The organism is Bradyrhizobium sp. BR 1433, from assembly GCF_051547665.1.
Lineage (GTDB): Bacteria > Pseudomonadota > Alphaproteobacteria > Rhizobiales > Xanthobacteraceae > Bradyrhizobium > Bradyrhizobium australafricanum.
The window spans coordinates 1405498-1517568 of sequence record NZ_JBPUGG010000001.1 but is presented as its reverse complement, the minus strand read 5'-3'; the positions used below and the strand labels follow the sequence as shown (position 1 = coordinate 1517568).

The following is a 112071-nucleotide window of genomic DNA, read 5'->3' as shown; positions in this document are numbered from 1 at the left end:
AGTTGCGGTGGTGGCCGACCACATGGGGGCGGCGAAGAAAGGACTGGCGGCGCTCACGATCGAGTGGGACGAGGGCCCTCACGCGAAGCTCGCCACATCGGATATCGCGCGCGAGCTCGAAGCAGCCACCACCAAGCCGGGCACGGTCGCGCAAAATATCGGCGACGCCGACAAGGCGATGGCGGGCGCGGCGACGAAAGTCGAGGCGACCTATCGACTGCCGTTCCTCGCCCATGCCACGATGGAGCCGATGAACTGCACCGTGCATGTGCGTTCCGACGGTTGCGAGATCTGGGTCGGCAGCCAGGCGCTCTCGCGTGCGCAGGCGGTGGCCGCGAAGGTGCTGAACATGCCGCCGGAGAAAGTGGTGGTGCACAATCATCTGCTCGGCGGCGGCTTCGGCCGCAGGCTCGAGGTCGATGGTGTCATTCGCGCCGTGCAGATCGCCAAGCAGGTCGATGCGCCGGTCAAGGTGGTGTGGACCCGCGAGGAGGACATCCAGCACGACATGTACCGGCCCTACTGGTGCGACCGGATTGCGGTCGGCCTCGATGCATCTGGCAAGCCGGTTGCCTGGAACAACCGCTTCGCCGGCTCGTCGGTGCTGGCGCGATGGGCGCCGCCGGCGTTCCGCAACGGGCTCGATCCCGACACGACCGAGGGCGCGATCGATCTCGTCTACGACATTCCGAACTTCCATGTCGAATATGTCCGGGTCGAACCGCCGGGCATTCCGACCGCGTTCTGGCGCAGCGTCGGGCCCTCGCACAACGTGTTCGTCACCGAAAGCGTGATCGACGAGCTGGCGGCGGCGGCGAAGCAGGATCCGGTCGATTATCGCCGCGCGCTGCTCGGCAAATCGCCGCGCGCCAAGGCGGCGCTCGAGCTCGCGGCGGCCAAGGCAGGCTGGGGCGGCAAGCTGCCGGCCGGGCGCGGACGCGGCGTGTCGCTGCAATTCGTGTTCGGCAGCTACCTCGCGCAGGTCGCCGAGGTCGAGGTCGCCAAGGACGGTTCGGTCCGCGTCCACCGCGTTGTCTGCGCGATGGATTGCGGCACCGTGGTCAATCCCGACACGGTGCAGGCGCAGCTGCAGAGCGGCATCAATTTCGGCGTCACGGCGGCGCTCTACGGCGAGATCACGCTCAAGGACGGCCGCGTCGAGCAGAGCAATTTCGACAGCTACCAGATGCTGCGCATCGATCAGGCGCCGGCGATCGAGGTCCATATCGTCCCGAGCACCGAGCCGCCCGGCGGCATGGGCGAGACCGGAACCTCGGGCATCGTGCCGGCGATCAGCAACGCGATCTTCGCGGCGACCGGCAAGCGGCTGCGCAAGATGCCGGTCGATCCGGCGACCTTGAAACAGACCTAGGGGCGAGTGAGAGCTCCCCCGGGTGCTGGCGCGATCGTGAAGCCGGTCGGATTTGCGCCGTGCACTGATCCGTGCGAGAAGCGGGCATGCATCTGAGGCGGCTCGCCAATGTCTGGATTCTGCTGCTCGTCGCGGCCGGGCTGTTGCTCGCGCCCGTGGCGCCGGCATTTGCCCGGATGGTGCCGGATGCCTCGGCCGCTGCGATGCAGGCGATGCCGGACGATCACGCCATGTCTGGAGAGGCGATGTCCGACCAGGCGATGGCCGACGACATGCCGTGCTGTCCGGACCAGGGCAAGAGCAAGGGCTGCGACGACTGTCCGTTCCTCGCGCTCTGCATGTTGAGCGTTTCGCTGCCGGTGCCCGCCGGCGCCATGTCGCTGATCGAGCGCGATCCGCTGCGCAGCCGGATCGCCGCCCATGACGACCGTCTGCTCGACGGCCTTGGCGCCAAACCTCCCGATCATCCGCCTCGAACCACCGTCTGACGGGCGCGCCAGCGCCTGATCGCTGACGCGTGCGCCAATGGCGCGCGTGCCTTTGCATGCCGCTCACGCGGTTCATCAGACGTATCGAGGATCATAACGATGAAGACTTTCCACCTGGCGCGCGCCACTGTCGCCGCGCTGATCGGCGTTGCCGTGACGGGCATGTCTGCCCACGCCGAGATCAAGAACTACGAATTCCAGCTCGTGCAGCCGACGGTCAAGGCGGGTGCCGATCGTATCGTCACGGTGCGGCTGGTCGACAAGACGAGCGGGAAAGCCGTGCCCGACGCGGTCATCTTCTCGACCCGGCTCGACATGGCGCCCGACGGCATGCAGGAGATGGCCACCAAGGTGATGCCGATGCCGGGCACCGAGCCGGGCACCTACCGGTTCAAGGCGACCTTCGGCATGGCCGGGCGCTGGCAATTGTCGCTTGGCGCCAAGGTGCAGGGCGAGACCGGCGCGGTCGAGAACAAGCTCGTCGTCACGGCCGAGCAATGAGCCGCCGGGCAATGGGCGCCTTAACATGGGCCGGCGCTGCCGCTGCGATCGCGGCAGCGGCCGGCGCCGCATGGATCGGCCGCGACCTGCCGCCGCGGCCGGCGATCGCTGCGATCGTCGCCGTCGCGCGGGCGGCGGAGACTGCTGCGCCGATCTACTACCGCGATCCCGACGGCAAGTCGCTCTATTCGGCGACACCGAAGAAGACGTCTGACGGGCGCGAACTATCTGCCGGTGTTTGCCGATGACGAGGGCGGTGCCGGCGGGCCCGGGCAATCGGCAGACGTGAGCGCGCCTGCCGCGAAAGGCGAGCGCAAGGTGAAATATTATCGCAATCCCATGGGACTTCCCGACACCTCGCCGGTGCCGAAGAAGGACTCCATGGGGATGGATTACATCGCCGTCTATGACGGCGATGACAGCGACGACGGTTCGATCACGCTGTCGCCCGGCAGGATCCAGCGCAGCGGCGTCAAGTCCGAGCCCGCGCAGATGCGCCGCATCCGCACGGTGGTCCGCGCACCCGGCACGATCCAGCTCGACGAACGGCGAGTGTCGGTGATTGCAATGCGCGCCGAGAGCTATGTGCAGAAAGTTCGCCGACGTCACGACCGGCAGCCGCGTGACGAAGGGCCAGCCGTTGATGGAGATCTACAGCCCGGCAATATCGTCCGCTGCGGCCGAATATGTCGCGACCATCACGTCGAAGGCGACTGCCAACATCGAGCCCTACGGACGCGGCTCCAAGCAGCGGCTGACCAATCTCGACGTTCCCGAACCGGTTATCGTCGAGATGGAGAAGAGTCGAACGGTTCCGATCGCGATCCAGTGGCTGTCGCCGCGCGACGGCATCGTGCTGCAGCGCGCCGCCATCGAGGGCATGCGCGCGCAGCCCGGCGACGTGCTATTTCGGATTGCCGACGTCTCTGTCGTGTGGGCATTGGTCGACGTTGCCGAGCGCGATCTCGGCAATATCGTGGTCGGGCAGAACGTGACCGTGCGCGCGCGCAGCTATCCCGGCCGCAGTTTCGTCGGCCGGATCAGCGTGATCTATCCGCAGGTCAACAAGGAGACGCGCACCGCGCGGGTGCGGATCGAATTGCAGAATGCCGACCTCGCGCTGCTGCCGGACATGTATGTCGACGCGGAGATCGACACCGGCAGCCCGGCGCCGGTGCTCGCGGTGGCGGAGAACTCCATCCTCGACACCGGAAGCCGCCAGAGCGTGCTGATCGACCGCGGCAACGGGCGGTTCGAGCCGCGCGAGGTCAAGCTCGGGCGGCGCGGCGAGGGCTATGTCGAAATCCGCGACGGCATCGCCGAGGGCGATGCGGTCGTGACATCAGCGACGTTTCTGATCGATGCCGAAAGCAACCTGAAGGCGGCAATCAAGGGCTTTGCCGAGGCCGGTGCTGCGCAGGCTGGCGAGGGCGACAAGACGGGGGACCGGCGATGATTGCCCGCGTCATCGCCTGGTCGGCGCGCAACCTGCTGCTGGTGCTGTTCGGCACCGGCTTTGCGGCTGCCGCGGGCCTCTACGCGCTGCTGCATCTGCCGCTCGATGCGATTCCCGACCTCTCCGACACCCAGGTCATCGTCTACACCGAATATCCCGGCCAGGCGCCGCAGGTGATCGAGGACCAGGTCACCTATCCCCTGACCACGGCGATGCTGACGGTGCCGAAGTCCAAGGTCGTGCGCGGCTTCTCGTTCTTCGGCGTGTCCTTTGTTTATGTCATCTTCGAGGACGGCACGGACATCTACTGGGCGCGCTCGCGGGTGCTCGAATTCCTCAACGGCGCGGCGTCGCGGCTGCCTGCCGGCGTGTCGCCGACCATCGGGCCCGATGCGACCGGGGTCGGCTGGGTCTACCAGTATGCCGTGATGTCGAAAGAGCTGAACCTTGCGGATACCCGCACGATCCAGGACTGGAACCTGAAGTTCGCGCTTGCGCGGGCGGAAGGCGTGGCCGAGGTCGCCAGCGTCGGCGGCTTCGTCAAGCAGTACAATGTGATCCTCGATCCGCAGCGGATGCGCGACCGCGGCATCACCATGCAGCGGATGCGCGACGCGATCCGCGCCAGCAACGCCGATGTCGGCGGCCGCACCGTCGAGCTCTCCGAGTTCGAATATGTCATCCGCGGCAAGGGCTATCTGAAGGACATCAACGATCTCGGCAACATCGTGCTGAAGACCGACAGCGGCACGCCGGTGCTGCTGCGCGACGTCGCCCGCGTCGAGCTCGGCCCCGACGAGCGGCGCGGCATCACCGAGCTGAACGGCGAGGGCGAGGTCGCGAGCGGCATCGTGCTGCAGCGCTTCGGCGTCAACGCGCTCGACGTGATCGAGAACGTCAAGAAGCGTTTCAGGGAGATTGCGACCAGCCTGCCGAAATCGGTCGAGATCGTGCCGGTCTACGACCGCTCCAACCTGATCTATGCGGCGATCGACACGCTGAAGCGCACATTGCTGGAGGAGAGCGCGGTGGTCGCGCTGGTCTGCATCCTGTTCCTGCTGCATGTCCGCAGCGCGCTGGTCGCGATCCTGATGCTGCCGGTCGGCGTCTTGATGGCGTTCGGCGCGATGAAGCTGCTCGGCATCGGCTCCAACATTATGAGCCTCGGCGGCATCGCGATCGCGATCGGCGCCATGATCGATGCGGCGATCGTGATGATCGAGAACGCGCACAAGCACCTGGAGCGAGCCGAGCCCGGCAGGTCGCGGGTCGCGATCCTGATCGAGGCCGCGGCGGAGGTGGGGCCGGCGCTGTTCTTCAGCCTGCTGATCATCACCGTGTCCTTCATGCCGATCTTCACGCTGGAATCGCAGGAGGGGCGGCTGTTCTCGCCGCTTGCGTTCACCAAGACGTTTGCGATGGCGGCGGCGGCGCTGTTGTCGGTGACGCTGGTGCCGGCGCTGATGGTGATCTTCGTCCGCGGCAGGATCGTCCCCGAGCACAGAAATCCGATCAACCGTTTCCTGATCTGGATCTACCGTCCGGTCATCCACGCCGTGTTGCGGGCGAAGACGCTGGTGATCCTGCTGGCGCTCGGCGCCGTCGCCGTCTCGATCTGGCCGGCCCGGCAGCTCGGCACCGAGTTCATGCCCGACCTCAATGAGGGCACGCTGCTCTATATGCCGACCACGCTGCCGGGGATTTCGGTGACCAAGGCGGCCGAGCTGTTGCAGATGCAGGACCGCATCATCCGCAGCTTTCCGGAGGTCGCTTCGGTCTACGGCAAGGCCGGCCGCGCCGCGACCGCAACCGATCCGGCGCCGTCGGAGATGTTCGAGACCATCATCAATCTGAAGCCGAAAGTGCAATGGCGCGCCGGCCTCACGCTCGACCGCCTGATCGCCGAGATGGACAAGGCGCTGCAATTCCCCGGCGTCTCCAACGCCTGGACCATGCCGATCAAGGCGCGCATCGACATGCTCTCGACCGGGATTCGGACGCCGGTCGGCGTCAAGGTGATCGGTCCCGATCTTGCCGTGATCGACGAGCTCGCCCGCCAGGTCGAGCAGGTCGTGCGGGGCGTGCCCGGCACCTCGTCGGCTTATGCCGAGCGCAGCCTCGGCGGCTACTATCTCGAGATCACGCCGAAGCGTGAGACCTTGTCGCGCTACGGCATCGCGGTGCAGGACGTGCAGGACACCATCGCGACCGCGCTCGGCGGCCAAAGCGTGACCACAACGGTCGAGGGACGCCAGCGCTTCACCGTCAACATGCGCTATCCGCGCGATTTGCGCGACAATCCGGGCGCGATTGCCAGCGACATCCTGGTGCCGATGCCGGCGGGCGGCGCGGTGCCACTCGGCGAGGTCGCCGACATCGCGCCGGCGCGCGGGCCGACCACGATCCGGACCGAGAACGGGCAACTCGCGACCTACATCTATGTCGACATCCGCGATCGCGATCTCGGCGGCTATGTCGCGGACGCGCAGCGCGCGGTGCAGGCCGGCGTGCAGTTTCCGCCCGGAACCTACGTGGTCTGGAGCGGGCAATACGAATATCTCGAACGCGCCGCCGCGCGGCTCAGGATCGTGGTGCCGGTGACGCTGTCGATCATCTTCCTGCTGCTCTACCTCAATTTCCGCTCGGTGGCGGAGACGATGATCGTGATGCTGTCATTGCCGTTCGCGCTGGTCGGCGGCTTCTGGCTGATGTGGGCGCTCGGCTTCAACCTGTCGGTTGCGGTCGCGGTCGGCTTCATCGCGCTCGCCGGCGTTGCCGCCGAGACCGGCGTCGTGATGCTGATGTATCTCAACCAGGCGCTGGGCGAGGTCGCGGCGCGCCGCGCCGCCGAGGGACGCCCGATCGATCGTGACGATCTCAATCGCGCGATCATCGCGGGCGCGGTCGAGCGCGTCCGGCCGAAGATGATGACGGTGGTCGCCATCATGGCCGGGCTGTTGCCGATCATGTGGAGCACCGGCACCGGCTCGGAGATCATGCAGCGCATCGCGGTGCCCATGATCGGCGGTATGATCTCGTCGACGCTGCTGACGCTGATCGTGATTCCCGCGATCTTCGCCGGCGTGAAGGGCATCAAGATCGAAGCGAGAGTGTCGGCACCCGAAGTTGCTTCCTGTGCCGCGCGCCAGCAGGCAAGGATGTGATGGAAACATGACGCCTGTTGGTAGTTTCAAATCGGATTGAATGATACCCCAAGGGGGTATATAGCTGATGGCGGTTTGCAGCGAGCTGATTTGCGGTTAGCTTGCGGCGGTCGGAGATGCGAAGCGGGTGCTGGTGCGATTGACGAGATCAGGGCGGGTGCGGGCGGGATGTTCCATCATCCTGGCCTATCTGTTTTGCGTGCTCGCGCCGTCCTTCGCGCTTGCATTCGGGGCGCCGTTTCCGTGCCTGACCGATGAGGTGCAGCCCACCGCCGCGGCGCATGTTCACGCGGCGTCGATGGCGCATGCCGAAGCCGTCACGCACGATCATGCCGCCCGCGATCATGGCGGCATGCACATGCAACACGCAGCCGATGATGCTGCGCCGCCTGTGAAGCACAGCCACGACGGCAAGAATGCGCCGGGGCCGTGCTGCGCGTTGATGTGCGTATCGGCGCTGCCGGCCGATCTTCCATTCGTCGCTGCTCCCTTGCACCCGATCGCCACGCGTCTTTCCGAGGCTTATCAGAGCCTGCGGAGCGAGGCGCCTCCGCGCCTCTATCGTCCCCCCATCGCCTGATCGTTCGCTGACATCGTGGCGGTGCCGCACGCTTGCGTGCGCACGCCTGTTATTCATCGGATGATCGGGACAGATCCATGTATTCGCATCTCGGGGCGAGGCTCGCCGCCGTGGCCACCAGGCTTGGCAACAGGCTGGGCCGGCGCGCGCCACCCACATTGCTGCCGCGGATGGCCGCCGCCATCCTCGCATCTGCACCGCTCGCCGGCTGCATGGCCGACGGCCGGCCGGTCGCCGTCGCAGGCGATCCGGCAAATCCGGCGGCGGGGACGGCCGGCGTCGGCTACCGCTCGACGATCGCGCCCTACAGCAGCCTGCGTCCGTCGACGCCGCAGCCCTGGCGCGAGCGCAATGACGGCGTGACGCCGCCGGCCAGTTCGAAGTCGGACCGGTAGGAGGGCGCCATGCGATATCTGGCCATCACGCCGATCCTGCTGCTGACATCCGCGCTCGCGGGATGCGCGTCGTTCTCGCCCGACACCGGCATGGGCGTCGTCTCCGAGGTGACCGAGCAGGCGATCGGCAAGGACGTCGCCTTCGTGCGGTCGGTGGATGAGGCCGCGACCGTCGACGCCGCAGTGAAGCGGCTGCTCGCGCGCAATTTGACGGCGGATGCCGCCGTGCAGGTTGCGCTCTTGAACAACAAGGGGCTGCAGGCCGCCTATAACGAGCTGGCGCTGGCGGAGACCGATTACGTCGCCGACAGCCTGCCGCCGAACCCGACCTTCTCGGTTTCCCGCATCACCGGAAACGGTGCCAGCGAGGTCGAGCGGCAAATCGTCGGCGACATCCTCGCGCTGGCGACGCTGACGGCCCGCTCCGAGATCGCACGCGAGCGCTTCCGCCAGGCACAGCTCAAGGCGGCGCTCGCCACCCTGCGGCTTGCCGCCGAGGTGCGGCGGAGCCATGTCGCGGCGGTGGCCGCGAACGAGACAGTCGCGCTGCTGACGGATGCGAAGGCGACCGCGGAGTCCACCGCGCAGCTCGCAAAAAGCTCGGCGAGACCGGCGGCATGAACAAGCTCGACCAGGCCCGCGAGCAGGTGTTCTACGCCGAGATCACCGCCGACCTCGCCAGCGCGCGGCAGAACGCGGCGAGTTCGCGCGAGCGGCTGGCGCGGCTGCTCGGATTGTGGGACGGCGATCTCGGCTTCCGGATTCCCGGCAAGTTGCCATTGCTGCCGAAGCGGCCATTGGAACAGCCGTCGATCGAGGTCGCCGCGGTCGGCCATCGCGTCGACCTGCAGATCGCGCGAATGGAAATCGTCGCGCTCGCCAAGGCGCTCGATCTCACCGAGGCGACGCGTTTCGTCACGCTGCTCGACGTCGCCGGCATCGACAAGCGGACGCACGATCCCGAAGCCCCGCCGTTCAGGGAGCGCGGCTTCGACGTCCAGTTCCAGATTCCGATCTTCGACGGCGGCGAGGTGCGAGTACGGCAGGCGGCGGAGATCTACCGCCAGGCGATGAACCGCCTGACCGAGAAGGCGGTCAACGTCCGCTCCGAGGCGCGCGACGCCTACCGTGTCTACCGCTCGACCTACGACATCGCGCGCCATTACCAGCGCGAGGTGCTGCCGTTGCGGCAGATCATCACCGAGGAGATGCAGCTGCGCTTCTCCAGCATGCAGGTCGACGTGTTCGCGCTGCTGACCGAAGCGCGGCAGCGGCTCGCCTCGCTGCGCGCGGCGATCGACGCCAGGCGCGACTTCCTTCTGGCGCAATCCGAGCTGCAGACCGCGATCAACGGCGGCGGCTCGGCCGGCGCAGCATCGACACCGTCTTCCATCGCCTCGGCCGCGCAGCCCGCGGCCGGCGGCGGTCATTGAATGGAGCAGCACATGTTTTCACGACGAGGATTTCTCGGTAGCGCGGCGCTGGTCACGGCAAGCGCGGTCAGCGGCCGCGTCCAGGCCGCCGCCATTCCCGAAGCGCCGACCATGGACAAGGTGGTGATGCAGCCGCCGCTACATCCCGCCAGCGGGCCGGACTACCGGCCGGTGGTCACGCTCAACGGCTGGTCGCTGCCGTGGCGGATGAACGGCGACTGGAAGGAATTCCATCTCGTCGCCGAGCCCGTGGTGCGCGAATTCGCCGACGGCATGAAGGCCAATCTCTGGGGCTATAACGGCCAGGCGCCGGGGCCGACCATCGAGGCGGTCGAGGGCGACAAGGTCCGCATCTTCGTCACCAACAAACTGCCGGAGCACACCACGGTGCATTGGCACGGCATGATCGTGCCGTCAGGCATGGACGGCGTCGGCGGACTCAACCAGCCGCACATCAAGCCGGGCAAGACCTTCGTCTACGAGTTCGAGATGAAGCACAGCGGGACCTTCATGTACCACCCGCATTCCGACGAGATGGTGCAGATGGCGATGGGCATGATGGGCATGTTCATCGTGCACCCGCGCGATCCTGCGTTCCGTCCCGTCGATCGCGATTTCGTCTTCATCATGAGCAGCTACCTCATCGACCCCGGCACCTATCTGCCGAAGGTCAATGAGATGACCGACTTCAACATGTGGACCTGGAACAGCCGCGTCTATCCCGGCATCGATCCGATGCCGATCCGGCTCGGCGACAGGATCCGCGTGCGGATCGGCAACCTGACCATGACCAACCATCCGATCCATGTGCACGGGCATAATTTCGCGGTGACCTGCACCGACGGCGGCTGGGTGCCGGTGTCAGCGCAGTATCCGGAGACCACGACCGACGTGCCGGTCGGCGCGGTCAGGGCGTTCGACATGCTCGCCGACAATCCGGGCGACTGGGCGTTCCACTGCCACAAGTCACACCACACCATGAACGCGATGGGCCACGACGTCAGAAACTTCATCGGCGTGTCGCGCCAGGATCTGGCGAAGGCGGTCGGCAAGCTCGCGCCCGATGCGATGGTGATGGGATCGACCGGCATGGCGATGGGCAACATGGAGATGCCCGCGCCCGACAACACGCTGCCGATGATGACCGGCACCGGACAATTCGGGCCGATCGAGATGGGCGGCATGTTCACGGTGATGAAGATCCGCGAGGGGCTCGGCCGCGACGATTACGCCGACCCCGGACCGTACAAATATCCGCCGGGCACGGTTGCCTATGAGATCGATGCGCCCGCCGCCGAGCCCGCGCGCCAGCCGCCGGCGTGCTCGGGCGGAAGGCCAAGCCATCGATGAAGGGAATGAAGATGTAGCGGATCCAGCTCACTCACCAACGACAAGCATCAAACACAGAATGGAGAATCCAGTGAAGCAACTCACCAGCATCGGCATCGCGCTGATTGCGCTGTCGGTCACCGCAGTGCCGTCGCGCGGTCACGAGAAGCACGGCCATGAATCCGATTCGGCCGGCGAGCCCGGCGATCCGAGCAAGCCGTCGCGCACGGTCGAGGTCGAGATGAAGGAGATGGAGTTCACGCCGTTCCGCATCGAGGTCAAGCGCGGCGAGCAGATCCGCTTCGTGATCCGCAACGCGGGCACCGAGGATCATGAATTCCTGCTCGCGACCACCGAAGAGAATCTGAAGCATGCCGAAGTGATGAAGAAGCATCCGCATATGGAGCATGACGATCCGAACGGCGTTCGCCTCGCACCGAAGAAGAGTGCGGAGATCGTCTGGAAATTCACCGAAGGCCGGAACGTTTGAATATTCCTGCCTGATCCCGGATCACCGCGACTACGGGATGACCGGCCGCGTCATCGTGAAATGAAACCTGCAACGAAAGAAAGCACAACAATGATGAACAGGATGATCCAACTTGCCGGCGCCGGCGCGTTCGCACTGGCTCTGACCCTGGGCGCGGCGCTCGCGCAGGCCGCCGCGATCAATGGCGAGGTCAAGAAGATCGACGAGGGCGCGGGCAAGATCACGCTCAAGCACGGTCCGGCCAAGAGCCTTGGCATGGACGAGCCGATGACGATGGTTTACCGGGTCAAGGATCCGGCGCTGCTGAAGCAGGTCAAGGTCGGCGACAAGGTCCGGTTCGAGGCCCAGGAGGGCGACGGCGGCTACACCGTCACCGCGATCCAGAAGGCGAAGTGAGGCGACGGCCCGCATCAACCGGTTGGGCTGTCGGCTGAACGCAGCCGGCAGCCCTTGAACCCGCGACGCATGATCGCCGGAGCTGTTCCAGATGGATCGGCTTGAATGCGTTGCGTGGCTGGCCTTATCCTGTCGTCTGGAAGGACGAGCAATGAACGATTGCTGCGGGCAGAACACGACCGAATGCTGCGCATCGCCGCCGCTGACGCTGCCGATCAAGGCCGGCGTGCGGGCAGGGGACCGCGATCGCGCGGCCGATTCGTGCGGCTGCTCAGGCGGCGTTCCCGTCTTTGACGGTCTCGATCCGCGCTACAAGCGCGTGCTCTGGACGGTCATCGGCATCAATGGCGCGATGTTCCTGACCGAGATGATCGCGGGTCAGCTTGCCGGATCGCAGGCGCTCAAGGCCGATGCGCTCGACTTCCTTGCCGATACGGTCACCTATGGACTGAGCCTTGCGGTGATCGGCGCCGGCCTGCGCGTGCGCGCCTCCGCCGCGCTGTTGAAGGGCGCGTCGCTGAGCTTGATGGCGCTGTGGGTGTTCGGCTCGACCGTCTACCAGACGTTCGTGCTCGGCGTGCCGAAGGCCGAGGTGATGGGCGCCATCGGCGCGTTGGCACTCGCGGCCAATCTAGGCTCGGTTCTGCTTCTGCTGCCGTACAAGGACGGCGATGCCAATGTCCGCTCGGTCTGGTTCTGCTCGCGCAACGACGCGATCGGAAACCTCATCGTGATGGCGGCGGCTCTCGGCGTGTGGGGATCGGTCTCGGCCTGGCCTGACCTTGCCGTCGCCACCGTGATGGCGACGATATTCCTCACCTCGTCGGTGCAAATCCTGCGGCAGGCATGGGCCGAATATCGCGAGGCGGCGCTACGCAGCCCGTCAGCAGCGCATGGCTGAGGAAGCCGCAATCGCCCGGTGCTTCCTGCGACAGGCCGAGCCAAGGCGGAAATTTGCCGCGCATTTACCTTAAATCATGGCTCCGTGGGAACGTCCGTGGCAGCGGCGCGTTGCTGTGCATCATTCGAGCGCAGAAGGCCCCCTCCATGACAATCAACGCGGCAATACTGATGGCGGCATTGGTGCTATCGGGAACCGTGTTGGCGCAAAGCTCCGGCCCTTCGGCCGGCTCGGCGGGGGCCGGGCAGGCCGCCAACGTGACCACCACCGGCGAGGCGCTGAACAGCGCCAAGAAGACCGGCAACAGCGGGCCGCCGGTCGAGAAGGCCGCGCGTCCGGCCAAGCCGGATGCCGGCGCCGCGGGCAACACGGTGGGAGCGAGCCGCCCACAAAAGCCCGATCGTCGCCTCGAGCATTATCCGTAATCTTCATCCGTAACGATTATGCTGATCCGTGGGATGGGTGGAGCGAAGCGATACCTATCACCTCTGATCCGCGCGGAAGCAGGATGGGTTTCGCTGCGCTCTACCCATCCTACGGCGCAGCAAAAAGCCGGCGCAGTCGTCGTCGCGACCACGCCGGCTCGATGTTGGAAGCGGTTGCCTTAACTCAGTAAACCAGGCCGGTGCCCGGGGGCTTCTCCAGCGCTGCGGCGAGCGAGCGATATTCGTCGCTGTTGGTGCCGGCGAGCTGGGCGATGCGGTTCAGGTGGTATTGCGCCTGATCGCGGTTGCCCTGTTCGACCTGCCAGAGGCCGTAATACTGCCAGGTGCGCACATGGGCCGGATCGGCCTTCAGCGCGCGCTCGTACCAGATCTGCGAGACCTTGTAGTCGCCGAGCTTGCGATAGGAGTAGCCGATCAGGTTGGCGACGTCGGCGCGATCATCCTGGCCGAGCGCCTTCAGCTGGTCGATCGCGGCGGTGTAGTCGTGCTTGTCGTAGATCGTGGTGTAGGCGGCGCGATAGCCGGCCAGGAACTTCTGATCGTCGATCGCGGAGCTCTTGTCCTTCTTCGCCTTCTTGCCCTTGCTGCTGCCGCTGTCGGAAGCCGGCGGCGAGGGATTGTCGCTGCCCGCGGCGTAGGCCGAGATGACCGGCCCGGAGGCGAGCGTCATCGAGAGCACTGCGAGGCCCAAAAACTTCGTCTTCCTGCTCATTCCTGGTTGCTCCTGATCGTTCCTGATCGTGCTCGGTAATCCTACACCGAAGCCTGATGACTTGAACACCGCAGGGGTGCAGAACATTCCCGGCCGATCCCACGATTGCGTGATCCTGCTTTTCCGGCGGTAGAGGAGAACATGACAGAGATGTCATGCACATGAATGAAGTCCGTCAGGGTCCTTCAGAACGGGTTCAGTGCGCGGCCCATAAGGTCACGTGCATTGATCGGTGAGGCCGACCATCCGGCCGGAGACCTCTCGATCCCGACGAGGAGGACCATCATGCTGAAGACGATTTCCGCCGCGCTGCTCGCCATGTCCGTGATCGCAGCGCCCGCGCTCGCCGCCGAGACCGGCAAGGCCGCAACGCCCGCGCCGGCGACCACGACTGCGCCGGCGACCAAGGCCGCTCCCGTGATCAAGAGCGAGCAGCTGCCGTCGAAGGTGCGCAACGCCAACGCCAAGATGCACCACAAGCACTATCGCCATCACCGCCACCACAAGCACATGGGCATGCTGAAGGTGAAGTCGCCGAAGCATGCGACCAAGCACGTCCACGCGAAGGTCGCGACCAAGCACGTCGCGCCGGCCAAACGCGGCTGACCCAAGCGCGGTTGAATCTGATCCGAGGGGCGTAGTTTCGATCCACATTGCCCCGCTGCGCCTTTTGGATGCAGAACCGGCCCGTCCGTCCATTGCTTCCCCAATGGCGACGGGCCGGAGTGCGTCTGGCTCCGGTTGTGAACCCGGGCGAGGAATAACCGAGTTGCGAATTCCCTTCGGCCGCCCGGCAGTTTATGAGACGCCTCCGGGGACACAGGGAACAGCGTCGTTTGCGGATTTCATCACAACTGGCAGCCATCCTGCTGCTCTCGCTTCCGCTCGCCGGCTGCCTCACCAGCGACGACGGCGGCGGGCCGACCACCTTCACCGATGACCGGGGCGTCGCCAACCAGCCGTTCCCGGACCGCTACCGCGACCAGATCCTAGCCTTCATGCGGACCTACCTGAACAATCCGGTCGGGGTCCGCGAGGCTGCTATCGCCGAGCCGGCCCAGCGCACGGTCGGCGGCCGGCTGCGCTACGTCGTGTGCCTGCGCTACAGCGCGAAGGATACCGACGGCAGTTACCGCGCCGCCCGGGAGCGCGGTGTCCTGTTTGTCGACGGCCGGCTCGACCGCATCCTCGACAACCCCGCCGAGCCCTGCGCCGGCGCGACCTACGCGGCATTTCCGGAACTGGAAAAGATGTCGCGCTAGAGCGTTAGCCGATCAGGTTGCAAGTAGCCCGCGGCGATGAAGTAGTTTGTGGATTCCGTGGGCGTGTAGGTGTCGATGATGCGCCCGACAGCATCCCAAAGGCCGCCGACGGTGCGTTCGGCGGCCTTCCGCAGATTTGCTTTGAGCTTGGCGAAGGCATTCTCGATCGGATTGAGGTCGGGACTGTAGGGCGGAAGATAGAGAAGCGTAGCGCCGGCCGCCTCGATCATCTCACGTATGCGGGGCCCTTTGTGGCTGGAGAGGTTGTCCATGATGACGATGGCGTGGTCTGGCAGCTCAGGAATGAGCACCTTTTCGACATAGGTCTCAAAGGCGTTGCGGTTGATGGGGCCATCGAGCACCCAGGGCGCGATGATGCCGCGTGTGGTTAGAGCGGCTACGCAGGTAGTTGTTTTCCAGTGGCGTGAGGAACGCTGGCCCGCAGACGTTCTCCGCGCTGGCAGCGGCCATGGGTTCGCGCCATGTTGGTCGACGCCCAGGTCTCGTCGATGAAGACGAGCCGATCCCGGTCGAGCTTGCCCTGGCTCTCGCGCCAGGCCTCGCGTCGCTTCAAGACGTCCGGGCGATCCTGCTCTGAGGCATGGGCGGTCTTTTTTTACGCGTGATCTTGTGGCGCTCGAAGAAGCGGCGGATCGTGCCATAGCCAAAGGACAGGCCTTGTTTGCTCAAGCTGTCACGCAATTCCTCGATGGTGATATCCGGCGCCGTCTCGAGCAGAGCCATGATCGTCGCCTGATGAGTATCAATCCGGTGGGACTTGCGGTCGCCGCCCTGAGCCCTCGGCTGGGCATCGCCTTGCTCCCGCTCGCGCGTTCGCCAGCGGCTTACGCTTGCCGCGCTGACGCCAAATCGCTCGGCAGCCTGCCGGCCTGAAATGCCACTCTCAATACAGGCAAGCACACGTTCGCGAAGATCCATCGACAGCGGTTTCGCCATGCCCGCCGGCCTCCAGCTCCGGCGACCAGCTTGAATCACCAAAACGCTGATTTGTGAATCCCCAACGATTCAGTCAGATCGGCCAACGCTCTAAGGCATGATCCGGATAAGTGTGAAGCGGTTTTTCCGAAAAGATCATGCCCGAACAAGAGGCAGAAGCGCGATCTGATCGCGCTTCTGCGCGGCGGCTTGTCGCAAGCCTGATCGAAACGTTAGCGAACTCCGATCACTTTTCGGGGAGCGTTGAACTTCAACTTAGCCGTCTGCGACCTACATCCAGCCGAGATGCGGTTGCTTAACCGGTGAAAAATCTTGCTGTGCCAGGGAACAAACGGGCGTTGTTGCGACCCTGTCACAGCTCGGAAACATCACGGGTGCGGCATTGCCCCAAAGCAACCTAATTGAGGTCACGTTGTTTGGCTTAACAGCGCAGCGTTAGTAACGGGGATCAGAAATGAAGAAGTTTTTGCTCGGCACAGTCGCGCTGGCCGCCCTTGCGGGCCCTGCGTTTGCGGCTGACATGCCGGCCCGCACCTATACCAAGGCACCGCCGCCCTATACCGCCCCCGCCGTCGTCTACAACTGGACCGGTTTCTATATCGGCGGCCATGTCGGCGGCGCGTTCACCGACGGCAACAACCTGATGGGCAGCGACGCGCGCTTCATGGGTGGCGTGCAGGGCGGCTTCGACTATCAGTTCGCCCCGAACTGGGTGATGGGCGCCGAGGCGCAGTATTCCTGGCTGCCCAGCTCATCGAACAATGGCGTGCTGCTCCCGGGCGGAACGCTGGTGACCGGCAACACCGACCAGATCGGTTCGGTGACCGGCCGCCTCGGCTACACCTGGGGTCCGGCGCTGCTCTACGCCAAGGGCGGTTATGCCTGGCGCGACAACAACAACATCACTGCGTCGGTCGGCGGCGTGCCGGCGTCCTTCACCACCGATGGCGGCCACAAGGACGGCTATACGGTCGGCGCGGGCCTCGAATACATGTTCGCCCCGAACTGGTCGGCGAAGGCCGAGTACCAGTACTACAATTTCGGCAAGACCAACTTCACCAGCGGCCCGGCCGACCTCGTCGGCACGAGCTTCCGGAACGACGAGCACACCGTCAAGCTCGGGGTCAACTACCGCTTCGGCTGGGGTGGCCCGGTCGGCTCCCGCTACTGATCGCGGCGTCATCGCATCAATGAAAAGGCCGGCCTTCGGGGCGGCCTTTTTTGTTGGCCAGCCGCTCGCCCCGGAATGACGGCGGATGCGGTGATGGATGGAGCGCACCATAATCCGGGGCAGCCGATCCGACGAACGAAGTCCCGGATTTCGCTCCGCGCCATCCGGGCTACGACGCTACATTCACCTGATGTTCAGGCCTGATCGTGCAATGCAAAAAATAATTCCTGCATTGCACGGAACTTTCATCGTGCTGCGCTATTATGCGATCGCCGGGCTGGTGGACAAACGAACATGCGTAGTTTTGCGTTAGGGCTGATCCTCTCTGCGGTCTCCGTGCCGTGCCTTGCCCAGACCATCCTCAAATCCGAACCCCTGGCGCTCGCGCCCTATGAGGTCGTGTTCGTGCAGGACGCGTCCTGCTCGGCTGGCAAGGTGCTCAAGGTGACCGGCGCGATCCGGGGTCTGCATCGGCGGAAGATTTGCGTTTCGCTCGCCGCCGAACAGGCCTCGCTGGCGACGGCCATGCCGTAGGCGCGGGGCGACCGCACCCATTGCATCCTCGGCCCGCCGCTGCGCGCCGGCCAGCCTACCGTCTGATCAGTTCAACCGCGGCTCCAGGCGCGCTTCGCGATCGGCGTCGGCCTTGTTCTTCGCCGGATCCTCGTTCGGCTCGAGCTGACAGGGCCGGATTTCGTAGTCGTTATCCAGCACCGGGCGGGGCGCGGACTTCTCCTCGGAGATGGCATCCACCACCAGGCCGGATTTCCTGGCCAGCGTCCAGACATCCGCCTCGGTCGGGTAGGCCTTGCTCAGCTTGGCGTCCTGATAAACAGCGCGTACGGCATTCGTCGTTCCCCAAACAACCGACAACGCCAGCCCCCGTTTTGGGTTTCAGGCAATATCGCCGTTCCGGTCACGGAACCGTGAGCGAGCATCCGCGGCAAGCATCTGAATATATGAGTCATTTCGGCCATTTCGCGGAAGGGCCTTGAGTCCTTAACGGTGGTAAACCCCCGAAAAAAGATCCCCGGGACTCTCCGGGTAGAATCGCCGGATGCTCCGGCCCATGAGAGCGATCCACCAGCCCCCTTACGAACGCGTGCAACTCGCGCTTGCGGTTGCGCTGCTCGCGGCCTGCGCCGCCAACGTGGCGCTGGTCTGGTCGTGGCTTTAGATATCCTGGCTCTAGATCTCCCGGCTCTCGCCAAAATTCGTATGTGGCGGCCCACGCGAAAACGCCGGAGCCGCGCGCCGCCGCTGGCGATTGACGGCACCGGCATTCCTCCCATCATTGCCGGCAGAACAAGCGCCCGCTGCGCCCTGCGGACGGGCCGCGATCGGGGGAGCCGATATGATCGACACGCTGAAGGAACGGGTCAACGGCGACGCCGGCCTGGTGCGGCGCGGCCGCTACCTCACCACGACATTCCTGCTCGAGATCGGCGCGGCCGCCTGGCTGATCGCGATCCATGAGGGCCGGATCGTCGCGGTGACGAAGGGGCCGTTCGTGATGCCCTCGTCGTCGTTTGCGCTGCGCACCTCGGACGAGGAGTGGGACCGGTTCTGCGAACGGCGGCCGCCGCCGGGCTCGAACGACCTGATGGCGCTGATCAAGCGCCGCGTGCTGAAGGCCGAGGGCGAGCTGCAGATCTTCATGGCGAACCTGCGCTACTTCAAGGAGGCGCTCGGCAAGCTGCGCCGCGAGGGAGTCGCCGCATGAGCGCCAGGTTCGAACCGATCATCGGCCGCTACATGCATCTGGAGCTGTTCGGCCGGGCCCACCGCGTCTATGTCGAGGAGGCGGGCGAGGGCACGCCGCTGCTCTGCCTGCACACCGCGGGCGCGGACGGGCGGCAATATCGCGGCCTGATGAACGATGCGCGCGTGACGCGCAACCATCGCGTCATCGCCTTCGACATGCCCCGGCACGGCAAGTCGTCGCCGCCGCAGGGCTGGCACGACGAGGAGTACCAGCTCACTTCCGCGCAATACACGACCATGATCCTGGCGGTGATGGACGCGCTCGACCTCGACAGGCCGATCGTGATCGGCTGCTCGATCGGCGGCCGCATCGCGCTGCATCTCGCGCTCGAGCATCCCGAACGCTTCCGCGCCATCATCGGCCTGCAGGCCGGCGCGCATGTCGATCCCTATTACGACCTGAACTTCCTGCACCGGCCGGACGTGCATGGCGGCGAGGTCGCCGCCGCCATCGTCTCGGGCCTCGTCGGCCCCGACGCGCCCGACAAGGAGCGGTGGGAGACGCTGTGGCACTACATGCAGAGCGGGCCCGGCGTGTTCAAGGGCGACCTCTATTTCTACAAGCTCGACGGCGACATCCGCGCCCGCGTCGCCGAGATCGACACCAGACGCTGCCCGCTGTTTCTGCTGTCGGGCGAGTACGACTATTCCTGCACGCCGGAAGAGACGCTGGCGGTGGCGAACAGCATTGCCGGAGCTGAGGCCACCATCATGAAGGGCCTCGGCCATTTCCCGATGAGCGAGAATCCGGCGAGTTTCTCAAGCACCTGCTGCCGGTGCTGGAGAAGATCGGCGGCCGCTAGCGCACGCCTGGGGTTGCTTTGGTCCTCGACCTCGGGCGGCGCGGTATGACAGACTGCGCGTCCGCACGATTGGGCGTGAACCGGTTGCGCAGGAGGTCCCCATGCTTCCGAAGGCTGAAGTGGCCTATTTCGCGATTGCCGATATCTCCGGCTATACCAATTTCCTTGCGGCGGTCGAGCTCGACCATGCGCAGGACATCATCGCCGATTTCATGGATACGGTGGTGAAAGCGCTGCGCCCGCCATTCCGCCTCGCCAAGTTCGAAGGCGACGCCGCGTTCGTCTACACCACCGCCGAAAAGATCGACGGCTCGCTGCTGCAGGACGCGATCGAGGGCGCCGATTCCAAATTCCGCCGGCGCCTGCGCAACGTCCGCCAGGCCTCGACTTGCGAGTGTCAGGCCTGCGTCGCGATGGGCGATCTCGATTTCAAGTTCGTGGTCCATCATGGCGAGATGGTGAAGCAGAAGATGGGCGGCAGGGAGGAGCTCGCCGGGCGCGACGTCATTCTGGTCCACCGGCTGCTCAAGAACACGGTTGGTGAGAAGGTCGGCGGACGCGCCTACGCGCTCTACAGCGACGCGGCCATCCGCGCGATGGGTGTCGATCCGGTCGCCCAGGGTCTCATCGCCCATCGCGAAACCATCGACGTTATCGGCGACGTCACGCTGTGGGCGCGCGATCTGGAAGCGGCGTGGCGGCAGGAAGACGCGCAAACCCGGATGCAGGTGACGCGCGACGATGCCTACGTCATGCTGGAATTCGACATCGCCGCGCCGCGGCAGACTGTTTGGGAGTTTTTCACCGTGCCGGGGCAATGGCAGAAATGGTGGGACGCCGACACCATCGTCGAGGATTCCGGCAAAGGACGACGCGGTCCCGGCACGAAGAACCACTGTATGCATGGCAACCATACCGTCGTTGAGGAGATGCTCGATTGGCGCCCGACCGATTATTTCACGGTGGGGATCACGCTTCCGATTCCCGGCGCGCCGCGCATCGTGATGACTTCGCGCCGTTCTGGACGGTCCAAACGGAATGACGCATCTGGAGCTGCGGGTCGCCAAACCTAAGCCAAAGGATCGAGAGTTCGTCGACGGCGCCGCGGTGAAATACGCCGAACGCATGACCAAAGCGATCGCCGGCTTGCGATCCATGCTGGAAGGAAAGCAGCCTGCCCTCGATGCAGTGGAGGAGCCGGCGTTGACGCGATCGAGCGGACGCTTCCTGACCGAGCCGGTGAAATCGGGCGCGCGCGGCTGATGCCCAACGCACGGTCCGGGGTCTAATGGGGCTGCGTTACTTGCCCGAGCGCGGCAGCTCGTTGATCGCGGCGCGGACCTTGGCCATGGTCGTGGTGCAATATTCCTCGCGCTCCTTCAAGAAGCGCTGCTGCTGGGCGCGGAAATTGGCAACCCGCTCCCGCACCTCGGATCCGAAGTCGCCGCTGATGTCGAGCCTGGCAAAGTGCGGCAGCTGCGCCGGTTGAGGCGGGACTTCGACGACCGTCACCGCCAAAGGCGACGGAGCGGGGGGCAGGCCCTCGATCACGGTCGGCACCGGAAGCGGAGGCGGCACGACCGCAGCCCGCACCTCGGCCGCAGGCTTGACGCTGAACGTAGCGATCGCCTCGGCCAAGACCTGTTCAGCGGTGACCTGTTCGGCGGCGATCGGCAACGCGGCGGGTGGAGGTGTAACAGCAGGCGGCGTATCGACGGGCTGGGCCGCAGGCGGCGCCGCCGTCTGCCGGGCAGGCGTCGGCAGCTCGGCGTCGGGCAGCTTGCCCTTCACCGACTGTACGAAAGCCATTGTCTGCGCGATCAGGAGATCGCGTTCTTTCATCCACTTCATGGCGCACCCTGAGCGCGCGGATTCCAGCAAAGCAACCGTGCGGAATCAAGCGCTCGCCATCATGATGGTTGACGAAGACGCCTGTTTGGTAGGCGCGGTGACATAATTGTGACAGGCCGCGCGTGATGGACGGGTCAACGCTGACGGGGATTGGTGTTCGGGACGAACGCGGTACCGACGATCCGGACCGGGGGCTGGGCCAGTCCCTGATTCGGCGCCGACGCGTGATTCACGGCCGGCCGCGGCGCGGCACTCGCTGGCGCGGGTGCCGGATCGAGCAGGGCGACGAGGCCGGCAGCGGCCACGCTGAGCAGCGTGAACGTGCCCAGAAGCAGCAAATTGCGGTCGGATTCGCGGACCCTCATGCGAGGAAAATCGCGTGAAAGGGCATAATGTTCCGAACAAATCCTCAGGGTGTTGTCGAGCGGACTTGGCCTCACGTTAAGACCGAGCATCAGGAGAGGACGAACCGGTGAGCCGGCCGGAACGGAGTGGGAGCCAGCCTAATGAGCCGCCATCGCGGCGGGCACCTGCTCGGCGCTGCGCGCCTCGATCAGGTCGGCATAGCGACCATATTCCTCGGCCATTTCGAGCAACTTGTCGCGCACCGCGGCGTCGGTCACCTGTCGGGCCAGCCGTCGCGCCTGATCGGATTGGAAGCGGTAATGTGCTGTGTCGGACATGGTGGCGGCTCCTCACATATCTGTAAGGGCCACCCGGCAAAGGTTCATCAAGGCGTCATTGCAGCGTCGGTGGACGATCCGCCGGGGCAGCCGACGTGACGGGCGCCGTCTTGTCCTCGCGGACCTCGACTTCGAACCAGCCCATCTCCTTCAACTCGCGTGCCTTCTTCTCGGCCGCGTCTTCGCTGTCGCGCTTCAGCACGATTCGGCCGGTGCCATCTCGGGCAAGGATCAAATAGGTCATTGGCTGAGTCCACCCCGCATTCTGCATACCCCGTTTGGGGCCGCAAGAACAGAAGCAAGACGAGGGATGGGTGATCCTACGGGAAGGATCCCACGATTCCTGCCAGCGAGCGCGCGTGGTCCGGTGCTGTTTCTTGACCCCCCGTGAGGGGCCGATCCGCGACAGCGTAAGCCATGGCGTTGCGCGCACCGGTCGGCGCGGCTTGCTGATCAGAAGCATCTGTTGAAGACCGGAATAATACGGCTCTCTCTGTACTTGTGAGCAACCAAGCGAAGCGCTTTGATTGAATTGCAACGACGTGTTCGGATTGGACCTGGGGACGACGCACGGCGTGAGCCACGTGGATTTGGATGGAGGACGCGATGCCCAGGCACTTCGGTTTGAAGGCAACATCGGCGACGGGACGATCGACGTTCACTGGATCATCAAGAGATTTGCAGGAGCGGACCGCGTCGGCATCTGCATCGAAGAACCAATCTACAGTCAGTCCACCGGCGCCAACGCTCTCTTCTCCATCTTCGGAACTGCCGTATTCGCCTGCGAGCTGGCGGGGCTGCTGCGGTCGGCGGTCGATCTCGGCAGACTGAAGCTGTGTCGCGGCGGCAAGGATGGCGGAAATCCAAGCCAATTGGTGCCGGCTGAGGGGATTGAACCCCCGACCTTCAGTTTACAAAACTGCTGCTCTACCGCTGAGCTAAGCCGGCGAATTGGGAATGATTTGCGCGCTCGCATAGCAGACTTGGCGCGCCAGAGCCAGAACCAAGGCTTGAACCGAGCAGGCGAGAAGCGATCGCGCCCCCGTATCGGCCCGACAGCAAAAGGCGGCCCGCGGGCCGCCTTTTGCGCCGTCGGCCTAATCAGCTGAGCTACTGGCAGGGATGCTGGCGGCCGTCGCTGCCGCGGAACCAGGTGCCGGGGGTGCAGACAAAGCCGTTCTGCCGCGCATATTCGGCGCCGCCGATCGGGGCGCGGGCATAGTCGGGGCCGCCAAACGGGGCGGTGGCGACCGCAGCCGCCGTGCCGACCGCGCCGCCGACGACGCCACCGGCCACGCGGGCCGCGGCGTCGACGGGCGCGAACGGGCCGGGGTCATAGCGGTTGTAGCTGCCCTGCCAGCCTTGGTCCCGCCGACCGATGCGCTGGTGATAGGCGGTGCGGGTGGTGCCCGGTGCCATCGCCTGGCATCGGGCGTCCGGCCAGGCATTCGAGCAGCGCGCGGGGGTGCCGATCGTCTGTTGCGCCATCGCCGGGCTCGCCAGCGCCGAAGCGAGCAGGGCTGCTGCGCCGAGGATTTTGAATTGTGTCATGCGAAATCTCCTCTCGTCGTCGAGAGCTAATCTCGCGGTGCCGTGCCTGTTCCAGCGCGGCCTTGCCCCGTGTTCAAAGCAGTGTGAAGTTCTGCAGGTTCGTGCGCATGATGCGTTCCGGAGCATGCTGCCTTTGACGAGAATTGCGTGTACAGCGGTGAACGGACTGATGTCGGTGCCGACGCGGGGGATTGATGTTCGGAATCTCTAAGTCTTGGCTTTCTGCTCGGCATGCAGCATGCGCTGGAGCCGGATCATATCGCGGCGGTATCGAGCATCGCGGCCCGCCGCACCCATGTCGGTGACATCGTCAAGCACGGGCTGACCTGGGGACTTGGCCACACGCTCACTTTGTTCATCTTTGCCGGCGCCGCGATCCTGCTCGGGCGCGCGATTCCCGAGACGGTATCGCAGCCGATCGAGACCGCGGTCGGTATCATGCTGGTCGGCCTCGGCGCGCATGTGTGGTGGCGGCTGTGGCGCGACCGCGTGCACTTCCACACCCATTCGCACGGCGACGGCACCACGCACTTCCACGCCCACAGCCATGCCGGTGAAGCCGCGTCCACCGTGGCGCGTGCGTCCACCGGAGTGCGTGCCTCCACCGTGCCGCACGTCCGCGCCGCGCACAGCCATGCGCACGGCTTCCGCTGGCGTACGCTCCTGATCGGCCTGATGCACGGCATGGCCGGCTCGGCGGCGCTCCTGGTGCTGACGGTGTCGCAGGCCCCAAGCCCAGTGATCGGGCTCGGCTATGTCGCGCTGTTCGGCATCGGCTCGATGATCGGCATGGGCGTGCTGTCCAGCGTGATCGCGGTGCCGCTCGCAGCCTCGGCGCGCTGGCTGACCTGGGCCAATCGCGGCCTGCAAATGGCGGTCGGCGCGGTCACGATCGCAATCGGCGTCCACTCGATCGTCGAAAACGCCTTCACGTGACGGGTAGGCGGCTTCCCGAAGCAAGATGGCGTTGCGTCGATTTGAGCGACAGAGTCTGCGTCACCTCGCCCCGCGTGCGGGGAGAGGTCGGAACGCATCGTCAGATGCGTTCCGGGTGAGGGGACTTCTCCGTAAACGTAGCTATCACCGTATCCGCGGAGCCCCTCACCCCAACCCTCTCCCCGTAAGAACGGGAGAGAGGGCACTTCGGCGCCCGTTAACGATTTCTGATTCCGCACGGCCGCATTGACCGGATGCCGATGCTTACGCGTTAGGCTTACCGGCAGTTTGGCCGGCGTCCTTAACCCTTCCGCCAAGCCGTTGGATTAGGTTGTGGTGGAACAATTCGGGACGCTGGGTGAACATGCGCGCAAGTCTTGCGCTGGCGATATTGGCTGCGATGAGCTCGACGGCGCTGGCCGGCGGCGGCTTCGACATTGTCGTGCCGGTGCGGCCCGGCATGACGATCATCATTAACGGCGTCGACGCCTCCTACGCCGTGGTCGAAAGCGCGATGGGGCTCGCCCGCAACGAGTCGATGGTGCCGACCGTCTATGGCGGCCGCCCGATCGATCCCCAGCCGAATGTCGGCCACTATTATCCGAGCCTCGGCCGCATGCCGGGTTACGGCCGCCTCGAGATCGAGCCGCCGGCCAACCGCCGCCTGCCCAAGCCGGCCGAGAGCTACCATCAATCGTGGGGCGCGGAATCGGCTCCGCTGCCGGCACAGTCCAACGTGCCGGTCGATCCGCCGCCGGTGATCTACGCGCCGGAGTTCAACGGGCCGCGGCCGCTGCCGCGCCCGTTCCCGCGGCCACCGCGACCCCGAGGATTCTGAAATCGACTGCCCGAAATCAAGAGCCCCGCGAAACGGGGATCCTGAATAGCCATCAAGAGCTACGCGACGACGAACAGAGAGACCTACAGGAGAGAGTAATGCGTCAAATGATCAAAGGACTGATTGCGGCGGTGGCCGTCATGGTGGCCGCGCCCGCAATGGCGTGCGGTTTCAACCCTTGCGGCTATTCCGCGCCCGTCGTGAATTACGGCTGCGGTGGTTGCGGTGGCTACGGCTACGGTTACGGTTACGGCGCCGTCGAACGTCTGCCCGACCCGGATGCCGCTTATCCCAGCGCGGCGCAGCAATACTATTACGTCAACCAGGGACCGACCTACACCGGTCCGGGCAACTGGGCACCGCGTCCGTACTACCGCGAAGGCTATGGTCGCCCGTATTACGGCTATCGCCGCTATGGTTACCGTCACTACGGCTACCGCCATCACTACGGCTATCGTTCGCACTACGGCTATCGCTACGGCCGCTACGGCCATCCGGTGCTGCGCCGCTACTATTGATCCGATCGTCAGTTCGAGACATCAGCGCCCGTTCGCGTCACGCGAGCGGGCGTTTGTCGTTCACATCAGCCCGAGCCGGCTGGCGCCGATATAGAGCGCGAGCACACAGGCGTTCGACACGTTGAGGCTCTTGATCTCGCCGGGCATGTCGAGGCGGGCGACGAGGCGGCAGGTCTCGCGCGTCAATTGCCGCAAGCCCTTGCCTTCGGCGCCGAGCACCAGCGCGAGCGGCGCTTGCAGCGCGGCCTTGCCGAGATCCTCGGTGCCCTCGCTGTCGAGGCCGACGGTCTGGAAGCCGCGCTCGTTCAACTCGTTCAGCGCGCGCGCCAGGTTCTGCACGGTGACAACAGGCACCAGCTCGAGCGCGCCGGAGGCCGACTTCGCCAGCACGCCGGTCGCCTCCGGGCTGTGGCGGGCTGTGGTGACGATCGCCTTCACCGCGAACGCCGCGGCCGAGCGCAGGATGGCGCCGACATTGTGCGGATCGGTGATCTGGTCGAGCACCAGCACGATGCCCTCCAGCGCCAGCGTGTCGATGCCGGGCGAGGGCAGGGGATCGGCCTCCGCCAGGAGGCCCTGATGCACCGCATCGGGGGTGAGGCGCCGGTCGATCTCGCTGGGCCGGACGATCTCGGGGGCGACGCGGGTCGCGATGTTTTCGTCGGCGAGGCGCTTCGCCGCGTTCTCGGTGAGGTAAAGCTTGCGGATATGGCGGTCGGGGTTGGCAAGCGCGGCCGACACCGTGTGCCAGCCGTACAGAATCACCGGCCCGTCGGAACCGGGTTCGCGTTCCCGCCAGGCCGGCGGGCGGCCGAATTTCGGCCCTTTTTGGAAGGGTTTACCGCCCTTGCCTCGGAAATTGGGTTTGCGGTCGCGATCGCTCATGTGAGGCTTGTGTCACGGCTCCTGAATATTGGCAATTTTACACAGCGTTTTCGAGCCAAGTGGGGTCCGGTTCGCGCGAGGAAAACGCGACAAAACAAGAATTTAGCCGCAAGACTCACGACTTTGGAACAGAGATCGCCCGAGCCTGCAAAAGTATCCCAAATAGACGGCTGGCTTGGTTGACTTTGGGGACCGCCTTCCCCCATAAACGCGCCCGACCGCGCACCCGCTTCGGGTCGGCCGGTTATCAGCGTCATTTCGATGACCCGGTCCGCCGCCACTCGCGCGGCCGGTCTGATGCTGTTGGACGGGGGAGTGTCCCGAGTGGCAAAGGGAGCTGACTGTAAATCAGCCGCCTCATGGCTTCGCAGGTTCGAGTCCTGCCTCCCCCACCAGCCTTCGCTCGCTTCGCGAGCTACGGCTCGGCAGGCCGGGAAAACTCCATCGTAGCGAAGTGAGCGAAGGCTGCCACGCCATAGCCCGAAGGGCGACGGCGGGCTGTATCGGCGAGGCATGAGTCGCTTCGCGAGCTACGGCTCGGCAGGCCGGGAAAACTCCATCGTAGCGAAGTGAGCGAAGGCTGCCACGCCATAGCCCGAAGGGCGACGGCGGGCTGTATCGGCGAGGCATGAGTTCGCTTCGCGAGCTACGGCTCGGCAGGCCGGGAAAACTCCATCGTAGCGAAGTGAGTGAAGGCTGCCACGCCATAGCCCGAAGGGCGACGGCGGGCTGTATCGGCGAGGCATGAGGCGCTTCGCGACCCACGGCTCGGCAAGCCCGGAAAACTCCATCGTAGCGACGTGAGCGAAGCTAGGCCACAGCCCGCTCATCCATTCGACACCCGCTTCTTCACCCTATCCGCGCAAACAGCTCCAGCCGCCGCCGGCGTTCCGTTGCTCGGCCCGCGAGTGCAATGGTAGATTGCGCCATTTCATGATTGAGCCGTTTCAGAGGATATGAAGAAAATTTTGCACTGCGACGCTTCTGCAGGCGATGACCCGGCGCTGATGGTTGCCTGCGCGGTCTTGCTCGGGGTCTCGATCCTGGTTTCGATACCGGCATTTGTCGGTGGTGGCGGCCAGGCCGGAATCGATTTTTCGTGTTTCTGGGGCGCGGGCGGGATGGCGCTCGAAGGCCATGCGGCGGCGGCCTACGATTGGGAGCAACTGCATCAGCAACTTGTTCTCCGGCTGCAATCCCTCAATCACGCTCCGTATCCTTACGATCAGGTACCGGTTCCGTTCTTTTATCCGCCGGTGTTTTTCCTGGTTGTGGCGCCGCTGGCGCTGCTGCCGTTTCCGATCGCGTTCTGGGTCTGGAGCGCAGCGAAGCTGTCTTGCTGGCTGCTCGTCGTTCATGCCATCCGGCCACGCTCCGCCGCGCTGCTGCTGGCACTCGCTGCTCCGCCAGTATTCTACGACTTCATTTCCGGCCAAAGCGCACTGCTCGCCGCATCGCTGCTCGGCGGCATCCTGCTGACATTGGATAGGCGTCCGCTTCTCAGTGGAATCCTGATCGCGCTGCTGATCTTCAAACCTCAATATGGCGTGCTGCTTCCCTTCGTGCTGATCGCCACCGGGCGTTGGCACGTCGTCATCACCGCCGCCTTGGTGATTCCGGTCCTCCTGCTGCTCGCCGGGCTGATCTTCGGCTGGGATACCTTCGATGGATTCCGCGCCGCCGCCACCTTCGCCACGACGCAATTCCACCTCAGTGGCGCGCTGCCATGGTACAAACTTCAGAGTATCTATGGGCTCTTGAGAGATGCCGGCCTCGGTTACGGTTTGGCGATGGCTGTCCACGTCGCCATCGCATCGGTGGTTGCGATCGGGGTGCTGATCCTGTGGCGCGGCCAGGTCAGCTTCGCCGTAAGGGCCGCAAGCCTGCTGGCAGCAACGCCGCTGATCTCTCCTTACTTCGCGATCTACGATATGCCGGTCCTGGTCGTCGCGTTGGTGTTTCTCATGAACGCCAGCGCGGGCCGCCTCGCGTCGCGTTCGAGTCGAAGCGCCTTCCGGATCGCTGTCAGCGTCGTCTTCGTATTGGGATACGCTTTCCCGTTCGTGCGCACGCCTCTCGGCCCTATGATGTGCGCAACCGTGATCGCGCTAATCTGGACGAGATACCGGCAAGAGGCCGGCGAGACGGCTACAGGCGAGGAGTTGCGAAAATCTGCGACCGTTGGCGGCTAAAGCATGATCCGGCGCGATCAGGATTCAACCCGATCTCATCGCGCTTTAGTGTCCTGACCGCGAACAGTCTGCGGCGAAGATCATCGCGATCAGCCGTCCTGGTGCGCCGGCGGCGTTGCCGTGCCGGGCACAGCCTCCGCGCCAACCGGGCGCCTGGTGCCCGACGGATCGTCGCGCTTGAGCATCGAGGCCCAGGCGAAAAATGGATAGGCCAAAAGCGCCAGGTATCTCGTGGGCATCGGATGATCGACGCCGAATGCCGTCGGCTTCTGCCCTTCCGGAAGATAGAGGCTGCCGAACAGCACATCGTAGAACGAGAACAGCCCGGCGTAGTTCTTGTCCCTGGCTTCCCGCTCGCTGCTGTGGTGCCAGTGATGAAACTCCGGCGATACCAGGACGTGGCGCAGCGGGCCGTAGCCCAGGCGCACGTTGGCGTGCGCGAGCCAGGACTGCCAGTAGTAGATCGCAAGATAGGTCCCGATCGCCTCAGCGGAGAAACCGAGCGCGAACAGCGGAAACAGCGAACCAACCTTCATGAAGGTCACGTCAAGCGGGTGCTGGTGGATCGCGGCGAGCCAGTCCAGCTCCTCGACGGCGTGATGAACGGCATGGATGCGCCACATGGCGGGCACGACATGCAGGATGCGGTGGGTCCAGTAGATGCCGAGGTCCCCGATCACGATCGCGATCGGCGCCTGAGCCCAATACGGGAGATCGCCGACCGCCTGCTTGACGGCCGAGGGCAGGATCGATTGATTGACCAGCGTCGCCACCGCGATGATCGCGGTCACGCCGACGAACACCAGCCAGCCGTTGAGGAACAGGAAGGCCATATCGGTCGAAAGACCACGCCTGAAGATCTTCTGCGGCCTCGCTGCAAAGAGTTGCTCGAACGGCACGAAGATCAAGGGCGCCAGCAAAAGCTGATATTGTTCCAATAACTCGCGCATTCAAATGGCCACGTGAAATGGCGACAGCCTACCACCCCGGTCCCCGATGGCGTCAATCGGAAACGAAACCCGGGTTGTGGGAGCGTTAATCAGCATCCCCGTGCCGCTACGGGATCACGGGTGTCCGGGAGCCGGGTTGGTCCGCATGCGCCAATCCCAGCCCTCACTCCATCCTTGCGAACAGCTCCACCAGCGTCTCGCGCAGCCAGCGTTGGGCGGGAACGGTGTCGTTGCGCTGGTGCCAGAACAGGCTGACGATGCGCGGCGGCGCCGGCAGCGGCACCGGCATGGCGTGCAGATGGGGCGCGTGGCGGGACTGCGCGCTGAGATCGCGCGGCAGCACGGCGATCAGGTCGGACTGGCGCACGATCTCGTAGGCGGCGTTGTAGTGGTTGACGGTCGCGACCAGATTGCGCGACAGCCCGCGCGAGGCGAGAAACTGGTCGTAGGTCGGCAGCGTCTTGCCGGCGAGGCTGACATCGACATGCTTGGCGGCAAGGAAGCTCCGGGTGTTGAGCCGCTTCTGCCTGGCCAGCGGATGGTCCCGCCGCATCATGCAGGCGTACTCGACGGTCCACAGCGAGCGGGAGCGGATCACGGCCGGCGGCTGCTGCGCCTCGTTGACATAGACGCTCAGCACGCAATCGACCCGGTTGTCCTCGAGCCGGTCGCCGATCTCCAGGATGGTGTTGGGCACGGTATGGATGCGCGCGGACGGCGCCACTTCACTGAAGCGGTTGAGCAGCCGCGGCATCACCAGCGAGGCCACGTAGTCGGACATCGACAGGATGAATTCGGCCTGGGTCTGTCGCGGATCGAAGGCATCCTCGTCGAGGGCGTGGCGGACATGTTCCAGGGCATCGCCGATCGGCTGCCACAGCGCCACGGCGCGCTGCGTCGGGCGGATCCCGCTCGCGGTGCGCACGAACAGGGGATCCCCGAGCGCGTCGCGCAGCCGTGCGAGCGCGTTGCTGACCGCGGGCTGCGTCATGGTCAGCGCGCTGGCGGCGCGCGTGACGCTGCCCTCGGTCATCAGCGCCTCGAAGACTTTCAGGAGGTTGAGGTCGAGCGTGCGGAAGGACACGAGAAATATTCACAAGGGTGATGTGCCAGATAACGATTATAAATTATTCGGATAATATTGGTTTGTCTATCATTCCCCGGCTGACGCTGTGGCGCGTGCCGCCGTGGGGCGAGGGGGGACTTTCATGTCGATGATCTCGGCGCGCATCGAGCGCCTGCCGTTCGCGCGGTTCCATGTGCACCTGCTGCTGATGGGCGGCCTCGGCTATCTCTTTGACGCGATGGATGCCGCGGTGCTGGCGTTCATCCTGCCGGTGCTGCGTACCGCCTGGGGGCTGACCAATGTCGAGACCGGCGTGCTCGGCAGCAGCACCTTCGTCGGCTATCTGTTCGGCGCGCTGCTCGCGGGGACGCTGGGCGACCTGATCGGCCGCCGCGCGGTGATGATGTCGGCGCTCGCGCTCTACAGCGCGGCCTCGCTGGTCAGCGCGGCGGTGGATAGCTGGCCGGCGTTCTTTGCCGCACGCGTCGTCGCCGGCATGGGCACCGGCGCGGAGAGCGCGATCATCGCGCCGTACCTCGCGGAGTTCGTGGCGCGGCGTTACCGCGGTGCCTTCACCGGCGCGCTGGCGGGCTTCTTCTCGTTCGGCTTCGTCGCCGCCGCCTTGCTCGGCTATTTCATCGTGCCCGCCTACGAGAACGGCTGGCGCATCGTGCTGGTCATCACGGCCGTGCCTGTCGTGATGCTGCTGTGGTGGCGGAGATCGCTGCCGGAATCGCCGCGCTGGCTGGAAAGCCGGGGTAGGGCGAAGGAGGCCGAAGCGGTGCTCGACAGGATCGAGGCCGGCTTCGTGCGCGAGGGCCGCGCGCTGCCGCCGGCGGTCGCCGAGCCGGCCGCGCCAATCGCCTCGTCGGGAACGCTGTTGAGCAATTTTGCCGCGCTGCTCGCCGGCCGGCAGGCGCGCATCACCACCATGACCTGGATCATGTGGCTGTCGATCACGTTCAGTTACTACTCCTTCTTCGTCTGGATTCCCGGCCTCTTGGTGCAGAACGGCATGAGCATCACCAAGAGTTTTGGCTATTCGCTCGCGATGTATTGCGCGCAGGTGCCGGGCTATTTCACCGCCGCCTTTTTCAATGAGCGGATCGGACGGCAGGCGACGATTGCGACCTATATGCTGCTCGGCGGCGTCAGCGCGCTCGGGCTCGCCTTTGCCAAGAGCGATGCGGAGATCATGACGGCCGGCCTGCTGCTGTCGTTCTTCATGAACGGCACCTATGCGGGCGTCTATGCCTACACGGCCGAAGTGTTTCCGACATCGATCCGGACCACGGGTGCCGGGCTCGCATCCGCGATCGGCCGGATCGGCGCGATCGCGGCTCCCATCCTGGTCGGCTACCTCTATCCGAATTTCGGCTTTGCCGGCGTGTTCGGCGTCACCACGTCCGTCCTCCTGATTGGCGCGCTGACCGTCGTGCTGATGGGCGTGCCGACGCGCGGCCGCTCGCTGGAAGACATCGCAAGCGAAGCCGCGTGATCGCGGCGCCTGGGAGATCATCATGGCTACGACCCTCTTCAAGAATGCCGCGCTGCTCGATCCCCTGCGCTCCGATCTGCTCGAAGGCCACCACGTGCTGGTCGAGGACCGCCTGATCAAGGAGGTCGCGGACCGGCCGATCGAGGCTTCCGCCGATCGGGTCATCGACCTCAAGGGCAAGACGCTGATGCCCGGCCTGATCGACCTGCATGTGCATGCGGTCGCGGTCGAACTCGATCTGTCGCAGCAAGCGCGGATGGCCAACGTGCTGGTGACGCTGCGCTCGACCATGCTGTTGCGCGGCATGCTGAAGCGCGGCTTCACCACCGTCCGCGATGCCGGCGGCGCCGGCTACGCGCTGAAGCAGGCGATCGACACCGGCCTGACCGACGGTCCGCGGCTGTTCGTCTCCGGCCGCGCGCTCAGCCAGACCGGCGGCCACGGCGACGGGCGGGCCCGCTCGGACTATCTGGCCGACCCGACCTGCTCCTGCTGTGTGCGGGTCGGCGCCATTGCGCGCGTCGTCGACGGCGTCGATGCGGTGCGCAAGGCGGTGCGCGAGGAGCTGCAGATGGGCGCCGACCAGATCAAGATCATGGCGTCCGGCGGCGTTGCGTCGCCGACCGATCCGATCGGCGCCTGCGGCTATTCCGAGGACGAGATCCGCGCCATCGTCGCGGAGGCGAGGGCGCGGCACACCTATGTGCTGGCCCACGCCTACACGGCGGAAGCGATCGAGCGGGCAATTCGCTGCGGCGTGCGCACCATCGAGCACGGCAATCTGGTCGATCTGCCGACCGCGCGGCTAATGGCCGAGCAGGGCGCCTATGTGGTGCCGACGCTGGTCACCTATGAGGCGCTGGCCAATGAGGGCGCGAAATACGGCCTGCCTGCGGCGAGCGTCGCCAAGATCGCCGACGTTCGCGACGCCGGGCTGCGCTCGCTTGCGATCTATCGCGAGGCCGGGGTCAAGATGGGATTTGGCACCGATCTGCTCGGACCGTCGCAGCGGCTGCAGAGCGACGAGTTCCGGATCCGCGCCGAGCTGCTCGGACCGCAGGCGGTGATCGAAAGCGCGACCATCATCGGCGCCGAGGTGCTCGGCATGGAAGGCAAGCTCGGCCGCATCGCGTCGGGGGCGTTCGCCGATCTGCTGGTGGTCGAGGGCAACCCGCTGCGCGACGTGAGTTGTCTGCTCGGCCAGGGCGAGCAGATCCCGCTGGTCATGAAGGCCGGCAAGACCGAGGTGGACAGGCTGGGCGGGTAAGCGCGTGGTTACCTTACCCCGAGCGAGCCGCCGCGCACTCCGCTTCACCTCGCCCCGCGTGCGGGGAGAGGTCGGATTGCATCGGAGATGCAATCCGGGTGAGGGGACTCTCCGCAAACCCGTCTATCACCGTTTGCGCGGAGACGGCCCCTCACCCCAACCCTCTCCCCGTAAGAACGGGGCGAGGGGGGCGCGGTGCCGTCGCCGCTCGAACTCAACCCAATCTCATTTGCGCTCTAGGCCCTACCACACCACGCGCAGCCCCGCGGTGCCCTTGTAGCTGTGGTTGGCGGATGCATCCTCTAGGCTCGCGCGGTAGGTAGCTTCGCCGAACACGGTGTAACGCCCGCCCGCCCAGCTGTAGCTGCCGCCGCCGCCGATCGAGCCCCAGAGCCGGTCGTTGGCGCTGGCGAAGCTCGTGCCCGCGACCGCGACGTTGGTGCCGTCGAGGAATTCGTAGTGCAGGTTGCCGATCGCGTAGAGGTCGGAGCGGGCGCCGTCGCTCCAGCTCTTCTGGTGATTGAGCGACAGGCCGACGCGGCCGAGCAGGCTGTCGGCATTGCCGAGCGAGACCAGCGCGCCGAAGCGGTCGGTGAAGCCGTCGAAGTCGACCTTCGAATAGGCGAGCTGCGCCTGCGGCGTCAGCGAGAAACCGTTGCCGATCGTGGAGCGCTTGCCGCCCTCGACGCTGAACGCATAGCCGAGGCCTTCATTGCCATGGGTCACGCTGCCGACGAGATCGGAAGTGAGATCGCCGCGGTAGAACATGGTCTGCATCTGGCCGTCGATGTAGACGCCGTTGTCGCCGTACCAGGTGGCGGTGGCGCCGACGCCGGTGCCCTCGGCGCGGATGCGGCCATTGCCGAAGAACGAGTTCACGTAAGCGGTGGTCAGGCCGTATTGCAGCGTGAGGCCGACGATCAGGCGGCCGTAGCTGTTCTCGAGCGCGAGGCCGTCGAGCCCGGCCTGTGCCTTGAAGTCATCGCTGTTCAAGGTCGAGCTCGTGGTGTTGGACGGCCGCAGGCTGGTTTGACCGCCCTCGACGCGGCCCCAGAATGCCGATTGCGTCCATGAGCTGTCCGCCGTCGCCGCCGGCGAGACGCCCATCCGCGCCATCGCCTCGCTCGGGTTGCCGCTGCCGCCGCCCCAATACCGGTTGCCGACGCGCTCCTGCAGCGACGGCAGCGCGTTCATGCCGAGCAGCACCTGCGCGTAGTTCTCGTAGAGCGGCACGCCGGGCTGGTACAGCGGACCCGCGGGCACGCCCGGCGGCGTCGGTGCGGTTGGATCGCTCGACGGCACCAGAGTGGAGCGCAGATACCAGTCGCCGTCGGTCGGCGTCGCGACGCCGTTCTTCTGCAACGTATAGGCATAGGCGCCGGCGATGATCGCCTGCTGCCCTTGCAGGGCGTAGTTGCCGGCCAGCGTGAAGCTGCCGTTGGAGGCGCCGGCGACGTCGATCAGCTTGATGCCGTCGGCGGTTTGCGCGCCGCCGCCGCCGGCATTATTGACCCGCACGGTCGAGGTGCCCGACGTGCTTCCCGCGACGAGGCGGTCGGTCGCCGAACCGTCGCTGCCGAGCACGGTGTTGAACAGCAGCGTGCCGCCATTGCCGGCATAATTGCCGGCGACCGTCAGCGTCGTGCCGGGCGCCGCACCGAACCGCAACGTGCCGGCGTTGCTGAATCCGCCGATGGTCTGGTTGAGGCCATTGAGGTCGATCGTGGCGCCGGCGCCGGCGGTGATGGCGGAGGCGGCGCTGAGCGCATTGACCGCGCCGGCTTGCAGCGTGCCGCCGTTCACCGTGGTCACGCCGCTATAGGTGTTGACGCCGGACAGGATCTGCGTGCCGCCGGTCAGGGCGAGCCCGCCGGTGCCGCCGATCGCGCCCGCGAAATTGTCGCTGGCATTGGTGATGGTCAGCGTCTTGGCGCCGAGCGCGACATTGCCGCTGCCGGCGAGACTCTGGATGCTGGTGCCGGCACCCGTGAGGCCGGAGATGTCGAACGCCGCATTCGCCACCACATGGCTGGAATTGCTGATCGACCCGGTGCCCGTCAGCGCCAGCGTGCCCGCGGAGATCGTGGTCACGCCGCTATAGGTGTTGGCGCCGGACAGCGTCTCGGTGCCGCCGGCGAGCGTCAGTCCGCCGCTGCCACCGATCACGCCGGCGAAGCTGTCGTTGGCGGCCGTCAGCGTCAGCGTCTTGGCGCCGAGATCGACGCTGCCGGTGCCCGACAGCCGCTGGATGCTGGTGCCTGCGCCGGAGAGGCCGGCGATGCTGAAGGTACCGTTGGCGATCACCTGGCTGGACGCGGAAATGTCGCCAGCGCCTGATAGCGCCAGCGTGCCCGCTGTGATCGTGGTCGCGCCGCTGTAAGCCTGGGCGCTGGAGAACGCCTGCGTGCCGCCGGTGAGCTGCACGCCACCGGTGCCGCTGATCGTTCCGGCGAATGTGTCGTGGGCGTTGGTGAGGATCAGGTCCTTGGTGCCCAGTGTGACGGTGCCGGCGCTGTTGCCGGCGAGGCTCTGGATGTGCGCGGCGGGGTCAGACATGACCGAGAGATCGAAGATTGCGTTATCGACCACCCCGCTTGAACTGGCGAGCGCATTGCCGGAGCCGGCGGTAGTGTTCAGCCGGAACGTGCCTTGCTGGATCACCGTGTCGCCGGTGTAGCTGTTGCCGACGCCACCAAAGCTGAATAGCCCGGCGCCGGTCTTGGTCAATCCGCCGACGCCGCTGAAGCCAACCTGGTCGATGACGGTGGACGCGGCGGCGTTGATGGTCAGTCCGCCCGCAGCGATGTTGTTCTGGGCGGCCGTTCCGCTGGTGAGGCCGGCGGTATTGGTGCTGACGAGGATGACGGCGTTGTCGTAATTGACCTGACCGCTCGCGTTTTGAATGCTGATGCCGAAGCCGCGCGACACCAGCGTGGCGTTGCTGATGTTGAGGGTGCCAGTGCCGAAACCGGCCGGAGTGCCGACGATGACCCTTAACGCGGAGACGGTCGCGCCATCGGTGATATTAAGCACACCCGCGCCGGAAGTGCCGATGGTGATCGAGCCGGTCGTCAATTGCGATCCGGCCCCCGTCACCGTCAAATGGGTGGACCCGCCTGCGACATCGCCCATAAAAACATTAAGATTGGCGGTCAGCGTGGCGCCGTTTTGAATCGTGAGGCTGGTGGTTCCGCCGGCGACGTCGCGGATATTGATATTGCCGGTCGTGCTGGTCGCCCCGGGGTTCACGCCGAGAACGACGGTTGAACCCGCCACGATATTGGGGCTGGTTCCGGAAGTCGGCGCCGCGCCGCCGGACCAGTTCGTCCCCACCGTCCAGTCGTTGCTGGTGGCGCCGGTCCAGGTCTGCGCCGCCGCCGAGCCCGGTGACAGCGCCGAAAGCGCAGCGACCGACGTGCTCAGCAACAGCAGCCGCTCGAAGTGCGCACGGGTGCGGGACGGTGATGCCGTCCGGCGTGGATTGCGTGGGTTGTCACCAACGTGTCGCGCGATCGTCGCAGCCCCGATGCATTCGCGCATGGCGCTCAGCCCCTTGTTCTTGCCGCCGCCAGGCAGGTTGCATTCCGGCAAACCTTCGCCAGCCGCGGATGGGCGTCACGCTATGTGACTCACTGTGAGCTGACAAATGAAGGTTGTGGTTCCTGCAACGAAACAAAGCGCAGTGTGTTCGCGATGCAACGTCCGCGCGTCGCAATTAATCGATCGCTAACCAGTTGAGCCGCGCCGTGCCCGGTTTCGTACGCAAGCGGTGTCCCCCTGAAAGGCAGGCTATCGCATGTGCTGTCGGCCATGACGACGGGGAAACGTCGGTTACAGAAGCGCGCAAATGCCATATGCCTGCCCGGGACCGAGCGTGCGTCCGCGGCATTTCGGAATATTGGAAAAGTACCCGTGAGTTGCCCGACGTGTCAAGGAGCCTGGTCGAGGGCCGGCCACCGCCGGCTACTTTGCATGGGGTTGTTTTCGATATTTTGGCAACGCGCCCGCAGTGGCCGGGCTACCGCTTGGGCCACCCGGCACGCCCGATCACGTTACCGCTGGCGGCGTTGACGTTGCCGGGCAGAAGCACGACATATCGCGTGCCGATCTCACCCGCCGCTCCGGAGCAAGCCATGAACGCCCCCAACATCGAGTCCGTCACGCCGCAGTCTGGCGGCGACGTTGTGGCCTGGCTGACCAACGAGACCCGCGACGAGCGCTTCATCGACAATATCTTCGCCGAGTTGTGCATCCGGTTGCAGCAAACGGGTATTCCCCTCAAGCGGGCGACGATGAATCTGCTGATCCAGCATCCGCAATGGCTCGGTGCCCGGATCATCTGGGGCGACGGCAAGCGCGAGGCCGAGATCACGCGGGTCGACTACGAGGTCAGGGAGCGCTCGGAATATATCGGCAGCCCGGTCTACGAAATCCACCAGGGCGCCGACGAAGTGCGCGAGCGGCTCGAACGGGCGCCTGGTCGCACGCATGCGCTCTATGACGAGATGCGCGCGCAAGGCCTGACCGACTATGTGGCGTGGCCGCTGCTGCATACGCTCGGCAAGCGGCATGTCGTGACGTTCGCGACCGACCGGTCTGGCGGTTTCGATGACGCTGACATCGCCGAGCTGCGCAAGGTGCTGCCGGTGCTGGCGCTGGTCAGCGAAATCCGGATGAAGAACCGCCTGGCGCGGACGCTGCTCGAGACCTATGTCGGCACCCATGCCGGCGAGATGATCCTGGCAGGCGCGACGCGGCGGGGCAGCGGCACCACGGTCCGCGCCGCGATCATGATCTGCGATCTCAGGGACTTCACCCGGATCTCGGATTCCTGGCCGCGCGACGACGTCATCGATCTCCTCAACGACTATTTCGACGCGATGTCGGAGCCGATTGCGCGGCACGGCGGGGAAATCCTGAAATTCATCGGCGACGGTCTGCTTGCGATTTTCCCGCTCAGCGATCCCAGGGCCTGCGCCAACCTGCTGCACGCGGTGTCCGAGGCGCGGCAGGCGATGGCGGCGCTGAGCGAAAAGAACAGCATGATGGGCCGGGCGCCGATGAATTACGGCATCGGCGTCCATGTCGGCGACGTCATGTACGGCAATATCGGATCGCGCAGCCGGCTCGACTTCACCGTGATCGGCCCCGCGGTGAACATGGCCTCGCGGCTCGAGGCTCTGACCAAGCAGTTGGGTCGAAACGTGCTGCTGTCGCGCGCCTTCGCCGATCTGGTCGCGCACGATTTCGCGCTCGAGCATGTCGGCGAGCATTCGGTGCGTGGTTTCAGCGAGCCGATCGAGCTGTTTGCTTATCGCGGCTGAGGCTCGATTGGCCAAAGCAGCGTGACGTGCGGCGCATGCACCGGCTGAGAGGGCCCAATGTCCAAAGGCTCCTGCCGTTAAGGAGATCGGCCGGACAGGCTTACTGTCGGCGCGCGCAGCAATTGCTGCTCGGCATAGTTGGCCAGACGATCGTACTCTTCGGCGATCTTCAGAAGGTTCGCGCGTGAGTTTTGATATCTGAACAAATCCGCCTTGGCACGTGTCTTGGCGGCTCGGTCCCGCCAATAGCCGGCGTTGGTCATGACGTTCTCGATCATGGCGCTTCCCCCTTTCTCAGGGATTGCCCATAGACCAACGTCGCCGCGACAAGTCCGCTCCCCGAGGAACCCGGAACTGGCGTTCACGCATGAAGAGTCACTGAAACATTCCGTTTGTTCCAGACGAAATTTATTCAAGCTGGATTCACACGCGTTATTTTCCGGAACGCCGGATCGCGCGAATCATTCGGACACTGGGCAGGCATTTTCATTAAGGAAAGTTTTCAAGGCCCAGAGGGTCCGCCTGATCATCGGCACTATCGGTTCGGCGTGAGCATGGGAATCGGACGGCCCCGGCAATGCGAGATGCCGGGGCCGTTTTCCCGTGGTGCCGGGAATTCAGATCGAGGTGATCTTCTGCGCCGGTGCAGCGCGCTCGACGAAGCCCTTGGCGAGGGCGTGATAGACGCCTTCCTTGCAGATCAGGCGCGAGCTCGCGTGCGCAATCAGGGCCGCGGCCATCAAGGGCACGACCATCGCGTGATTGTCGGTCATCTCGGTGACGATCACGAAGGCGGTGATCGGTGCCTGAACCACGCCGGCAAAATAGGAGACCATGCCGAGCAGCATGATTGCCGATAGCGGCGCGCCGTGAAACAGCGGCGCGATGTTGGAGCCGAGCCCGGCACCGACCGCGAGCGAGGGCGCGAAGATGCCGCCCGGCATGCCGCTGATCGAGGCGAACGTGGTCGCCAGGAATTTCCAGACGCTGAAGCTCGCCGGCAATTGTGCTCCGGCTTCGAGCGCGGATTTGACCTGCTGATATCCCGTGCCATAGATCGCCCCGTCGGACGCAATCCCGCAAATCGCAGCCGCTAATCCGCAGATTGCGGCAAAACCGACTGGATAACGCTTGATCGCGCTTCCGACCGGATTGGCAAACCCGCGTGCCATTGTGATCAGGATGCGACTGAACAGGCCGCCCGCAAGACCTCCGGCAACGCCGCAGAGCGGGACCGCGAGCCAGTCGGTGCCGTTGCGCAGGGCCGTCGCGCTGGTGCCGAAATACGTATAGTTGCCCATCAGCGCGAGCGAGGTCAGGCCGGCAGCGATCACCGCGCCGATGATCAGGCTGCTGGTTCTCGTCTCGAAGGCACGGCTCATTTCCTCGATGCCGAACACGATCCCGGCCAGCGGGGTGTTGAAGGCGGCCGCGACACCTGCGGCCGCGCCGGCAAGGATCAGGCCGGGTTGGCGCCGCGGCGAGAAGCGGCCGAGCGCAAACATGATCGAGGCGCCGATCTGCACCGTCGGTCCCTCGCGCCCGACCGACGCGCCACACAACAGGCCAAACAGCGTCAGCAGGATCTTGCCGGCCGCAACGCGCAGCGAAACCAGGCTTTCGCGCGCGGTCTGGTCGGTCAGATGGCGTGCAGCGATCGCCTGCGGGATTCCGCTGCCCTGCGCGTTCTGAAAGAAGCGGTTGGTCAGAAACACCGACAGCGCGAACCCGGCCGGCGTCAGCACCAGCGAGGCATAATGGAAACGGGATACCACCGCGCCGAACGCGATCTGCGCCAGATCGGCGAGCTGTGCCAGCGCGACGGCCGCCGCGCCGACCGCAATGCCGCCCAGCAAGAACAGGGCGCGGCGCTGCCAACGCGCGGAGACCAGTCTGAACAGCCGCCTCTGGCGGTTGGAGGGGAAGGTCATTCTGACGAGTTCTGGCTCATGTCGTGGTCCGATACGCAGCGGATCACGTCATTCCTATCACGCGTCGGCGGTATGCGAAGCTGAAGAAATCAGCACGGTGTGCCGGCGCAGCCGCCAAACTCCAGGGCCGAAATCCGCGATACCGCCTGAGGCCTCAATCTTCGGCGATCTCCGGGAGGCTCGTGCGTGAGTTTTGGTGTCTCAACGACTCCGCCTTGGCGCGTACTTTCCCGCCGTGACGCATGATTGAGGGACGCGGAAAATCTGGCACAAACTGCACTTTGCGCGGCTTCCGCTGCGGCGTATTTTGACCGCCCCATTGAAGGGCGCATGTCATGTCCGAAGTGATTGTTCGAGCGGGCATCGTCGTATTGGGACTTTGCCCAATCGCAATGGTTGCCGTTGCTCTATTCATTTGATGGAAGCCCACCTGGCCCGACCGCGCCAACCGGGCCGGTAGACGGCCCCAGCGCCTGCCCTCCCAGGCCCCATAGGTTGCTGGGGCCACTCGACAAGGAGGCCGCCGGTTGGCGGCCTCATTCCTTGCCTGGTACCGAGTTGGGTGCGTCACCGGGATCATTGCCGGGCGAATGACATGGGCACTGAATCGAAAAGGGCCGTCGCATCGGCGGCCCTTTTCTGCCGGTCATAATAGGTCTGCAAAAAACTCAGTCGTGAAAAAATGCTCTGCAAAGAACGGCAACGCCGGCAGGGTTGGTATTACGACCGTCCTATCTCTCCGGAAATCCGGATCAGTACGGTGTTCCTGCGGTGGAACTCTTGGTCTGCGGATGTGTATCGGACGATCAATGATGGCGCACCGGAGAGGGTGCCGCCCCCATCAGGACATTCGCCGCGGGGAATCAGGACATCTCATGTCGCCGCGCTTCGCCAAGCATCATGTTGAGCATCGAGATGTGCTCGGCCGTGAGCTGCCGCTGCATGAGGCTCACGGCCCATCCTTCCGGGATCGCGTCCAGCACCAGATCGAGGGCTTGATCTCGCGAGGTTGCGGCAAGCCAGATCTGGACCTCGCCGTCATCGGTGGTCACGCGTACAAAATGAACCTCAAGGGCGGCCTGCATACGCAACAAGCACCGCCGAGGGGATTGGTTGCTGACTAACCTGTGTTATTTTTCGGGGGACTTCAGTCCGCGCAGATATCCGTCCGCCGTGTGATCCTTCAGAGGGTCCGGGCCCCCGCAATTGAAGCACCGATAGAGCCGGTTGCCCTTACCGCCCGGAGGCAATGCGAATTCCAGTTTGCGCCCGCATTTCGGGCAAATCTCGGTTTTCGGTTCCATGACTCCACGCAACAATTAAACAAACTTACGTCGCGTCAAATTGCAGGTCAGCGGGCGCAGATAAATAACGTGCGTTGTCGCCCAGCTAAAAAGCCAGGCCCGCCGTCGAGGAACCGACGCGGCGGAGCATGATTGTCACAGGTTCGGTGCTGTCCCTGCCGGCAGCGTCTGGACGATCAAGGTAAACTCGCGGCCCCAGCTTGTGCCCCCCTCGCTGGGGCCGTTTCTTTGGGTGGAAGCGCGGCGCTTTGAAGCAGCGATGATCCCGCCGCCTATCTCCGGCGCCGCTGCTTTCCCGGAAACAGCCGGTCGCGGATGTAGCGGGAGGTCGGCGTCAGGCGAAGGCCCCGCGGCTTCTGCCAGGCGGCGCGGTCGATCTCCTTCTTGTCGCCGATCGCCAGTCGGCCCTTGGCGTTCTTGGCGATGAAGATCGCGTCGCTCATCCTGCGGCCGGAACGCTTGTTCCTGGCCGTCACTTCCTTCCACAGGCTGAGCCTGCCGAGCTTGAGCTTCGGCAACTCCTCCTTGATCTCGCGCTTGAGGCAATCCTTCCCGGTTTCGCGCGCGCGCCTGCGCCCGCCGGGGAACATCCACAGCCCGTCAGATCGGCGTCTAACCAGAAGAACCTTGCCGCGCTTCGCGGCTACCAGCTTGGAGGACTTGGGCATCGGAGGACTTGGGCATTTGCTGCGCAATGATCGAAATAGAATCGACCCATTTTAACTTGTCTATTTGTGTAGACAAGTTCGGATGCCACATTGTTCCACAGTCGTATGTCGGCTGTTTGTCTTTGGCGGCTGCGATCCTCGCTACGCTCGGCCGTGGCTTCTTCGATCTCGCTTGATGTCCGGTACCTCACGTTGAATTCCTGAAAGCTGTTACGGCCCGTGACTGCAACTCACCCGGTTACGTCGTGATAACGATACCCATGACGGACGGCTTTCACTGCTTAACTCAATGTTCTTGTTTTGTTCTAATTGCCCTCCACCCGGAATTGGAGGACGCCATGGACAACCGCATCAGCGAAATTCGCAGGCAGATCAGGGCGCTGCGCGTCAGCATGCTCGAGGCCGAAGCCATCATGCGCCAGCAGATCAACCGCGATGAGGACTGCGCCTTCGTCGCCGGGGACCTCTTGAAGATGCGGCTGGTCATGAGCCGCCTGGTCGAGGAGCGGGAGGTCCTGGGCGACCGCGATCCGATTATCGTGCATGCGAGCGTTGCACCGCGCCGTCGCGTCGCGACGCCGGCCTTCATTCGTTCGGCGAAGCGAGAGCTGGCCGCCGGCGAAGCGCGTGCATGACGGCGCGCCCGGGATGCGGCGGCTGTGCGCCGAACTGCAAGACGTGATGTGCCGGAGGAAAAGATGAGAGAGCCGCTTCGGTATTTCCACGACAGCGATGATCACGCGCCCTGGATCAAGGCGCTGGCCGAGGTCCGGCACATGGCGACGCGGGAAGGCTGGTGCTTTCACCACGTGCAGGCGATCATCGTGGCGATCGACCAGTATGCGGAGGCCGCGCTCGGCAATCGCGAGTTCTTCCTCAACCGGCCGCAGACCGTCGGTCCAGTGAGAAGAGGCGACGTGCCTTAACATGCTGACCGGCAGGCACGCGTGTTCGACGTCGCGGCAGCTCGACGCGCTGTCCGCGGCGGCGAAAAGCCTCGCTCAGGAAGTGCCGACTATTTCGTGTAGCCTTGACTGCTGCAGTACCACCAGGATTCGGCGGGCGATGCGCCATGCTCGATCACGTATTTCCGGCAGGCTTCGTAGCTGACCGCATACCGCTTCCCGCACGGTACTGCAGAGATGCCGAAATTGCTGGTCGAGCATGTGGATGCGGCGTGGCCCGTCGACATCGACAGGACGCCGATAAAAGGCAGGACCGCTAGAAGTGACAGGGTCTTCATCATAGCCATCGCCTCCCAAGTTGGAGGACAGCGGGGCCGCCGTCCCCGCGGAGAACCTACTACATCGCACGCCGTTCACCACCGGATTTCGCGAGTCTCACGCGCGATCTGCATCGTCACGCACGCCGTGTTCGTCGTTATGCCCGGCGCGTGACGCCTTCCGGGCGCAGGGGCCAAATGTCCCGGCCTGCCTGAGGCGGGCGGGATGGCCAATCCGCTGCCGGCGACATATCGTGACGGTCCGAGGCCGAATCTGAGGCGGACCGTTCATCGCCGGGTCATGTCCATCCGGCCATCGTCAGCGCCGCGCCCGCGAGGGCGGCGGCATATTTGCGGAGGAGTTTCGGATGATCAGGGGCTGGCAGGTTGCGACGTCGGCGCTCGCCATCGTCGTGATGGTTGCAACGCTGGGGGCTGAAGCGAACGCGGCGCAGTGCGGCAACGGGCCCGGCGGGTTCGAAGCCTGGAAGCAGCAGTTCTCGGGCGAGGCGAGCGCCAAGGGGATCGGCGCCACCGCGATCGCCGCGCTGATGCAGACCCATTACGCCAGTGCGACGATTGCAGCGGATCGCGGCCAGCGCAGCTTCGGCCTGTCGCTCGAGCAGTTCATGGCCAAGCGGGGATCTGCGACCATCGTGGCGCGCGGCCGATCGCTGAAGCAGTCGCAAGCCGCGCTGTTCGCCTCGATCCAGCAGCGCTATGGCGTGCCGCCGGGACCGTTGATCGCGATCTGGGGCATGGAGAGCGGCTTTGGCAGCCAGCGCGGCAACCAGAACATGCTGTCCTCGATCGCAACGCTTGCCTATGACTGCCGCCGTCCGGAGTTCTTCACCGACCAGCTCTATGCGGCGCTGAAGCTCGTCGACCGCGGCACGTTGTCCGGGAGCACGCGCGGCTCGATGCATGGCGAGATCGGCCAGACCCAGTTCATGCCGAAGAACGTCCTCGCCTACGGCACCGGCAATCTCGACGTCGCGGCCAACGCGCTGAGCTCGACGGCGAACTTCCTGCGCGCCCATGGCTGGCGCGCGGGTGCCGGCTATCAGCCCGGGGAACCCAACTTCGCCGCGATCGAGGCATGGAACGCGGCAGGCGTCTACCAGAAGGCGATCGCCATCATGGGACGGCAGATCGACGGCCAATGAGCGCAGCCGTGAGTTCCTTCATCGCCTGTTAACGCAACGGTGCCCAGATCGTGCGCTGTGAAACGGGAGCAGATGGAGACCGGCTCCATGCTCAAGAATGGCACCTACGCGGCGTGGTTTCGAACGTCGCTTGCGGACGGCACCGGCATCGTGCACGTCGCCGATGGCAGGCTGTGGGGCAGCGACGCGGTCATGCTCTACAGCGGCACCTATGAGGTCGACGGCGAGCGCTTCTCCGCCGTGCTCACCACGCAGCGGCACTCGAGAGACGGCGCGACCGTGTTCGGCACCGACGACCTCGTGGTGCGGCTCGAGGGCATCTGGACCGGCGCGATCGCGACCTGCACGGGCAGGGCGGATGCCGTGCCCGATCTCGCCTTCGAGGTGACGCTGATTCCGAGCCAGGAGGTGGCACCCGAGCCGCCGCCGGATTTGCCGCTGCCGAAGTTCGACCCGAGCAAGCTCCCGAAGCTGCCGAAACGCTCCAGCCGCTAAGGCATGATCCGGAAAAGTGCGAAGCGGTTCCCTCGCGACAAACGCTAAAGCCGTTTGCGCGGGGATCACGCGCTACGCATCGCTCGGGCCCGCGGTTTCTGGAAACGGCGCGCCGGGGATGTAGAGCTTCAGCGCGCGGATCTCGTAGACCGCCGACGGGTTGACGCTGCGCAGGTCGCGCGCCGCGGCGATCGCCTCCGCCTCATCGGCGCAATCGATCACGTAGAAGCCGAGCAATTGCTCCTTGGTTTCGGAGAACGGCCCGTCGATCACCATGCCGTGGCCGGACCCACGCAGCGTGCTGGCATTGCGGGTATCGCCAAGCCGCGCAGCTGGGCCGAGCTTGCCCTTCAGCCGTTGATGGACCTCGCGCAGACCCGTCATCACGGCAGCGTCCTCCTCGGCGTTCCACGATTTGACCTCGGCTTCGACGTGATAGGCCAGGATGGCATAAAGCATCTGATGTGCTCCTTATTTCTGATGCGACTGGCCCAAGGACGTCTCGCGGCGATCCGAGCCGACATTTCATCTGTAGCGGATCGGACGGTCTCTGTGTTGCGACAAGGTATCCCGCCGTCCGGCATGGCGGCGGCGAATCGCGCAGGCCAAGACAGCAAAAAGGCGCGGCGGATGAGCTTCCGCCGCGCCCCCGATTTTGATGTCTCGCTGGTCCAGGGCTGAGAGCGCCCCGATGCCAGGCTGATTGCTCAGGGCCTAGCGGGCGATCCCAGCGAGGTGACAGCGCTTGAGACAAGACACTAGATCACCTCCTTTCTTTGTTGATGGGACTTCGAATATAGGTGCCGAATCCGCCGCTGTTAAGGCCGCCTCCGGCCCAGCCGCGCCAGGAGACCGGCCGGATTGCGGCGAAATGGTTTCGTTTACCGGAGAACAGAACGCACGCCGGGGCAGTTGAGGCCGCCGCCCGGCCGTGTTAGGTGAACCCGAGATGCGGGTGTAGCTCAATGGTAGAGCAGCAGCCTTCCAAGCTGAATACGAGGGTTCAATTCCCTTCACCCGCTCCAATAATTTCAGGTACTTATCGGAATATTTGATTTCCATTCCGACAAGAGCGCTCCATTCCGACAAACGTTCACTTTCCGGCCGCCTGCTTGCGCCGCTTGATGGCTTGATCTGTGCGTCCTGCTTGGCCTCGTCGTCATGATGAAGGTCGTGCGCCATCGCTTTGGTCGATGACCATTGGCCGTTCTTCATCAGTTGCGTTCTTGTGGGGCCGGACGTGCTCGCCTCGGTGGTCCCGCCATGCCGGCCAACCGACGTGAAGGTCAGCTCAGGGCGCAAGCCCCCAGCCAGAAAGCTCTTCTTCGAAATGCGCTCCACTTGAGTCGGCATTCGCCCTTGCTGCTCCACGACACCAAGCGAAATCAACTGCCTCGCAAGGCCAATTTCCGCTATCTTGTGCGCTCAACCGGACACGATCCCGGATGGATATGCTCGGCGCGATGGACCGGGCGAGATCCCGTCCGTGGATTAGGAGGGGTGGGGGGAGCCATGCCGAGCTTCGTTCAGTTCCTGCAGAATTCGGGTGTGTACGCTACGCAAAATTTCATGATCGTTCCTCGGGGAGGCTTCAACCTGGTCTGCCTCCGCGACAGCAAGGACGTTGGCCTGTCGTATGATCGCAATCGACTACTGGTCGAGGATGTGCGCCTCGATGACGTCGAACGCGTCGCTCAGGAATACATCAAGACCCGCTTCAGGGAGCAAAAAGGCCAGGAGCGCGACGACCAGTTGCTGCGCCTGCGTACAGCGCTGTATGCCACCGCACGGCCGGACGGCCCTGCGCGCGGCCTCAAGGTCTCGCCCAAGGATAAAGGCATTCCCGAGCTTAAAGCCGTACGCGGCAACACAAGCATCAAGTTGGATGTCGCCATTCTGCCGCGCAAGGATTTCACGATCGCGTTCAAATTCCTCAAGCACCTCGATCAATCCGGCAATCTGATCAACGCCACGAAATGGACGCCGGACGACGTGCCCTGGTTCCTCGCCAAGCTGAACTGGACGTTCGGGGCTCAGGCAAATATCTTTTTCACTCCGGCAGAGGCGACTTGGATGACGGTCCAGAAAGCCCTGGGCCAAAAAATCTCGCGGGATGTTTTCCGTAAGGAAATCGTCCCATTCAAGGTGCGCGGCGCCGATCTCACGTGCTTTCTCGTCGGCGACTATGACGCAATGGACAACGAGGCGGCTGGGGAATATCTGCCCGACGAGCAGGTCTTCGTGGTTGTCGATCAGGGCAATCCACCCGTGTTCGACTATGGCGAGGCGTTCATTGGCGTCATGGCGCACGAGGTCGGTCACTTCCTGCACCACAAGCGGAACATTCCCGGCAGTGGGCACCATAATCGAAGCGGCATTTTGCTTTCCAGCGGCATGGAAAGCTTGTCCCTGGACAAGCAACTCGTCACCGACCTCAACGCGTGGTGAGAGCGCTTGTTCTCCACTCACGCTTTGGCAGCAATGTACCCGTAATAATTCATAAGGAAGTCCCCAATCGAGAGAGGCTTCTGAGCGCCACCCTTGCCCGGATGCGGGATCGCGTAATCTCCTTTGCCCCATGTGAAGATCGTTGTCGTCACGTTTCCGTTCGACACTTGTATCCTGTCACGCAAGACGACCCAGTGCCGCGTCAACACCGAGCCTTCATCCGACTGGTCGTCATATTCGATCATGTTGGCGCTTATGAACAGGCATACGCGATATCCACTGGCGAGCAGGGCGTTGGCTTCGTTGACGCTGTCGATGCCTTTGCTGAATTTCAGATTGGTCTCCTCGCGTACGTCCTGGTATCCGGCCTTGCGGAACCATTGCTCCATTTCGCTCGGCAAGGTGATCCCCGCGACATCGCTTATTCTGCCGGTGTCGTCAAAATCGAGGAACCAATTTTCGGAGTCGCGAATGGAGGCGCAAGTCAGCCAATCGACGTGGTCCAGCGAGTAGGGCGGCGTGTAGTTTTTCACGTCCTTTCCCGGCTTGATCAGCAGGCGGCCGAGGTTCGCCTGCCCCTTCTGATACAGATCGATGGCGAACCGCGCATATTGCCCCGGCTTGTCGGATGCGTAGCTGAACATCAGCGCGGAGGGGCCGCACATGCTCGCTTGATCCTGATCTATGAGGCTCGGCTTCGCAATTCGCCTGAGAATGCCTATCCCGACGCGGTGCGGGTCGAGCCTCGGAAAGAATGTGGTCCTCGTGTTCTTGAGGAAATCGCAGACCATCTCCGCGGCGAGCTTCTTTTGATCCGAGTTGAGGTCGTACGGTCCAACCCCGAGCCACTTCTTCTTTTCGTCGCCGACGAAGAGCGTGATGAGCTTCTTCGAAGTCGGAGAAAGCGTTCTGGAGGTGTTTGCAATAATGGTCAGGTCGTCCAGCTCGAATGCGGTGACCATGCCGTCCGTGACGGTCGCCCTGATAATGTCGACGACTTCCCCATAGTCCAGCTTGGAATCGTCGAGCAGACCCTTGCGAAGTGCGGCATCGACGGATGGCGTCGCGATCCCGTCCCATTGACCCTTGGGAGGAGGAGGCTTGGCGGCTGCCTTGGTCGCGAGATCAACGAGCCGAGTGAATGTTGGCCCACCAGGCCGGATATAGCCGTCCGGCGTGCCCGGGAAGTTCTTTTTCTGGAAATACAAGATCGAGTTGTAGAGGCTGTCGCTGGCGTGACCCGTCACGACCATTTGCGGTTTGAGCGTGGTCTCGGCTCCTCCGTCGGAAATGGCGATCTTGTTGAGCAGCGAGATGACCAGTTCCTGGTCCTGCTTCCAGTTTTGGCAGCTGCGACCCGTGGCGGCAAACCGACCGACTTTGTCTTTCAATTGCGGCATGACCAGCCACCAGCAATATGATCGTTTTCAGTGGCGGATTGCGGGCTCAACTATCGCGTTGGTGGTCGGCTGAAGTGTCCACGCAAGCTTGTCGATGAACTCGTACTCAAATAGCGCCTGCGGATCGGTTCCGAAATAATATCCATACTGATGCAAAATCTTGGAACCCTTGGCGACCATCTCGCGCTTCCATTTCAGGTCCTTGGCAGAGCTGAACTGAAATCCAATCACCACCGCATAGTTTTCGTACGCTTCGGCCACTTGCAGAATGGTCGCGCGCGTCAGGATGCCAGCAGGGTCTTCCAGACCTTGAACTCTGAACGCGGTGATGCGGTTCATCAGATTTGATGCAACCTCCTCCTCGGACCAACCCATGACGCCCGCTGCAACGCCCTTTGCGAAGCCCTCCTTGATGAACTTGACTTGAATGTTCTTGAACGCCTCCCGGGCCGCGACCTTGTCAGCCACCATGAGGACCAGATCAGGAATCATCGCAGCGATGTTCTCGGCCTTGAAAGCCTCCTTTAAACCCGCCTTGAAGCCAGCCTTGGCCGCGCTCCAAAATCCTTCGCCAGCGACGGAGCCTGCCGGCGGCGGCGGGACCTCTGGCGGGGTCGGTGTGTTCCGCGGGACCTTCAGTCTCACCTCCGGTGCCCGGAAGTCGAGCGCCTGAACGCCTCTCCTGCGCATCGCAATGAGCGTTCCTCCGCTGTCCCTGGTCAGAAACACCGGATTCTTGATGCCGCGAGCCACTCCGCCTGCCCTGACCTGGGCGACCACATCGGAGTCGAACGCGGAAAGCCCGTGATTCAAACCCTCGTTGCCCCACTTCCAAACTTGCGCGCGAGGCACCTGGGTCATCATCTTGTCTTCGACGATCCGCAAGTCAGTGAGCAATTTTTCCCCGGACTGAGCGCGCGCTCCCTTTAGAAATTCAAACTTGACCCGTGGTGAGATCAGAACCTCGTGACCGTCCTTGGCCAGATTGAGAATTTCATTCTCGAAGCGTCGGCTGAGCGCTTTCTCGGCGGTGCTCGCCGCAGCTCTTTGCCCGTTCTGTATGTCTATAAGAATATTGGTATCGAGCCAGACGGGGGGCTTTAAGGGCGCCATTGCAACAACACCATTGGCATAAACTGTAGGACGCATTTTGCGTCGGCGAGCCTATCCCTCAGTCGCGTCTGCTGAAGCGCCGGTTCAAGCGGCTTTCGCTATCGCCATGCAAGTTCCACCTTGCTCTGGTGCTGGCGCGAACCCACGACGATGCATCGACAATGTCGGCGCGCTCTTCGCCACCGTTGCAGGGCTCGTGGTAGGACGGCCGGCGGCTTCCGATCGGCCTCACCACGGTGAGCTTCCTTCGCAGGCCAGAAGTCTGCCGCACCCTCGATCGTAGGAATGCGATCGTCAGCGCGCGCCCTTCGGCTTGGAGCCAAGCAGATCGTGCGTCCCACTGACGCTTAACGTTCCCGAGCACTCGAATCCCCCGAAAATTCCACAGGAGCCGGTGACGGTGACGCGCAGGTCCTTGCGTTGATACAGGTCGACCGAAACGCCAAATCGCGAAAAATCGTTGGCGCTGTTCGGCAGGATCAGGTCGATGTGATCGATCGCCCAGCGCGGCAGGTGAGGATTGCTCTTCCAGAACAGTTCATTGACGGCGTGGTGGCCGAAATTCGGTCCGACCGTGAGGGCGCCGTCTGCGCCCTCGAACACGAAGCCGGTCTCGTCGATGTGAACATTGACCCGGTCCGGCGCTACCGCGAAATGCAGCGACGTGATGTCCTGCGGCTGCGGGTCCTTGCCGAACTGCGCGCTATAGTCGTCGCTCCATTGCCCTCGGCCGCGCCCGAGCCCGAAGCCGTGCCGGCCCGGAAGGTCTCGCGTCGAGAGCGGCCGGTCGGATAGCTTTGGGCGCCAGATCTCCCGGAATCCCTTGCCGATTGTGGCTGCCATCGACAGATCGAGGGCCCAATGCGACGGCTTCTCCGGGCTTTTGCCTTCGGCGAAGGCGTCGAATCCGTCCGACGTCTTGGCAATGCGCAGCGTCTTGATCAGGTCTTCCCAGTCCTTGGGCAGGAACGTGACGCCGTCGAGCGTGCTCGTCGCGGCCGCGACGCCATACTTCTCCAATTGGCGTCGGATATAGGCCTTCTCGTCATAGAGGCGGACATTGGGATTCGGCCCCGCGAAATATTTCGACAGATCGATCTGCGGCCGGAGCATGGTCAGCCGCGCCGCGATCTTGCGGTAAGTGTCGGTCGTGGTCGGGTCGGTGGTCGTCACGGGGCTGCCCTCCGAGTGAAAGCCAGTCCCCGATTTGTCTGATCCGGCCGGGGCCGGGTTCAACTGAACCTCCCAACCGGAAACGCCGACCACCATTCGTGGAGCAGTGTCAACAGCAAGGACGATCCGATGTCACTTCGGAGCAGGGTGCTAGACGTACTCAATGGCCCGGCGGTCGCGCGCATTCGCTTCCGGTTTCCGATCCGTGGCAGCCACGTGACGATTGCACCGCAAACGTTCCATCACGTCGCTCGCGCGATCCGGTTGGGACAGGTCAGCGTCAGAGTTCCGACGGACCTCGCGGCAAATGTTGCGGCACAATATAACGACGTCGCGCGGACCCGGGCGGACGGTACGGTCGTCGCGGCGAATACGCTGGAGGTCGTGTCGGCGACGGGGCGAATGGACGAAGCCTATATCGTCCACGAGGCCTTGCATGCGGCTTACGATCTGCTGCGTACTGGCCTTGACGGCAATGCGGAGGAGGCGTCCGCCTATGTCTGTACCGCGCTCTACTGCCGCATGACGGGCCTGCCGCGACCCCGCTGGGCGAACGGCCCGATCTACGCCAATGCCGCCGAGGTCGCCCGAACGCTGCTGTCGCAATATCAGAAGGGTGATCCCGGCATTCCCTGGGTCGGTGAGCATGAATGGCGGATGCTGCGCGCCGGTGTCGGCCTTAGCGCGGTCTATGCCAGCGGACCCGGCGGCATTCTCACCGGGTGGCTGCTCGGCCAACAATACACCCACGACGGCTGATGGGACGTGGGGCGTCCGCTCCACAAAATGACGGGCCGGCTCCTTGCCGCCCGTCCTCAGGCCACCAGCAAACCCAGTTTGCCGACCGTCGCCAGCGAACGGTCAACGCTTTGTCGGGTTGACAGCAGCAACGGCTCGGCGGGCTGCCCGGCATCATCCAATTGCTTGACCTGGATGGTCGGTCCAAAGGTTTCAGTCATTTCGGTTGTGATTTGCTCGATCGTCCGGGAGCCGTCGAGCAACTGCAGGAAGTGGCGCGTCCTGTCGTCCTCCAACTGCACGGTCTGGTGAAGCAGATTGGTGACCAGCGGGCCGCTCTGCGCCTGTCTGCGGGCGAGCAGACTCGCCTGCGGACAATCCGTGACTTCCTTCACGAGAAAGGGCCGTGATTTCAGAAAGGAGACCTCGCCGCTGCAGGCAAGGATATAGAGCGCTTCCGTCAATATCCGTTGGTCATCGGCTGTTTGCCGGCCTTCCAGCAGCGTCCGGGCGCCATCGAGCAGTTCAGTGAACGAGAGTGCGCGTGGCCAGGCCCGGCCGAGACAAAGATGTGCGGCCTTCAGGAGCGGATTGGTCACGGTGATTCGGCTGCCGTCTTGATTTTCAAATTCCATCTCGGAATCGTCGGTTAGGCAGGCGTCGGGGCGACGTGGGCTGGTGGTGCTCAGCAGATAGAAGGCGGTGATGAAGTCGAGATCGACCTTGCGGTCAAGGGAGATGCCTTCGTGGCAGAGCAACGTACGCCGAAACCCGTTGCCGTCGATGAAGTCCTGATACTGATCGCGCGCCATGAACTCGCTTTCGGGAAAGCGCTGCAGCGTGGCGCGGACCTCTTCGGTGTAACCGGCAAGATAGCGTCGTGAGAAATCGGCGTCGCTCAGATATTGCAGCCCATGTCGACCGGCGTCTTCGACGACTTCGTGCAGCAGGAAGGCCGTCGCGCCAGAATTGAGGTCGTCGTGAAAAAGCAACTCGTCCGGAGCATTGAGCACGCGGTTGCACTGATCGCGCATAATTGTACCGTGCACCGAGCTGGACTTCGATCCTTCGCTGAGAAATTTCACGATCGCGCGAGCTTGTCCCACTTTCTCCTTCATCCCGGTGATGCGCCGGGTGTGGTAGCGCATCATGTCGCGGACCATGTCGCGAAGATGCGAGAACGGGTGCGCGTTATAACTGACGTAGCAGAGCCCCTGTGGCGCCAAATTCCGTTTGAAGATGGACATCATCTTCTCGCGCACGACCGGTGGTACCCATGAATACACGCCATGGGCGATGATGTAGTCGAACTGTCCGAAGTTGGCGTCGACATCGATGATGTCGCAATGCAGAAGCCTGATGTTGCTCAAGCCCAATGCGGCGATGTTCCGCTGTCCGCGTTCGATCGTAACGCCGCTCAGGTCGATACCGATGAACTCGCTGTCCGGATATTGAAAAGCCATCGGCAACAGATTGCCGCCAACGCCGCAGCCGAGCTCCAGGACCCGGCAGCGCTCGACCGGAGCCGGCTGCATGCCGTAGACCGCAGCGAGCGTTGCCAGATGGTTCGGGTGCGTGAGCCCGTAGACATGCCCGGGATAATACACCTCATCGTATGGTGTGGTGCCGGTGGTCGGCTGGCGGTGCTCGGTCTGGATGTTCATCGCAGTCAGTTCCACGAATATGCAAACTTGTCGTTCACGATCGAGACGCGCGTCTGCTTGACCTCCTCCTTGGCGAGAGACTTGCTGAGGAATTCGCGCGACAGTTCGGGCAGCAGCGTGTTGGTGATGATGTTATCGATCATCCGCCCGCCGGAATCCGGATCGTTGCATCGGGATACGATGTGCTCGACGACTGCATCGTCGTAGCCGAAGGCAGCCTTGTGATTATCGCGGAGGCGCTGTCCGATCCGGTCCAGCTGCAATCTGACGATGCCGGCAAGCATCTCGTCCGAAAGCGGAAAGTAGGGGATCGAGACGATGCGCCCAAGCAAGGCGGCAGGGAACACCTTCAGCAATTCCGGCCGCAGCAGCCTGGCGAGTTCTTCCGGCTCGTTGCGATACTTCGGATCGCGCGCCAGGCTCATGATGAGATCGGTGCCGACGTTCGTGGTCAGAATGATCAATGTGTTCTTGAAATCGATTCGCCGACCGTTGCCGTCCTCCATGACTCCCTTGTCGAACACCTGGAAGAAGATCTCATGGACGTCGGGATGGGCCTTCTCCACCTCGTCGAGCAGGATAACGCTGTAGGGCTTGCGCCGGACCGCTTCGGTGAGCCGGCCGCCTTCACCATAGCCGACGTATCCCGGAGGTGCGCCCTTCAAGGTCGAGACCGTATGGGCCTCCTGGAACTCCGACATGTTGATCGTGATCATGTTCTGCTCACCGCCATAAAGCGTTTCGGCAAGCGCGAGGGCGGTTTCTGTCTTGCCCACGCCGGACGGTCCGGCCAGCATGAAAACGCCAATCGGCTTGGACGGGTTGTCCAACTTGGCGCGGCTGGTCTCGATTCGTTTCGCAATCATCGTCAGCCCGTGGGACTGGCCGACCACGCGTCGATTGAGAATTTCGGGTAGCTTCAGGACGGTTTCGATCTCGTCGCGCATCATTCTGCCGGTCGGGATGCCCGTCCAGTCGGACACGACAGAGGCCACCGACTGCTGGTCGACATGGGCGTAGATCATCCGCTTTTCCGGATTGATGCCCTCCAGTGTCTCGAACTTGCCGCGCAACTCGACGCGTTTCGTCGCTCGATCTTCGTCGCCGTTCTCGGAGAGGATTTCGCGAATGCTGCGGATATCCTTGACGAGCTCCTGTTCCTTGGCCCAGTCGGCCTCCAGGCCGGTCAGCTTGGCCTTCAGGGCGGCAATGTCGCCGTCGATCGCGGTGATGCGCTCACTGTTCTCGTCCCCGAGGTCGCCGTCGCTGACCAGCGCTGATCGTTCGGCCTCGCGGGCCGCGATGGCGACGCGAGCGTCCTCGATCAGGGCCGGCGTCGCGCTTTGACTGATGGCTACCCGTGCTGAAGCTGTGTCCAGCAGGCTGACCGCCTTGTCCGGCAGCTGTCGGGACGGAATGTAGCGATGCGACAGGTTGACCGCGGTCACGATCGCGGCGTCCGAAATGCGAACGCCGTGGTGCTTCTCCATCGGGCCCAGGAGACCGCGCAGCATGATGCAACAGGTCTCGACATCCGGCTCATCGACCTGGATCGGCTGAAAGCGCCGTGTGAGTGCGGGGTCCTTTTCGATGTACTGGCGATACTCTGCCCAGGTGGTGGCGGCGATGGTCCGCAGCGTGCCGCGGGCGAGGGGAGGCTTGAGGAGATTGGCCGCGTCGCCGGTGCCGGCGGCGCCACCGGCCCCGATCAGCGTGTGCGCTTCGTCGATGAACAGGATAATCGGGGTAGGCGAGTTCTGTACCTCGTCGATCACCGAGCGCAGGCGCTGCTCGAACTCGCCCTTCATCGAGGCACCGGCCTGCATCAGGCCGATATCCAGCGCGCAGAGCCTGACGTTGCGCAGCGGCGGCGGCACCTCGCCGGCGGCAATGCGCTGGGCAAATCCCTCGACCACGGCGGTCTTGCCGACGCCGGCCTCGCCGGTGAGGATCGGATTGTTTTGCCTCCGGCGCATCAGCACGTCGATCAATTGGCGGATTTCGTCGTCTCGACCGAGGATCGGGTCCATCTGGCCCGATCTGGCCTTGGCGGTCAGATCCTGGGAGAACCGGTCGAGCGGCGTCGTCCCCTTGGGATTCGCCCGGTCCGTACCGTCAGTACCGGCACCGGCCAATCCGGAACCGTCCATCGGACGCATGGTCTCCTCCTCGGAGCCTGCCCAGATGGCGCGGTGCTCCGCAGCCAATGCGTCGACATTTATCTTGGCGAATTCCTGCGAGATGTTGTTGAGCGCACGACGGATCTCGTTCGATTTCAATCCGGCGACCAGGAGATGTCCGGTGCGGATCTGGGTCTCGCCGAAGAACAGCGTGGCGTAGTGCCAGCCACGGTCGAGAATATCGATGACCGAATTGGCGACGCCCGGCATGTCGGTTTCGTTCTTGCGGAAACCGTTGATGACGCCCGCGAGGTCCGACAGCAGCCGCGCGCGGTCGAGCTTGTAGTGATCCACCGACAGGCTGAGGTCGGTCCGCTCCTGTTGCAGGATGTGAAACAGCCAGTGCGCAAGCTCCACGTTACGGTTGCTGACGCTCTTGGCGTGGCGCAGGGCCTGTATGAAGGCATCGTAGCCGGCCCGGTTCAGTTTGCCAGTCACGGCCTCAAGGCTGATATCGGTCACGATGGCGCCTCCTGCTCAATCCCTGGACGATGCCGAGGTCGTCGCGGAAATCGGCTCGAATTCCCATGATGTTAGGACAATCGGAGCGATGCTTAGGTTCAAATCGGCTGCTGATCAGTCGCAGCGTTGCGCCGGGCTCTGAGACGCTCGGCAAGGTGAAAGCGTGCATCGCGCCGATACTCCTCGGTCGAGGCCCAGTTCGGCGAAACCCAGCTGGTCCATCCAAGGCGTCCGCTCTGCCCCAGCTTCATCGGGACAACCGCTCCCGCCGGAATGGCAAGTTCCACCTCCCACTCGAGTTCGTCGCCGATATAGAAGTAGACGGCGTCAGCGAGGGGCTCGGACAGGTTCGGCGCTTCGGTGGGCAGGAACTGCTCGTATTGAGCAAAATCCTTCACGAACACGCGAACCCTGATCTTGTCTTCGACACTGAACACACGCGAGCCCAGGAGCGCGTCGTGACCGAGCTTGGCGTGCGTCCCGCCGAGCCGGCTGCAATGGCTTGGGTCGAATGGGAGCCACGTGCCGACGAACTCGTCGATCTCGACCCTGACATCGAACAGCCCTTGCAGCAGCCGCGCCAGTCGTGATGCGGATTTCGCTCTGGGCGAAACCAGCCCGGCGAAGCTCAGCTTGGCCATGTCAGGCACGGTATCCCGATTGGCAAAAATATCGGAGCCGAGGCCGGCGAAGGAGCCGACATAGGCGATGAAGCGGTCGTCGGATGGCCGATCATGCTGGGCGATCGGCCGTGCGTCTGCCCAGGCTCGAAAGAACAACTGCAGAAAGCGTCCGTTCAGCAGGTCGAGAAAACGGGGAAAGCGTCGTCCCGCATCAACTGCCAGCCGACGCTCTCATCGGTGGTAGCCAGCGGCAGCGCGCCCTGCGGTCCGAGCAGGCCGAGGAATTTGACCAGAATTTTGAGCCTGCCATCACGATCGTCGACCGAGCTCAGATTGGAGGCGGGAAATTCCAGATAGGGGGTTTGACCGAGGTCGACAAACTCCTCGCGACGCGCTGCACTGTCGCCGATCCGCGGTCGATCCGGATTGCATCGCTCGAGCTGGCGGAGCGTCTGAAAGAAATCGAACCGCCAGGGCTCGGCCTTCATCTGGTCGATCAGCGTCACAGCGGCCTCCGGGTGCCCATGCGGGCCGGCCAACGCATGATCTCGCCGCGCTCCGGGGTCGAGATGACGGTCTGGGTGAAGGTGTTGAAGCCTGAATAGTCGGCGAAGAAGCGTTCCAGCACAGCTCCGAGCAGGAACACGCCGCTGCCCTCGAATGCCTTCTCGTCAAGCGTGACCGTGATCTCCAGGCCGCGCGCCGCGCCGCTGCCGGTACGCTCACGCACCCGCCGCACTACGGGCCTGCTCTCGACGCTGCGCACGCCACGAATCTTTCGTTCCGTCGCATCGTCGAACTGGTCGGCGAATAAGGACAGCATCTCCCGCAGTGCTCCGGCGTTCTTGCCGCCGCTGCGTTCCACGAGGCCGAGATAGTTCAAACTCAGCATGTTGATCAGGCGCCAGCTGACGACGCCGCTATTGGCGATTTCGCTGCGGCTGCGCAACTGCGCCACCACCGGCTCGCGTGGTCGGGTGGGGCCGGCGATGCACATCAGCTCGAGCGAGGTGTCGTCGAGCAGGCGAAAGTCGGCTCCGCCCTGGCCGACCGGCAGATGTTCCGTGAGATGCCGGTTCGAGCACAGCGCCCGGACGCTCAGCTCGGCGGCGGATCCGTCGCCGCTCGGGTCGCCGGGCTCGAGCAGCGAGAGGAACATGTCCGTCCCGGTATAGTCCGAGGCCGCGCCATAGGTCTTCTCTTCGACGGTGCGCCGCCGCGGCAGCCGACGAACCGTGTAATAAAGTCCCTCGACCGATCCGGCCGTCCGGTCGACGGCGGCGGAGTACAGCGGACGTACGCGGCGCTTGTCCTTTTCCGCCGGAAAGTGCGCGTAAACCTCCAGCACCTGGTGCGGCTCATATTCGAGATAGCGGCTTCGGTCGGGCACCACGTGGTATTCGTGGGTATTCGACTTGATCGGGATGCGATCGCTGGTCTTCTCGAACAGGTTGATCGCCGGGGCGGTGTAGAGACTGAACGTATCCGCCCGGACCGAGGCGGCGAGACGCGAGTTGTGTTCATCGAACGCGAAGACGATATCGATGGATTTGCTGCGTAACCGCGGCATCACAGCGCGAAGCTGCGTCAGATTGACGCCAAGGAACTTGCGCGGAAACACGAAATATTCCCGCAACAACTCCGAGCCACGAAAGACCCGGTTGTCGTTCGGAAATAGGGATTCGTTCTCGCTGAAGCCGACCTGCTGCACACAGTCGTTCGGAGCCCGGATGACGACCGGATCGCCGAAATCGTCGAGATAGCGAAAATAAAGCCCGACGCAATTCGAGGTCAGCTGTTCGTAGAGTGCGATGGCATCCGACTCGGCGCCGGTCAGGTAGATGGGCAGTTCGCTGGTGCGGCAGCCGGCGAACCAGGTCTCCGGTTTGTTGCGAAGTCTCGGCGTCCGCCGGCTCCTCGTCGAGTTCGCGCGGCGGTACGGTGCGTCAAGGAGAGCCTGAGTCCGGCGATGACCTCTCCGCCGACTGGAATCCCGAGGGCCTGCAACGCGCCCGCGGTCGCAAAATATTCGGCGCCGGTGACGTCAAAGGGCCAAAGCACGATATCGCGGCAAAGCCGGAATCGACAGGCGAGGCTCCGTTCCCTTTCGCGATAGCTCGCGTCGAAATAGGCGCCTCGCGCGATCTTCTTGCCGTCGCGCAACGCCGGATCGGCGTAGGTCGGCTGAATCTTGACCAGCATGGCGGACGGAGTTGGCGCGAGATAGTTCGGAACCAACTGCTCAAGCAGGTTCGCCGTGAATTCCGGAAACTCGTGCTTGAGCTTGAGCTGGACACGCGCGGCGAGAAATGCAGCGCCTTCCAGCAGGCCTGAGATCATCGGATCCGAGCGGTCGCGGACCAGACCGCCGAGGCGCTCGGCGATCCCAGGATATTCCTCGGCAAAACCCTCCGCGTGCTCGTACAGCAGCGACAGTTCACGATTGTAAAAGTCGAGGAACTCGCGGTTCATGCTATAATCGGTTGATCTGTATATCGCCGCTGTCGAGGTCGACGTCTGCGACGAATTCCACGGGCACGTTGAGCGGTTCGCATTTCAGGTCGGAATGCACGACAAAGCGCAGCTTGAGCTGCTCGGGGCCCACGGAGGTGTCGCGCCGCACCCGGATGGACTTGCGATCGAGTCTCGGCTCGTAGGTCGTGAGCGACATGCGCAGGGCATCGCTGAGCTCCTCGTCGGTGACTTCGTCGATCGAACGGTTTGCGATATCGGGGAAACCATAGTTCAGGATCGAGGTGCGGACGCAGCCGCGACCGGTCAGGTCAAGCGTCGATTCGAGGGCAATGGTATTGAGGAGTGTTTCGACGTCCTGCGAGACCTCGCGCCTTAGTAGCGTCTCCGAGATCGGGAAACGACCGGCGCTGCGCCGTCCCGCTATCACTCGTTCGCCGAACTGATCCCGCAGTTCGAGTGCCTTGCGCGCATCGCGCGCGTCATGCGCCGCACGGAAGGCCAGCATCAATGGCGGAGAGAGCCGGTCCTTCCTTGGCGTAACGGTCATTGACGGTCCCCGTACCTCCCGCGCCGATTGCCGCTATTGGCAACCGGCGCTGGGCAGGAAGCTTGCGATCAGGCCCATTCCTTGTTGGCCGCAACGTCCCATCCGAACACCGGAGACGCGCCGGCGCCGCCTTTTTCGGTCTGGGTCTTGTAGGTCATTTTGACCTTTTGGAAGTTCAGGCTGACGTTTTCGGTGAGGCGATCCTCGCCGTGCGATCCGCCCGTCGAGACGCTGGAAACCAGAACATGCTTCATCTCGATCTTGAGATATTCGAGCGGGTGTTCACCGGCCTTGCGTACCGTGAGAATGGCGCTGTCGATGTGCTTTCCGTTTGCGCAGACCTTGAAAAGCTCGGGCGTCGCCTTGTCCACGAAGTGCGTGAAGTGGAGGTCTTGAACGGCGACCTTGCCGGCGCCGCCGCCCGACCCGCTGTGGAACGTGCCGCTCTGGCTCTCGCCGAACGACCAGCTCAAAATGTCGATTTCGTCCTTGTGTTTGTCGTCGAGCGACTCGCCCTTGATCGGATCGAGTTTCAGAAAGATGTCGACAGCCATAGCATAGCCCTTTCAAAATTCTCTGATGATAGACGGTTGCGATAGCGCGGCGTCAGGAGCTCGGGCCCGGCAGGCGCGAAACGAGACTGAGACCGACGTCCATCGCTTCCAGTTGAAAGTGGGGACGGAGAAAGAAGCGCGCGTTGTAATATCCCGGGTTCTCCTCGTTTGCTATGACCTCAACCTTCGCAGCGGCCAGCGGCTTGCGCGCTTTCTGAGCTTCTGACGACAAGGCCGGATTGGCATCAACGTATTCGTTGATCCAGGTCTGCAGCCAGACCGTCAGCTCATCCTTTTCCTTCATGGATCCGATCTTGTCGCGAACCATGCACTTCAGATAATGCGCAAAGCGGGATACTGCGAACATATAGGGCAGGCGTGACGACAGGTTGTCGGACGCGGTTGCATCCACGCCCTTGTCGCCGAAATACTTCTTCGGCTTATAGAGCGACTGGGCGCCGATGAAGGCGGCCTTGTCGGTGTTCTTGCGATGGATCAGCGGGATCAGTCCCGCCTTTGCAAGCTCGTGCTCGCGACGATCGCTGATGGCGATCTCGGTCGGGCATTTCAGGTCGACGCCACCGTCGTCGGTCGGGAACGTATGCGTCGGCAGGTTGATGACCTCGCCGCCGGACTGGACGCCGCGGATGCGCGTGCACCAGCCGAACTCCTTGAAGGCGCGGTTGATGTTGACCGCCATCGCATAGGCGGCGTTGATCCAGCCGTATTTGTCACCGGTGTGCCCGTCGGTCTCCTCTTCGAAGGCGAACTCTTCCACCGGCTCCGATTTGGCGCCGTAGGGGAGGCGGCCCAGCGCACGCGGCATGCACAGGCCGAGATAGCGCGAGTCGTCCTGATCGCGCAGTCCCTTCCATGCGGCGTATTCCGGCGTGTCGAACACCTTGCCGATGTCGCGAGGGTTGGACAGTTCGGTCCACGAGTCCATTCCCATCAGCGTAGGCTCGGCGCCGCTGAAGAAGGGGGCGTGCGCGGCGCCGGCGATCTTGCTGAGATCGCGGAGCAACTGCACGTCGGTGGGAAGGTGGCTGAAATGATCGTCGCCGATCAGGCAGCCGAACGGCTCGCCGCCCAGCTGGCCAAATTCGTACTCGTAGATCTGCTTGAACAGCGGGCTCTGGTCCCAGCGCGCATCGGGATAAAGCCGCAGGTTCCGGTACAACTCGTTCTTGGAGACGTTCATCACCCGGATCTTGAGGTTGGCGTCGGTCTCGGAATTGAAGACGAGGTAGTGGAGGCCGCGCCAGGCACTTTCGATCGCCTGGAATTCTGGCGCGTGCAGGATCTCGTTCATCTGCGCGGTCAGCTTCTGATCGATCCGCGCGATCATCTCCTCGATGGTGTCGAGCACGTCCGACTTGATGACGCTCGTATCTTTCAGCGCTTCCTGAACGAGCGTGGACACCGCGTTCTCGACTTCGGTCGCCGCACGTTCGGTGCGCGGCTTGAAGCTTTGCTTCAGCAGGGCGGCGAACTCGTCAGCCTCGACGGTCCCGACCTTGGCGGTAGTCTCTTTGTGGATTGCTTCTTTTGCCATGGTCCCCATTCCTTCCCTTAGCTGTTGCTGTCGGATTCGGTGGACTGGCTGGTCGCGCGCTCGCGCAGTGCGGCCATCAGTTGAGGATCGGCGAGGAGCTTCTTCAGCTGGTCCTCGGCACCCACCTTGCCATCCATGTAGCGCAGCAGGTTGGCGAGCTGTTCACGCGCTTCGAGCAGCTTGGCCGTCGCCGGCACCTGGCGGGCGACCGCCACCGGCGTGAAGTCGGATATCTTGTTGAAGCGCAGGTTGACGGAGATCTTTTCGTCGGACCCGTCGCTGAGACGGTTGGCGACGCGCGCCGTCACGCCGGGCTGGATCGCCGCCATGCGGTTGTCGAAATTGTCCATGTCGAACTCGAGGAACTTGCGCTCCTCGACCTTCGTCTTCTCGATGCCGGGGTTGTTGCCGGAAAGATCGGACAGGACGCCCATGACGAACGGCAGTTCGATCAGCCGCTCGGCGTCGTAGGGATCTTCGTAAGTGATGTGCACGCGCGGTGCGCGGTTTCGGCGAATGAATTTTTGACCGCTGTCGGTTGCCATTGGGTTGCCCTCTTCACAAAAAAATATCTGCGGAAGCCGACTTGCGCGACGCAGGCAGGGAAGTGCCTCGGTCTTTCGTCGGCGGCAGCTTCCTTCCGTTCAGTTAGTCCCCTCGAACGGAAGGCGGGTTCAATTCGATTTATCGATCGCCTTCAGAGCGCCCTCGGGCAGCACTTCGTTCAGCAGGCTGAGGAAGTCTCGCTGTGCGAGTTCGCGTGCGCGATCGACCAGGAACGGGATCGGGCTGGACGGCTCTGCGGCCCTGAAGAACGACGCGACCTTGCTCAGCAAGTCCAACGCCTGCGCTCTGTTTTCGGCTGCAAAAACAGCATCTTGAGCCTCATTCTCGGCCGCGGATGGGAGCGCGGTGGCGAATTCCGCCATGCGTTCGATCGGCAGGTCGAAGACCTTGTCGCGACCGATATTGATGGCGGCGCTCTCGACGTGGGCCGGCATCAGCATTCGCATCACTTCGATAAACGATTTGCCAACCATGTCCTGTGCCTGCCGCACCAGCAACAGCGCCGGGCTCGACGGTTCCTTTCGAGCGAAGTAGTCGGCAGCCGCCGCCAGCGCCGCGGATGCCTGTCCGGGTGAGGTCACTGCGCCGGCGATTTCGATCGGAAGCTGCGGGCCGTCTTGAGCAGGCTCGTCCGGGGACGGGGCAATTGCGGCCGGATCGCGTGCAGTGACCAGAGTCGCGAGCCAGCCGGCCATGCCGTTCGCGACACCCGCCAGCCTGTCGAGGCTGATGGGTTGCCCCGAGTTCAACTTTTCGTGCCAAACCGATTTGATTCCGGCGATCTCGGCAGCGACCGCCGAACAGCGGGCGCTCACCGCCTTGAGGGTGTCGAGATCGGTCTCGGCGACGATGCGCTCGATGGTTCCGAGATCTGGCATGTCGACATCGGCATCGCCGGCGGGAATTTCGCCCTTGGCAATCTGATAGGCTCGGTAGTTGAGGCTGCCGTGCCGTCGATTTTCGATCAGGGGAAGGAATTGGAGCGGGTTGATCACCGTCGGAAACACGTCGATCGCCTCGATGGTGACGGCGCGAAAGGCATAGTCGCCGTCCTCGCCCTTCGGGTGAACCGCTTCCCATTGTTCGCGGAGCAGCAGGGTGGTTGCCCGCAGGCAGCTGAGGAAGCCATCGAGATCGCGGTTCAGGATGGAAAACTTGGCGAGCAGCATGGTCAGGCGCAGATCGCGGGTGCGAGCCAACAGGGGCTGCGCAGCGGCGAACTGGCCGGCAATATCGATGGCCTTCGGGTCGAAGCGTCCGCGCTCTCCATTCGCGTTGACGACCTCGAAATACGACATCGGCAGCAGCGATTCCGCAGCTGCGAAGAAGTTCAGGTACTGGACGTCGCCGGCCGCATCGAGGTCGGGCCCGCAGGGATCGTCTGGGGCGATGGGCTGGGTCAGGGATGCGACGTCGAGCATGCAAAGAGGATCCGTCTGCGAGGCCCTGGCCCCTCGACCAGGTCCATGACATCTGGCGGATCACGCGGGGGATCATGATCCGATTGACTGGTAGGTCAGATCAACGCTGGCCTCGGTTCATTCCCGCGATGGTGGCGGTTTCCCGTGAACCAGCAAGCGCTTGGAACCGACTACATGAGTGCCGCAGTGGCTTCCCCGGGCGGGTGCGTTGCCGCGTCAGGAGAGTGACACCGAGCGGACTTGCCGGCCATCCCACCGATGGACGGCTCGGATTTCGGTCGTTCGTGCTTGACCGCCTGATGCGCCGATTGCGCAGCTCGTGCGGTCAACGAGGGAGTTTAACGCCCACATGGGCCAGCTTACCCAGGATACCCGCCTCTGCGAGCTCAAGACCCCCCTTGGCAAGGACGTTCTGGTTTTTGCCCGGTTCGAGGCTGCCGAAGGTCTGAGTGAACTGTTCGAATACCGCATCGAATGTCTCAGCGAGGAAGCCGATCTCGACTTCGATCGGGCCATCGGCAAGCAGTGCACCCTCACCATCAAATTGCACGAGAAGGAACGCGAGTTCAGCGGCATTCTCACGGAAGCCCAATGGCTGGGGGTGAAGAACGACTATTTCAGTTACCGGATCGTGCTGAGGCCCTGGTTGTGGCTGCTGTCGCGGACCACCGATTGCCGGATCTTTCAGGACAAGAAGGCGCCCGACATCATCAAGGAGGTCTTCAACGAGCGCGGCTTCACGGATTATGAGTCCAAGCTTACCGAAGAGGGCTCATGTCCAAAGCTCGAATACTGCGTTCAATATCGCGAGACCGATCTGGATTTCGTGTGCCGGTTGATGGAGCAGCACGGGATCTACTACTTCTTCAAGCATGAAGGCGGCAAGCACACGCTGGTGCTGGCTGACTCCAAGTCCTCGCACAGTCCAATCAACGGTCTCGCGAAGATCCCCTACATCCCGCTCACCGGCTCCGATCGTCGCGCCGAGCAGCATATTTATGAATGGGCTTCCGAGCGTCGGTTCCGCACCGGGAAGATCGAGCTCAACGATTACAACTACCAGAAGCCCAACGCACAGATGATCAGCGACGCCAAGGGCTCCGAGCACTACACACGATCCGAGATGGAGTTCTACGACTATCCCGGCAAGTTCAAGGAAAAATCCGACGGCGAGCGATACGCGAAGATCCAGCTCCAGGCCGAGCAGGCGATGGATCGGCGCCGCCGGGGCAACGGCGACGCCGTCAATCTGTTTCCGGGCGGACTAACCAAGCTCGAGAAGCACTCGAAAAACTCGCAGAACGTCGAATATCTCGTGGTACGAGCCGCGCATTCGTTTTCCATCGAATCCTATCGCACTGGCGGCCCCGGCGACGCCGGACAGCACGTCTACTTCGGCAGCTACGAATTTCTGCCAAGCGATCGGCCGTTTCGAACTCCCATGACGACGCCGAAGCCGAGGATCAACGGCATTCAGACAGCCAAGGTGCTGACCAAGGACGACAATTCGAGCGAGGAAATTGACGTCGAGTTGCTGGGTGAAATCTATGTTCGCTTTTTCTGGGATCGGAAGAAGAAGCGCTCGTGCCGGTTGCGCGTGGCGCAAGTCTGGTCCGGCAAGCGCTGGGGCGGTCAGATCATCCCGCGCGTCGGGCAGGAGGTGGTGGTGGAATTCCTGGAAGGGGATCCCGACCGGCCCCTGGTGATAGGGACCGTCTACAACGATGAATACAAGCTGCCTTACGACCTGCCGTCCAAGAAGACGATTGCGGGTCTGAAGTCCGACTCGACCAAGGGAGGAGGCGGCTACAACGAATGGAACTTCGAGGACAAGAAAGGGTCCGAGAAGATCACCCTGCATGCCGAGAAGGACTACGACGTCACGGTCCGCGACACCGAGACCAGGACCATCGGCGAGGCCGCGTTCGGCGGTGATACCCGCAAGACCACGCTCAAGAACGGCAACGACAAGCTTGATATCCAATTGGGCGGTCAGCACATCAAGCTGGCGATGGATCAGTCCGTCGATGCGGGCCTGAGCATCACCCTCTCGGCCAACGTCAACATCACCCTGCAGGTTGGTCCAAGCCAGATCATCCTGTCTCCAGCCGGCATCGTCATCAACGCGCCAACCATCACCATGACCGCGCAGGCCGCCATGGCGCTCGCCGCCGGCGGCCCATTGGTTGCCCACGGCACGCCAACCATTGTCGGCTGACAGCCATGAATCAGGTTCGGTTCAGCACAGTCCGCGATCTCTTCGAAGCCTATCCGCTGGCGCGCTACGACGTCGGCAAAGCCGCTCCGGACAAACTGTCGTTGGATTTCCTGCAGGAGGCGGCCGATGCGGGCAACTGGCACCAGGCTGTGTCCTTCTGCGCGTATCTGCTCCCCAGGCGCGTGGCCGTCGCCTGGGGCTGTCGCTCGTTGCGCCAGATGTTCGACCATTTCGACGGCAATGAAGGCAGGTCGCTCAATTTCGCCGAGACCTGGGTCCGGCAGCCGGACGAGCAATCGCGCAACAAGGCTTTGGCGGTCGGCAATGCCAACGATCTCGAGCAGCCGGCGACCTGGCTGGCGCTGGCGGCGGGTTGGTCCGGCGGAAGCGTGGTTCCCGCGGAATTTGCGCCGGTCGAAGCCAAGCCGGATCAGACGGCGCGAGCGGTTCGCGCAGCCCTTTTGATCGGCCTCTGCCGGCTTACCCGTGAGTCCAGGGACCGGATAATGACGGCCTGCCTGGAGGATGGTATTCAATTGGCACGCGGCGAACCGCGCCCTCCACGCTGACGAGACGATGTGATGGTGCTTCGCTTTAACATCGAGAACGAGCCGAACCTTCCAGACGGCGGCCCTGTGTCATTTACCGTCACCGGAAGGCGTTCGGTCGACATTGGCCGGGACCGCCATCTCGATTGGACATTGCCCGATCCGGCACGGATGATTTCGGGGAAGCATTGCGAGGTCCATTATCGCGACGGCGGCTACTGGCTGCACGACGTCTCGACCAACGGCACCTTTCTCAATGGTGCCGACCAGCGCATTCGAGGAGCGCATCGGCTGCGCAACGGCGATCGGCTCGTCATCGGCCACTATGTCATTGGCGTTTCGCTGGACCTGGATGAGCCTGCCGAGGACACTCCGAACCATGGTGCGCAGCAGCAAGCTCCGCTCGCTCAGCAGCACGCCGATTACCACGAACTGTGGGCTCCCGGTCGCGACGTGCCGCCGCCAATCGACCCGCAGCAGTTGCGAAAACCGCGCGAGGCCGCGCGGCCCGTCAATCCGGAATTCCTGGACTGGGCAGCGAGCGTTCCCGCGGCGGGTGTGGATCCTGTCCGCCATTCGTCGCAGATGCCTCAACGCGAGCCGCCGCTGCACGACGACATGAGCTGGGCAGCCGGTCCGGTCGCCACGCCAAAACCGCCGGTCGACGTGCTGCACGCGATGCCGACGCCGCGTCGACCGTCGGTATGGGCCGACGACGAAGCGGCTGCCCCGCCACCGCCGGCGCCTTCACCGGCAGGGCATGTGGGAGCGCCGCGGCCGCAACTGGCCGAGCCGGCACCGGCCACGTCGATCGGCAATCCGGAGTTTGCGCGCCTGGTCGCGCGTGCTGCCGGACTGCCGGACGGTTTCTTTGCCGACAAGACCGAAGCTGAACTTGCGGAACAGCTTGGCGTCATCCTGCGCATGACGGTGGAAAATTTGATGGCCCTGCTGCAGGCGCGCACCCAGGCCAAGCAGCTGACGCGCAGCACCAGCCAAACCACGATCCAGGCTATCGAGAACAACCCGCTGAAATTCTCGCCGACCGCGGAAGACGCGATACGTATCCTGTTCGGGCCGCCGACCCGCAGTTACCTCGATGCGCCGCATGCCTTCGCCCAGGGCTTCAAGGACCTCAAATCCCATCAATTGAAGACCTATGCGGCAATGCAGCATGCCGTCCGGGGACTGATCGCCAGTATCGATCCGACGCTGATGGCGCGTGAGCTCGAGCTTCAGCGCGGCGCAAGGTCCCTGTTTGGCTCGAACAAGAGCAAGCTCTGGGATGAATTTTTGACGCGCTGGAACGCGCATCTCGGTCGCGACGAGAGCGCGCCGATCGATACCTTCATGCTGCATTTCTCCGAATATTACGACCGCGCAGACAAGTCGGGGTCAAAGTGAACTGTCGGTGACGATGCAGTCGCCGATCATTGCCAAGTGGATGTAGGAATGTCTTGGTACAGCAAAGTTTTCTGGTCGGAAGGTCTGTTCCTGCGGCCGCATCATTTGCAGCAGAACGATCGCTATCTCGAGCATCTGCTGGAAAAACGCGTTCGTTACACGACACCGTATCCCTGGGGCTTTGCCCAGCTCGAGATCGATAACGATCTTACTCAGCAGAGCAAATTCGCCGTGCGCAGTGCGACCGGCGTCATGCCGGACGGAACGCCGTTCGATATTCCTGCCGACAGTCCGATCCCGGAAGCCATCGAAGTGCCGGATTCGGCCGCAGGCCAGATCGTCTGGCTGATGATGCCGGTCGCGGCGCCCAATACGCGGGAGGTGGATGAGGATCGCACCGACAGCGCAAGTCGCTACGTTCGGACTGCCGAAACGTTTATCGATTCAACCTCGGCGCTGCGCATCGAAGAAGAGATCGACGTTGTCTATCCACGCCTGTCGTTCGAGCTGCGCAAGACGAGCAAGCCGGGATACATGGGTCTCGGCATCGCTCGCATCCTCGAAGTGCGCGACAAGAATATCCTGTTCGACGACAAGTTTGTGCCGCCGATGCTGGTCTGCGCCGCGCATCCGGTTGTCGATGGCTGGCTCAATCGAATCATCGGCTGGGTCGAGACCAAGCTCGACGAGCTTGCACGCTACGCAGTCGATCCGTCGTCCGGCGGCGGTTTGCAGAGCGTCGATTATCTCGTGCTGCAGGTACTGAACCGGACCATTCCGGTGCTGACTCATTTCAAGCGATCCGGCAGCGTACATCCCGAGCGGCTGTACGAGGAATTGCTGAGGTTTGCCGGTGAGCTTGCGACCTTCGCGACCACCGAACGACGCGCACGTGACTACCCGGCATACGATCACGACAACCTCGAATACGTCTTCACGCCCCTGGTGCGCGACCTCCAGGATTTCCTGAGCGCGCGGCTGGGAAGGCGGGCGATCCGTCTGGAGATCATTGAACGCGCCCAGAACGCATTTGTATCGCCGATCCGCGATCGCGCGTTGTTCCGAAATGCGACCTTGGTGCTGGAGGTCGCCGCGCGGCGACCTCTCGTGGAGATTCAGAATGAATTCCCGCATCTGTTCAAGGTCGGGCCCAACACGAAAATGACCGAGATCGTGCACGCAAACCTGCCGGGTTTGACGTTGGTGCATCTGCCGACGCCACCACCGCACATCCGAGCCATCACAGACCACGTCTATTTCTATCTCGATCGCAAGTCGCCGCTGTGGCCCGAGTTCAGCACAGCGGCCTCGATCGGGATGCATTTTTCCGGCGACTGGCCGGAGCTTGAGTTGTACCTTTGGGCCATCCTGGAAGAGCGGCCATGACCGACAGGGACAAGCCGGTTAATCCTTTCGGTCGGGGTGAGCGGACCATCATCCGTCCGAACCCCGGCGGGAAGATGCCGCCGGCTCCGGCCCCTCAACCTCCGGCAGGCGAGGGACCTGCCAGCCGTCCAGCGTACTCACCATCGCCCATGGCTTCGCCTGGTGCCCCTTCGCCGCCCTCATTTTCTCCCACACCGCAGAGCGCAAGCTACGCCGCCCCGCCGACCAGCCAGCCCTCAGAGGAATGGATTTCGACGCCGGCGCAGGCTCAGGCGCCGCAACCGATGCTGCCGCCCGGACCGCCCTTGCGTGTCGACGATCTGGTTGCGCCAAACGCCAATCCGGTAATGCGCGCCGGCGGCCCTTTGCTGCAGTTGCTCGGCCGGCTGCGCGTCGCGCTGATGCGGGCGTCATTCGCGAGCCTGATGGAGCAGGTCGCCGACGCCATCAAGTTCTTCGAAAAGGATATCCGCTCGGCGGGCATTTCCGAGCACCAGGCCAATACGGCAAAGTATATCCTGTGCGCGACCGCCGACGATATTGTGCAGCACATTCCGACCGACGACCGGCACGTCTGGGCCCAATACTCGATGCTCAGCCGGTTCTTCGGCGAGCGCGTGGGCGGCGTACGCTTCTTCGAGATTCTCGACCATTTGAAGACTGATCCGCTCGTCAACTATCCGGTGCTCGAGCTTCAGCACGCCTGCCTTGCGCTCGGATTCCAGGGAATCCACCGGACGTCGCCGGGCGGACTTGCGAACCTCCAGGTGATCCAGCGCAACCTCTATGAAACGCTGCGCCGGGTTCGGCCCAAGCCGACCAACGATCTGTCGCCGCACTGGCGCGGACAGGCCCTGGCCGGTCGGCGGAAGCACTTGCGCATTCCGGTTTGGCTGGTGGCGGCGGTGGTCGCCGCGCTGTTAACCGGATCCTATTTCGTTCTGCGAACGTTGCTGGCTGGCCGTGCGGAGAATGCTGCGCAAGTCGCGCTGGCACTGCATCCCGGCGATCCGATCGAGCTCAAGCGCCGCGTCGTTGCGCCGCCGCCACCACCGCCTCCGCCGCCACCGCCGGACCGCATCACCCAGCTGCAGCGCATTCGCAACGCGCTTGCACAGGAGAAGACGGCGTGCGCCATGACCGCGGATCAGACGGCGAGCTTCATCGTGATCAGGGTGTGCGATCTCGCACTGTTTGCCTCGGGCCAGGCAACCATCCTGGATGGTTTCAAGCCGATCGCGGCCCGCGTCGCGGCGACGCTCGACAAGGAGCCGGGGCGAATCCGGGTGGTTGGCCATACCGACAGCTCGCCGATCCGCACCGTGCGTTTCCCTCGAATTTCGAACTGTCGGTCGAGCGCGCCAAGGCGGTTGCCGCCGCGCTGAAACCCGGCCTGGCCGATGGTTCGCGCGTCGATGTCGACGGCAAGGGATCGGATTCACCAATTGCCAGCAATTCGACACCCGAGGGGCGTGCCAAGAACCGTCGGGTCGAAATCTTCATCGAACGTAGCGAATAGGCGGACGCCAGAAGCTCACGCGATAAGCGACAGGTACCGGTCAATATGCTCGCCAAGGACATACTACGCATCGTTCTCTATGGAGTCGGGCTCAGCTCGCTTGGGGCAGTGATCTACCTTGCCGGTCCCTTCGTTGCTTTCGGCGACTGGCATCCGTTGGAAAATCACATCGTTCGCCAGATCGCGATCCTGCTGCTCGGCGCTGCGGCCGCAGGCATCACCGGCCTTCATTTCTTCAAGCGACGCAAGAATGCCAAAGAGATCGCCGACGGCGTCAGCGGTGCGGACCAGGCTGTCAGCGACGAGCCGGTGCTCAAGGAGCGCATGAAGGATGCGCTCGCAACACTCAAGACTGCGAGCGGCAACAAGTCCGGTTATCTCTACGATCTACCCTGGTACGTCATTATCGGTCCGCCAGGTGCGGGAAAGACCACTGCGCTGGTCAATTCGGGGCTCAAGTTTCCGCTCGCGCGCGGGGCGACGCCGGCGGCGATCGCCGGGGTCGGCGGGACTCGCTACTGTGATTGGTGGTTTACCGAGGAGGCGGTGCTGATCGACACCGCCGGTCGCTACACAACCCAGGATTCAAACAGCAAGGCCGACAAGGAAAGCTGGCTGTCCTTCCTGGACATCCTGAAAAAAAATCGGTCGCGCCAGCCGATCAACGGCGTTCTCGTCGCAATCAGTCTGGAGGACGTGCTGACGCTGCCGAAGCAGGAACTCGCGCTTCATGCCGATGCCATCAGGATGCGGCTCCTCGAACTGCATCAAAGGCTGAAAGTGAGCTTCCCGGTCTACGCGCTGTTCACCAAGGCCGACCTCGTTGCCGGTTTCACCGAATATTTCGCCTATCTCGGCGAGGCCGGCCGGCGCCAGGTCTGGGGCGCCACGTTCCAGACCGCCGACAAGACCCAGAATCTGGTGGGGCAGGTCCCGGTCGAATTCGATCGCCTGCTGGAGCGTCTGAGCGAGGAAACGCTCGACCGTCTGCAGGACGAGCCGACGCCGCAGCACCGGGTGCAGTTGTTCGGCTTCCCGGCGCAAATGGCGCGGCTCAAGCCGCAGATCCACGATTTCCTCAACCAGATTTTTGAGCCGACGCGGTATCACGTGAACGCCAATCTGCGTGGGTTCTATTTCACGTCGGGCACGCAGCAGGGGACGCCGATCGATCAATTGATCGGATCGTTGGCGCGTACGTTCGGCGCGGAGGAAGTCGGTGCCGGATCGTACTCCGGGACCGGCAAGAGCTATTTCCTTGCCGATTTGATTTCGAAGGTCATCATTGGCGAGGCCGACTGGGTCTCGACCGACCGCGCTGCGGTGCGCCGCGCCTTGATCCTCAAGACCGCGGCGCTGTCGCTGATAGGTTTGGTGGCGATCGGACTGATCGGTGCGTGGTTGACCAGCTACAAGCGCAACTCCGATCTGATCGAGCAGAGCTTGCAGGCGGACAACGAGTATGCCGCCGCCGGGGCGCCGCTCATCAAGCAAACGCTGATCGCCGATCATGATCTCGACAAGGTGCTGCCGCTGCTCTATCGGCTGCGGAACGCCCCGGCCGGCTATGCCTCACGGAATGAGCCGGTAGCGTTGTCGGCGCGCTACGGGCTCAGTCAGCACGCGCGCCTGTTGTCGCCCGCGAAGGCAGCCTATCACACCGCGCTTGAGCGCATGTTTAGGCCTCGCTTGCTGTACCGTTTGGAAGAGCAGCTCAATGCGCGCATCAACGAGCCTGCCTTCGTCTATGAGGCGCTGAAGGTCTACCTGATGCTCGGCGGCCTGCAATCCCCGGACCGCGAGCTCATCCGTTCCTGGATGCAGCGCGACTGGGCGGACAACCTGTATCCCGGCGCGACCAACGCGGAGGGACGGCGTCTGCTCGATGAAAATCTCGTCGCCATGTTCGACCTCGAAACCGAGCAGCCGCCGCTGGTCGAGCTTGACGGACGCCTGATCAAGCAGGCCCAGAATTCATTGGCGCGCCTCAGCGTGTCGCAACGCGCCTACGAGTTCCTGAAGTCGGAGGCTCGTGGATCGACCGCCGGCGACTGGATCGCCAGCCGCCGAGGTGGTCCGGACGTGGCAGTTGTCTTCGAAACCACGACTGGGCAGCCCCTGGACAATGTGCGGGTGCCCGAGTTCTTCACCTACAACGGCTTCAATCAGAAGTTCATTGCTCGACTGCCCGGATTGTCAGAGCGCATGAAGCGGGAGCGCTGGGTCTTGGGTGACGCCGGCCAGCAATCGGCAATCGACCAGCAGTATGACAACCTGGCTGGCGATCTGCTCAGCATCTACTCAAATGAGTTCGTGACGACGTGGCGGGCCGCGCTCGGCAGTCTGCGTCTGAAGAAATTGCTCGCGGACAAGCCGAAGTACGAGGTGCTGAGGGCGCTTTCGGCGCCGACCTCGCCGATGCGGCAAATCCTGGAGTCGGTGCGCGATGAGACGATGCTGACCAAGGAACGCCCGAAGCCGGCGAGCGGCGGCACGCCGGCCGCGCCGCCCGCGGTGACCGCGCCGGCGCTGTTCAACAACGCCCAGGATGGTACGCCCGGTGCGGCGATCGAGTCGCAATTCAAACCCTACCATGCAGTGCTTGAAGGGGAGAGCACCCGCCGGCCGATCGACTCGACGATCGCAAACCTGAACGACATCGCGCAGAATCTGACGCTGATGGTCGAGAATCCGCAGCTGACGGCGCAAGCAACGGCGGGGCTTCAGACCCAGGTTGCGGCGCTGCGCAACAATGCCTCGCGCATGCCGCCACCATTTTCCGATATGCTGCGGGCGGCGGCCGCGGAGTTCGAAGGCAGCATCGCCGCCTCCACGGCCGGTCAGATCCTGCAGTCGTTGCGCGATCAGGTCACGCCGGTCTGTCAGCAGACGGTGACCAACCGCTACCCGTTCGTACGGAGCAGCGGTCAGGAAGTCCCGCTCGCGGACTTTGCCAAACTGTTCAGCCCGAACGGTGTCATGGACAAGTTCTTCACTCAGTTCCTGGCGCCTTATGCGGATACGTCGCGATCCGAATGGGTCTGGCGGAAGGAGAGCCCCGTCGGCCGATCGTTCTCGCCCGATACGCTAAAGCAGTTCCAGAACGCAGCCTATATCCGCGACGCCTTTTTCCAGACTGGCGGCGGTGTGCCGGCGGTGTCCTTTGCGATCCGGCCGCCGGCCGCGGCCGGACCCGGCATCACAGTCAAGACCGAGATCGGCGGCACGACGATCACGAGCCCAACCACACCAGGACCAGCCGCAACCCCCTCCATGTTTGGCGCGCCGCAACCCGCTCCGCCGCCGCCGCCGCCGCAGAGCAATTCACCGACGACGGTGCTCTGGCCCGGCCCATCGCCGCGGACGGCAATTTCGGTCAGCAACGAGACCGGCTCGCCATCCGTGCTCGAGCGCATCGGCCCCTGGTCGTTGTTCCGAATGCTGGAGGCTGGCTCGCTGGTCGCCAAGGCGGAATCCGCCAGCGCAACGTTCATTGTTGCCGGGCGCGAGCTCAACTATCAGATTTCGACCGGATCGTTGCGCAATCCGCTAAACCTGTCAGTGCTCCGCGAGTTTCGTTGCCCGACCGGAATATGACCATGCGATGCGGCTTATTCGGCAAGATCGGCGCGAAGCGTGATTTCATCGCGATCGCGACGCCGCGCAGCTTCCTCGAAGTCTGGGAGCCGTGGGTGCAGGCAGCCATCTCCGCGAGCCGCCATCAACTCGGCGCCGGCTGGCAGGATGCATTCCTGACCGCGCCGATTTGGCGATTCTGGCTTGGCGCCGCGATCTGCGGCACCACCGTCGCAGGGGCGATCATGCCCTCGCTTGACGGTGTGGGGCGATACTATCCGTTGACGCTGCATGCGGCGCCGGATGGTGACGCCGCGCTGTCGCCGCCGCAGATCGATCCGCAGGACGAGTGGTATGGGCAAGTGGAGACGTTCCTGCTCTCGACCCTCGACCGGGCTGCGACGTTCGAGCAGATCTCCGATGCACTGGATCGTTTCGCGCTTCCACGTCTGGGGACGCCGCGGACTGATGGACCGCCGGTGGTGTCGCTGGGTGGCGCGACGCTGGGAATGATTTCGTCGGTCGATGGGTTTGCCGGGTCGTTCGGCACGCTCTGCGGCGCCAACCCTCAAGTCTATGCCGCGGCGAGTTTCTGGTGGACCGCCGGGGGCGAAGGGTTCTCGCCGACCGCACTGTGTTGCCGCGGATTGCCGGATCCGTTTCGCTATTCCGCGCTGCTGACCGGCGACGTTGGCCGCGAAGTATCCGGGACGGGATGACGCGCGATGGCACACGTCCCATCCTTGTTCGATGTCGGTAGCGTCACTCACGCCGGACGGGTGCGGGCGCGGAACGAGGATGCATGCCCTGGTAAGGACCGACGTCGGCTTGTGGGCCGTCGCTGACGGTATGGGTGGTCACGAGGCGGGCGATCTTGCCAGCCGCATCGTGGTGGAGGCGCTTGATTCCATCGGCGCCCCGGACTCCGCGGCGGACCTGCTGGCGCAATGCGAGGCGCGTCTCTTCAGCGCCAACCAGCAGATCCTGGCACTCAGCCATGCAAGGCAGGGTGCCATTGTCGGGACCACAACGGCAGTCCTGCTGGTGCGCGACGGCCATTATGCCTGTATCTGGGCGGGTGACAGCCGGGTGTACCTGATCAACCGCCACGGCATCACACAGGTATCGCACGATCACAGCGAGTTGGAGGAGCTGATCGCCGATGGCGCGCTGTCGCGCGAAGAGGTCCAGGACTGGCCGAGCAATGCCATCACCCGGGCTGTCGGCGTTGTCGCCGACCCCGAGTTCGAGGTGGTGACCGGTCCGGCCGAACCGGAAGACATCTTCGTGATTTGCAGTGACGGCTTGACCCGGCACGTGCGGGACGACGAGATCGAGCAGCACGCGGCCACCCGCCTTGCCCAGGCCGCCTGCGACGACATGCTCGCGCTCGCACTTGATCGCGGCGGGCTCGACAACGTCACGATCGTGATCGTGCGATTGCTCGCGCCGCGATCCTCAGAGCCGACGAGAACGCCGCTTGATCGGGAGTCGCGACCATGACCGCGAACGATCCGTTTCGGTCATCCTACCGCGGTGTGCCGGCCGGCACCCGGCTCAACGGCATTTACGAGATCGAGACGATGATCGGGGCAGGCGGCATGGGGGAGGTCTACCGATGCCGCGAGATCCAGACCGGATCGCCCGTCGCGGTCAAGATGCTGCTGCCCGACATGGTCGACAACGAGGCGGCGCTTGCGCTGTTCCGCCGGGAGGCGGCCGCGCTTCACAATCTTCCGCATGAAGCAATCGTTCGCTACTTCCTGTTCACGGTCGAGCCCGCACTGCAGCGCCCGTACCTGGCGATGGAGTTTGTGAACGGACGCTCGCTGTCGAACATGCTCGACGATGGGCCGCTGACCTTCGAAGCGCTGATCAAATTGATGCGGCGGGTCGCATCGGGGCTGCAGGCCGCTCACGAGCACGGCATTATCCATCGCGACGTCTCCCCCGATAACATCATCGTGCCGCTCGACGATGTAAGGCGGGCGAAGATTATCGACTTCGGGATCGCCCGGTCGACGCAGATGGGTGACAAGACCATCATCGGTTCCGGCTTCGCCGGCAAGGACAATTACGCGTCGCCGGAACAGGTCGGCCTGTACGGCAACGATGTCACCGCGAAATCCGACGTCTACAGCTTTGGTCTCGTGCTGTTCCATGCCCTGACCGGACAGAAGCTCGATATGGGCGGGAGCCAGTTTCAGCTGGTGGAGAAGCGTCGGCGCGTGCCCGATCTCGGCGCAGTGGACATGCGCATCAGGCCGCTTCTCGAGAGGATGCTGCAGCCGGACCCGGCCTTGCGCCCGACCATGGCGGAAGTCGCCAACTGGACGCCGGCGGGTTCGGCGCAGCCGTCCGCCGCGCCGCTCTACGGCTTCGATCCATTGGGGAAGCCGGAAGCCGGGACGTCTGCGCAGCAGGAGCGGGTGCCATCAACCACGCGGAACTCTCGCCGCATCTGGCTCGACGCCTGCGTCGCGGGGCTGCTGCTTCTGTTGGGAGGCGGTGGGTACACCTTCTACAAATTTGTCTGGAAGGCACCAGGCTTGGCGGCCTTGCCGCCACCTCCGAAACTCGCCGGGACATCCGCGCCGCCGAGCGAGCCTGCTCCGCCACCGCCGGCGCGTCAGGAGCCGGTGAAGCTGCCGTCTCAGCCGACGGTGACGCCGTCTCCGTCCCCCGACGGGCCGGGTCGGGCCGAGCGCATCCGCAAATATGTCGCCCAATATGCGGGCGGCGACTGCTTCTTCATCCTGCCTGTTGCCGTGAGCTCAAGCGCAGCCGTCATTGAAGGCTTCGGCGCTTCGACCGCCCCGTTCGATACCTTCGACAAGGCGTTTCGAAAGGAGCAGGGATTTGAGGCTTCGGTCGGCGTCAGGCAGGTGAATCAGGCACAATGTCCGGCCGTCAAATTCCTCAGTCAGGTCGGAAGCGATCAAGCGCGTGCGCCCCGCATCAACCTGTCGGCGACGGAGCTGAAGGCCGGCGAGACCCTTAATGGGACCGTCGAGAATTTTGCCAACCGGGTGGTTGAACTGCTCATGGTCTCGGATCGCGGCGAGGTGCGGAGCCTGTCCTATCTCCTGAAGCCGGGCGTCGACTCGCTTTCCTTTGCCCTGCCGATGGAGCGTACGACCGGTCCGCAACTCCTGTTGGCCGTCGCAGCCCCGCGGGTTCTGGATTTATTGCGCCAGCCGCGACCGATGGCTGCCGACACATTCTTCCTGCAGGCAACGAGCGAAGCTCAACGCGGCAACGTGACCATCACCGCGGCTGGACGCTATGTGATGCTCACCAATTGAGCTGCCGTTCAGAACTTGCCGATCATCAAGATCTTCAGGTCGGCATCCGGCTTGAAGTCGCTCGCCGTGAACTGCCGCGAATTGTCGGCAGATGTCGGCTTGAGTCGCCCTGGACAAAAACTGACCAGGCGATCGTCGCCGCCCGGATCGATCGTCAACGTGAAGGACCGGATTGGACCCGCCCAGTTCGCACCCGTCTTGAGCACGTAGGAAATGCGCCGCTCCTGCAGTTTTGGGGTATTTGCCTGGCTGTCGCCTGTGCGCTTGTCCAATTCGGCAAGGAATGCATCCGTAATGCAATAGTCTCTCCGGTATCGCTCGACCTCCGGGCCTAGCGCCGCGCTGCGACGTAGGTCCGCGCGCAGGACCGTGTCAGGGCTGGAGCCGACGCTCGGGCGATATTGATGTTCGACCGTGACGGTATGCGCCGCTGGGAACACTTGCTCGCGAACAGCCGACGTCTTGGTTATCCAGCCGGGCGTGTATTGCTGGCGACCGTTGTCGCTCATGCCGGCAGGCATCAGAAGGCCATTATCGATCAGCTTCGTGCGGGTTGTCGCCGGCAGGTCGGCCACCCGGATCTCCCGATCACCGAGCGGCAGCAGGGACAGCTTGAACTGACGGAGGAGGGCAGTGACATCCTTGTTGCCGACCATGGCGCGCTGGTCGATGGTCAGCGGCACCGGGTTGCCGTCGATCCTGGTCTCGAACGCGACGAAGTTGACTGGATCGCTCGATGGAAGCGCAATGCTCTCGGCTTCGGACAGGTCGATGTCGGGCAGCGGAAAGGCGACCGTGAGTGCAACCGGCTTGCTCGTCTGGTTGACGAATTGGTAGCGAACGCTGACCCGGTCCAGCCCGATACGAAGCTCCTCGCTCGCCATGGCCACGTCCTTGGTGCGGACGAATTGCAGCCCGCCGATGGACAATTCGGCCGCCGAATTGTTCGCCCGCGCAGGCCAGCCAGTTGCGGCCAACAGGGCGATCATCAAGGCTCGCGACCTCAACGACAGCCCGCTTAACGCTCCATTTGCCATGCCGGCCTCCATGCGGCGCCGCAGCGTCTGCCCGTGTGGGTCAATCGATCGCCTGGTAAAGGTCGCCCCATTCCGGTTTCCAGACGCCATCGGGGTCGCAAACCACGATCGCGAGCTTCATGTCATTGGCGAGACGGATTGCGCCGCGAAAGGCATCCTGGGCCGGCATATGGGCGCTGACCTGGTCGCTGCTCAGGCGTCCCCCGCTTGCGGCGGCCGGCAACACGATTGACCCGGAGGCGCCGGCATTGTCGCGTCTCAAAACCAGAGTAATCGCGTCGGGCTGGATTTCACTGACTTGCTCAAATCTGTTTCTGGCCATGATTTTGCACTGCAAGCTGAAGGAGTTCGGACTATCACCGTCCAGTGAAAGAGTTGAACGGGATCGGGGTTGCTCGCCACTAATTGACGCTGCACTCGCGCAGTCTTGGATTAGGCAGTCTTGGATTAGTCGGACTGACGCCGCATTCGGTTCGGTTACATTGAGGCGGATATGCTTCGTCGATCTAGCTGGATCTGGCTCTCTATCGTCGGCGCGGCCATAGCTGCCACCGGGGCTAGGGCCGACGACGCGGTCGTGCGAAGCTTTGCCGGCGGTTCGGCTGCATCCATGGTGGGGATCGTCGCGGCCAGCCAGGACGTCGAGCTCGCGGGCCCGCAAGCGCTCAGCGCTGACGGACAGGGAAACCTGTTTGTGCTCGATCAAATCAATGGCCGCATTCTGCAGTTCGACCCCAAGCAACCGAACACTGCTCCCGACATCCTGAAGATGCCTGGCGACGTCCAGCCCACCGACCTCGTCGTCCATAACGACGACATCATGGTTTGGGACAGCGGCGTGCGGATGCTGAAGGCGGCACCAGGACAGTCCACACGCGGGCTGGGCGGCGACGTGATCCAGCTGGAGGAAGTCTCATCCCGCGGAACCGACGACCAGGTCGCCATTTCGGCCTTCGCACAGATGGGCTCGCAGGCGCTGAGCAGCCCCACCGACTTGCTGGATCAGAATACGCGCGCGGCCATCGTGAGGACGACGCGACAGCCCGACCGGCAATATATCGCCTCGCGCAGCAAGGGATCGGTGATCGCCGATATCATTCCCGACAAGGGCAATGCCGGTGTTCGGGTCGAAATCCAGACCATGGTCTCCAACGAGACCATCGGTCAGCTCGGCCTGCGCGTCCGCAACCAGCTCGGCACCGTGGAGTTTCTCGAGATCGACAACAGCGACCGCTTCTACGTGCTGGCCGAGGACATTCCGCCGTCGGGCAAGAATGCCTCCACCTTCGTCGCACGCTATGCCGCGAACGGACGCCTAGAGGGTATCTACGAACTGCCGCTGGAGAACACGCCCGTGACCCGGCGGTTCGTCACCGTTTCGGGCGATGGTGACGTCTATTTTCTGCGCACCAAGCCGGTTGGTGTCGAGGTGGTCGGTGTCGGCTTCCGCCCCTTGGGCAAGGTATCCGTCATTGACGTCAGGCCGTCGCGCACGGCGGCCGCGCCGGCGGCGGCGCGGCCGGATATCAAGTTCAATGCGACCGCCGCCGTGCGGCCGTCCAATCGCCAGCAGGCGATCGAGACGGCCTTCGCCTTTGAGGGCATCCAGTGGAAGCTGACACCGGCGAACTACGGTAGCGATCCCGACAGCCAATGCTCCGGTTTCAGTCGTATTCGCCGGCCGTGGTATCTGCAGGGCAAGGTAAACCAGGAAGTGCGCGGCGTGCCCTATTGCTGGGGCTGCCACGGTTCGCTTGCGAATTTCCGGCAGCGGATCGACGGCGGGACCCTGGCGGGCAATGTCTGCACCCGTAACGAGCCACGGCCGGATGTGGCGGGTGTCGACTGTTCGGCGTTCGTCAGTGCCACGTGGGGACTTTCCGTCCATTACACGACCGCTGCCATTCCCGCGATCGCCGCACCCGTGACCAATCCCTGGGACCTCAAGCCTGGTGACGCCCTGAACAAGCCGGGTTCCCACGTGATGTTGTTCCTGCGGTTCACGCCTGATCGCAAGGCCGAGGTCATGGAATCCTCGACGGGTGGCTGCAACGGTCGGGTCTGCCGCAACGTCTACCCGCTCGCGAGCCTGCTCGCGCGCGGATACGTTCCGGTCCGCTTTCGGGCGTTCGCAGATGATCAGACGACCGTTTCCGCGAACGCCTATCAGGAGACCGAGGCGCCGACAGGTCGGAAGACGGCGAACAAACGGCGCTGAACCTGAGGTCTTGCCAAGGCTACAGATGAACATGGATCACGGCCTGCGCGCTGGTTTCCGGAGGTCCGGACGGCATTCCTGCCGCTCTGCCTTGCCGGTGCGGTTCCAGGGCGGACCTGCTTGATATCGAGGTGGATCGCGATGCGAACGCTCAGGGGCTTTGATCGAAGGACCGGTTGGCTGTGTGCCGCCATCCTGCTCGCTGCGTTGATCGGCCTGCCACTCCAGCGCGCGCATGCGGCGGGTGAACTGTCGATAAGCAATCCCGACGGTGCGGCGCTCCGGGCGCTCGTCATCGGGATCGACGACTACCAGCATGTACGCAAATTGAAGGGCGCGGTCGCCGACGCCAATGACATCGTGTCGAGCCTGAGGACCATGGGCGTCAGCGACGTGGTCGAGCTGACCAACGCACAGGCCGACAGGGCGAGCGTGCTGCGCGAGATCAGCTCACTGGTGGAGCGGACAAAGAGCAACGATCTCGTCTTCCTGTCGATCGCAGGCCACGGCACGCAGGAGCCGGAGCGGATCAAGGGCTCCGAACCGGACGGAATGGAGAACGTGTTCTTGCTGCCCGAATTCGCGACCACGCCGGCCGGATCGGTCGAGCGCATCCTGGGAAGCGAATTCAACCATTTCATCCGGCAGTTCGAATTGCGCGGCGCAAGGGTGATCTTCGTTGCGGATACCTGCCATGGCGGCGGAATGGTACGCGATATCGATCCGCGGGCGGCAGAGATGAGCTTCCGACAGGTGCCGCGCTACACGCTGCTGGTTGACGAATTGAAGCCGGTGTCGAGCAGCGACGACCCGAAATCCGAACTTGATCTCGACCACACTGCGTTCATCGCCGCGGTCGATCGGCACACCAAGGCGCCGGAAGTGCGGATTCCCGGGATCGATGGCCTGCGCGGCGCTCTGAGTTATGCCGTTGCGCGCGCCGTGGAGGGCAACGCGGACATCAATCATGATGGCAAGGTGACCCTGAAGGAGCTCTTCAGCAATGTTCGGCAGGTGGTCTATCAACTGTCCGACCAGCGCCAGAACATCGTGACGGTATCGTCGCCGGCACAGATGCCGGAAACCGAGGTCGCGTTCGAACTGACGCGCGGCGTGGTGCTGATCCAGGGGACGGCGGCGCGAGCTGCCTCCGGCCAGGCTACCGTCGCGTCCGCCGAGAAACAGACCCCTGCGCCGCCGGCCGTTACGGCCAAGTCGCAAACCGCTCCAACCAGTGCCGCCGCGACCGCCCCGGCCGCGTCCAGCGCCGCGCTGCCGCCCTTCCGCCTCACCACGCCGATCCGCTTGGCAGCGCTTGACGGCAAGATGAACTATTTCACCAGCGTCAAGTCGCAGGACGCCAGCGTGCAAGCCGTTCAACCGACTGATAATCCCGATCTGATCTGGGACCCCGTGTCCCATGACGTGATCGCCTGGGGCGATGTGGTCGCCTATGGCGTTGACGTTGGCGGTTTGACGACAGTGGTCAACCGAACCGCGGCAATTCGGGAGCTGAAGCGCATGGCGACGCAGTCGCCGCAGCTGATGCGTATTTGGCCGGATGACCGACAGCAGCGCAGCGGCCAGACCGTCGAGGTCGAATTGTCCGACGTCGGTTCGCGGGCGGTGCTGCTATTCAACGTGTCCGGTGATGGAACCATCCAGATGCTGTATCCGGTGGGTTCCGATGCCGCGATGGCTCGGTCAGCAAATCTGCGGCTGCCTCTTCGGGTAGGCGAGCCGTTCGGCGCCGAGCAGATCGTCGCGGTGACCTCGCAGCAGCGGATGGTTGATCTGGAGACGGTCCTGATGCAGCTCAACCGGCGCCGTGCCTCGGGGCAGGTGATCAAGAGTTTGGAGCGCTACCTGCCGGCGGACGCGCGGATCGCGTCAATCGGCTTTTTCAGCGTTCCCTGACGAAGCTGTGACAGCCGGTCATGTCGCCAGCGAAACTGGTTTCCCGCAAGCAATCCTGGTTCGCGATCGTGCTGCTGCTGGCAGGAAACGGGGCCGCGTGCGCGACGCCGCCGCCATCGGCCGCTCCATCGGCAGGTGCGACGAATGCTCCGTTGCTCTGGCGCGTACAGGCCCTGCGCGGCCCGGCAAATGCCGCCGGCGTGGCGCTTGAGATCCTGCCGGGGCCAACCGTCAACATTGGCGGCAAGGTGTCATTCGGCGTAACCGCCAGGAAGCCTGGCTATCTGATGCTGGTGGATGTTGATGCGGAAGGGCGGATGAGCCAGATCTTCCCGACTGCCGAGCTATTGGCGCAGTCGGTCGGACCCGACATGAATCTTGTCAAGCCTGGCGTCCAATTCATCGTTCCGATCCCGGCGGCACAGCAACGTGGATTTGAATATGTCGTCGCGCCGCCGGCCGGGTCCGCCGTGATCGTTGCGATCCTGAGCGAGCGACGTGTGCAATTGCTCGATTTGCCGGACATTCAGCGCAAGCTTCAGGGCCCGGCCGACACGTTGAGCTATCTGTCGGATTGGACCAGTCAGCTGCGGATACCGGACAGCGGCGGCGGAAGACTGTTGCCGAACAATTGGTCGTTCGACATCAAATCATACTCCATCAAGTAGGTAAGCGATCGCGCTGCTTACGGCTCCTCGGGCGGTTGAGGAGACCGTCCCGCGCGTGGCCGAGGCGTGCAGGGCCCCGCGGTTTGCGGAGGAGACGGCCGATCTCGAGCGCGCCGCCGTGCATTCCGACCTAGTTGCATACCTCAACATTGCCGGTACCGCCGCCGGGACCTCCGCCGCCACGGTAATCGAGATGACATCCGCGACGGACCGGGCGGCATAGATAAGCATCACACACGATCTGGCCGCTGCCACCAGAGGGTCTTGCCGTCGCCTGTCGTCGGGGAGTGTCGGCTTGCGGCTCGGGCCTCTCACGGACCGGACGATCGGCGCGCGACGGCCGCTCATCAATGTAACGCTTCGCCACCGGCTTTTTCCCGCGCCGCTTCTCGCATTCGTTATCCTCGTTCAGGAACGAGCCCTCGGCGCAGGTGATCTTGCGGCACTGGTCGCCGTCGGCCTTGTAGCCATGTTCGCAGATCAGCGGGCAAACCCGGGCCGGCTTCAGCTTGATCGCATCGAGCGCATCGAGGCTTGCAAGCTTGACGTCAAATTTGGTTCCGGCGTGCCGGTTGAACAGGGTCAGGGAGCGACGCGAGGCCGCGTTCCAATCACCGTCGATGGAGCCCGTGAAACAGCCAACCCGGCTCAACTCGCTCTGCACCGATTTGGCAAGATCCTCCTGCGGCGGCGCCGTGTTCAAGGCGGCAACCTTCGCGCCCTCGCTATTCAGCGATGGGGTAGCGGTTGCAATATTATCCGGCTTGGCGCTGTCGACCACAGATCCGTTCGTGGAAAGCATGGCGACCGTTGAGGTTTGGGATGCGGTCCGCTTCCGTTCAGCCTCGGCAGCTTGGTCCTGCGCCGCCTGCTTTGTTCTTTCTGCCGCGATACGGGCATCCTCCGCGGCCTTGAATTCTGCGGCCGCCTTTTCCTGCTCCGCTCGCTGGGCACCTTCGGACGCAAGCCGAGCCTTCTGCTGCTCCGCTTCCTGCGCTTTCCGGGTGGCGGTAACGCGTGCGTCCTCAGCGTCGATCTGATTGAGCTGAAGCTTGGCCAGATTTGAGTAATAGCCGTCGGGGTGCTGGGCGAGGAACGCGCTCATAGCGGCCTTGTTACCCAGTTGCAGGGCCAATTCGTAGTCGCGACGAATCTCCGACGAGGCGTTAGCCGGCGGCGGCGCCGGCTCTTCTGCCTTTGGCACGAGGGCAACGTCCTCACCGCCCAGTGAGCCGTAAACGTAAGGCTCCTGTCGGTTGCCGGTCGCTTGCAAGACATCATCGCGGACGAAGCCGAAAGCCCTGCGCAGGTCCAGTCCAGGCTTTGCGATATATTTCACCAGCGCTGTCGCGTAGGGACTGTTCGTGCTGTTGCCGTCGAGCGCGGTCAGTCCGGCCTTCGCCGCAAACGCGATCAGCGTATTGGATACGGCGGGTTCTACCCGGGCGAGCCCGCGGCTGATCGCGCGCGAAGCGACGGTTCGCTTCATGGTGTCGGCGAAAGGATTGTTGCGGCAGGCATCAACGATCACGACGCGGAGCTGCTTGGCGGGCTCGATGGCCAGCAGGACACGATCGAGCGAGAAGGCCTCGTCATAGATATCGGTGTCGCGTTCAAGTCTGGCATCCGTCGGGATCAGATAATTCGTCCCGTCGATCTCGATTCCGTGACCTGCATAGTAGACGATGGCGATGTCTGCATCGCGAGCTTGATCGGCGAAATCCCTCAGTGCCCGCCGCATGTCGCTCGAGGTCAGGTTCAGCCGAGACTCCACCAAATCGAACCCGGCGCCCTTCAAGGTCGCGGCGATAGCGGTGGCATCATTGGCAGGATTCGGAAGTAATGGCGCATTTTGATAGTTCGAATTGCCGACCACCAAAGCCACTCGCTTCGTTGCCCAGGCTGGCTGAGACGCCAGGAGAACCGAAGCAGCAAGAACAGCAAGAATTCGGAGGAGCGTGTAGCGCATGGCGAACGTCCAAAAATCGGCTCGAAACAACGGCAGCTTTATCGAAGGTGGCCGCGCGCAAACTCCACTGCGTCAAGCGTTACGGGCGCCGGCATACCTCCGTAGAGAACAAACTTGAGTCCAATCCATTCCTGATGTTGTCGTCCGGGGCAGCGAGATTGTTCAAGGATACACCGAAGCGTGTAGGGCCGGTGGTGCACGGCCGAACAAATGTCAGTTGACCTGTAAGATATTGAAATATCTGTCTTTTATCGTTAGCGCCGGAATGGCTGGCAGTGCCGGCATCCGGCTGGGCTTCGCCAAGCGAAGTTCCATCTCTCGATAGTGATCTCGGAATTGAACTCGCATGCTCAAGCGATGCTCGTGCCGGATCGTCAGCGTGTGACGGCCGCGTTGTTAGTCTCGGTGGCGTCGACAAGGTTCAGCCCGTTCGTCTCGGCCGTTTGTCGCAGCCTCGGGCCTCTTCCATAGGAGCGCGAACTGCGTCTATCTGGAAGCAACGCCGATCCGTTCGAGCTGAGACGTGCGAGTCCCGAAAGAATCGAAATCTGCGTCCTCGGGATCCGGACGTCGACGTGTGGACGCCCACCGCAGGTGTCGTCGAAATCTTTGGAGACGCACATGTCTATTCCGCTGAAAATCTACATTACGCCATTTGCCGAGAAAGGTGTCGCCGAGCCGCAAAAATGGAGCGGCGAGGCCGCCAAGAAGGCACTGGATGTGGTCAATAAGATCTGGGCGAAGGCCAAGATCGCGTTCGTGATCAATGATTACGTGGAAGATAAGCCGCTCGATATGGCGAAGAGCGCGCGCAACAATGATCAGCGCGTGCTGGACGTTCTCAGTTTCCGGCATGCTCCCGACAATGCGGTCCACATCTATCTCGTCAATCCGATAGTCAATCTCTCGGCCGGTGGCAGCTCGTATCTTCATAGCGATCCCGAGCCGGCAAGCTTTGTCCAATGGTATGGCAATGACTTTGCCAACGGACGCGCGTGGGCTCATGAACTTGGGCATTTGATGAGTCTCGACCACGTCGACGTAGATTACGCCGATGAGAAGCAGGCCGCCCTTCGCAGCAACTTGATGACGAAGGGATTGAGCGTGGGAAGCGATTTGACCGGTCAGCAGATCAGCACGGCCAAAGGTTCAAAACTGGTGAAGCGATTTGGCGGCTGACCTCGGAACCTCCTGCTGCCGCCATCCATGAAACGGTTTACAGCCGGCCCGATCGCTCGTTCGCCCGCCAACCGCCGGAGAGACGCCATGCCCAGGATCGACCTTGCAAACGTGCCGGAACGCAAGGGGACCGGCTATCCGGCGGAGTTCGCCGCGCCGTGCGCCGAGCGGGTGCGGCAGCGTCTCGGTGATGCCGGCGGGCTCGCCGACTTCGGCGTCAACCTGATGCGGTTGCCGCCCGGCAACTGGTCGAGCCAGCGCCACTGGCATTCGGATGAGGACGAGTTCATCTACGTGCTCGCGGGCGAAGTGGTGCTGGTGGAAGACGGCGGCGAGACCGTGCTGCGTGCCGGCGATTGCGCGGCGTTTCCGAAAAGCTCCGGCAACGGGCATCATCTGATCAACAGGTCGTAGATGACGGCGGCCTATCTCGAGGTCGGCTCGCGCTCGCGCGCCGACGTCATCACCTGCTCCGACATCGACATGATGAGCCCGAGCTCCGACGGCCGCTTCCTGCACAAGGACGGCACGCCGTACGAATAGCCCCACCTGTCGCGCCGCGCACGAAATCGGGCGTTGCGGATTGACCGGCGAAGGACCAATGTTCCGGCGGGGAGCTTTGGTCGCGTCGATGGCGGAATGGTATTTCATCTGGGTCGACGGTCCGCGCGGACCCGAGCCGCAGAAATGGTCGTCGGACGCGCTGTGGGGCCAGCTGTCGCGTCAGGACGTGATCGTGCGTTTTCCCTGAGCGATCGCGAGGCCGAATTGTCGCTCGACCAACTCGCAAGGCTGCACCCGGTGCCGCAGTGAGCTGCGCCGCAGTTTCCGTCGACGTTCGATCTGCCGGATTGAACGTCAGACCGAAAGATCGAAGCCGGGCGTTGCGACCTCGGTCAGGAACGCGGCGACGAACATCTTGCCCAGCACGTGCTTGGCCGCCGGCGTGCCGGCCTTTAGCCGGCCGGCGCGTGTGGCCTCTGCGAGCTCGGCGAGCGTCGGTGTCGCAAGGCTCGTATCGGGTATGGTGCGCGGCGCCGTCGCCGATGCGCTGAGCAGCACGCCGGCGTAGTAGAGCCGGGTGAGCGCGCGGACATGTGCGAGCCGTGCGCGCAGCGCCTCGTCGAGCGGGCGGCCGAGCCAGGCACGATGCAAAATGCTTTCCAGCTCCGGCGTCCGCGCCAGGCTGTCGCCGACAATCGCGAGGTCGACCAGCGGATCGGTGCGATAGGCGGATTCCCAGTCGATCATCCAGAGCCTGTTGCCGTCGAACAGGATGTTGGCGGGAGCGAGTCGTTGTGGCTCGACACCGAGTTGACCTCATCCCAGGCATAGGCCGCGCGGATGCGCGCGAGATGCGCGTTGCAGCGGTCAAGCACGCCGGGCGCGAACAGGCCGGTGCGGCCGACATGGGCCCAGAGCCGGGCCACGATGTCGGGGTAGCGCACGAAAGCGGGAAAGGTCGGCGTCGCCTGCAGGCGCGCCAGCAATTCGCCGAGCGCCTTCGCCAGCGCCGGCAGGCCGCCGGGATAGCGGCCGAGCGGCTGCCGCTGCACAAAATCCATCACCGCGACGTGCGAGGCCTCGTCGACATAATGGAGTTGCGGCGCGATGCCGGCCTCGGCGGCGATCCTGAGCGACACATACTGAAACGGATTGCGCAGCGGGCTCGGCATTCCTTCGATTCGGAGCAAATAATTCTCGCCGCCTGCATCGATCCGGAACAATTGCGCCGACGTTGCGCCGCCCGAGACCGATGTGACGGCCTCGATCGCTGCGGTGCCGATCACCTGACGCAGTGCGGCATGTGCTGCGTCGCGCTGTGCCGGCGGAAGTTTATCGAGAGCACTCATGCGCAGGAAGTTAGCATGGCCGCTATGCGTGCCCAAAATCGCGTTGATGCAGCGTTCGCGATCTATTGCTGGAAGCGCACGACGAAGCGTGAAACAATGCTGCAAAAATCATGTTGGGAGAGAACTTGATGTCGTTCGAGCGGGAGTTGCATTGCGCCGTTGCGTGCCGATCATGGATCGCGTTGCCATTATTCTGCCTGATCAGCACGTTCGGAGTGATGCATAACGCCGCCGCGAACGAGTCCTTGCAGATTGTGGACGCGCGCGTGCCGGCGGTCGACAAAGCGGGCGGGGACCTACCGTTGACGATGACGATCAAGAACGAGGCCGACAGCGCCGATGCGCTGCTTCGTGTCCGCTGCCCGGTTGCGAATTTTTCCGAGCGTCATACTGTGGATCGCGGCGAGGGCGCACCGGCGATGCGCTCGATATCCAATATACCAGTGCCGGCAAAGGCAATGCTCGAGCTGAAGCGTGACGGTTATCACGTCATGCTGCTGCAGATGCGTCAGGCGCTCACGCCGGGCGAGACGTTCAAATGCGCGATCGTTTTTCAGAAAGCAGGCACCATCGAGACGGAGGTACAGGTCCAGAAGTGACCTCACACAAGTGACTCAAGACGACGGCGGGTGGTGCACAGCCATGCGCCGGGACTCAAGGCTTCTCGCGTGATCGCCCGTGTGTGACGGGCGGTTCGATCAATGAAGAATGCTAGATCCGGAGGAAATGAACTCATGACAAGGTTGAATTGGGTAAAGTCGCATATGCTCGCCGCGGCAGTAGCATCCGCAGCGACCTTCGCGGGCTCTTTCGCGCTCGCCGACGATGTCGGCCAGGACCGTCTGCTCAATGCTGACAAGGAAGCAGGCAACTGGCTGCACCACCACAAGAACTATTCGGCGACGCGCTTCTCGTCGCTGGCCGATATCAACAAGGACAACGTCAAGAACCTCAAGGTCGCCTGGACCATGCATCTCGGCGGCGTCGAGGGCGGCGGAATCTGGTCGCATGGCGGCCTGGAGGGGACGCCGATCGTCGAGAACGGCTTCATGTACGTCACCGACGGCTGGGGTTCGGTCTACAAGATCGATGCCCATGGCGGCAAAGGCGTGCTGCTCTGGAAGATGGATCCGAAGACCGACCATGACTGGGCCGGCGCGGTCGCCTGCTGCGGCGTCGACAACCGCGGCGTCGCATTGTGGGGCAACCTCGTCGTCTCGCACACGCTCGACGGCCGCCTGATCGCGACCAACAAGGAGACCGGGCAGGTCGCCTGGCAGCGCCAGGTCGCCGATCCCGACAAGGGCGAGGTGATCACCGGTGCACCGCTGATCGTCAAAGACATGGCGATCACGGGCGTTGCCGGCGCCGAATACGGCATTCGCGGCTGGATCGCGGCGACCGACCTGAAGAGCCAGAAGGAAGTGTGGCGCACCCACACCATCCCGGGCAAGGACGAGGCCGGTCACGAGACCTGGAAGGACGACAAGGACGCCAAGGCGAGCGGCGGCGGATCGACCTGGGTCACCGGCAGCTTCGACCCCTCGACCAACACCATCGTCTGGGGCGTCGGCAATCCCGGACCGGACTGGGACAACGAGTATCGGCCCGGCGACAACCTCTACACCGACTCCTCGCTTGGTCTCGATGCCGACACCGGCAAGATCAAGTGGCACTACCAGCACACGCCGAACGATCCCTACGACTATGACAGCGTGGCGGAGAACGTGCTGGTCGACGTCCCCGGTCCGAACAACACGACGCAGAAGCTCGCGCTCGAGGCCGACCGCAACGGCTTTGCCTATGCGATCGACCGCAACAGCGGCAAGTTCATCTGGGGTCTGCCGTTCGTCAAGAAGGTGACCTGGACCAAGGGTCTCGACCCCGAATCCGGCAAGCCGGTGGAGTATGATCCGAAGCAGGGCGTGCAGCGCTACAACGCGGCGGTGACGCCAAGCCGCACCAACAAGGTGACGGACATCTGCCCCGGCAACATGGGCGGCAAGAACTGGCCGCCGACCGCGTATAATCCGAACCTGAAGCTCTGGTACATCCCGGTGATCGAGAGTTGCAACCGGATCACGGTCGAGGAGACGACGCCGGACAAGTTGAAGAAGCGCGAGTTCTTCACGGGCGGCGGACCGAGCCAGCCGGTCAAGATCACCGGCAGCGTCACCGCGATCGACGTCACCACCGGCAAGGTGGCAGGGAAGGCGGAGACCGAATTCCCGAACCTCGGCGGCATCCTGGCGACGCCCGACCTCGTGTTCTCCGGACAGCCGTCCGGCGAGGTGATCGCCTATGACGCGAAATCGCTGCAGCAGCTCTGGCAGTTCAACACCGGCGGCGGCGTCAACGCGCCTCCGATGACGTTCGCGGTGGACGGCAAGCAGTATGTCGCGATCCTGGTCGGCCTCGGCGGTGCCTGGGACAAGTGGTTCATCGATGCCACGCCCGAGCTGAAGCGGATGCAGCCGGGCTCGATGCTCTACGTGTTCGCCCTTTGACGTCGCAGCGCGGGAGGCCTCTCACCGAGGCCTCCCGCGTCGATTTGGCCGAGAAAGACAAGAAACAAGACAAATGAAAAAAATATCGCTGGTTGGCGCGTGGCTCGGCTGCGCGCTGGTAATGGGATTTATCGGTACCGCGCAAGCGCAGTCGGCGAGCGATCCGACCGATGCGGGCAAGGCGGTGTTCAAGCGCGGCAATTGCGTCGGCTGCCACAAATGGCATGGCAATGGCGGCGGCGGCTATGGCGGCGATGCGCTGTCGCTGCGCAAGACCGAGCTGACCCGCGAGCAGATCATCGAGACCGTGACGTGCGGGCGGCCAGGCACCGGCATGCCGTTCTTCGTGCGCGGCTCCTACGACACCACGAAATGCTACGAGATGACCCGGCAGGACGTCGCGGACCGCATGCCGCCCGAAGCGAATGTGTTCCTGCGGCCGAACGAGATCGAAGCCGTCGCCGACTACGTGCTTGCCCGCGTCAAGGGCAAGGGCGAACCGACCTACGATGAATGCATCGCGTTCTTCGGCGATGGCTCGCGGGTCTGCAACATCTACAAGGAGGCCGGCCACGCCGCCGCGCCGTCCGACCAGAGCGAGAAGGCAAAGCCATGAGCAAGCAAGGATCGGCAATCCGTGGCTTGGTCTTCGCTGTCACCGTCACGGCAGCGGCGCCGGCGATGGCGACCGCGGGAGACCTACGCGACATTAGCGTCGGAATGGCGATCAGCAGCGTGCCGGACGCAGGCTACATCAACCTGACCTGCGTCGGAGAGAAGACCCACAGATTGGCTGACTGGGCGCAGTGGCAGGCTTGCCAGGCCGGACCGGACCAACTGCGCGGCATCCGCTTCGAGTATGATCGCGAGAGCGGGCGGGAAGGCACCATGGTCGGCGGCCATCCCGCGATCCTCACCGTCATGATCGACAAGGACGCCAAGATCGCGGCGCTGATGATCGAGACCGATCCGAAGGCGCGGCTCTATCTGCGCAAGAAGGCCTTCCTGCTCGGCCTGCAGGCGAGATCGCGCTATGGCGAGGACGGCTGGACCTGTTCGAAGGCACAGCCGGGCGCCGACAAGCAGGAGGTCGGCGGCGTATTTGTCGACGAGAAATGCACCAAGACGATCGACGGCCGCACGGTCGAGATCGAGCGTCATCTCTACCGCGAGCCGAACAAGGAGCTCAAGGACATGACCGACGAGACCCGGATCACGATCCGCCGCGGGGGGGCCTGACGTCGACCTGACGCGTTGCCCGATTTCAGGTCTCGATCGGCGCCGCGTCGATGTCGATCTGCGGCAGCAGGCCGGGCGACTGGCGCTCGACCAGCTCGCGCATCTTGCCGATGATCGCTTTGGCCTCCGCCGAGATGATCGAGCTCGGACCTGCGACGGTGATGACGAGCGGCGGCGTCTGGTCGATATCGGTCAGCCGCATCGCGATCGCGCTCAGGCCGGGCGTTCCCATGTCGCGGGTATAGGCAAATCCCTGCCGGCGGATGGTCGCCAGCGCCTGCTGGATATCGCCGAACCGGACGGCCGATGACGGCGCTTCCTCGGCGTTGATCCGCTGCACGATCCGCCGGGCGTCCTCGTCGTTCATCAGGCTGAGGAACACGCGCCCCGGGGTCGAGTGGGTCAACAGCCGTCGTGCGCCGGGCTCGAGATAGTAGCGCACCGGTGTCGTGCCCTGCAGCACGCGGATGTATTGGCTGTAGAGCTGATTGCGCGCCACGACGAAGGTCGTCAGCCGCGTTGCCTCCTGCAGCTCGCGCGTGATCGCATCAAGTGTGCCGGCGGGAAGCGTCTGGCTCTTCAGCCAACCGCCGAGCAGCGCGACGCGGACGGTCGGCAAATAGCTACGCGCCTGCCGGTCGTGATCGAGATAGCCGAGCTCGACGAGGCTCTTCAAAAGCGCCGAGGTGCTCGACGGCGGGTAATTCAATCGCCGTGCGATCTCGGTCATCGCCGCGGGCCGCTCGATCTCGGCAAAATACTCGAAGATGCGAAGCACGCGATGCGCCGATTTGACGACGGACGGATCGGGGCTGCCGTCGGCGGCACGAAACAATTCGTCATTCCGGTTGGCCTCGATCACCATGGCCGCGGGATCGTCCGCTTGCGTGCGCACGCGGTCGGCGACGATGCGCCTGCGGCCCCGCCGGGACGGGGACTGGGTATCGGAGCGAACGCCCTTCATCTTCTTGCCGCCCGTGTCCTGAACACAGCGCAAGCTTGGTGCGCTGCAACATCCATTGTCGCCTTATGTCGGCGAATGTGCAGCGAAACCCACGGAGGTCAAGAGTCCGCGGTGCAGCATGGCCCGTAGTGCGATCCGCGAGTAGCCGGCATTTCTTCCATGTATCTGAAATTATTCTTGTGTGGGCGTCCGCCGATGGACATCGCAGCGATCGTTCCAGATGTTGCAGGCTAAGTTTGAACACCGGGCGATGACATCCCGCACGCCGGCAAGGCCGCTGCGACGTCATCCCGAACAAGGAGAGACCCGATGCAGATGAGCGCGCGCGACCTTCGCAGCTCCGACGATGTCGCCGATCCGGCCCGCCATATCTCGCATGATTGCGCAGGCCTCAACTTCTATGATCTCGATCGCGGACTTCGCGGCCTTCTGGGGCTTTATCTGTCGCGCGAGGATCGCGAACGGTTGGAGCCGCACTTCAGGCGTCTCGGCGAACTGGCCGGCGGCAGACTCGACCGGCTGGCCCGGATCGCCGACAAGCATGCGCCGGTGCTCAACCCGAGGGACACTTACGGCCGGGACGAAGACTGGATCGACTATCATCCCGCCTATCGCGAGATGGAGGCGATCGCCTTCGGCGATTTCCAGTTTCACGCCATGAGCCATCGCGCCGGCGCGCTCGGCATGGACCGGCCGCTGCCCGCCGTGGCCAAGTATGTATTTCAGTATCTGTTCGTGCAGTCCGAGTTCGGGCTGATGTGTCCGATCAGCGTCACTGACACCTCGACCCATTTGGTCCGCAAATTCGGCTCGGAGGAGTTGAAGGCCTATCTGCTACCGAAGATGCTGTCGGACGACATGGCGACGCTGTGGAAGGGCACGCAGTTCATGACCGAGCGCGCCGGTGGCTCCGATGTCGGCGCCGTCGAGACCGTTGCGCGCCGCGATGGCGACGTCTGGCGTCTGACCGGCGACAAATGGTTCTGTTCCCACGCCGATGCCGACGTCGCGCTGATGCTGGCGCGGCCGGAAGGCGCGCCCGCGGGCACCAAGGGGCTCGCGCTGTTCGCGCTGCCTCGCCGTCTTAAGGACGGCCGGCGCAACAGCTACCGGATCGTCCGCCTCAAAGACAAGCTCGGCACGAAATCGATGGCATCGGGCGAGATCCGGCTCGACAACGCGGTTGCTTATCTGGTCGGTGATCCGGCGCAGGGCCTCAAGCAGATGATGGAGCAGGTCAACCTCTCGCGCCTGTCGCACGGCGTGCGTGCCGCGGCGATGATGCGGCGCTGTGTCAACGAGGCCATGGTCAGCGCCTCGTCGCGCGTGGCGTTCGGCCAGCGTGTCATTGATTTCCCGCTGCTGCGCCGTCAGCTGATGAAGCTGATCGTGCCGACCGAGCAGGCGCTGTCGATGGTGCTGGCGGCGGCGCGCGCAATGGACGATGCCAATGCCGGCTCGGCGCAGGCGAGGGACCTGCTGCGGATCCTGACGCCGCTCTTGAAGTATCGCGCCTGCCGCGACAACATTCCGGTCGCCACCGGCGCGATGGAGGTGCGCGGCGGCAATGGCTACATCGAGGAATGGGTGCAGCCGCGGCTGGTGCGCGACGCCCATGTCGGCGTGCTCTGGGAGGGCACCAGCAACATCAACGCGCTCGACATCATTTCGCGCGCCGTCGCCAAGAGCGGCGCGCACCGGGCACTAGCATCCGTGTTGCAGGCGCGCCTCGAGGAGGCGAAGGCGTTGCCCGAGACGTTCCGGAAGCGCCTTCGCACCGCGCTCGACCGCGCGATCGCGTTTGCCGAGCAGGTCGCGGCCGATCCCGACTCGGAGCACACCGCGCGGATGGCGGCGAGCGCGCTCTACCATGCGGCGTCGGCGATCGTTCTGGCCTGGGAAGGGTGCCAGCCGGAGGTCGATCCGAGGCGCCTGTTGCTGTCGCGTTTTGTGCTCGAGCATCGCTTGTCGACGAAGGATCCGCTGGCCCGGGCCGATGACGCGTGGGAGCGCCATGCGATCGGTCTGATGCTGAGCGATGCATCGGTCACATTCGATCAAGCGGTCAGGTCCCTGACGGCCTGACCACAACAGAACAAAGAACATCGAGGGGGAGGTTTCCATGCGATCGATTGCGGCCGCGTTCACGGCGGTCTTGTGCTTGGCTGCGGTTGGGTCCGTGCGCGCGCAGGTGTCCGGCGACGCGGTACGGATCGGCGTCATCAACGACATGTCGGGCCTTTATTCCGATCTTGGGGGCGAAGGCTCGGTGGAAGCGGCCCGGCTCGCGATCGAGGATTTTGGCCCGACCGTGCTCGGAAAGAAGATAGAGCTGATATCAGCCGACCATCAGAACAAGCCCGATATCGCCTCCGGCATCGTGCGTCGCTGGATCGACGAGAACGGTGTCGATCTGATTGCCGATGGCGGCAATTCGGCGACGGCACTGGCCCTTCAAGCCATCACCCGCGAGAAGAAGCGCATCTTTGTGATTTCCGGGCCTGGCAGTTCCGATCTTACCGGAAAGCAGTGCTCGCCTTATGGGTTTCATTTCACTTACAGCACTTACGCTGAAGCCTCCGCCGTCACCAAAGCCATGCTCAGGAAGGGCGCGGATACGTGGTTCTTCCTGACCGCGGACTACGCCTTTGGTCACGCGCTGGAGCGAGACGCATCAAGCTTTATCACGGCCGTGGGCAGCAAGGTCGTCGGCTCGGTTCGCCATCCGCTCGGAGCGTCGGACCTGTCGTCGTTCCTGCTTCAGGCACAGAACTCGAAGGCAAAAGTCATCGCATTAGCAAACGCGGGCGGAGATACCGTCAACAGCCTGAAGCAGGCCGCGGAGTTCGGCATCGGAAAATCTGCCGACCAGAACCTCGTCGCCCTTCTGATGCTGATCACGGACGTGCATTCGCTCGGCCTTCAGGCGGCGCAGGGCATCATCTACGCGACGTCGTTCTCGTGGACCCAGAACGAGGCAACCCGGACCTTCGCTCATCGCTTCATGGCGCGTCGGCACGGACAGGCGCCGACCATGATCCAGGCCGGCGTCTACAGTGGAGTGATGCATTATCTGAAGGCCGTGCAGGCGGCAGGAACTGACGAGGCCGGCGCCGTTGCCGCCGCCATGCGCAAGCTTCCGGTCAACGATTTCATGACGCAGAATGCACAGATCCGCGAGGACGGGCAGGTGATGCGTTCGATGTATTTGGTCCAGGCCAAATCGCCATCCGAATCGCGCGAGCCTTGGGACTATGAGAAGGTGATCGCGACGATTTCGCCGGAGGAAGCCTGGCGGCCGCTCGCGGAAGGCGGTTGTCCGCTTGTGACGAAGGCTCAGTGACGTTGCGTTCGCAGCTCTAGTGCCGCGCCAGCAGCACCACGACGATCAGGGCCAGGATCGCGCACAGCACCTTCCAGAAGGTCACGGGATCGCGGTCGTGCAGCGATTTGCGGGTGGTGACGGCGGGGCCGGCCCAGGTCGCGCCGTTTTCCAGTTCGTGCGCGAACTCGATGGCGTCGCCAAAACGTTGCGCCGGGTCGACGCTGAGCGCCTTGCCGATCACCGCGTCGAGCCAGGCCGGCAGGTCCGGCCGGTAGCGCGACAGCGGCGCCGGCTTGCCGAAGCGCGGCCGCGAGAACGGCTCGATCTCGCCGAACGGATAGTTCGCCGTGAACATGCGGTAGACCGTGACGCCGAGCGCGAACAGGTCGGAGGCCTCGTCGCCGGCCTTGCCGCCGAACAGTTCGGGCGCCATGTAGCTCGCGGTGCCCGGAATGTCCTCGGCGGGAAAATCCTCGAGCAGCGGCACCCGCGCGACACCGAGATCGACCAGGCGCAACCCGCCGTCCTTCAGCAGGATCACGTTGTCGGGCTTGATGTCGCGATGAATGATGCCGGCGCGGTGCAGCGCGGTAACCGCGCGCACCAGCTTGGTTGCAATCGCGATGCCGTCGGTGAGCGACAGCCGCGGCGCGCGGTCAAGCCGCTGCTCCAGCGTTTCGCCCTCGTAGAGCGGCATCGCCGAATAGAGCCTGGTCTGCCGCTCCGCCGGCACCTCGATGATTTCGCCGATCCAGAGGCTGCGCACGCGCGCGGCGACCCAGGCCTCGCGCACGAAGGCGAGGCGGTAGGAGCCTTCGCTCGCAACCCGCGGATGTGGAAACTTCAGCACCACTTCGCGGCCGGCGCGCTTGTCGGTCGCCTTGAACAGGCGGCTGTAGCGTCCGTCGGACAGCACGTCATGGAGTGCGAAATCGTCGATCGTATCGCCGGTCACCGGCAAATCGAGGATCGGTAGCGTCGCGATCGCGTGGGTAAGGTCGTCGCGATCCGCCGGCGGCAGGTCGACGACGTCGAGCACCAGCGCGGTCGTGTTGTCGCTGCTGCCGGCCGCGAGGGCGGCGTCGACGATGCCGCGCGCGGACTCGTCGGGCGGCGTGCGTTCCTCCAGCAATTGCTGGAGACGCAAATCGCCGAGCGAGCCGTGAACCCCGTCGCTGCAGATCAGCAGGCGATCATGTTGCCGGAGCCCGAGGGACGTGTAGTCGAAGCGGGCGAACTCCTCGAAACCGATGGCGCGGCTCAGCATGTGGGCGAGGTCGCCGCGGCCGGCGATATGGTCCTGCGTCAGGCGTTCCAGCCGGCCGTCGCTCAGGCGATAGGCACGGGTGTCGCCGATATGGATCACATGGCATTGCCGCCGCGACAGGATGATCGAGGAGAACGCGCAGGCCATGCCGCTGCGCGCGGCATCGACGCGGCCCTGGCCGTAGATCCAGCTGTTGGCGGCTTCCAGCGCCCGCGCGGCGCGGCGGCGGACGCCGAGCGTCTCGGGCAACGAATAATAGGCGTCGATGAAGCTGCGGACCGCGACCTCCGCGGCCTCGCGTCCGCCCTTGTGGCCGCCGACGCCGTCGGCGACCGCGGCCACGACGTCGCGGTGAACCGCGCCCGGCTGGCCGAGGCAGGCCGCGACATAGTCCTCATTGGCGGCGCGCTTGCCGGTCTCGCTGGCGAAGCCGACGCGCACCCCCAAGTCCCGTTGCGAACCGTTCGCCACGTCCGAGCCCCGTCACGTTGCGGAGCGGAGTCCTCAGACGCGCGCTCCCGATACCGCGCCCCAGGTGGTGCGCCAGCGGACCTTGACCATGGCAAGTCCGATGAAGCCAAGCAACGCCAGCCCGCCGAAGAACAGGAAGCCGGCGCCGAAGCCGCCGGTCATGCCCTTGGCGGCGCCGAGCGTCTGGGCGAGGAAGAAGCCGCCGACGCCGCCGGCGCAGCCGACGAGCCCGGTCATCAGGCCGATCTCGTGACGGAAGCGCAGCGGGATCAGCTGGAACACCGCGCCGTTGCCCATGCCGAGCGCCAGCACGCCGATCGAGAACAGCAGCACCGAGATCCAGGCAATGCGCGGCAGTTCGGTCAACGCCCAGCCGGCCTGCGACGGCGCGGTCGGACCCTCCGGCATGAAGGCGATGACGAGATAGGCGGCGACCACGACACCGAACAGGATCGACAGCGAACGAATGCCGCCGATCCGGTCGGCTATCATGCCGCCGACGGGACGGATCCCGAGCCGAACGCGACGATCAGCGCGACCAGCATGCCCGCCGCGACGCCGGAGACATGATACTGCACGGTGAAATAGAGCGGCAGCGCGTTGGCGAGGCCGACGAAGCCGCCGAAAGTGATGAAGTAGAAGAACATGAACCAGCGGCTGTCGGAATCCTTCAGCAGTGCGCCGTAGGCCTGCAGCGAGACCTTCTTGCGCTCGCCTGGCGCGTCCTTGGCTGCGACCGCGTAATAGGCGAGCACCATCAGCATCGGAATCAGCAGGCAGCCGAACACGGCCTGCCAGCCCCAATGCTCGGCAATGGTCGGCGCGAGCAGGGTGTCGAGCACGACGCCCATATTGCCGGCGCCGGCGATGCCCATCACCACGCCCTGATATTGCGGCGGGTACCAGCGGCTCGCCTGGGGCAGGGCAACGGCAAACGAGGCGCCCCCGACGCCGAGCGCGAGCCCGAACAGCTCGATCGCGAGCTTGCTGGTCAGCCCGAAATGCCACACCGACGCGGTCGCGGCGATCACGACGAGCTGGGCGATGATGCCGGTGCGCTTGGCGCCGATGATGTCGGCGAGAATGCCCATCGGCACGCGCAACAGCGCGCCGGCGAGCACGGGAATGGCGACCAGGGTGAACTTCTCGTTCACGGCCAGATTCATGTCTCGCGCGATGTAGACGATCAGCGGTCCGAGCGCGACCCACGCCATGAAACTGATGTCGAAGTACAGGAACGCGGCAAGCAGCGTCGGCCAGTGACCTGCCTTCTTGAACTCGGCTAGCTTCATCGCAAGCATCTCGCGTTGATGCGGCGGAGGCAGCCGCAAAAGCGCGGCCATCTCAGGCGCAGACAAATGGAATGTTGGTGAATGGTGAGTGCGCTCGTCGTTGAGACGCACTCCGTCAACTGCTGAGGTCAGCAATTACCGTGCCATCGATCCGGTCATGTCGCTTTGCCGTGCAGTCGCAAGACGTTGCCGCGCAATCGCGAACGGCGTTCCGCCGCCGCGCGTGGCGTGGCTTGCGGCAAGTGCCGCCGCGCAAACGTGCACGCTGGTGCTTTTTTGTGCGATGCGCCAAGTCCCTGCGATAGCGCATCAAATGCGATTTAGCGATCGCCATCGCGGCCCGCGATGCTGTGATGCACAAGAGATCATCGGCGTGGCTAAAATTTCGGCCGGCTGTCGGCGCGGCGCGCGGAGCGGCGGATTTTGATCGGCCGGAAACCTCTTGATTTTGCAGCCGGATTCGTCCGTCACGGGTTGGCACGCGTTTTGAATATCAGTCAGTAACGGAACATCGGTCGTCATCGAAGACGGTCTGCGCCCGCGGCTGGGCTTCCTACAACTCCAAACCTTTATCGGTGCCCATCAACGACGCACGCCGCGTCGCTGCGCAGCGCCGTCGGAATTGAAAGGCAGACCATGCTCGACAAAGTGACCAAGCAGAAGCTCGTGGTGATCGGCAACGGGATGGCCGGCATCCGGACGGTCGAGGCGCTGCTGGAGCGCGCGCCCGATCTCTACGACATCACGGTGTTCGGCTCCGAGCCCTACGGCAATTACAACCGCATCCTGTTGTCGCCGGTGCTCGCCGGCGAGAAGACCGTCGACGACATCATGCTCAACACCGTCGACTGGTACGAGGACAACAACATCACGCTGCGCAAGGGCGAGACGATCACCATGATCGATCGCCGGACCTGCGAAGTCGTCACCGAGGCCGGCGAGCGGGTGCCCTATGACCGCCTGCTGATCGCGACGGGCTCAAACCCGATCATGCTGCCGCTGCCGGGCAAGGACCTGCCGGGCGTGATCGGCTTCCGCGACATCTATGACGTGGATCGCATGATCAAGGCCTCGACCGACTATCGCAACGCGGTGGTGATCGGCGGCGGCCTGTTGGGCCTTGAGGCCGCCAATGGGCTGATGAAGCGCGGCATGAACGTCACGGTCGTGCATCTGCTCGACACGCTGATGGAGCGTCAGCTCGATCCGGTGGCCGGCGGCCTGTTGCGCAAGTCGCTGGAAGAGCGCGGCATGGTGTTCAAGATGCCCGCACAAACGCAGGCGATCCTGGGCGAGGACCGCGTCACCGGCGTGCGGTTCGGCGACGGCACCGAGCTGCCGGCCGATCTCGTGGTGATGGCGGTCGGCATCCGCCCGAATTTCGAGCTCGCCAAGAAGGCCGGGCTCTACTGCGAGCGCGGCATCGTCGTCTCAGACACCATGCAGACCTATGACGGCCGCATCTACGCGGTCGGCGAGTGCGTGCAGCACCGCCGCCAGACCTACGGTCTCGTCGCGCCGCTGTTCGACCAGGCCAAGGTCTGCGCCAACCACCTCGCGATGAAGGGGTTTGCCACCTATGACGGCTCGGTCACCTCGACCAAGCTGAAGGTCACCGGCATCGACCTGTTCTCCGCCGGCGACTTCGCGCCGGGGCCGGACAAGGAGGAGATCGTGCTGCAGGACGCCAACCGCGGCGTCTACAAGCGCATCATCCTGAAGGACAAGAAGATCGTCGGCGCCGTGCTCTATGGCGACACCATCGACGGTCCCTGGTACTTCCAGCACCTGCGTGACGGCACCGACGTCTCGCATATGCGCGAGCGCCTGGTGTTCGGCGCCGCCAATCTCGGCGATGGCGGCGTCAGCGGCCAGAGCTCGGTTGCCGCGATGAGCGACGAGACCGAAATCTGCGGCTGCAACGGCGTCTGCAAGGGTGCCATCGTCAAGGCGATCAGCGAGAAGAAGCTGTTCACGCTCGATGATGTCCGCGCTCACACCAAGGCATCGTCGTCCTGCGGGTCCTGCACCGGCCTTGTCGAGCAGGTGCTGGCGTTCACGCTCGGCGGCGACTATTCGGCGGCGCCGAAGGTCAAGCCGCTGTGCAAATGCACCGATCACAGCCACGACGACGTTCGCCGCGTGATCGTCGAGCAGCAGCTCAAGACCATTCCCGCGGTCATGCGCTTCATGGAGTGGAAGACCCTGAACGGCTGCCACTCCTGCCGTCCGGCGTTGAATTACTATCTGCTCGCGACCTGGCCCGGCGAATATCGCGACGATCAGCAGTCGCGCTTCATCAATGAGCGCGTCCACGCCAACATCCAGAAGGACGGCACCTATTCGGTGGTGCCGCGGATGTGGGGCGGCGTCACGACGCCGAGCGAGCTGCGCGCGATCGCCGACGTCGCCGAGAAGTTCAGCATCCCGACGGTAAAGGTCACCGGCGGCCAGCGCATCGACCTGCTCGGCGTCAAGAAGGAGGACCTGCCGGCGGTGTGGGCCGACCTCAACGACGCCGGCATGGTGTCGGGCCATGCCTACGCCAAGGGCCTGCGCACGGTGAAGACCTGCGTCGGCTCCGAATGGTGTCGCTTCGGCACCCAGGATTCCACCGGCCTCGGCGTCAAGCTCGAGAAGTTCATGTGGGGCTCGTGGACGCCGGCCAAGGTCAAGCTCGGCGTCTCCGGCTGCCCGCGCAACTGCGCGGAAGCGACCTGCAAGGACGTCGGCGTGGTCTGCGTCGATTCCGGTTACGAGATCCATTTCGCCGGTGCCGCCGGACTGCACATCAAGGGCACTGAGTTCCTGACCAAGGTCGAGACCGAGGATGAATGCCTCGAGGTGATCGTGGCGCTGACCCAGCTCTACCGCGAGGAGGGCTGGTATCTCGAGCGCATGTACAAATGGTGCGACCGCGTTGGTCTCGAGCAGATCAGGAAGCGCGTGGTCGACGACGTTGCGAACCGCAAGGCGCTGTTCGCCCGCTTTGCCTATTCGCAGCAGTTCGCGCAGACCGATCCGTGGGCCGAGCGTGCCAGCCGCGGCGTCGATCGCAACGAGTTCGCGTCTCTTGCCGAATTGGAGCTCGCATGACCCAGTGGATCGAAATTGGCGCATTGACCGACATTCCGCGGCTCGGCTCGCGCGTGGTGCGCACGCCGGGCGGCAACATCGCGGTGTTCCGGACCGAGAGCGACGAGGTGTTCGCGCTCGACGACCGGTGCCCGCACAAGGGCGGGCCGTTGTCGCAGGGCATCGTGCACAACAAGCGCGTGACCTGTCCGCTGCATAACTTCGTCATCGAGCTGGCGAGCGGGCAGGCGGTCGCGCCCGACGAAGGCTGCACCCATACCCATCCGGCCAAGGTCGAGAACGGCGTTGTCTGGCTGTCGGTACGGCAGGCGGCTGCGGTGAGCTGAACGGTCGGGTCAGGCAATGTCCGTCAAGACCACGTGTCCCTATTGCGGTGTCGGCTGTGGCGTCATCGCGTCGAAGGACGCGGCGGGCGCCGTCCAGGTCGAGGGCGACAAGCAGCATCCGGCCAATTTCGGCCGGCTCTGCAGCAAGGGTTCGGCGCTCGCCGAGACCATCGATCTCGACGGGCGTCTGCTCGAGCCGATGGTGGACGGCGCGCCGGCGGCGTGGGACGACGCGCTCGATCGCGTCGCCGATGGCTTTGGCAGGATCATCCGCGAGCACGGGCCCGACGCGGTCGCGTTCTATGTTTCCGGCCAGCTGCTGACCGAGGACTATTACGTCATCAACAAGCTCGCCAAGGGCTTCGTCGGCACCGCCAATATCGACACCAATTCGCGGCTGTGCATGGCCTCCAGCGTCGCCGGGCACAAGCGCGCCTTCGGCAGCGACACCGTGCCGGGCTGCTACGAGGATCTCGAGCAGGCGGAGCTTCTGGTGCTGGTGGGCTCCAACGCCGCTTGGTGCCATCCGATCCTGCACCAGCGCATGCTGGCGGCGAAGGAGAAGAATCCGGCGTGCAAGATCGTGGTGATCGATCCGCGCCGCACCGCGACCTGCGAGGGCGCCGATCTGCATCTGCCGCTGCGCTCGGGCAGCGATTCCGTGCTGTTCAACGGCCTGTTCGCCTTCCTCGCCGGCAGCAACGCGGTCGACCGCGGCTTTGTCGGCAATTGCACGACGGGTGTGGTCGACGCGCTGAAGCAGGTCGGCGGCCAGACCGTGGCGCAGACTGCGGCGACCTGCGGCCTGACCGAAGGCGCGGTCGGGCTGTTCTTCGACTGGTTCACGCGCACCGAGCGCGTCGTCACGCTGTATTCGCAAGGCATCAACCAGTCGTCGAGCGGCGTCGACAAGGTCAACGCCATCATCAATTGCCATCTCTTGACTGGACGCATCGGCCGTCCCGGCATGGGGCCGTTCTCGCTGACCGGCCAGCCCAACGCGATGGGCGGCCGCGAGGTCGGCGGGCTCGCCAACCAGCTCGCCGCGCATATGGAGATCGAGAATCCCGCGCATCGCGAGCTGGTGCAGCGGTTCTGGCGCGCGCCTGTGATCGCGGAGAAGGCCGGGCTGAAGGCGGTCGACATGTTCGACGCGATCGCCGACGGCCGCATCAAGGCGGTGTGGATCATCTCGACCAATCCGGTGGTGAGCCTGCCGGATGCCGATCGCGCGCGCGCCGCGCTCGACGCCTGCGAGCTCGTCGTGGTGACGGATTGCATGCGCGACACCGACACCACGCGCCATGCCGACGTGCTGCTGCCGGCGCTGGCGTGGGGCGAGAAGGACGGCACCGTCACCAATTCCGAGCGCCGGATCTCGCGGCAGCGGCCGTTCCTCGCAGCTCCGGGCGAGGCGCGCGCCGACTGGCGCATCATCTGCGACGTCGCCGGTCGCATGGGATATTCGGGCTTCGACTACGCCTCGGTGGCCGAGGTGTTCCGCGAGCACGCCGAACTGTCGGGCTTCGAGAACAGCGGCCGGCGTGATTTCGACATCTCGGCGCTGGCGGCGCTCGACGATACCGCCTATGACGCGCTGGCGCCGGTGCAGTGGCCGGTGACGTCAGATCACCCGGCCGGCACGCCGCGGATGTTCGAGAGCCAGCAATTCTTCACGCCGGACCGCAAGGCGCGCTTCGTGCCGGTGACGCCGCGCGCGGCGCGCAACGCCACCAGCCGCGACTTTCCGCTGGTGCTCAACACCGGCCGCGTGCGCGATCAGTGGCACACCATGACCCGGACCGGCAAAACCGGCCGGCTGCTGGCACATGTGTTCGAGCCCTATGCCGAGTTTCACCCGGAGGATGCGCGGCAGGCCGGCCTGCAAAACGAGGGATTGGTGCGGCTGACCAGCAGCTGGGGCGAGATGATCGCGCGCGTCGTGGTCAGCGTCGACCAGCGCCGCGGCTGCGTGTTCGTGCCGATGCACTGGAACGAGGAGTTCGCCGGCGAGGGCCGCGTCAACGCGCTGGTCAATCCGGCGGTCGATCCGCTGTCCGGCCAGCCGGAGTCGAAGCACACGCCGGTCAAGGCCGATCCCTACGCGCCGAAATGGCACGCCTTCATCCTGAGCCGCGACGCGATCAGGCGTCCGGCAAGCGGCTATTGGGTTTACGGCAAGGCCGGTGATTGCACGCGGCTGGAACTTGCGCTGGATGCCCGCCCGGAGAGCTGGCGCGACTGGGCGAGGGCGCAGCTCGGCCTCGACGGTGTCGAGATCGAGTGGATCGCCTATCGCGATCCCGCGGCGGGACGCTTTCGCTACGCGGCGGTGCGCGACGGCCGGCTCGAGGGCTGCGTGTTCATCGCGCCCGATCACACGCTGCCGTCGCGCGCCTGGCTGACCGGGCTGTTCGCCGAGCAGCAATTGTCGGCCAATGCGCGGATGTCGCTGCTCGCGGGAAGGCCGTTCGGCGCGGGCGAAGACATTGGCCCGATCGTCTGCTCCTGCTTCAGCGTCGGACGGCACCAGATCACCGCCGAGATCAAAAAGGGCGCCGACAGCGTCGATGCGATCGGCCGCTGCCTGAAGGCCGGCACCAATTGCGGCGGTTGCAAGCCCGAGATCGGCAAGCTGATCGGCGCCACCGCGCAGCCGCGGCAGGCGATCGCGTCGTAAGTCGCTCTATCCGCTCGATGTCCGCGGCCTCTTTGAGCATGATCTTCTCGGAAAACCGCTTCGCACTTTTCCGGATCATGCTCAGCAACCGCGGCAGATGCTCTTCAGCTTGCTGTTGAGCAGGCGGTCCTCCTCATCCGAGGCTGCCTTGGTATAGGCATCGTTGCCGTGGCGCCTGTCCTCGGCAAATCCGCCGGCGCCATTGGCGCCGCCGTGCATGCCGTGACTGTGCCCGCCGCCATGGCCGTGGCCGCCGCGCGCGTCCACCGCCGGCATCGCGACCGCAAGCAGCGTCAGCAGCAGCCCGACCGTCGTGATCGTCCGCATGTTTTCCTCCGCGGCAAAATACCGCTGACGCTGAGGCAAATCGGTGTCGGCCATCTTCACAATTTCGCGTGGCGGCAATCGGGGCAGGGCCGGCCGGTTCCGGCCAAATACCGCCGGTGCGTCGCACATAGGCCATCCGGGGATGGCTTCATGCCCACAATGCAGTGCTCGCGACACCAAAATGGTGTATCCGCAGGCTCTGGCGCGCTCAAGACACGGGCAGGACGCAGGTCGGCGCCGAATAATCAAGATATCGCAAGATTTGGAGGAAGGTTCATGTCGGCTCTGCCACTCTCGGGCATCAAGATTCTCGACCTGACGCGGGTGCTCGCGGGCCCGCTGTCGGCCCAGATGCTGGCGGATCTCGGCGCCGAGGTGATCAAGATCGAGCGGCCCGGCGGCGGCGACGACGCCCGCGCCTTCGGCCCGCCCTATCTCACCGATCCCGAAGGCAAGCAGAACAACAACAACTCGTTCTATCTCTGCGCCAACCGCAACAAGAAGTCGGTCACCGTCAATATCGCCAAGCCGGAAGGGCAGGCGATCATCCGCGAGCTCGCCAAGACCGCGGACGTGATGATGGAGAACTACAAGGTCGGCGACCTCAAGCGCTACGGCCTCGACTACGAGACCATCAAGCAGCTCAACCCCGGCATCGTCTATTGCTCGGTGACAGGTTTCGGCCAGACCGGACCTTACGCGCCGCGCGCCGGCTATGATGCGATCCTGCAGGCGATGGGCGGGTTGATGAGCGTCACCGGCCATATCGACGGCGAGCCTGGCGAGGGTCCGATGAAGGTCGGCCCCTCGATCGTCGACTACATGACCGGCATGAACACCTCGATCGGCATCCTCTCGGCGCTCTACCATCGCGACGCCAACAACGGGGAAGGCCAGCATATCGACGTCTGCCTGTTCGACACGGTGATCGCATCGCTGTCGCACTGGCTGCAGATCTACCTCGTCAATGGCAAGACCCCGCCGCGCCGCGGCACCTGGGGCAATGGCGGCATGCCGGCCGGCGTATTCCGCTGCACCGACGGCGAACTGATGCTGGTGGTCGGCAATGACGGCCAGTTCCAGCGCACCTGCGCCGTGCTCGGCGAGCCCGAGCTCGCCAACGACAAGCGCTTCGTCAAGAACAACGACCGCGTCGTGCACGGCAAGGAGATCATGGCGATCTTCGCCGGGCTGTTCCTGAAGCACCCGGTGGCCTATTGGCTGGAGAAGCTGGAGGAGGCCGGCGTGCCATCCGGCCCGATCAACAATTTCGAGCAGGTGTTCAGCGATCAGCACGTGCAGTCGCGCGGCATGCGGGTCAAGGTCGACCATCCCTTCGAGCCGAACCTGTCGCTGATCCGCAACGCGCTGACCTTCTCGGGCACGCCGATCACCGACTACCGCGCCCCGCCGCTGCTCGGCGCCGACACCAAGGACGTTTTGGCGACCATCGGCTATGACGATGCCAAGGTCGAGGGGCTGAAGGCGCAGGGGATCCTGTAGCGCTGAAGCAACTTCGGCGTATTCCGGACCACCGTTCCGTCATCCTGAGGCGCGAGCTCTTGCGAGCCTCGAAGCATGCACGGCCCCGCTGGTGGCCGTCGATCCTTCGAGACGGCCGCTGTGCGGCCTCCTCAGGATGACGGTGAGACAGCGAGGCCGTCGCTGGTACACTTCGACCAGCATCGAAGCATCATTGACATCAACCTGCTAGGTTGGCGCCATCGATCCCTCATCGAAGGTGCCAATCATGAAACGGGAAGTGGTCCGCGTCGAACCGATCTCGAGCTGGTTGGAGCGCTGGAAAGCGCCGGCGTCGCCGGTCACACGTGCGGGCAACATGATCTTCGTCTCCGGCCTGCCGCCGTTCGATCCCGCCACCGGCGAGTTCGCCGCCGGCGCGTCGATCGAGCGGCAGAGCGAGCTGGTCATGGAGCAGCTCAAGCAGTGCCTCGAGGCTGCGGGCGCCACGCTCGACAATGTGATGAAGTGCAACGTGTTTTGCACCTCGGCAAAGCACTTCACAACCTTCAATGCAGTCTATGCAAGGTACTTCCCGCAGCAGCCGCCGGCGCGGATCTTCGTCTGCATCCCGGAATGGACCGGGCCGTTCGACGTCGAGATCGATTGCATTGCGATGGTGTAGGGCGCGCCGGCATAGTCTCGCATCGCGCAACAGGCTTCGCGTCACCTCGCCCCGCGTGCGGGGAGAGGCCGGATCGCATCGTGAGATGCGATCCGGGTGAGGCGGAGTCTCCGCGAATTCGGTTGCAACCCGCCTGCGCGGAGCGGCTCCCTCACCCCAACCCTCTCCCCGCAAGAGCGGGGCGAGGGGGCGCAATCCCATCGCCGGTGTCATCCGGCCCGGCTTCGTCGCGCACGTCTCACAGATCCTGCCGCGTCAGCCGACCGTGCATCGCGACCGGCCGCGCGGCCGGCTTGCTCGGTACGTCGCCCATCGTCAGCGCCATCACCGAGACTGTGACCACGCGGTCGATGATGCCGCGGACGTCGTCGAGGTCGCATTTACCTTCCGACAGCCGCAGCAGGCGTTCCTTCTCGCGGATGGTGTGGTGCGCCATCGCGAGCGCGAAGTGCAGGCCCCAATAGAGCTCGGTGTCGCTGCTGGCCGGCATCGCGCGGCGCATCGCCGCGGCGAACTTGCGCAAGTGATCGACCTCGCGATTCTTGATGCGGCGGATCGGCGGCACGGATTCGATCGAGGCGCGGATCATGAAGCGCGCCGCGGTCGAGCCCTCGCGATCCGGCCCGAGGCAGCCGCGCAGGGTGGGGCCGACGAGGGCGCGCATGATGTCCTCGATCGAGGCGCGGCCGCCGCCTTTTTCCTCCGCCGCCCGCAGTTCGTTGAGACGCTCGCGGTTGGTCTGGATGCTGCGGGTGACGAACAGCTCCGCGATCGATTCGTCCTTGGAGCCGAAATGATAGTTCACCGCAGCGAGGTTGACGTTCGCTTCCGCGACGATGTCGCGCAGCGTGACGTCGCCGAAGCCGCGGTCGGCATAGAGCCGCTCGGCGGCGGCGAGAATGGCGGATCGGGTCTGGTCGCTGGCCATGGCTGAGAGCCTCCGGTCATTCCGGGGCGATGCGCGGCATCGAACCCGGAATCTCGCTCCACAATTTCCGGATTCCGGGTTCAGCCCTGCGGGCTGCCCCGGAATGACGAACGCGAGGTTGCATTTCAAACATTTGTATGAAACTATCGTTTGAACGGTCGGAAATGTCAATCCGCGGATCGCGGGGCGGCGTTCTGGCACACCACCGCCGCCCTTCCGCGAACGCCCTTGCGAGCCGCGGAGGCGGGGTCAACAATGTCGACAAATGGCTGCTGCCCAAGCGAGTGGCCCAAGTCTAGGAAACGAGGAGCGTCCCATGGATTTCACGATGTCGCCCAGGCAGAAGGAGTGGCTGGAGCGCGTTCAGGCTTTCATGAAAACGCATGTCCGCCCGGCCGTGCCGATCTACGACAAGCAGGACGCCGAGGGCCCGCGCTGGAAGGTGATCCCGATCCTCGAGGACCTGAAGAAGAAGGCGAAGGCCGAAGGCCTCTGGAACATGTTCATGCCGCCGTCCTCGCATGAGGACGATGAATTCCACGGCGCGGGATTGACCAATCTCGAATACGCGCTGCTGTCGGAAGAGATGGGTCGCATCTCCTGGGCTTCGGAAGTGTTCAACTGCTCCGCCCCCGATACCGGCAACATGGAAGTGTTCATCCGCTACGGGACCAAGGAGCAGAAGCGCAAATGGCTGCGCCCGCTGATGGACGGCGAGATCCGCTCCGCCTTCCTGATGACCGAGCCGGCGGTGGCTTCGTCCGACGCCACCAACATCGAGACCCGCATCGAGAAGGACGGCGATCACTACGTCATCAACGGCCGCAAATGGTGGTCGTCGGGCGTCGGCGATCCCCGCTGCAAGATCGCGATCCTGATGGGCAAGACCGACTTCAACGCCGCCAAGCATCAGCAGCAGTCGCAGATCCTGGTGCCGCTCGACACCCCCGGCATCAAGGTCGAGAAGATGCTGCCGGTGTTCGGCTTCGACGATGCGCCGCACGGCCACGCCCAGGTGCTGCTCGAGAACGTCCGCGTGCCGAAGGAGAACATCCTGCTCGGCGAGGGCCGCGGCTTCGAGATCGCGCAAGGCCGTCTCGGCCCGGGCCGCATCCATCACTGCATGCGCACCATCGGCCAGGCCGAGGAGGCGCTGGAGAAGATGGTGAAGCGGCTCGCCTCGCGCACCGCGTTCGGCAAGAAGATCATCGAGCATTCGGTCTGGGAGCAGCGCATCGGCGATGCCCGCACCGACATCGAGATGAACCGTCTGCTCTGCCTCAAGGCCGCCGATATGATGGACAAGGTCGGCAACAAGACCGCGCAGGCCGAGATCGCGATGATCAAGGTCGCAGCTCCCAACATGGCGCTGAAGATCATCGACCAGGCGATTCAGGCCTTTGGCGGCGGCGGCGTCTCCGACGACGCAGGCCTCGCCCGCGCCTATGCCCACATCCGCACGCTCCGTCTCGCCGACGGTCCGGACGAGGTGCACAATCGCGCCATTGCCAGACTTGAACTTCGGAAGTATGCAAACACGTCGCACTGAGCATGATGCGGAACGCATGGCGTTCGCGCGCACATCGTGCTCAGAATGAAAAGAGAGATCAGGCTGGCGTGCCAGCCTGATTGAGGGAGCGCCCCGACGCGCTCCTTGAAAAATCGAGTTGAGGGAGCGTCATCGTGGCGGACGGCGTCAGGAAAGACGAAGAATTTTCCGGCACAAGGGAAGTCGAGGAGCGCCATCGTATCAACGAGGCCAGTCTCGACGCCTGGATGAGGGAACACGTCGAAGGCTATCAGGGCCCGCTCACGGTCCTG

Annotated in this window: 100 protein-coding genes, 3 tRNA genes and 7 pseudogenes (2 of these 110 cut by a window edge); 65 read left to right on the top strand and 45 right to left on the bottom strand. The window is 64.0% G+C overall.

Annotated elements, in window-relative coordinates; genetic code table 11:
* The 13 genes and pseudogenes from ACSKB9_RS07690 to ACSKB9_RS07630 form a co-directional block, all read left to right on the top strand.
* Nucleotides 1-1372 carry the 3' portion of a molybdopterin cofactor-binding domain-containing protein gene (locus ACSKB9_RS07690; protein ID WP_438072350.1) on the top strand. It extends 806 nt beyond the left edge of the window, so 1372 of the gene's 2178 nt are visible here — the last part of the coding sequence; the start codon falls outside the window, past its left edge; the stop codon is at nt 1370-1372.
* 86 nt (nt 1373-1458) lie between these two features.
* Entirely contained in the window at nt 1459-1860 is a 402-nt protein-coding gene (locus tag ACSKB9_RS07685; RefSeq protein ID WP_438072348.1) for a hypothetical protein, read from the top strand.
* Between the two features lie 99 nt (nt 1861-1959).
* On the top strand, nt 1960-2361 hold the full coding sequence (locus tag ACSKB9_RS07680; RefSeq protein WP_438072346.1) for a FixH family protein: 402 nt from the start codon (nt 1960-1962) through the stop codon (nt 2359-2361).
* A gap of 11 nt (nt 2362-2372) precedes the next feature.
* Nucleotides 2373-3817 (top strand): annotated as a pseudogene (locus tag ACSKB9_RS07675) (efflux RND transporter periplasmic adaptor subunit).
* Nucleotides 3814-6981 carry an efflux RND transporter permease subunit gene (locus ACSKB9_RS07670; RefSeq protein WP_438072344.1) on the top strand — a complete coding sequence of 1056 codons (3168 nt, stop codon included), beginning with the start codon at nt 3814-3816 and terminating at the stop codon, nt 6979-6981. Before ACSKB9_RS07675 ends, ACSKB9_RS07670 begins: the two are co-directional and overlap by 4 nt.
* A gap of 199 nt (nt 6982-7180) precedes the next feature.
* Nucleotides 7181-7561 carry a hypothetical protein gene (locus ACSKB9_RS07665; RefSeq protein ID WP_438072343.1) on the top strand — a complete coding sequence of 127 codons (381 nt, stop codon included), beginning with the start codon at nt 7181-7183 and terminating at the stop codon, nt 7559-7561.
* 77 nt (nt 7562-7638) lie between these two features.
* On the top strand, nt 7639-7956 hold the full coding sequence (locus ACSKB9_RS07660; protein WP_438072341.1) for a hypothetical protein: 318 nt from the start codon (nt 7639-7641) through the stop codon (nt 7954-7956).
* A gap of 9 nt (nt 7957-7965) precedes the next feature.
* Nucleotides 7966-9389 (top strand): annotated as a pseudogene (locus ACSKB9_RS07655) (TolC family protein).
* 12 nt (nt 9390-9401) lie between these two features.
* Nucleotides 9402-10739, top strand: coding sequence for a multicopper oxidase family protein (locus ACSKB9_RS07650; protein ID WP_438072339.1), 1338 nt, complete (start codon nt 9402-9404; stop codon nt 10737-10739).
* Between the two features lie 58 nt (nt 10740-10797).
* A pseudogene (locus tag ACSKB9_RS07645) lies at nt 10798-11272 on the top strand (cupredoxin domain-containing protein).
* A 29-nt stretch (nt 11273-11301) separates the two neighbouring features.
* Nucleotides 11302-11604, top strand: coding sequence for a copper-binding protein (locus ACSKB9_RS07640; protein WP_057019685.1), 303 nt, complete (start codon nt 11302-11304; stop codon nt 11602-11604).
* A gap of 151 nt (nt 11605-11755) precedes the next feature.
* Nucleotides 11756-12505: a cation transporter gene (locus ACSKB9_RS07635; protein WP_438072337.1), complete on the top strand. Its 750-nt coding sequence runs from the start codon at nt 11756-11758 to the stop codon at nt 12503-12505.
* 146 nt (nt 12506-12651) lie between these two features.
* Entirely contained in the window at nt 12652-12930 is a 279-nt protein-coding gene (locus tag ACSKB9_RS07630) for a hypothetical protein (RefSeq protein WP_057019637.1), read from the top strand.
* A gap of 184 nt (nt 12931-13114) precedes the next feature.
* Here the strand turns inward: ACSKB9_RS07630 and ACSKB9_RS07625 are convergent, their stop codons facing one another.
* Nucleotides 13115-13663, bottom strand: coding sequence for a tetratricopeptide repeat protein (locus ACSKB9_RS07625; RefSeq protein ID WP_438072335.1), 549 nt, complete (start codon nt 13661-13663; stop codon nt 13115-13117).
* Nucleotides 13664-13948: 285 nt separating this feature from the next.
* Between ACSKB9_RS07625 and ACSKB9_RS07620 the strand changes: the two genes are divergently transcribed.
* Together ACSKB9_RS07620 and ACSKB9_RS07615 are read left to right on the top strand one after the other, a co-directional pair.
* Nucleotides 13949-14269 carry a His-rich protein BRANT gene (locus ACSKB9_RS07620; RefSeq protein WP_225160213.1) on the top strand — a complete coding sequence of 107 codons (321 nt, stop codon included), beginning with the start codon at nt 13949-13951 and terminating at the stop codon, nt 14267-14269.
* A gap of 230 nt (nt 14270-14499) precedes the next feature.
* Nucleotides 14500-14925, top strand: coding sequence for a hypothetical protein (locus ACSKB9_RS07615; protein ID WP_438072333.1), 426 nt, complete (start codon nt 14500-14502; stop codon nt 14923-14925).
* On the opposite strand, the pseudogene ACSKB9_RS07610 reads toward ACSKB9_RS07615, so the two are convergent.
* Nucleotides 14922-15882 (bottom strand): annotated as a pseudogene (locus tag ACSKB9_RS07610) (IS630 family transposase). The gene ACSKB9_RS07615 and the pseudogene ACSKB9_RS07610 overlap by 4 nt on opposite strands.
* A 454-nt stretch (nt 15883-16336) precedes the next feature.
* On the opposite strand from ACSKB9_RS07610, the gene ACSKB9_RS07605 reads away from it, so the two are divergent.
* Together ACSKB9_RS07605 and ACSKB9_RS07600 are read left to right on the top strand one after the other, a co-directional pair.
* The gene (locus ACSKB9_RS07605) at nt 16337-17053 is read left to right on the top strand and encodes an outer membrane protein (RefSeq protein WP_057019633.1); all 717 of its coding nucleotides are present in this window, start codon (nt 16337-16339) and stop codon (nt 17051-17053) included.
* A gap of 294 nt (nt 17054-17347) precedes the next feature.
* Nucleotides 17348-17587, top strand: a complete 240-nt coding sequence (locus ACSKB9_RS07600) for a DUF6719 family protein (protein ID WP_028342644.1) — start codon at nt 17348-17350, stop codon at nt 17585-17587.
* A gap of 66 nt (nt 17588-17653) precedes the next feature.
* Here ACSKB9_RS07600 and ACSKB9_RS07595 read toward each other — a convergent pair.
* Nucleotides 17654-17901, bottom strand: a pseudogene (locus tag ACSKB9_RS07595) (hypothetical protein).
* Nucleotides 17902-18407: 506 nt separating this feature from the next.
* Here ACSKB9_RS07595 and ACSKB9_RS07590 point away from each other — a divergent pair.
* The 4 genes from ACSKB9_RS07590 to ACSKB9_RS07575 are packed head-to-tail and all read left to right on the top strand — an operon-like array spanning nt 18408 to nt 20883.
* The gene (locus ACSKB9_RS07590; RefSeq protein ID WP_229162601.1) at nt 18408-18776 is read left to right on the top strand and encodes a hypothetical protein; all 369 of its coding nucleotides are present in this window, start codon (nt 18408-18410) and stop codon (nt 18774-18776) included.
* The gene (locus ACSKB9_RS07585; RefSeq protein WP_438072330.1) at nt 18773-19669 is read left to right on the top strand and encodes an alpha/beta fold hydrolase; all 897 of its coding nucleotides are present in this window, start codon (nt 18773-18775) and stop codon (nt 19667-19669) included. The genes ACSKB9_RS07590 and ACSKB9_RS07585 overlap by 4 nt, the downstream gene beginning before the upstream one ends.
* Before the next feature lie 52 nt (nt 19670-19721).
* A complete protein-coding gene (locus ACSKB9_RS07580; protein ID WP_438072328.1) occupies nt 19722-20693 on the top strand; it encodes a DUF2652 domain-containing protein in 972 nt (323 codons plus the stop codon).
* A complete protein-coding gene (locus ACSKB9_RS07575; protein WP_438072326.1) occupies nt 20659-20883 on the top strand; it encodes a hypothetical protein in 225 nt (74 codons plus the stop codon). Before ACSKB9_RS07580 ends, ACSKB9_RS07575 begins: the two co-directional genes overlap by 35 nt.
* 36 nt (nt 20884-20919) lie before the next feature.
* Here ACSKB9_RS07575 and ACSKB9_RS07570 read toward each other — a convergent pair whose 3' ends face one another.
* From ACSKB9_RS07570 to ACSKB9_RS07540, 7 genes are all read right to left on the bottom strand, one after another.
* Nucleotides 20920-21471 (bottom strand): hypothetical protein, encoded by a 552-nt coding sequence (locus ACSKB9_RS07570; RefSeq protein ID WP_438072324.1) that lies wholly within the window; start codon nt 21469-21471, stop codon nt 20920-20922.
* Between the two features lie 134 nt (nt 21472-21605).
* The gene (locus ACSKB9_RS07565; protein WP_438072322.1) at nt 21606-21836 is read right to left on the bottom strand and encodes a hypothetical protein; all 231 of its coding nucleotides are present in this window, start codon (nt 21834-21836) and stop codon (nt 21606-21608) included.
* A 138-nt stretch (nt 21837-21974) separates the two neighbouring features.
* Nucleotides 21975-22154, bottom strand: a complete 180-nt coding sequence (locus tag ACSKB9_RS07560) for a hypothetical protein (RefSeq protein ID WP_438072320.1) — start codon at nt 22152-22154, stop codon at nt 21975-21977.
* 55 nt (nt 22155-22209) lie between these two features.
* Nucleotides 22210-22398: a hypothetical protein gene (locus tag ACSKB9_RS07555; RefSeq protein ID WP_438072318.1), complete on the bottom strand. Its 189-nt coding sequence runs from the start codon at nt 22396-22398 to the stop codon at nt 22210-22212.
* A 76-nt stretch (nt 22399-22474) separates the two neighbouring features.
* A complete protein-coding gene (locus tag ACSKB9_RS07550; protein ID WP_438072316.1) occupies nt 22475-23026 on the bottom strand; it encodes a hypothetical protein in 552 nt (183 codons plus the stop codon).
* Nucleotide 23027: 1 nt separating this feature from the next.
* Nucleotides 23028-23102, bottom strand: a tRNA-Thr gene (locus ACSKB9_RS07545).
* 162 nt (nt 23103-23264) lie between these two features.
* Nucleotides 23265-23705 carry a hypothetical protein gene (locus tag ACSKB9_RS07540; RefSeq protein ID WP_253608095.1) on the bottom strand — a complete coding sequence of 147 codons (441 nt, stop codon included), beginning with the start codon at nt 23703-23705 and terminating at the stop codon, nt 23265-23267.
* 231 nt (nt 23706-23936) lie between these two features.
* Here ACSKB9_RS07540 and ACSKB9_RS07535 point away from each other — a divergent pair, with 231 nt between their 5' ends.
* From ACSKB9_RS07535 to ACSKB9_RS07525, 3 genes are all read left to right on the top strand, one after another.
* Nucleotides 23937-24641, top strand: coding sequence for an urease accessory protein (locus tag ACSKB9_RS07535; RefSeq protein ID WP_438072314.1), 705 nt, complete (start codon nt 23937-23939; stop codon nt 24639-24641).
* 364 nt (nt 24642-25005) lie between these two features.
* Complete coding sequence (locus ACSKB9_RS07530) at nt 25006-25479, top strand: hypothetical protein (protein WP_438072312.1); 474 nt, start codon at nt 25006-25008, stop codon at nt 25477-25479.
* 98 nt (nt 25480-25577) lie between these two features.
* Nucleotides 25578-25997 carry a hypothetical protein gene (locus tag ACSKB9_RS07525; RefSeq protein ID WP_253608096.1) on the top strand — a complete coding sequence of 140 codons (420 nt, stop codon included), beginning with the start codon at nt 25578-25580 and terminating at the stop codon, nt 25995-25997.
* Nucleotides 25998-26057: 60 nt separating this feature from the next.
* On the opposite strand, the gene rlmB is transcribed toward ACSKB9_RS07525, so the two are convergent.
* Complete coding sequence (gene rlmB, locus ACSKB9_RS07520; protein ID WP_438072310.1) at nt 26058-26882, bottom strand: 23S rRNA (guanosine(2251)-2'-O)-methyltransferase RlmB; 825 nt, start codon at nt 26880-26882, stop codon at nt 26058-26060.
* Between the two features lie 309 nt (nt 26883-27191).
* Here rlmB and ACSKB9_RS07515 point away from each other — a divergent pair.
* Nucleotides 27192-27277 (top strand) — tRNA-Tyr (locus tag ACSKB9_RS07515).
* Between the two features lie 561 nt (nt 27278-27838).
* Complete coding sequence (locus ACSKB9_RS07510; protein ID WP_438072308.1) at nt 27839-29074, top strand: glycosyltransferase family 87 protein; 1236 nt, start codon at nt 27839-27841, stop codon at nt 29072-29074.
* 89 nt (nt 29075-29163) lie between these two features.
* On the opposite strand, the gene ACSKB9_RS07505 is transcribed toward ACSKB9_RS07510, so the two are convergent.
* Together ACSKB9_RS07505 and ACSKB9_RS07500 are read right to left on the bottom strand one after the other, a co-directional pair.
* On the bottom strand, nt 29164-30024 hold the full coding sequence (locus ACSKB9_RS07505) for a sterol desaturase family protein (protein WP_438072307.1): 861 nt from the start codon (nt 30022-30024) through the stop codon (nt 29164-29166).
* A 163-nt stretch (nt 30025-30187) separates the two neighbouring features.
* Nucleotides 30188-31117 carry a LysR family transcriptional regulator gene (locus tag ACSKB9_RS07500; protein ID WP_438080101.1) on the bottom strand — a complete coding sequence of 310 codons (930 nt, stop codon included), beginning with the start codon at nt 31115-31117 and terminating at the stop codon, nt 30188-30190.
* Nucleotides 31118-31232: 115 nt separating this feature from the next.
* Here ACSKB9_RS07500 and ACSKB9_RS07495 point away from each other — a divergent pair, with 115 nt between their 5' ends.
* Nucleotides 31233-32588 carry an MFS transporter gene (locus ACSKB9_RS07495; RefSeq protein ID WP_438072306.1) on the top strand — a complete coding sequence of 452 codons (1356 nt, stop codon included), beginning with the start codon at nt 31233-31235 and terminating at the stop codon, nt 32586-32588.
* A 22-nt stretch (nt 32589-32610) separates the two neighbouring features.
* A complete protein-coding gene (locus ACSKB9_RS07490; RefSeq protein ID WP_438072304.1) occupies nt 32611-33855 on the top strand; it encodes an amidohydrolase family protein in 1245 nt (414 codons plus the stop codon).
* Between the two features lie 243 nt (nt 33856-34098).
* On the opposite strand, the gene ACSKB9_RS07485 is transcribed toward ACSKB9_RS07490, so the two are convergent.
* The gene (locus ACSKB9_RS07485; protein ID WP_438072302.1) at nt 34099-37281 is read right to left on the bottom strand and encodes an autotransporter outer membrane beta-barrel domain-containing protein; all 3183 of its coding nucleotides are present in this window, start codon (nt 37279-37281) and stop codon (nt 34099-34101) included.
* Between the two features lie 707 nt (nt 37282-37988).
* Here ACSKB9_RS07485 and ACSKB9_RS07480 point away from each other — a divergent pair.
* Complete coding sequence (locus tag ACSKB9_RS07480; protein WP_438072300.1) at nt 37989-39179, top strand: adenylate/guanylate cyclase domain-containing protein; 1191 nt, start codon at nt 37989-37991, stop codon at nt 39177-39179.
* Between the two features lie 77 nt (nt 39180-39256).
* Here ACSKB9_RS07480 and ACSKB9_RS07475 read toward each other — a convergent pair whose 3' ends face one another.
* From ACSKB9_RS07475 to ACSKB9_RS07460, 4 genes are all read right to left on the bottom strand, one after another.
* Complete coding sequence (locus ACSKB9_RS07475) at nt 39257-39457, bottom strand: hypothetical protein (RefSeq protein ID WP_438072298.1); 201 nt, start codon at nt 39455-39457, stop codon at nt 39257-39259.
* Nucleotides 39458-39796: 339 nt separating this feature from the next.
* Nucleotides 39797-41110 carry a chloride channel protein gene (locus ACSKB9_RS07470; RefSeq protein ID WP_438072296.1) on the bottom strand — a complete coding sequence of 438 codons (1314 nt, stop codon included), beginning with the start codon at nt 41108-41110 and terminating at the stop codon, nt 39797-39799.
* Between the two features lie 863 nt (nt 41111-41973).
* On the bottom strand, nt 41974-42195 hold the full coding sequence (locus ACSKB9_RS07465) for a hypothetical protein (RefSeq protein ID WP_438080099.1): 222 nt from the start codon (nt 42193-42195) through the stop codon (nt 41974-41976).
* A 491-nt stretch (nt 42196-42686) separates the two neighbouring features.
* Nucleotides 42687-43082: an NUDIX hydrolase gene (locus ACSKB9_RS07460; RefSeq protein WP_438072294.1), complete on the bottom strand. Its 396-nt coding sequence runs from the start codon at nt 43080-43082 to the stop codon at nt 42687-42689.
* A 338-nt stretch (nt 43083-43420) separates the two neighbouring features.
* Here ACSKB9_RS07460 and ACSKB9_RS07455 point away from each other — a divergent pair, with 338 nt between their 5' ends.
* Nucleotides 43421-43717: a hypothetical protein gene (locus ACSKB9_RS07455; RefSeq protein ID WP_438072292.1), complete on the top strand. Its 297-nt coding sequence runs from the start codon at nt 43421-43423 to the stop codon at nt 43715-43717.
* Nucleotides 43718-43780: 63 nt separating this feature from the next.
* Entirely contained in the window at nt 43781-44008 is a 228-nt protein-coding gene (locus ACSKB9_RS07450; protein ID WP_016843397.1) for a hypothetical protein, read from the top strand.
* A gap of 89 nt (nt 44009-44097) precedes the next feature.
* On the opposite strand, the gene ACSKB9_RS07445 is transcribed toward ACSKB9_RS07450, so the two are convergent.
* On the bottom strand, nt 44098-44328 hold the full coding sequence (locus tag ACSKB9_RS07445) for a hypothetical protein (RefSeq protein WP_225160192.1): 231 nt from the start codon (nt 44326-44328) through the stop codon (nt 44098-44100).
* A gap of 344 nt (nt 44329-44672) precedes the next feature.
* Here ACSKB9_RS07445 and ACSKB9_RS07440 point away from each other — a divergent pair, with 344 nt between their 5' ends.
* Together ACSKB9_RS07440 and ACSKB9_RS07435 are read left to right on the top strand one after the other, a co-directional pair.
* Nucleotides 44673-45470: a lytic murein transglycosylase gene (locus ACSKB9_RS07440; RefSeq protein ID WP_038383190.1), complete on the top strand. Its 798-nt coding sequence runs from the start codon at nt 44673-44675 to the stop codon at nt 45468-45470.
* An 87-nt stretch (nt 45471-45557) separates the two neighbouring features.
* A complete protein-coding gene (locus tag ACSKB9_RS07435; protein ID WP_438072290.1) occupies nt 45558-45965 on the top strand; it encodes a hypothetical protein in 408 nt (135 codons plus the stop codon).
* 72 nt (nt 45966-46037) lie between these two features.
* Here ACSKB9_RS07435 and ACSKB9_RS07430 read toward each other — a convergent pair whose 3' ends face one another.
* Nucleotides 46038-46424, bottom strand: coding sequence for a YciI family protein (locus ACSKB9_RS07430; RefSeq protein ID WP_438072288.1), 387 nt, complete (start codon nt 46422-46424; stop codon nt 46038-46040).
* 492 nt (nt 46425-46916) lie between these two features.
* On the opposite strand from ACSKB9_RS07430, the gene ACSKB9_RS07425 reads away from it, so the two are divergent.
* Both ACSKB9_RS07425 and ACSKB9_RS07420 read left to right on the top strand, forming a co-directional pair.
* Nucleotides 46917-46990 (top strand) — tRNA-Gly (locus ACSKB9_RS07425).
* Nucleotides 46991-47477: 487 nt separating this feature from the next.
* Nucleotides 47478-48413, top strand: coding sequence for a hypothetical protein (locus ACSKB9_RS07420; RefSeq protein ID WP_438072286.1), 936 nt, complete (start codon nt 47478-47480; stop codon nt 48411-48413).
* Between the two features lie 17 nt (nt 48414-48430).
* Here ACSKB9_RS07420 and ACSKB9_RS07415 read toward each other — a convergent pair whose 3' ends face one another.
* From ACSKB9_RS07415 to ACSKB9_RS07405, 3 genes are all read right to left on the bottom strand, one after another.
* Nucleotides 48431-49813 (bottom strand): hypothetical protein, encoded by a 1383-nt coding sequence (locus ACSKB9_RS07415; protein ID WP_438072284.1) that lies wholly within the window; start codon nt 49811-49813, stop codon nt 48431-48433.
* A 27-nt stretch (nt 49814-49840) separates the two neighbouring features.
* Complete coding sequence (locus ACSKB9_RS07410) at nt 49841-50962, bottom strand: type II toxin-antitoxin system VapC family toxin (RefSeq protein ID WP_438072282.1); 1122 nt, start codon at nt 50960-50962, stop codon at nt 49841-49843.
* A gap of 258 nt (nt 50963-51220) precedes the next feature.
* Nucleotides 51221-52099: a hypothetical protein gene (locus ACSKB9_RS07405; protein WP_057019602.1), complete on the bottom strand. Its 879-nt coding sequence runs from the start codon at nt 52097-52099 to the stop codon at nt 51221-51223.
* Between the two features lie 129 nt (nt 52100-52228).
* Between ACSKB9_RS07405 and ACSKB9_RS07400 the strand changes: the two genes are divergently transcribed.
* Nucleotides 52229-52858, top strand: coding sequence for a hypothetical protein (locus ACSKB9_RS07400; protein ID WP_057019601.1), 630 nt, complete (start codon nt 52229-52231; stop codon nt 52856-52858).
* A gap of 56 nt (nt 52859-52914) precedes the next feature.
* Here the strand turns inward: ACSKB9_RS07400 and ACSKB9_RS07395 are convergent, their stop codons facing one another.
* The 10 genes and pseudogenes from ACSKB9_RS07395 to ACSKB9_RS07350 form a co-directional block, all read right to left on the bottom strand.
* Complete coding sequence (locus tag ACSKB9_RS07395; RefSeq protein WP_438072280.1) at nt 52915-54501, bottom strand: methyltransferase regulatory domain-containing protein; 1587 nt, start codon at nt 54499-54501, stop codon at nt 52915-52917.
* A 5-nt stretch (nt 54502-54506) separates the two neighbouring features.
* A complete protein-coding gene (tssH, locus tag ACSKB9_RS07390; RefSeq protein WP_438072278.1) occupies nt 54507-57143 on the bottom strand; it encodes a type VI secretion system ATPase TssH in 2637 nt (878 codons plus the stop codon).
* Nucleotides 57144-57241: 98 nt separating this feature from the next.
* Nucleotides 57242-58305, bottom strand: a pseudogene (tssG, locus tag ACSKB9_RS07385) (type VI secretion system baseplate subunit TssG).
* Nucleotides 58269-59609, bottom strand: a complete 1341-nt coding sequence (gene tssF, locus ACSKB9_RS07380; RefSeq protein WP_438080098.1) for a type VI secretion system baseplate subunit TssF — start codon at nt 59607-59609, stop codon at nt 58269-58271. Before tssF ends, tssG begins: the two are co-directional and overlap by 37 nt.
* Nucleotides 59600-60238, bottom strand: coding sequence for a type VI secretion system baseplate subunit TssF (locus tag ACSKB9_RS07375; protein ID WP_438072276.1), 639 nt, complete (start codon nt 60236-60238; stop codon nt 59600-59602). Before ACSKB9_RS07375 ends, tssF begins: the two co-directional genes overlap by 10 nt.
* Nucleotide 60239: 1 nt before the next feature.
* Nucleotides 60240-60788: a type VI secretion system baseplate subunit TssE gene (gene tssE / locus ACSKB9_RS07370; protein WP_152977617.1), complete on the bottom strand. Its 549-nt coding sequence runs from the start codon at nt 60786-60788 to the stop codon at nt 60240-60242.
* Nucleotides 60789-60856: 68 nt separating this feature from the next.
* On the bottom strand, nt 60857-61342 hold the full coding sequence (locus ACSKB9_RS07365; RefSeq protein ID WP_016843423.1) for an Hcp family type VI secretion system effector: 486 nt from the start codon (nt 61340-61342) through the stop codon (nt 60857-60859).
* 52 nt (nt 61343-61394) lie between these two features.
* Nucleotides 61395-62897, bottom strand: coding sequence for a type VI secretion system contractile sheath large subunit (tssC, locus tag ACSKB9_RS07360; RefSeq protein WP_438072273.1), 1503 nt, complete (start codon nt 62895-62897; stop codon nt 61395-61397).
* Between the two features lie 17 nt (nt 62898-62914).
* On the bottom strand, nt 62915-63442 hold the full coding sequence (gene tssB, locus ACSKB9_RS07355; RefSeq protein ID WP_092082334.1) for a type VI secretion system contractile sheath small subunit: 528 nt from the start codon (nt 63440-63442) through the stop codon (nt 62915-62917).
* A 129-nt stretch (nt 63443-63571) separates the two neighbouring features.
* Nucleotides 63572-64885, bottom strand: coding sequence for an ImpA family type VI secretion system protein (locus tag ACSKB9_RS07350; RefSeq protein WP_438072271.1), 1314 nt, complete (start codon nt 64883-64885; stop codon nt 63572-63574).
* Between the two features lie 349 nt (nt 64886-65234).
* On the opposite strand from ACSKB9_RS07350, the gene ACSKB9_RS07345 reads away from it, so the two are divergent.
* The 10 genes from ACSKB9_RS07345 (at nt 65235) to ACSKB9_RS07300 (ending at nt 78841) form a co-directional block, all read left to right on the top strand.
* Entirely contained in the window at nt 65235-67103 is a 1869-nt protein-coding gene (locus ACSKB9_RS07345) for a type VI secretion system Vgr family protein (RefSeq protein WP_438072269.1), read from the top strand.
* A 101-nt stretch (nt 67104-67204) separates the two neighbouring features.
* On the top strand, nt 67205-67672 hold the full coding sequence (locus tag ACSKB9_RS07340; protein WP_438072268.1) for a DUF6931 family protein: 468 nt from the start codon (nt 67205-67207) through the stop codon (nt 67670-67672).
* Nucleotides 67673-67684: 12 nt separating this feature from the next.
* A complete protein-coding gene (gene tagH, locus ACSKB9_RS07335) occupies nt 67685-69055 on the top strand; it encodes a type VI secretion system-associated FHA domain protein TagH (RefSeq protein WP_438072267.1) in 1371 nt (456 codons plus the stop codon).
* A 48-nt stretch (nt 69056-69103) separates the two neighbouring features.
* Nucleotides 69104-70441, top strand: coding sequence for a type VI secretion system baseplate subunit TssK (tssK, locus tag ACSKB9_RS07330; RefSeq protein ID WP_438080096.1), 1338 nt, complete (start codon nt 69104-69106; stop codon nt 70439-70441).
* A gap of 284 nt (nt 70442-70725) precedes the next feature.
* Nucleotides 70726-71826, top strand: coding sequence for a type IVB secretion system protein IcmH/DotU (icmH, locus tag ACSKB9_RS07325; RefSeq protein WP_438072265.1), 1101 nt, complete (start codon nt 70726-70728; stop codon nt 71824-71826).
* Nucleotides 71787-71960 (top strand): hypothetical protein, encoded by a 174-nt coding sequence (locus ACSKB9_RS07320; protein ID WP_438080094.1) that lies wholly within the window; start codon nt 71787-71789, stop codon nt 71958-71960. The genes icmH and ACSKB9_RS07320 overlap by 40 nt, the downstream gene beginning before the upstream one ends.
* A gap of 45 nt (nt 71961-72005) precedes the next feature.
* Nucleotides 72006-75557, top strand: coding sequence for a type VI secretion system membrane subunit TssM (tssM, locus tag ACSKB9_RS07315; protein WP_438072263.1), 3552 nt, complete (start codon nt 72006-72008; stop codon nt 75555-75557).
* Nucleotides 75554-76255 carry a type VI secretion system-associated protein TagF gene (gene tagF / locus ACSKB9_RS07310; protein WP_438072261.1) on the top strand — a complete coding sequence of 234 codons (702 nt, stop codon included), beginning with the start codon at nt 75554-75556 and terminating at the stop codon, nt 76253-76255. Before tssM ends, tagF begins: the two co-directional genes overlap by 4 nt.
* A gap of 79 nt (nt 76256-76334) precedes the next feature.
* Nucleotides 76335-77039: a PP2C family protein-serine/threonine phosphatase gene (locus ACSKB9_RS07305; protein ID WP_438072259.1), complete on the top strand. Its 705-nt coding sequence runs from the start codon at nt 76335-76337 to the stop codon at nt 77037-77039.
* Entirely contained in the window at nt 77036-78841 is a 1806-nt protein-coding gene (locus ACSKB9_RS07300; protein ID WP_438072257.1) for a serine/threonine-protein kinase, read from the top strand. Before ACSKB9_RS07305 ends, ACSKB9_RS07300 begins: the two co-directional genes overlap by 4 nt.
* Before the next feature lie 8 nt (nt 78842-78849).
* Here the strand turns inward: ACSKB9_RS07300 and ACSKB9_RS07295 are convergent, their stop codons facing one another.
* Nucleotides 78850-79830, bottom strand: coding sequence for a DUF4424 domain-containing protein (locus ACSKB9_RS07295; protein WP_438072255.1), 981 nt, complete (start codon nt 79828-79830; stop codon nt 78850-78852).
* A gap of 88 nt (nt 79831-79918) precedes the next feature.
* On the bottom strand, nt 79919-80200 hold the full coding sequence (locus ACSKB9_RS07290) for a hypothetical protein (RefSeq protein ID WP_157347071.1): 282 nt from the start codon (nt 80198-80200) through the stop codon (nt 79919-79921).
* Between the two features lie 171 nt (nt 80201-80371).
* On the opposite strand from ACSKB9_RS07290, the gene ACSKB9_RS07285 reads away from it, so the two are divergent.
* Nucleotides 80372-82096, top strand: a complete 1725-nt coding sequence (locus ACSKB9_RS07285) for a hypothetical protein (protein WP_438072253.1) — start codon at nt 80372-80374, stop codon at nt 82094-82096.
* A gap of 36 nt (nt 82097-82132) precedes the next feature.
* Here ACSKB9_RS07285 and ACSKB9_RS07280 read toward each other — a convergent pair whose 3' ends face one another.
* Nucleotides 82133-82414 (bottom strand): hypothetical protein, encoded by a 282-nt coding sequence (locus tag ACSKB9_RS07280; protein ID WP_438080632.1) that lies wholly within the window; start codon nt 82412-82414, stop codon nt 82133-82135.
* On the opposite strand from ACSKB9_RS07280, the gene ACSKB9_RS07275 reads away from it, so the two are divergent.
* Nucleotides 82304-84013, top strand: a complete 1710-nt coding sequence (locus ACSKB9_RS07275) for a caspase family protein (protein ID WP_438080092.1) — start codon at nt 82304-82306, stop codon at nt 84011-84013. The two genes, ACSKB9_RS07280 and ACSKB9_RS07275, sit on opposite strands and share 111 nt — an antisense overlap.
* 68 nt (nt 84014-84081) lie before the next feature.
* Entirely contained in the window at nt 84082-84681 is a 600-nt protein-coding gene (locus ACSKB9_RS07270; protein ID WP_438072251.1) for a DUF4384 domain-containing protein, read from the top strand.
* A 130-nt stretch (nt 84682-84811) separates the two neighbouring features.
* Here ACSKB9_RS07270 and ACSKB9_RS07265 read toward each other — a convergent pair whose 3' ends face one another.
* Nucleotides 84812-86650 (bottom strand): caspase family protein, encoded by a 1839-nt coding sequence (locus tag ACSKB9_RS07265; protein WP_438072249.1) that lies wholly within the window; start codon nt 86648-86650, stop codon nt 84812-84814.
* A 621-nt stretch (nt 86651-87271) separates the two neighbouring features.
* On the opposite strand from ACSKB9_RS07265, the gene ACSKB9_RS07260 reads away from it, so the two are divergent.
* From ACSKB9_RS07260 to ACSKB9_RS07250, 3 genes and pseudogenes are all read left to right on the top strand, one after another.
* A complete protein-coding gene (locus tag ACSKB9_RS07260) occupies nt 87272-87829 on the top strand; it encodes a hypothetical protein (protein ID WP_310881689.1) in 558 nt (185 codons plus the stop codon).
* Between the two features lie 87 nt (nt 87830-87916).
* Nucleotides 87917-88372, top strand: a pseudogene (locus tag ACSKB9_RS07255) (cupin domain-containing protein).
* 58 nt (nt 88373-88430) lie between these two features.
* Nucleotides 88431-88580, top strand: a complete 150-nt coding sequence (locus ACSKB9_RS07250) for a hypothetical protein (RefSeq protein WP_438072247.1) — start codon at nt 88431-88433, stop codon at nt 88578-88580.
* Nucleotides 88581-88687: 107 nt separating this feature from the next.
* On the opposite strand, the gene ACSKB9_RS07245 is transcribed toward ACSKB9_RS07250, so the two are convergent.
* Both ACSKB9_RS07245 and ACSKB9_RS07240 read right to left on the bottom strand, forming a co-directional pair.
* Nucleotides 88688-89080, bottom strand: coding sequence for a hypothetical protein (locus ACSKB9_RS07245; RefSeq protein WP_438072245.1), 393 nt, complete (start codon nt 89078-89080; stop codon nt 88688-88690).
* Nucleotides 89077-89682, bottom strand: coding sequence for a phosphotransferase (locus ACSKB9_RS07240; protein ID WP_438072243.1), 606 nt, complete (start codon nt 89680-89682; stop codon nt 89077-89079). Before ACSKB9_RS07240 ends, ACSKB9_RS07245 begins: the two co-directional genes overlap by 4 nt.
* Before the next feature lie 128 nt (nt 89683-89810).
* Here ACSKB9_RS07240 and ACSKB9_RS07235 point away from each other — a divergent pair, with 128 nt between their 5' ends.
* The 4 genes from ACSKB9_RS07235 to ACSKB9_RS07220 all read left to right on the top strand — a co-directional run bounded on the left by ACSKB9_RS07235 (nt 89811) and on the right by ACSKB9_RS07220 (nt 93428).
* Nucleotides 89811-90281, top strand: coding sequence for a copper chaperone PCu(A)C (locus tag ACSKB9_RS07235; RefSeq protein ID WP_307720401.1), 471 nt, complete (start codon nt 89811-89813; stop codon nt 90279-90281).
* Between the two features lie 135 nt (nt 90282-90416).
* Nucleotides 90417-92189, top strand: coding sequence for a PQQ-dependent dehydrogenase, methanol/ethanol family (locus ACSKB9_RS07230; protein ID WP_438072241.1), 1773 nt, complete (start codon nt 90417-90419; stop codon nt 92187-92189).
* Between the two features lie 121 nt (nt 92190-92310).
* A complete protein-coding gene (locus ACSKB9_RS07225) occupies nt 92311-92805 on the top strand; it encodes a c-type cytochrome (RefSeq protein WP_035631104.1) in 495 nt (164 codons plus the stop codon).
* Nucleotides 92802-93428 carry a hypothetical protein gene (locus ACSKB9_RS07220; protein WP_438072239.1) on the top strand — a complete coding sequence of 209 codons (627 nt, stop codon included), beginning with the start codon at nt 92802-92804 and terminating at the stop codon, nt 93426-93428. Before ACSKB9_RS07225 ends, ACSKB9_RS07220 begins: the two co-directional genes overlap by 4 nt.
* A 25-nt stretch (nt 93429-93453) precedes the next feature.
* Here ACSKB9_RS07220 and ACSKB9_RS07215 read toward each other — a convergent pair whose 3' ends face one another.
* Complete coding sequence (locus tag ACSKB9_RS07215) at nt 93454-94392, bottom strand: IclR family transcriptional regulator (RefSeq protein WP_438072237.1); 939 nt, start codon at nt 94390-94392, stop codon at nt 93454-93456.
* Nucleotides 94393-94701: 309 nt separating this feature from the next.
* Between ACSKB9_RS07215 and ACSKB9_RS07210 the strand changes: the two genes are divergently transcribed.
* Together ACSKB9_RS07210 and ACSKB9_RS07205 are read left to right on the top strand one after the other, a co-directional pair.
* Nucleotides 94702-96477, top strand: coding sequence for an acyl-CoA dehydrogenase family protein (locus ACSKB9_RS07210; protein ID WP_438072235.1), 1776 nt, complete (start codon nt 94702-94704; stop codon nt 96475-96477).
* 37 nt (nt 96478-96514) lie between these two features.
* Nucleotides 96515-97735: an ABC transporter substrate-binding protein gene (locus ACSKB9_RS07205; RefSeq protein WP_438072233.1), complete on the top strand. Its 1221-nt coding sequence runs from the start codon at nt 96515-96517 to the stop codon at nt 97733-97735.
* Between the two features lie 16 nt (nt 97736-97751).
* Here the strand turns inward: ACSKB9_RS07205 and ACSKB9_RS07200 are convergent, their stop codons facing one another.
* The 3 genes from ACSKB9_RS07200 to ACSKB9_RS07190 form a co-directional block, all read right to left on the bottom strand.
* Nucleotides 97752-99425 (bottom strand): protein kinase domain-containing protein, encoded by a 1674-nt coding sequence (locus ACSKB9_RS07200; protein ID WP_438072232.1) that lies wholly within the window; start codon nt 99423-99425, stop codon nt 97752-97754.
* A 63-nt stretch (nt 99426-99488) separates the two neighbouring features.
* Nucleotides 99489-99947 (bottom strand): hypothetical protein, encoded by a 459-nt coding sequence (locus ACSKB9_RS07195; RefSeq protein ID WP_438072230.1) that lies wholly within the window; start codon nt 99945-99947, stop codon nt 99489-99491.
* Nucleotides 99944-100747, bottom strand: a complete 804-nt coding sequence (locus ACSKB9_RS07190) for an MFS transporter (protein WP_438072229.1) — start codon at nt 100745-100747, stop codon at nt 99944-99946. The genes ACSKB9_RS07195 and ACSKB9_RS07190 overlap by 4 nt, the downstream gene beginning before the upstream one ends.
* Before the next feature lie 636 nt (nt 100748-101383).
* Between ACSKB9_RS07190 and nirB the strand changes: the two genes are divergently transcribed.
* From nirB to ACSKB9_RS07175, 3 genes are read left to right on the top strand one after another with little or no spacing between them, the layout of a single operon-like run.
* Nucleotides 101384-103843, top strand: a complete 2460-nt coding sequence (gene nirB, locus ACSKB9_RS07185) for a nitrite reductase large subunit NirB (RefSeq protein WP_438072227.1) — start codon at nt 101384-101386, stop codon at nt 103841-103843.
* Nucleotides 103840-104169, top strand: a complete 330-nt coding sequence (nirD, locus tag ACSKB9_RS07180) for a nitrite reductase small subunit NirD (protein ID WP_028335429.1) — start codon at nt 103840-103842, stop codon at nt 104167-104169. Before nirB ends, nirD begins: the two co-directional genes overlap by 4 nt.
* A gap of 16 nt (nt 104170-104185) precedes the next feature.
* Nucleotides 104186-106849, top strand: a complete 2664-nt coding sequence (locus ACSKB9_RS07175; RefSeq protein WP_438072225.1) for a nitrate reductase — start codon at nt 104186-104188, stop codon at nt 106847-106849.
* An 81-nt stretch (nt 106850-106930) separates the two neighbouring features.
* On the opposite strand, the gene ACSKB9_RS07170 is transcribed toward ACSKB9_RS07175, so the two are convergent.
* Entirely contained in the window at nt 106931-107176 is a 246-nt protein-coding gene (locus ACSKB9_RS07170; protein ID WP_438072223.1) for a hypothetical protein, read from the bottom strand.
* A 276-nt stretch (nt 107177-107452) separates the two neighbouring features.
* Between ACSKB9_RS07170 and ACSKB9_RS07165 the strand changes: the two genes are divergently transcribed.
* On the top strand, nt 107453-108679 hold the full coding sequence (locus ACSKB9_RS07165; protein WP_438072221.1) for a CaiB/BaiF CoA transferase family protein: 1227 nt from the start codon (nt 107453-107455) through the stop codon (nt 108677-108679).
* A gap of 247 nt (nt 108680-108926) precedes the next feature.
* Nucleotides 108927-109322, top strand: a complete 396-nt coding sequence (locus ACSKB9_RS07160; protein ID WP_438072219.1) for a RidA family protein — start codon at nt 108927-108929, stop codon at nt 109320-109322.
* Nucleotides 109323-109560: 238 nt separating this feature from the next.
* Here the strand turns inward: ACSKB9_RS07160 and ACSKB9_RS07155 are convergent, their stop codons facing one another.
* The gene (locus tag ACSKB9_RS07155) at nt 109561-110250 is read right to left on the bottom strand and encodes a TetR/AcrR family transcriptional regulator (RefSeq protein ID WP_438072217.1); all 690 of its coding nucleotides are present in this window, start codon (nt 110248-110250) and stop codon (nt 109561-109563) included.
* Between the two features lie 316 nt (nt 110251-110566).
* Between ACSKB9_RS07155 and ACSKB9_RS07150 the strand changes: the two genes are divergently transcribed.
* Both ACSKB9_RS07150 and ACSKB9_RS07145 read left to right on the top strand, forming a co-directional pair.
* Nucleotides 110567-111799, top strand: a complete 1233-nt coding sequence (locus ACSKB9_RS07150) for an acyl-CoA dehydrogenase family protein (protein WP_438072215.1) — start codon at nt 110567-110569, stop codon at nt 111797-111799.
* Nucleotides 111800-111933: 134 nt separating this feature from the next.
* Nucleotides 111934-112071: the beginning of a phosphotransferase family protein gene (locus ACSKB9_RS07145; protein WP_253639617.1), read on the top strand. 921 nt of this gene lie beyond the right edge of the window; the window shows 138 of its 1059 coding nt (coding positions 1-138); its start codon is at nt 111934-111936; its stop codon lies off the right edge, out of view.

What these genes read in the sequence shown, in the direction of transcription:
- ACSKB9_RS07685 (WP_438072348.1), top strand. Translation starts at nt 1,459, where the DNA reads ATGCATCTGAGGCGGCTCGCCAATGTCTGGATTCTGCTGCTCGTCGCG.
- ACSKB9_RS07680 (WP_438072346.1), top strand. Translation starts at nt 1,960, where the DNA reads ATGAAGACTTTCCACCTGGCGCGCGCCACTGTCGCCGCGCTGATCGGC.
- ACSKB9_RS07670 (WP_438072344.1), top strand. Translation starts at nt 3,814, where the DNA reads ATGATTGCCCGCGTCATCGCCTGGTCGGCGCGCAACCTGCTGCTGGTG.
- ACSKB9_RS07660 (WP_438072341.1), top strand. Translation starts at nt 7,639, where the DNA reads ATGTATTCGCATCTCGGGGCGAGGCTCGCCGCCGTGGCCACCAGGCTT.
- ACSKB9_RS07650 (WP_438072339.1), top strand. Translation starts at nt 9,402, where the DNA reads ATGTTTTCACGACGAGGATTTCTCGGTAGCGCGGCGCTGGTCACGGCA.
- ACSKB9_RS07640 (WP_057019685.1), top strand. Translation starts at nt 11,302, where the DNA reads ATGAACAGGATGATCCAACTTGCCGGCGCCGGCGCGTTCGCACTGGCT.
- ACSKB9_RS07635 (WP_438072337.1), top strand. Translation starts at nt 11,756, where the DNA reads ATGAACGATTGCTGCGGGCAGAACACGACCGAATGCTGCGCATCGCCG.
- ACSKB9_RS07630 (WP_057019637.1), top strand. Translation starts at nt 12,652, where the DNA reads ATGACAATCAACGCGGCAATACTGATGGCGGCATTGGTGCTATCGGGA.
- ACSKB9_RS07625 (WP_438072335.1), bottom strand. Translation starts at nt 13,663, where the DNA reads ATGAGCAGGAAGACGAAGTTTTTGGGCCTCGCAGTGCTCTCGATGACG.
- ACSKB9_RS07620 (WP_225160213.1), top strand. Translation starts at nt 13,949, where the DNA reads ATGCTGAAGACGATTTCCGCCGCGCTGCTCGCCATGTCCGTGATCGCA.
- ACSKB9_RS07605 (WP_057019633.1), top strand. Translation starts at nt 16,337, where the DNA reads ATGAAGAAGTTTTTGCTCGGCACAGTCGCGCTGGCCGCCCTTGCGGGC.
- ACSKB9_RS07600 (WP_028342644.1), top strand. Translation starts at nt 17,348, where the DNA reads ATGCGTAGTTTTGCGTTAGGGCTGATCCTCTCTGCGGTCTCCGTGCCG.
- ACSKB9_RS07590 (WP_229162601.1), top strand. Translation starts at nt 18,408, where the DNA reads ATGATCGACACGCTGAAGGAACGGGTCAACGGCGACGCCGGCCTGGTG.
- ACSKB9_RS07585 (WP_438072330.1), top strand. Translation starts at nt 18,773, where the DNA reads ATGAGCGCCAGGTTCGAACCGATCATCGGCCGCTACATGCATCTGGAG.
- ACSKB9_RS07580 (WP_438072328.1), top strand. Translation starts at nt 19,722, where the DNA reads ATGCTTCCGAAGGCTGAAGTGGCCTATTTCGCGATTGCCGATATCTCC.
- ACSKB9_RS07575 (WP_438072326.1), top strand. Translation starts at nt 20,659, where the DNA reads ATGACGCATCTGGAGCTGCGGGTCGCCAAACCTAAGCCAAAGGATCGA.
- ACSKB9_RS07570 (WP_438072324.1), bottom strand. Translation starts at nt 21,471, where the DNA reads ATGAAGTGGATGAAAGAACGCGATCTCCTGATCGCGCAGACAATGGCT.
- ACSKB9_RS07565 (WP_438072322.1), bottom strand. Translation starts at nt 21,836, where the DNA reads ATGAGGGTCCGCGAATCCGACCGCAATTTGCTGCTTCTGGGCACGTTC.
- ACSKB9_RS07560 (WP_438072320.1), bottom strand. Translation starts at nt 22,154, where the DNA reads ATGTCCGACACAGCACATTACCGCTTCCAATCCGATCAGGCGCGACGG.
- ACSKB9_RS07555 (WP_438072318.1), bottom strand. Translation starts at nt 22,398, where the DNA reads ATGACCTATTTGATCCTTGCCCGAGATGGCACCGGCCGAATCGTGCTG.
- ACSKB9_RS07540 (WP_253608095.1), bottom strand. Translation starts at nt 23,705, where the DNA reads ATGACACAATTCAAAATCCTCGGCGCAGCAGCCCTGCTCGCTTCGGCG.
- ACSKB9_RS07535 (WP_438072314.1), top strand. Translation starts at nt 23,937, where the DNA reads ATGCAGCATGCGCTGGAGCCGGATCATATCGCGGCGGTATCGAGCATC.
- ACSKB9_RS07530 (WP_438072312.1), top strand. Translation starts at nt 25,006, where the DNA reads ATGCGCGCAAGTCTTGCGCTGGCGATATTGGCTGCGATGAGCTCGACG.
- ACSKB9_RS07525 (WP_253608096.1), top strand. Translation starts at nt 25,578, where the DNA reads ATGCGTCAAATGATCAAAGGACTGATTGCGGCGGTGGCCGTCATGGTG.
- rlmB (WP_438072310.1), bottom strand. Translation starts at nt 26,882, where the DNA reads ATGAGCGATCGCGACCGCAAACCCAATTTCCGAGGCAAGGGCGGTAAA.
- ACSKB9_RS07510 (WP_438072308.1), top strand. Translation starts at nt 27,839, where the DNA reads ATGAAGAAAATTTTGCACTGCGACGCTTCTGCAGGCGATGACCCGGCG.
- ACSKB9_RS07505 (WP_438072307.1), bottom strand. Translation starts at nt 30,024, where the DNA reads ATGCGCGAGTTATTGGAACAATATCAGCTTTTGCTGGCGCCCTTGATC.
- ACSKB9_RS07495 (WP_438072306.1), top strand. Translation starts at nt 31,233, where the DNA reads ATGTCGATGATCTCGGCGCGCATCGAGCGCCTGCCGTTCGCGCGGTTC.
- ACSKB9_RS07490 (WP_438072304.1), top strand. Translation starts at nt 32,611, where the DNA reads ATGGCTACGACCCTCTTCAAGAATGCCGCGCTGCTCGATCCCCTGCGC.
- ACSKB9_RS07480 (WP_438072300.1), top strand. Translation starts at nt 37,989, where the DNA reads ATGAACGCCCCCAACATCGAGTCCGTCACGCCGCAGTCTGGCGGCGAC.
- ACSKB9_RS07475 (WP_438072298.1), bottom strand. Translation starts at nt 39,457, where the DNA reads ATGATCGAGAACGTCATGACCAACGCCGGCTATTGGCGGGACCGAGCC.
- ACSKB9_RS07470 (WP_438072296.1), bottom strand. Translation starts at nt 41,110, where the DNA reads ATGACCTTCCCCTCCAACCGCCAGAGGCGGCTGTTCAGACTGGTCTCC.
- ACSKB9_RS07465 (WP_438080099.1), bottom strand. Translation starts at nt 42,195, where the DNA reads ATGCAGGCCGCCCTTGAGGTTCATTTTGTACGCGTGACCACCGATGAC.
- ACSKB9_RS07460 (WP_438072294.1), bottom strand. Translation starts at nt 43,082, where the DNA reads ATGCCCAAGTCCTCCAAGCTGGTAGCCGCGAAGCGCGGCAAGGTTCTT.
- ACSKB9_RS07455 (WP_438072292.1), top strand. Translation starts at nt 43,421, where the DNA reads ATGGACAACCGCATCAGCGAAATTCGCAGGCAGATCAGGGCGCTGCGC.
- ACSKB9_RS07450 (WP_016843397.1), top strand. Translation starts at nt 43,781, where the DNA reads ATGAGAGAGCCGCTTCGGTATTTCCACGACAGCGATGATCACGCGCCC.
- ACSKB9_RS07445 (WP_225160192.1), bottom strand. Translation starts at nt 44,328, where the DNA reads ATGATGAAGACCCTGTCACTTCTAGCGGTCCTGCCTTTTATCGGCGTC.
- ACSKB9_RS07440 (WP_038383190.1), top strand. Translation starts at nt 44,673, where the DNA reads ATGATCAGGGGCTGGCAGGTTGCGACGTCGGCGCTCGCCATCGTCGTG.
- ACSKB9_RS07435 (WP_438072290.1), top strand. Translation starts at nt 45,558, where the DNA reads ATGCTCAAGAATGGCACCTACGCGGCGTGGTTTCGAACGTCGCTTGCG.
- ACSKB9_RS07430 (WP_438072288.1), bottom strand. Translation starts at nt 46,424, where the DNA reads ATGCTTTATGCCATCCTGGCCTATCACGTCGAAGCCGAGGTCAAATCG.
- ACSKB9_RS07420 (WP_438072286.1), top strand. Translation starts at nt 47,478, where the DNA reads ATGCCGAGCTTCGTTCAGTTCCTGCAGAATTCGGGTGTGTACGCTACG.
- ACSKB9_RS07415 (WP_438072284.1), bottom strand. Translation starts at nt 49,813, where the DNA reads ATGCCGCAATTGAAAGACAAAGTCGGTCGGTTTGCCGCCACGGGTCGC.
- ACSKB9_RS07410 (WP_438072282.1), bottom strand. Translation starts at nt 50,962, where the DNA reads ATGCGTCCTACAGTTTATGCCAATGGTGTTGTTGCAATGGCGCCCTTA.
- ACSKB9_RS07400 (WP_057019601.1), top strand. Translation starts at nt 52,229, where the DNA reads ATGTCACTTCGGAGCAGGGTGCTAGACGTACTCAATGGCCCGGCGGTC.
- ACSKB9_RS07395 (WP_438072280.1), bottom strand. Translation starts at nt 54,501, where the DNA reads ATGAACATCCAGACCGAGCACCGCCAGCCGACCACCGGCACCACACCA.
- ACSKB9_RS07375 (WP_438072276.1), bottom strand. Translation starts at nt 60,238, where the DNA reads ATGAACCGCGAGTTCCTCGACTTTTACAATCGTGAACTGTCGCTGCTG.
- tssE (WP_152977617.1), bottom strand. Translation starts at nt 60,788, where the DNA reads ATGACCGTTACGCCAAGGAAGGACCGGCTCTCTCCGCCATTGATGCTG.
- ACSKB9_RS07365 (WP_016843423.1), bottom strand. Translation starts at nt 61,342, where the DNA reads ATGGCTGTCGACATCTTTCTGAAACTCGATCCGATCAAGGGCGAGTCG.
- tssC (WP_438072273.1), bottom strand. Translation starts at nt 62,897, where the DNA reads ATGGCAAAAGAAGCAATCCACAAAGAGACTACCGCCAAGGTCGGGACC.
- tssB (WP_092082334.1), bottom strand. Translation starts at nt 63,442, where the DNA reads ATGGCAACCGACAGCGGTCAAAAATTCATTCGCCGAAACCGCGCACCG.
- ACSKB9_RS07350 (WP_438072271.1), bottom strand. Translation starts at nt 64,885, where the DNA reads ATGCTCGACGTCGCATCCCTGACCCAGCCCATCGCCCCAGACGATCCC.
- ACSKB9_RS07345 (WP_438072269.1), top strand. Translation starts at nt 65,235, where the DNA reads ATGGGCCAGCTTACCCAGGATACCCGCCTCTGCGAGCTCAAGACCCCC.
- tagH (WP_438072267.1), top strand. Translation starts at nt 67,685, where the DNA reads ATGGTGCTTCGCTTTAACATCGAGAACGAGCCGAACCTTCCAGACGGC.
- tssK (WP_438080096.1), top strand. Translation starts at nt 69,104, where the DNA reads ATGTCTTGGTACAGCAAAGTTTTCTGGTCGGAAGGTCTGTTCCTGCGG.
- icmH (WP_438072265.1), top strand. Translation starts at nt 70,726, where the DNA reads ATGCTGCCGCCCGGACCGCCCTTGCGTGTCGACGATCTGGTTGCGCCA.
- tssM (WP_438072263.1), top strand. Translation starts at nt 72,006, where the DNA reads ATGCTCGCCAAGGACATACTACGCATCGTTCTCTATGGAGTCGGGCTC.
- tagF (WP_438072261.1), top strand. Translation starts at nt 75,554, where the DNA reads ATGACCATGCGATGCGGCTTATTCGGCAAGATCGGCGCGAAGCGTGAT.
- ACSKB9_RS07305 (WP_438072259.1), top strand. Translation starts at nt 76,335, where the DNA reads ATGCATGCCCTGGTAAGGACCGACGTCGGCTTGTGGGCCGTCGCTGAC.
- ACSKB9_RS07300 (WP_438072257.1), top strand. Translation starts at nt 77,036, where the DNA reads ATGACCGCGAACGATCCGTTTCGGTCATCCTACCGCGGTGTGCCGGCC.
- ACSKB9_RS07295 (WP_438072255.1), bottom strand. Translation starts at nt 79,830, where the DNA reads ATGATCGCCCTGTTGGCCGCAACTGGCTGGCCTGCGCGGGCGAACAAT.
- ACSKB9_RS07290 (WP_157347071.1), bottom strand. Translation starts at nt 80,200, where the DNA reads ATGGCCAGAAACAGATTTGAGCAAGTCAGTGAAATCCAGCCCGACGCG.
- ACSKB9_RS07285 (WP_438072253.1), top strand. Translation starts at nt 80,372, where the DNA reads ATGCTTCGTCGATCTAGCTGGATCTGGCTCTCTATCGTCGGCGCGGCC.
- ACSKB9_RS07280 (WP_438080632.1), bottom strand. Translation starts at nt 82,414, where the DNA reads ATGCTGGTAGTCGTCGATCCCGATGACGAGCGCCCGGAGCGCCGCACC.
- ACSKB9_RS07265 (WP_438072249.1), bottom strand. Translation starts at nt 86,650, where the DNA reads ATGCGCTACACGCTCCTCCGAATTCTTGCTGTTCTTGCTGCTTCGGTT.
- ACSKB9_RS07260 (WP_310881689.1), top strand. Translation starts at nt 87,272, where the DNA reads ATGTCTATTCCGCTGAAAATCTACATTACGCCATTTGCCGAGAAAGGT.
- ACSKB9_RS07250 (WP_438072247.1), top strand. Translation starts at nt 88,431, where the DNA reads ATGTTCCGGCGGGGAGCTTTGGTCGCGTCGATGGCGGAATGGTATTTC.
- ACSKB9_RS07245 (WP_438072245.1), bottom strand. Translation starts at nt 89,080, where the DNA reads ATGATCGACTGGGAATCCGCCTATCGCACCGATCCGCTGGTCGACCTC.
- ACSKB9_RS07240 (WP_438072243.1), bottom strand. Translation starts at nt 89,682, where the DNA reads ATGAGTGCTCTCGATAAACTTCCGCCGGCACAGCGCGACGCAGCACAT.
- ACSKB9_RS07235 (WP_307720401.1), top strand. Translation starts at nt 89,811, where the DNA reads ATGTCGTTCGAGCGGGAGTTGCATTGCGCCGTTGCGTGCCGATCATGG.
- ACSKB9_RS07230 (WP_438072241.1), top strand. Translation starts at nt 90,417, where the DNA reads ATGACAAGGTTGAATTGGGTAAAGTCGCATATGCTCGCCGCGGCAGTA.
- ACSKB9_RS07225 (WP_035631104.1), top strand. Translation starts at nt 92,311, where the DNA reads ATGGGATTTATCGGTACCGCGCAAGCGCAGTCGGCGAGCGATCCGACC.
- ACSKB9_RS07220 (WP_438072239.1), top strand. Translation starts at nt 92,802, where the DNA reads ATGAGCAAGCAAGGATCGGCAATCCGTGGCTTGGTCTTCGCTGTCACC.
- ACSKB9_RS07215 (WP_438072237.1), bottom strand. Translation starts at nt 94,392, where the DNA reads ATGAAGGGCGTTCGCTCCGATACCCAGTCCCCGTCCCGGCGGGGCCGC.
- ACSKB9_RS07210 (WP_438072235.1), top strand. Translation starts at nt 94,702, where the DNA reads ATGCAGATGAGCGCGCGCGACCTTCGCAGCTCCGACGATGTCGCCGAT.
- ACSKB9_RS07205 (WP_438072233.1), top strand. Translation starts at nt 96,515, where the DNA reads ATGCGATCGATTGCGGCCGCGTTCACGGCGGTCTTGTGCTTGGCTGCG.
- ACSKB9_RS07195 (WP_438072230.1), bottom strand. Translation starts at nt 99,947, where the DNA reads ATGATAGCCGACCGGATCGGCGGCATTCGTTCGCTGTCGATCCTGTTC.
- ACSKB9_RS07190 (WP_438072229.1), bottom strand. Translation starts at nt 100,747, where the DNA reads ATGAAGCTAGCCGAGTTCAAGAAGGCAGGTCACTGGCCGACGCTGCTT.
- nirB (WP_438072227.1), top strand. Translation starts at nt 101,384, where the DNA reads ATGCTCGACAAAGTGACCAAGCAGAAGCTCGTGGTGATCGGCAACGGG.
- nirD (WP_028335429.1), top strand. Translation starts at nt 103,840, where the DNA reads ATGACCCAGTGGATCGAAATTGGCGCATTGACCGACATTCCGCGGCTC.
- ACSKB9_RS07175 (WP_438072225.1), top strand. Translation starts at nt 104,186, where the DNA reads ATGTCCGTCAAGACCACGTGTCCCTATTGCGGTGTCGGCTGTGGCGTC.
- ACSKB9_RS07170 (WP_438072223.1), bottom strand. Translation starts at nt 107,176, where the DNA reads ATGCGGACGATCACGACGGTCGGGCTGCTGCTGACGCTGCTTGCGGTC.
- ACSKB9_RS07165 (WP_438072221.1), top strand. Translation starts at nt 107,453, where the DNA reads ATGTCGGCTCTGCCACTCTCGGGCATCAAGATTCTCGACCTGACGCGG.
- ACSKB9_RS07160 (WP_438072219.1), top strand. Translation starts at nt 108,927, where the DNA reads ATGAAACGGGAAGTGGTCCGCGTCGAACCGATCTCGAGCTGGTTGGAG.
- ACSKB9_RS07155 (WP_438072217.1), bottom strand. Translation starts at nt 110,250, where the DNA reads ATGGCCAGCGACCAGACCCGATCCGCCATTCTCGCCGCCGCCGAGCGG.
- ACSKB9_RS07150 (WP_438072215.1), top strand. Translation starts at nt 110,567, where the DNA reads ATGGATTTCACGATGTCGCCCAGGCAGAAGGAGTGGCTGGAGCGCGTT.